The 107991-nt window shown below is 70.5% G+C and carries 92 protein-coding genes and 1 pseudogene (1 of these 93 running past the window's edge); 37 read left to right on the forward strand and 56 right to left on the reverse strand.

Annotated features, from left to right (window positions below):
* The 12 genes from ACFWTC_RS12080 to ACFWTC_RS12135 all read right to left on the reverse strand — a co-directional run.
* On the reverse strand, positions 1-358 hold the 5' portion of the coding sequence (locus ACFWTC_RS12080) for a PLP-dependent cysteine synthase family protein (RefSeq protein WP_383915698.1). The gene continues 611 nt to the left of window position 1, outside the view; only the first 358 of its 969 coding nucleotides appear in the window; its start codon is at positions 356-358; the stop codon falls past the left edge of the window.
* Positions 359-369: 11 nt separating this feature from the next.
* The gene (hisC, locus tag ACFWTC_RS12085) at positions 370-1461 is read right to left on the reverse strand and encodes a histidinol-phosphate transaminase (protein ID WP_383915700.1); all 1092 of its coding nucleotides are present in this window, start codon (positions 1459-1461) and stop codon (positions 370-372) included.
* A gap of 47 nt (positions 1462-1508) precedes the next feature.
* Positions 1509-2942 (reverse strand): MATE family efflux transporter, encoded by a 1434-nt coding sequence (locus tag ACFWTC_RS12090; RefSeq protein ID WP_384027933.1) that lies wholly within the window; start codon positions 2940-2942, stop codon positions 1509-1511.
* Positions 2939-3919, reverse strand: coding sequence for an ornithine cyclodeaminase (locus ACFWTC_RS12095; RefSeq protein WP_383915704.1), 981 nt, complete (start codon positions 3917-3919; stop codon positions 2939-2941). Before ACFWTC_RS12095 ends, ACFWTC_RS12090 begins: the two co-directional genes overlap by 4 nt.
* 50 nt (positions 3920-3969) lie before the next feature.
* The gene (locus tag ACFWTC_RS12100; protein ID WP_384027932.1) at positions 3970-5364 is read right to left on the reverse strand and encodes an alanine racemase; all 1395 of its coding nucleotides are present in this window, start codon (positions 5362-5364) and stop codon (positions 3970-3972) included.
* A 507-nt stretch (positions 5365-5871) separates the two neighbouring features.
* Entirely contained in the window at positions 5872-6870 is a 999-nt protein-coding gene (locus ACFWTC_RS12105; RefSeq protein ID WP_383915708.1) for a TIGR03842 family LLM class F420-dependent oxidoreductase, read from the reverse strand.
* Between the two features lie 55 nt (positions 6871-6925).
* Entirely contained in the window at positions 6926-8326 is a 1401-nt protein-coding gene (gene hydA, locus ACFWTC_RS12110) for a dihydropyrimidinase (RefSeq protein WP_383915710.1), read from the reverse strand.
* Between the two features lie 10 nt (positions 8327-8336).
* Positions 8337-9632: an aspartate aminotransferase family protein gene (locus ACFWTC_RS12115; RefSeq protein ID WP_383915712.1), complete on the reverse strand. Its 1296-nt coding sequence runs from the start codon at positions 9630-9632 to the stop codon at positions 8337-8339.
* Positions 9629-10471, reverse strand: coding sequence for a nitrilase-related carbon-nitrogen hydrolase (locus tag ACFWTC_RS12120; protein ID WP_384027931.1), 843 nt, complete (start codon positions 10469-10471; stop codon positions 9629-9631). The genes ACFWTC_RS12115 and ACFWTC_RS12120 overlap by 4 nt, the downstream gene beginning before the upstream one ends.
* 207 nt (positions 10472-10678) lie before the next feature.
* Positions 10679-12316 carry a hypothetical protein gene (locus ACFWTC_RS12125; protein WP_384027930.1) on the reverse strand — a complete coding sequence of 546 codons (1638 nt, stop codon included), beginning with the start codon at positions 12314-12316 and terminating at the stop codon, positions 10679-10681.
* Positions 12317-12361: 45 nt separating this feature from the next.
* Positions 12362-12742, reverse strand: coding sequence for a PPOX class F420-dependent oxidoreductase (locus ACFWTC_RS12130; protein WP_383915718.1), 381 nt, complete (start codon positions 12740-12742; stop codon positions 12362-12364).
* A gap of 78 nt (positions 12743-12820) precedes the next feature.
* Complete coding sequence (locus ACFWTC_RS12135) at positions 12821-13078, reverse strand: helix-turn-helix domain-containing protein (RefSeq protein WP_383915720.1); 258 nt, start codon at positions 13076-13078, stop codon at positions 12821-12823.
* Between the two features lie 64 nt (positions 13079-13142).
* On the opposite strand from ACFWTC_RS12135, the gene map reads away from it, so the two are divergent.
* On the forward strand, positions 13143-13910 hold the full coding sequence (map, locus tag ACFWTC_RS12140) for a type I methionyl aminopeptidase (RefSeq protein ID WP_383915722.1): 768 nt from the start codon (positions 13143-13145) through the stop codon (positions 13908-13910).
* Between the two features lie 121 nt (positions 13911-14031).
* On the opposite strand, the gene ggt is transcribed toward map, so the two are convergent.
* Positions 14032-15837, reverse strand: a complete 1806-nt coding sequence (ggt, locus tag ACFWTC_RS12145; RefSeq protein WP_383915724.1) for a gamma-glutamyltransferase — start codon at positions 15835-15837, stop codon at positions 14032-14034.
* Between the two features lie 111 nt (positions 15838-15948).
* Here ggt and ACFWTC_RS12150 point away from each other — a divergent pair, with 111 nt between their 5' ends.
* A complete protein-coding gene (locus ACFWTC_RS12150) occupies positions 15949-16674 on the forward strand; it encodes a hypothetical protein (RefSeq protein WP_384027929.1) in 726 nt (241 codons plus the stop codon).
* Here ACFWTC_RS12150 and ACFWTC_RS12155 read toward each other — a convergent pair.
* From ACFWTC_RS12155 to ACFWTC_RS12180, 6 genes and pseudogenes are all read right to left on the reverse strand, one after another.
* A complete protein-coding gene (locus ACFWTC_RS12155) occupies positions 16634-17938 on the reverse strand; it encodes a cytochrome P450 (RefSeq protein WP_384027928.1) in 1305 nt (434 codons plus the stop codon). The two genes, ACFWTC_RS12150 and ACFWTC_RS12155, sit on opposite strands and share 41 nt — an antisense overlap.
* Positions 17939-18006: 68 nt before the next feature.
* Positions 18007-18525, reverse strand: a complete 519-nt coding sequence (locus tag ACFWTC_RS12160) for a hypothetical protein (protein WP_384027927.1) — start codon at positions 18523-18525, stop codon at positions 18007-18009.
* A complete protein-coding gene (locus ACFWTC_RS12165) occupies positions 18522-19970 on the reverse strand; it encodes an ATP-binding protein (protein WP_383915732.1) in 1449 nt (482 codons plus the stop codon). Before ACFWTC_RS12165 ends, ACFWTC_RS12160 begins: the two co-directional genes overlap by 4 nt.
* Positions 19967-20664: pseudogene (locus tag ACFWTC_RS12170) on the reverse strand (response regulator). Before ACFWTC_RS12170 ends, ACFWTC_RS12165 begins: the two are co-directional and overlap by 4 nt.
* 39 nt (positions 20665-20703) lie before the next feature.
* Complete coding sequence (gene murJ, locus ACFWTC_RS12175) at positions 20704-22368, reverse strand: murein biosynthesis integral membrane protein MurJ (protein ID WP_384027926.1); 1665 nt, start codon at positions 22366-22368, stop codon at positions 20704-20706.
* An 83-nt stretch (positions 22369-22451) separates the two neighbouring features.
* The gene (locus tag ACFWTC_RS12180) at positions 22452-23561 is read right to left on the reverse strand and encodes a lipid II:glycine glycyltransferase FemX (RefSeq protein WP_383915736.1); all 1110 of its coding nucleotides are present in this window, start codon (positions 23559-23561) and stop codon (positions 22452-22454) included.
* A 279-nt stretch (positions 23562-23840) separates the two neighbouring features.
* Between ACFWTC_RS12180 and ACFWTC_RS12185 the strand changes: the two genes are divergently transcribed.
* Positions 23841-25103 carry an Ig-like domain-containing protein gene (locus tag ACFWTC_RS12185; RefSeq protein WP_384027925.1) on the forward strand — a complete coding sequence of 421 codons (1263 nt, stop codon included), beginning with the start codon at positions 23841-23843 and terminating at the stop codon, positions 25101-25103.
* 229 nt (positions 25104-25332) lie between these two features.
* The gene (locus ACFWTC_RS12190; protein ID WP_384027924.1) at positions 25333-26928 is read left to right on the forward strand and encodes a CocE/NonD family hydrolase; all 1596 of its coding nucleotides are present in this window, start codon (positions 25333-25335) and stop codon (positions 26926-26928) included.
* Between the two features lie 143 nt (positions 26929-27071).
* On the opposite strand, the gene ACFWTC_RS12195 is transcribed toward ACFWTC_RS12190, so the two are convergent.
* The 9 genes from ACFWTC_RS12195 to ACFWTC_RS12235 form a co-directional block, all read right to left on the reverse strand.
* A complete protein-coding gene (locus ACFWTC_RS12195; protein WP_383915873.1) occupies positions 27072-27815 on the reverse strand; it encodes an amino acid ABC transporter ATP-binding protein in 744 nt (247 codons plus the stop codon).
* Positions 27816-27925: 110 nt separating this feature from the next.
* Positions 27926-28366: a DUF6278 family protein gene (locus ACFWTC_RS12200; RefSeq protein ID WP_383915742.1), complete on the reverse strand. Its 441-nt coding sequence runs from the start codon at positions 28364-28366 to the stop codon at positions 27926-27928.
* Positions 28367-28432: 66 nt separating this feature from the next.
* On the reverse strand, positions 28433-29218 hold the full coding sequence (locus ACFWTC_RS12205) for an exodeoxyribonuclease III (protein WP_383915744.1): 786 nt from the start codon (positions 29216-29218) through the stop codon (positions 28433-28435).
* Positions 29219-29248: 30 nt separating this feature from the next.
* A complete protein-coding gene (locus ACFWTC_RS12210; RefSeq protein ID WP_384027923.1) occupies positions 29249-29881 on the reverse strand; it encodes an MBL fold metallo-hydrolase in 633 nt (210 codons plus the stop codon).
* A 38-nt stretch (positions 29882-29919) separates the two neighbouring features.
* Entirely contained in the window at positions 29920-30510 is a 591-nt protein-coding gene (locus tag ACFWTC_RS12215; RefSeq protein WP_383915748.1) for a hypothetical protein, read from the reverse strand.
* The gene (locus ACFWTC_RS12220) at positions 30507-31670 is read right to left on the reverse strand and encodes an ROK family glucokinase (protein WP_383915750.1); all 1164 of its coding nucleotides are present in this window, start codon (positions 31668-31670) and stop codon (positions 30507-30509) included. Before ACFWTC_RS12220 ends, ACFWTC_RS12215 begins: the two co-directional genes overlap by 4 nt.
* Positions 31671-31686: 16 nt before the next feature.
* The gene (locus ACFWTC_RS12225; protein WP_383915752.1) at positions 31687-32589 is read right to left on the reverse strand and encodes an ATP-binding cassette domain-containing protein; all 903 of its coding nucleotides are present in this window, start codon (positions 32587-32589) and stop codon (positions 31687-31689) included.
* On the reverse strand, positions 32559-33593 hold the full coding sequence (locus ACFWTC_RS12230; protein WP_384027922.1) for an ABC transporter permease: 1035 nt from the start codon (positions 33591-33593) through the stop codon (positions 32559-32561). Before ACFWTC_RS12230 ends, ACFWTC_RS12225 begins: the two co-directional genes overlap by 31 nt.
* Positions 33590-34570, reverse strand: a complete 981-nt coding sequence (locus ACFWTC_RS12235) for a sugar ABC transporter substrate-binding protein (protein ID WP_383915757.1) — start codon at positions 34568-34570, stop codon at positions 33590-33592. Before ACFWTC_RS12235 ends, ACFWTC_RS12230 begins: the two co-directional genes overlap by 4 nt.
* 181 nt (positions 34571-34751) lie before the next feature.
* Here ACFWTC_RS12235 and ACFWTC_RS12240 point away from each other — a divergent pair, with 181 nt between their 5' ends.
* Positions 34752-35756, forward strand: a complete 1005-nt coding sequence (locus tag ACFWTC_RS12240) for a Gfo/Idh/MocA family oxidoreductase (protein WP_384027921.1) — start codon at positions 34752-34754, stop codon at positions 35754-35756.
* A 79-nt stretch (positions 35757-35835) separates the two neighbouring features.
* Here the strand turns inward: ACFWTC_RS12240 and ACFWTC_RS12245 are convergent, their stop codons facing one another.
* Both ACFWTC_RS12245 and ACFWTC_RS12250 read right to left on the reverse strand, forming a co-directional pair.
* A complete protein-coding gene (locus ACFWTC_RS12245) occupies positions 35836-36774 on the reverse strand; it encodes a DMT family transporter (protein WP_384027920.1) in 939 nt (312 codons plus the stop codon).
* Between the two features lie 259 nt (positions 36775-37033).
* Positions 37034-37651, reverse strand: a complete 618-nt coding sequence (locus tag ACFWTC_RS12250; protein WP_383915762.1) for a dihydrofolate reductase family protein — start codon at positions 37649-37651, stop codon at positions 37034-37036.
* Between the two features lie 190 nt (positions 37652-37841).
* Between ACFWTC_RS12250 and ACFWTC_RS12255 the strand changes: the two genes are divergently transcribed.
* Positions 37842-38573: a 3-oxoacyl-ACP reductase family protein gene (locus ACFWTC_RS12255; protein WP_383915764.1), complete on the forward strand. Its 732-nt coding sequence runs from the start codon at positions 37842-37844 to the stop codon at positions 38571-38573.
* A 107-nt stretch (positions 38574-38680) separates the two neighbouring features.
* Here the strand turns inward: ACFWTC_RS12255 and alc are convergent, their stop codons facing one another.
* Together alc and allB are read right to left on the reverse strand one after the other, a co-directional pair.
* Entirely contained in the window at positions 38681-39793 is a 1113-nt protein-coding gene (gene alc / locus ACFWTC_RS12260) for an allantoicase (protein WP_384027919.1), read from the reverse strand.
* Between the two features lie 2 nt (positions 39794-39795).
* Positions 39796-41130 carry an allantoinase AllB gene (allB, locus tag ACFWTC_RS12265; protein ID WP_383915875.1) on the reverse strand — a complete coding sequence of 445 codons (1335 nt, stop codon included), beginning with the start codon at positions 41128-41130 and terminating at the stop codon, positions 39796-39798.
* Between the two features lie 336 nt (positions 41131-41466).
* On the opposite strand from allB, the gene ACFWTC_RS12270 reads away from it, so the two are divergent.
* Entirely contained in the window at positions 41467-42273 is an 807-nt protein-coding gene (locus ACFWTC_RS12270) for an IclR family transcriptional regulator (RefSeq protein ID WP_383915767.1), read from the forward strand.
* A 94-nt stretch (positions 42274-42367) separates the two neighbouring features.
* Here the strand turns inward: ACFWTC_RS12270 and ACFWTC_RS12275 are convergent, their stop codons facing one another.
* Positions 42368-43060 carry an ABC transporter ATP-binding protein gene (locus tag ACFWTC_RS12275; RefSeq protein ID WP_383915769.1) on the reverse strand — a complete coding sequence of 231 codons (693 nt, stop codon included), beginning with the start codon at positions 43058-43060 and terminating at the stop codon, positions 42368-42370.
* Complete coding sequence (locus ACFWTC_RS12280; protein WP_384027918.1) at positions 43057-44142, reverse strand: ABC transporter permease; 1086 nt, start codon at positions 44140-44142, stop codon at positions 43057-43059. Before ACFWTC_RS12280 ends, ACFWTC_RS12275 begins: the two co-directional genes overlap by 4 nt.
* Positions 44143-44276: 134 nt before the next feature.
* On the opposite strand from ACFWTC_RS12280, the gene ACFWTC_RS12285 reads away from it, so the two are divergent.
* Positions 44277-45617 carry a sensor histidine kinase gene (locus ACFWTC_RS12285; protein WP_383915773.1) on the forward strand — a complete coding sequence of 447 codons (1341 nt, stop codon included), beginning with the start codon at positions 44277-44279 and terminating at the stop codon, positions 45615-45617.
* Positions 45614-46243 carry a response regulator gene (locus ACFWTC_RS12290; RefSeq protein ID WP_384027917.1) on the forward strand — a complete coding sequence of 210 codons (630 nt, stop codon included), beginning with the start codon at positions 45614-45616 and terminating at the stop codon, positions 46241-46243. Before ACFWTC_RS12285 ends, ACFWTC_RS12290 begins: the two co-directional genes overlap by 4 nt.
* A gap of 137 nt (positions 46244-46380) precedes the next feature.
* Here ACFWTC_RS12290 and ACFWTC_RS12295 read toward each other — a convergent pair whose 3' ends face one another.
* The gene (locus ACFWTC_RS12295) at positions 46381-47868 is read right to left on the reverse strand and encodes a PLP-dependent aminotransferase family protein (protein ID WP_383915777.1); all 1488 of its coding nucleotides are present in this window, start codon (positions 47866-47868) and stop codon (positions 46381-46383) included.
* Positions 47869-48147: 279 nt separating this feature from the next.
* Here ACFWTC_RS12295 and ACFWTC_RS12300 point away from each other — a divergent pair, with 279 nt between their 5' ends.
* The 3 genes from ACFWTC_RS12300 to ACFWTC_RS12310 all read left to right on the forward strand — a co-directional run bounded on the left by ACFWTC_RS12300 (position 48148) and on the right by ACFWTC_RS12310 (position 52110).
* Positions 48148-48777, forward strand: a complete 630-nt coding sequence (locus ACFWTC_RS12300) for an NTP transferase domain-containing protein (protein WP_383915779.1) — start codon at positions 48148-48150, stop codon at positions 48775-48777.
* A gap of 252 nt (positions 48778-49029) precedes the next feature.
* Complete coding sequence (aceB, locus tag ACFWTC_RS12305) at positions 49030-50649, forward strand: malate synthase A (protein WP_384027916.1); 1620 nt, start codon at positions 49030-49032, stop codon at positions 50647-50649.
* Positions 50650-50919: 270 nt separating this feature from the next.
* Complete coding sequence (locus ACFWTC_RS12310) at positions 50920-52110, forward strand: GDSL-type esterase/lipase family protein (protein WP_383915782.1); 1191 nt, start codon at positions 50920-50922, stop codon at positions 52108-52110.
* Between the two features lie 268 nt (positions 52111-52378).
* Here ACFWTC_RS12310 and ACFWTC_RS12315 read toward each other — a convergent pair whose 3' ends face one another.
* From ACFWTC_RS12315 to ACFWTC_RS12345, 7 genes are all read right to left on the reverse strand, one after another.
* On the reverse strand, positions 52379-53770 hold the full coding sequence (locus ACFWTC_RS12315; RefSeq protein WP_383915784.1) for a nucleobase:cation symporter-2 family protein: 1392 nt from the start codon (positions 53768-53770) through the stop codon (positions 52379-52381).
* A 381-nt stretch (positions 53771-54151) separates the two neighbouring features.
* Entirely contained in the window at positions 54152-55555 is a 1404-nt protein-coding gene (locus tag ACFWTC_RS12320; RefSeq protein ID WP_383915786.1) for an 8-oxoguanine deaminase, read from the reverse strand.
* Between the two features lie 186 nt (positions 55556-55741).
* A complete protein-coding gene (pucL, locus tag ACFWTC_RS12325; protein WP_267720235.1) occupies positions 55742-56665 on the reverse strand; it encodes a factor-independent urate hydroxylase in 924 nt (307 codons plus the stop codon).
* Between the two features lie 2 nt (positions 56666-56667).
* Positions 56668-57057: a hydroxyisourate hydrolase gene (gene uraH / locus ACFWTC_RS12330; RefSeq protein WP_383903371.1), complete on the reverse strand. Its 390-nt coding sequence runs from the start codon at positions 57055-57057 to the stop codon at positions 56668-56670.
* A gap of 7 nt (positions 57058-57064) precedes the next feature.
* A complete protein-coding gene (uraD, locus tag ACFWTC_RS12335) occupies positions 57065-57571 on the reverse strand; it encodes a 2-oxo-4-hydroxy-4-carboxy-5-ureidoimidazoline decarboxylase (protein ID WP_384027915.1) in 507 nt (168 codons plus the stop codon).
* Between the two features lie 153 nt (positions 57572-57724).
* The gene (locus tag ACFWTC_RS12340; RefSeq protein WP_383915790.1) at positions 57725-58123 is read right to left on the reverse strand and encodes a helix-turn-helix domain-containing protein; all 399 of its coding nucleotides are present in this window, start codon (positions 58121-58123) and stop codon (positions 57725-57727) included.
* Entirely contained in the window at positions 58120-58371 is a 252-nt protein-coding gene (locus ACFWTC_RS12345) for a hypothetical protein (protein WP_383915792.1), read from the reverse strand. The genes ACFWTC_RS12340 and ACFWTC_RS12345 overlap by 4 nt, the downstream gene beginning before the upstream one ends.
* Positions 58372-58496: 125 nt before the next feature.
* Here ACFWTC_RS12345 and ACFWTC_RS12350 point away from each other — a divergent pair, with 125 nt between their 5' ends.
* The 4 genes from ACFWTC_RS12350 (at position 58497) to ACFWTC_RS12365 (ending at position 63079) form a co-directional block, all read left to right on the forward strand.
* Positions 58497-59330, forward strand: a complete 834-nt coding sequence (locus ACFWTC_RS12350) for a TIM barrel protein (protein ID WP_383915794.1) — start codon at positions 58497-58499, stop codon at positions 59328-59330.
* Positions 59331-59404: 74 nt separating this feature from the next.
* Positions 59405-60295 carry a 2-hydroxy-3-oxopropionate reductase gene (locus tag ACFWTC_RS12355; protein WP_384027914.1) on the forward strand — a complete coding sequence of 297 codons (891 nt, stop codon included), beginning with the start codon at positions 59405-59407 and terminating at the stop codon, positions 60293-60295.
* Between the two features lie 232 nt (positions 60296-60527).
* A complete protein-coding gene (locus ACFWTC_RS12360) occupies positions 60528-61985 on the forward strand; it encodes a catalase (protein ID WP_383915876.1) in 1458 nt (485 codons plus the stop codon).
* A 512-nt stretch (positions 61986-62497) separates the two neighbouring features.
* Positions 62498-63079, forward strand: coding sequence for a TetR/AcrR family transcriptional regulator (locus ACFWTC_RS12365; RefSeq protein WP_383915797.1), 582 nt, complete (start codon positions 62498-62500; stop codon positions 63077-63079).
* 123 nt (positions 63080-63202) lie between these two features.
* Here ACFWTC_RS12365 and gcl read toward each other — a convergent pair whose 3' ends face one another.
* Entirely contained in the window at positions 63203-64990 is a 1788-nt protein-coding gene (gene gcl / locus ACFWTC_RS12370) for a glyoxylate carboligase (protein WP_383915799.1), read from the reverse strand.
* Between the two features lie 256 nt (positions 64991-65246).
* Between gcl and ACFWTC_RS12375 the strand changes: the two genes are divergently transcribed.
* Positions 65247-66080, forward strand: coding sequence for a hypothetical protein (locus ACFWTC_RS12375; protein ID WP_384027913.1), 834 nt, complete (start codon positions 65247-65249; stop codon positions 66078-66080).
* Positions 66081-66131: 51 nt separating this feature from the next.
* Positions 66132-66620 (forward strand): glutathione peroxidase, encoded by a 489-nt coding sequence (locus tag ACFWTC_RS12380; RefSeq protein WP_383915802.1) that lies wholly within the window; start codon positions 66132-66134, stop codon positions 66618-66620.
* A gap of 66 nt (positions 66621-66686) precedes the next feature.
* On the opposite strand, the gene ACFWTC_RS12385 is transcribed toward ACFWTC_RS12380, so the two are convergent.
* Positions 66687-68387 (reverse strand): AMP-binding protein, encoded by a 1701-nt coding sequence (locus ACFWTC_RS12385; protein WP_384027912.1) that lies wholly within the window; start codon positions 68385-68387, stop codon positions 66687-66689.
* 45 nt (positions 68388-68432) lie between these two features.
* Positions 68433-69542 carry a winged helix DNA-binding domain-containing protein gene (locus ACFWTC_RS12390; RefSeq protein WP_384027911.1) on the reverse strand — a complete coding sequence of 370 codons (1110 nt, stop codon included), beginning with the start codon at positions 69540-69542 and terminating at the stop codon, positions 68433-68435.
* 248 nt (positions 69543-69790) lie between these two features.
* Here ACFWTC_RS12390 and ACFWTC_RS12395 point away from each other — a divergent pair, with 248 nt between their 5' ends.
* Together ACFWTC_RS12395 and ACFWTC_RS12400 are read left to right on the forward strand one after the other, a co-directional pair.
* Positions 69791-70957, forward strand: coding sequence for a magnesium and cobalt transport protein CorA (locus ACFWTC_RS12395; RefSeq protein WP_383915808.1), 1167 nt, complete (start codon positions 69791-69793; stop codon positions 70955-70957).
* Positions 70958-71548: 591 nt separating this feature from the next.
* Positions 71549-75427: a hypothetical protein gene (locus ACFWTC_RS12400; protein WP_384027910.1), complete on the forward strand. Its 3879-nt coding sequence runs from the start codon at positions 71549-71551 to the stop codon at positions 75425-75427.
* A gap of 26 nt (positions 75428-75453) precedes the next feature.
* Here the strand turns inward: ACFWTC_RS12400 and ACFWTC_RS12405 are convergent, their stop codons facing one another.
* Genes ACFWTC_RS12405 through ACFWTC_RS12415 form a run of 3 tightly spaced genes read right to left on the reverse strand, consistent with a single transcriptional unit; the run spans position 75454 to position 77555 of the window.
* The gene (locus ACFWTC_RS12405) at positions 75454-76731 is read right to left on the reverse strand and encodes a tyrosine-type recombinase/integrase (RefSeq protein ID WP_384027909.1); all 1278 of its coding nucleotides are present in this window, start codon (positions 76729-76731) and stop codon (positions 75454-75456) included.
* A gap of 57 nt (positions 76732-76788) precedes the next feature.
* Entirely contained in the window at positions 76789-77283 is a 495-nt protein-coding gene (locus ACFWTC_RS12410) for a helix-turn-helix transcriptional regulator (protein ID WP_384074162.1), read from the reverse strand.
* Positions 77284-77303: 20 nt separating this feature from the next.
* Positions 77304-77555, reverse strand: a complete 252-nt coding sequence (locus ACFWTC_RS12415) for a helix-turn-helix domain-containing protein (RefSeq protein WP_267040274.1) — start codon at positions 77553-77555, stop codon at positions 77304-77306.
* 568 nt (positions 77556-78123) lie between these two features.
* Between ACFWTC_RS12415 and ACFWTC_RS12420 the strand changes: the two genes are divergently transcribed.
* The 5 genes from ACFWTC_RS12420 (at position 78124) to ACFWTC_RS12440 (ending at position 83680) form a co-directional block, all read left to right on the forward strand.
* Complete coding sequence (locus ACFWTC_RS12420) at positions 78124-79047, forward strand: hypothetical protein (protein WP_384027907.1); 924 nt, start codon at positions 78124-78126, stop codon at positions 79045-79047.
* Entirely contained in the window at positions 79044-79742 is a 699-nt protein-coding gene (locus tag ACFWTC_RS12425) for an ATP-binding protein (RefSeq protein WP_384027906.1), read from the forward strand. Before ACFWTC_RS12420 ends, ACFWTC_RS12425 begins: the two co-directional genes overlap by 4 nt.
* Positions 79743-80633: 891 nt before the next feature.
* Complete coding sequence (locus ACFWTC_RS12430; RefSeq protein WP_384027905.1) at positions 80634-80990, forward strand: plasmid mobilization protein; 357 nt, start codon at positions 80634-80636, stop codon at positions 80988-80990.
* Entirely contained in the window at positions 80987-82714 is a 1728-nt protein-coding gene (locus tag ACFWTC_RS12435) for a relaxase/mobilization nuclease domain-containing protein (protein ID WP_384027904.1), read from the forward strand. Before ACFWTC_RS12430 ends, ACFWTC_RS12435 begins: the two co-directional genes overlap by 4 nt.
* A 177-nt stretch (positions 82715-82891) precedes the next feature.
* Entirely contained in the window at positions 82892-83680 is a 789-nt protein-coding gene (locus tag ACFWTC_RS12440) for a ParB N-terminal domain-containing protein (RefSeq protein ID WP_384074169.1), read from the forward strand.
* 87 nt (positions 83681-83767) lie between these two features.
* Here the strand turns inward: ACFWTC_RS12440 and ACFWTC_RS12445 are convergent, their stop codons facing one another.
* From ACFWTC_RS12445 to ACFWTC_RS12455, 3 genes are read right to left on the reverse strand one after another with little or no spacing between them, the layout of a single operon-like run.
* A complete protein-coding gene (locus tag ACFWTC_RS12445) occupies positions 83768-84148 on the reverse strand; it encodes a hypothetical protein (protein ID WP_384027903.1) in 381 nt (126 codons plus the stop codon).
* Positions 84132-84752, reverse strand: a complete 621-nt coding sequence (locus ACFWTC_RS12450) for a GNAT family N-acetyltransferase (protein WP_384027902.1) — start codon at positions 84750-84752, stop codon at positions 84132-84134. Before ACFWTC_RS12450 ends, ACFWTC_RS12445 begins: the two co-directional genes overlap by 17 nt.
* Positions 84753-84775: 23 nt before the next feature.
* On the reverse strand, positions 84776-85777 hold the full coding sequence (locus ACFWTC_RS12455; protein WP_384027901.1) for a hypothetical protein: 1002 nt from the start codon (positions 85775-85777) through the stop codon (positions 84776-84778).
* Between the two features lie 789 nt (positions 85778-86566).
* Between ACFWTC_RS12455 and ACFWTC_RS12460 the strand changes: the two genes are divergently transcribed.
* From ACFWTC_RS12460 to alaS, 6 genes are all read left to right on the forward strand, one after another.
* Positions 86567-87400 carry an aspartyl/asparaginyl beta-hydroxylase domain-containing protein gene (locus ACFWTC_RS12460; protein WP_384027900.1) on the forward strand — a complete coding sequence of 278 codons (834 nt, stop codon included), beginning with the start codon at positions 86567-86569 and terminating at the stop codon, positions 87398-87400.
* A gap of 62 nt (positions 87401-87462) precedes the next feature.
* The gene (locus tag ACFWTC_RS12465; RefSeq protein WP_384027899.1) at positions 87463-88335 is read left to right on the forward strand and encodes a hypothetical protein; all 873 of its coding nucleotides are present in this window, start codon (positions 87463-87465) and stop codon (positions 88333-88335) included.
* A complete protein-coding gene (locus ACFWTC_RS12470; RefSeq protein WP_384027898.1) occupies positions 88332-88931 on the forward strand; it encodes an LOG family protein in 600 nt (199 codons plus the stop codon). Before ACFWTC_RS12465 ends, ACFWTC_RS12470 begins: the two co-directional genes overlap by 4 nt.
* Positions 88928-89479, forward strand: a complete 552-nt coding sequence (locus tag ACFWTC_RS12475; RefSeq protein WP_384027897.1) for an orotate phosphoribosyltransferase — start codon at positions 88928-88930, stop codon at positions 89477-89479. Before ACFWTC_RS12470 ends, ACFWTC_RS12475 begins: the two co-directional genes overlap by 4 nt.
* Complete coding sequence (locus ACFWTC_RS12480) at positions 89476-90147, forward strand: HAD family hydrolase (protein ID WP_384027896.1); 672 nt, start codon at positions 89476-89478, stop codon at positions 90145-90147. Before ACFWTC_RS12475 ends, ACFWTC_RS12480 begins: the two co-directional genes overlap by 4 nt.
* A gap of 224 nt (positions 90148-90371) precedes the next feature.
* The gene (gene alaS, locus ACFWTC_RS12485; RefSeq protein ID WP_384027895.1) at positions 90372-93026 is read left to right on the forward strand and encodes an alanine--tRNA ligase; all 2655 of its coding nucleotides are present in this window, start codon (positions 90372-90374) and stop codon (positions 93024-93026) included.
* Between the two features lie 81 nt (positions 93027-93107).
* Here alaS and ACFWTC_RS12490 read toward each other — a convergent pair whose 3' ends face one another.
* Positions 93108-93635 (reverse strand): GNAT family N-acetyltransferase, encoded by a 528-nt coding sequence (locus tag ACFWTC_RS12490; protein WP_384027951.1) that lies wholly within the window; start codon positions 93633-93635, stop codon positions 93108-93110.
* A 390-nt stretch (positions 93636-94025) separates the two neighbouring features.
* Here ACFWTC_RS12490 and ACFWTC_RS12495 point away from each other — a divergent pair, with 390 nt between their 5' ends.
* Positions 94026-95057 (forward strand): serine hydrolase domain-containing protein, encoded by a 1032-nt coding sequence (locus ACFWTC_RS12495; protein WP_384027894.1) that lies wholly within the window; start codon positions 94026-94028, stop codon positions 95055-95057.
* Between the two features lie 51 nt (positions 95058-95108).
* Positions 95109-96134, forward strand: a complete 1026-nt coding sequence (locus ACFWTC_RS12500; protein WP_384027893.1) for a hypothetical protein — start codon at positions 95109-95111, stop codon at positions 96132-96134.
* A gap of 55 nt (positions 96135-96189) precedes the next feature.
* On the opposite strand, the gene ACFWTC_RS12505 is transcribed toward ACFWTC_RS12500, so the two are convergent.
* On the reverse strand, positions 96190-96891 hold the full coding sequence (locus ACFWTC_RS12505; protein ID WP_384027892.1) for a restriction endonuclease: 702 nt from the start codon (positions 96889-96891) through the stop codon (positions 96190-96192).
* A 266-nt stretch (positions 96892-97157) separates the two neighbouring features.
* On the opposite strand from ACFWTC_RS12505, the gene ACFWTC_RS12510 reads away from it, so the two are divergent.
* From ACFWTC_RS12510 to ACFWTC_RS12520, 3 genes are all read left to right on the forward strand, one after another.
* Positions 97158-98516 (forward strand): hypothetical protein, encoded by a 1359-nt coding sequence (locus tag ACFWTC_RS12510; protein ID WP_384027891.1) that lies wholly within the window; start codon positions 97158-97160, stop codon positions 98514-98516.
* Positions 98517-98972: 456 nt separating this feature from the next.
* Positions 98973-103631 (forward strand): AAA domain-containing protein, encoded by a 4659-nt coding sequence (locus tag ACFWTC_RS12515; protein ID WP_384027890.1) that lies wholly within the window; start codon positions 98973-98975, stop codon positions 103629-103631.
* Positions 103628-104542, forward strand: a complete 915-nt coding sequence (locus tag ACFWTC_RS12520) for a hypothetical protein (RefSeq protein ID WP_384027889.1) — start codon at positions 103628-103630, stop codon at positions 104540-104542. Before ACFWTC_RS12515 ends, ACFWTC_RS12520 begins: the two co-directional genes overlap by 4 nt.
* Before the next feature lie 628 nt (positions 104543-105170).
* Here the strand turns inward: ACFWTC_RS12520 and ACFWTC_RS12525 are convergent.
* The gene (locus ACFWTC_RS12525) at positions 105171-105911 is read right to left on the reverse strand and encodes an SAVED domain-containing protein (RefSeq protein ID WP_384074171.1); all 741 of its coding nucleotides are present in this window, start codon (positions 105909-105911) and stop codon (positions 105171-105173) included.
* Between the two features lie 29 nt (positions 105912-105940).
* Between ACFWTC_RS12525 and ACFWTC_RS12530 the strand changes: the two genes are divergently transcribed.
* Positions 105941-106749, forward strand: a protein-coding gene (locus ACFWTC_RS12530; RefSeq protein ID WP_384027888.1) for an IS5 family transposase whose coding sequence is annotated in 2 segments (ribosomal slippage) — positions 105941-106280 and positions 106280-106749 — 810 coding nt in all. Because the reading frame shifts where the segments join, the coding sequence is not laid out codon by codon here.
* Here ACFWTC_RS12530 and ACFWTC_RS12535 read toward each other — a convergent pair.
* Positions 106715-107536, reverse strand: a complete 822-nt coding sequence (locus ACFWTC_RS12535) for a hypothetical protein (RefSeq protein WP_384027887.1) — start codon at positions 107534-107536, stop codon at positions 106715-106717. The two genes, ACFWTC_RS12530 and ACFWTC_RS12535, sit on opposite strands and share 35 nt — an antisense overlap.
* Positions 107537-107594: 58 nt before the next feature.
* Positions 107595-107888: a Mov34/MPN/PAD-1 family protein gene (locus ACFWTC_RS12540; RefSeq protein WP_384074165.1), complete on the reverse strand. Its 294-nt coding sequence runs from the start codon at positions 107886-107888 to the stop codon at positions 107595-107597.
* Between the last annotated feature and the right edge of the window lie 103 nt (positions 107889-107991).

The raw sequence follows: 107991 nt of genomic DNA on the forward strand, positions 1-107991 counted from the left end.
GTTCGGCGGTGGCCAGGCCGTCAGCCTCACCGGCGACGTTGAGGATGTCGGCACCGTAGGCGCGCATGCCGCGCAGCTTGTCCGTACTGGAGTGGTTGTCCACCACGGCGGTGAACTTGTATCCGCGTTCGGCGGCTATGAGCGCCAGGCCGAGCCCGGTGTTGCCGGAGGTGGACTCGACGAGCCACCCGCCGGGGGTGAGCAGCCCAGCCGCCTCCGCCTCGTCCACCATGTTCCTGGCCATCCGGATCTTGGCGGTGCCGGTGGGGTTGTACTGCTCCAGCTTCAGCAGGACGATTGCCGAGCTGTCCGGAACTGCCAGTTTCAGCAATGGCGTTCGTCCGATCAGGTCGGACACCTTACTCCTGATCACGAGGTGCCTTTCGCGCAGATCTCCGTCAGACACCGCACGAAGACGTCGTTGTCTCCGGGGGTCGACAGTGAGGCTCGGATGTAGTTCTCGTATCCCGGTTCGCGCCACGCCTTGACGATGATTCCGGCGCGGTGCAGCTCTTGGGCGACCCGGTCGGAGCGACAGCCGGTGTCGATGAAGAGGAAGTTGGTCGAGGACGGGACCACACGCAGTCCCGCGCCGCGCAACCGGTCGGAGACCCTGTCGATCTCCAGGCCGGTCCGACGGACCGTGTCGGCCAGGTGCGCGTGGTCGCCCAGCGCGGCGATGGCGGCAACCTGGGCGAGCTGGTTGACGTTGTACGGGGTGCGGACCCGGTCCAGTGCCTGGATCAGGGCGGCGTCGGAGGCGATCCCGTATCCCACCCGGAAGCCCGCCAGGCCGTAGGCCTTGGAGAAGGTGCGTAGCACGATCCACGGCCGGTCCAGTGCGCGCAGAGCCTCCAGCCCGTCGGCGTAGTCCGGGCTGGGGCGGGCGAACTCTCCGTACGCCTCGTCGAGCACCAGCAGGGCCGACTCCGGAGTGTCGGCCACGATGCGCTCCAGTTGGCCGGCGCTGAGCATCGCGCCGGTGGGGTTGCACGGGTTGGCGAGGAAGACGAGTTTCGGGCCTGCGGCCAGCGCGTCGCGCCAGGCGTCCGCGTCGAACCCGAACTCTGCGGTGACCGCGACCTTTTCGACCCGGGCACCCATGACGCGGGGGAAGATCTCGTGCAGGCTGAACCCGGGCGCCTGGGTGACCACCAGGTCACCGGGATCGAGTACGGCCTGGCACAGCAACTCCAGGATGTTCTCCGAGCCGTTGCCGAGCACGACGCGCTCGGCAGGCACCTCCAGGTTCTCCCCGATGGTCTCGGCCAGCCGTTTGCCGGTGGGGTCGGGGTAGCGGGAGACTCCGTCGGCCAGGCCCCGGCGGACAGCTTCGGCGACCACCGGAGAGATGCCGTACGGGCTCTCGTTGTTGGAGAGTTTGATCACGCGGCGGCCGCCGCTGAGCGCAGCCACCTCGTCCGCGTCGGCGCCGGGATCGTAGAGGGGCAGGCCAGCCACTTCCCTGCGTATCAAGGAGGCCGAAGTGGCACGTGCGAGGGCATGGTTCATGACGACTCCGGTTCCGGGACGGATGCGCCGGACGTCTCCCGGTGGAGCCGGTCGACGCGGCGCAGGAAGGCGACCAGCAGGATGGCGGCGGTGGCCGCGAGGCCGATGGTCTGGCCGGTCCAGACGCCCTCGACGCCCCAGTCGGCGGTCACCCCGAGCAGGTAACCGGCGGGCAGCCCGATCAGCCAGTACCCGACGAGCGAGATCCGGAACGGCCCGGCGGTGTCGCCGATGCCGCGCAGGATCCCGTTGCCGATGTTCTGCATGGCGTCGAAGACCTGCATGAGGGCGGCGATCAGCAGTCCGGTCACGGTCAGCGCGATGATGTCCGAGTTGCCGGCGTGCTCGGCCGAGATGAACAAGGACACGATCGGGGCGGGGATCGCCAGGTACACGACGGCGACCACCAGCGTCGCGATCACGCCCCAGGCCGTGCCGAGAAGCCCCGTTCTGCGTGCCGTCACGTAGTCGTTACCGCCGGCGGCCTCGCTGATGTGGATCGACGCCGCGTGCGACAAGCCGGCGGAGATCATGAAGACGATGTAGACGATCTGGTTCAGCACCGTCTGCGCGGCCAGGGCCTCGACGCCCAGGGCGCCGATGATCAGGGTGAGCACACTGAAGAACCCGGCCTCCGAGGCATAGGTTCCCGAGATCGGCAGGCCGAGGCGCCAGACGGACCGGACCGCGTCTGCGGACCAGCGCCGCGCGTGGGGCGAGGTGAGGTACGGGCGCAGGACGCTGTCGCGCAGGATCACCGCGACGAACGCCAGGAAGGACAACAGGAACACCGTGACAGTGGCGATCGCGACGCCGACGAATCCGAATGCGGGCAGGCCAAACTTGCCGTAGATCAAGATGTAGTTCAGGCCGATGGTCGCGCCGATCGAGGCCAGCGTGATGGCCAGCAGCGGCCCGGGCCGCTTGAGGCCGGTGGTGAAGTGCCGCAGGTTCTGGAACCACAGGCAGGGCAGCATGCCCGGCGCCATGACCATCAGGAACTCGCCGGCCTTGTCGACCACCGTCGGGTCCTGACCCAGCAGGACGAGCAGTGGGCCGATCAGCAGCAGCACCGCGCAGAACACCACACCGCAGACGGTCGCCCAGAAGAACCCTGCGAACAGCAGCGCGCCGATTCGCTCACGGTCGCCCCGCACTCGCGCCTCGGCCACCAGGTTGCTGACTCCGGTGACCATGCCTGTCCCGGTGGTGCGCAGCTGGTTGAAGAGCGCGATGGCCAGACCCGCGGCGGCGATCTCGACCGTCCCGAGCCTGCCCAGCATCACGATGTCCACGGTGGTCAGCGCGACGTAGGCGAAGTTGGTCAGGATCAACGGGAAGGCGAGCTTGAGCAGCGCCCGCGAGTTCTTGACCCACCAGGCGGCGTAGGTCTGCGTCGTGCCGGTCGTGCCGGTCGTGTCGGTGCTCACCAGAAGTTGACCTTTTCCCCGCGCCCGCCCGCCAGGGCGAGATCGGCTATGTACCGGCCCAGCGCGGCATCAGTGACCGCCATACCGCTGTTGTAGGCGAAGACCACGTCGTCCGGATGGCGACGGGCAGGTGCCCGGCCGAGCAGGATGTCCGGCAGTTGGGCGTCCACCGACGGCAAGCTGCCGTCCTCGCCCCGCAGGTCGTCGCAAGTGGCATGCATCTGGGCGGTATCAGTGGCGATCCGGTAGTCCGCGCCGTGACATACGTCGGCGTGCACGCCGTACCCGAGCAGAACGCCGACCGAGCCCGGCTTCATCCACTCACGCCGGACCTCCTCCGTGACGGACAGGCCGGCGGCGCCGATCACGATGTCCGCCTCACCGGCGGCCTCCCGAAGATCCTTCACGATCTCCACCTCGCGGCCGTCGACGCTGTCCTGGACAGCGCGTAGACCATCGGGGTAGGTGCCGAACACCTGCAGCCGCTCCAGTTCCGGCATGGCCTCGACCAGCATCGGCAGCGCCATCTGTCCCTGGACGCCGGTGCCGACGACCAGGGCGCTTCGCGCGTCGGGGCAGGCCGCGCGGGCGAACAGCGCGGTGGTGGCCGAGGACCGCAACGGTCCGAGCTTCACCACGTCCATCAGCGCGATGGGTGCCCCGGTGGTGTCGTCGACGAGGAAGACGAACGAGTGAAACCGGTAACTGTCCCGATTGCGGCGCGGGTCGAACTCGTAGACGGCCTTGAAGCAGACAGTGCCGCTACCGGCGTCCCTGGCCACCATCGAATAGCTCAGCGATCGGTGACCAGGATCGTCGATGACCGTCTTGACCGGGTTGTCCGAGCCACCTTCGCGCAACGCGCGGTAGGCCCGCTCGACGACAGCGATCACCTGTCGGCGGTCGAGGTCCAGCCCTTCTTGCTGGGACTGCGGCAACAGCCACAACTGCTGCTGTGGAGCATGGTTTTGTGACACGCGAGGCTTCTCCTTCGTTGGCGGTCGCATCGGATTGGTTCGAGGTCGCACTAGATTCCGTCCAGTCGCCAGCGCGGCGGGGCCCCGCCATCACCGAGCCGGAGGACGGCTTTCAACGGCAGTGCGGCGTCATGGAACGGTGATTCGTTGGAGTCCATCTGGTAGCCGGCGGTGTTGAGGTAGACCAAGTGGTCACCGCGCCTTACGGGCCGCGGAAAGCCGATCTTCCGCCAGGTCACCAGATCGTTTTCCAAGCAGGTCGAGCCCGCGACGCAGGCCGGGAACATCTCGTCGGCGACGGGCTGCGCGGACACCAGCAGCGGGTCGGGGAGGTAGTCGCTGTTGAACCACTGTTCGGAGAGACTGAAACTGCTGCCCGCGACGGTGACGATCGCGTACCCGTCGGTCTCCCGTCGGTCGTCGACCTGCTGTACGCGGTACATGGTGAATCCGGCCTGGTCCAGGAGGGCTCGGCCGGGCTCGAGCACGAACCGGATACCGTTGCGCTCCGCCTTCGCCGACAGGTTCTCGGCACCGTCGACCGGATGCGCCATGATCGCGCGCACTGCCTGGGCCGCGGTCTGCCCACCGTACGGATAGAAGTCTTCGAAGCTCTTGGCCGCATGGTAGTGAGCCGGCTCGTTCTGCGCGAGGAACGCGTCCCAGAGCCGCGGCTCGACATAGCGAACCGGCAACCCGCCGCCGATGTTGACCAGTTCAGCGAAGTGCGAGCCGCGCCGCCTGGCGTCGAGACAGTGCTCGATCATCTCGTTCGCCGCCGTCGCGCGTTCCGCGGTGGAGTAGCCGTTCAGGTGGAAGGAGAATCCGCGGAGGCTGACGTGGGCCGCAAGTTCCGCGCACAGGCTGACGGCGGTCTCACGTTCCGCGGCGGACAGCCCGAAGCGGCTTGCCGACTGACCGGCCGTCCGGGACCGCAGCAGCACTCTGGCCTGCCGCCGCCCGAGCCGCGCGGTCGCTGCCAGCCGTCGGAGTTCACTGACCGAGTCGACGGCCACCAGGCAGCCGTGCTGAACAGCGAGGGCATGCAGCGCGTCGTCCTTTTCCGGGCCGGAAATCCCGATCCGGCGCCCGGGAACCCCGCCGGCCAGGGCCTTCACCAGTTCGGGCGTGCTGGCCACGTCGATCCCGACCCCGAGGGACGCGGCCGACCTGACGTAACAGTCAGCCTTGTTCGCCTTCTTGGCGAACAGAATGTCGACAGTTGCGCCCGCCTCGGCGAACGCCTGCTGAAGTCCGACGATGTTTTCCTCGAAGACCTCAGGCAGTACGACGTGCAGCGGCGATCCCAAGCCGTCCAAGAGATCGGCCAGCAGGGTGCGGTGATCCGCCAAGAGCGTCGAGACCGTGGGATGGCGGAGTGCGGGGAGTGCGAAGGGCCGGACTTCGGCCGTCCGGGGCTCCAGCACCTGTCGTGAGATGAGCACCCCGTACTTCTATACGATTATGACACTCATTTTCAACACGAGCTCTGGATATGTTCGGCTGAGGCGAGGTGCGAATATGTGTCATTGTGGCGAATCGGACATATGATGCCCTGAATGCGCCGAGTTGGAGGCCGAGCAGTTCGACGTAGGTCCCACCGATGGCGAGAGACTGCTCTTCGTGGGTACCGGCCTCGGCCACGCGTCCGCCGGGGATGGCGACGACCCGGTCGGCGATTGGGAGGGTGGAGACCCGCCGCGCTGCGACCAAGGCGGTGCGCGCGTGCCAGGCCTCATCGACTGCCCGGATGAACACCCCGATCATATGCTCGGCCGTGTAGCTGGCGAGGGGAGATCCCGGCCCTACGTACGGCGGGAAGTCGCAGCCTGCGGGATCGAGATCGGGGCGAATGAACCGGACCGGCACCCCCTGCAAGGTGTCCGCGCGAGAGCCGCCGACAACCTGCTGCGGGGCCGACCTCCTGGTCGGCCCCGCGCCACTCGCGAGAGTCAGCCGAACGACGGGATGACGTCGGCGCCGTACGCGTCAATCGTGGCCTCCCGGGCGTCGTGCATGTCGTAGACGGCGAACTGGTCGACGCCCAGGTCGCGCAGGGCCCGGAGCTTCTCGACGTGCGCCTCGGCCGGGCCCAGCAGGCAGAAGCGGTCGACGATCTCGTCCGGGACGAAGTCCGCGGACGGGTTCCCGGCCCGCCCGTGGTGGCTGTAGTCGTAGCCCTGGCGCGCCTTGACGTACTCGGTCAGTTCGTCCGGGACCATCGAGGAGTGCTCCCCGTACCGGGTCACAAGGTCGGCGACGTGGTTGCCGACCATGCCGCCGAACCAGCGGCACTGGTCCCGGGCGTGCGCGAGGTCCTCGCCCACGTACGCGGGGGCCGCCACGCAGATGGTGATCGAGGCGGGATCGCGGCCGGCCTCCACAGCAGCCTGACGGACGGCCTTGATCATCCACTCGGTGAGGTAGAGGTCCGCGAGCTGCAGGATGAAACCGTCCGCCTTCTGCCCGGCCAGAGCGAGGGCCTTCGGCCCGTACGCCGCCATCCAGATCGGGAGCTTTCCGTCCTTGATCCAGGGGATCCGAATGGCATTGCCGTCGACGTCGGCCTCGCGGCCCTCGGCTAGGTCGCGGATGACGTCGATGGCCTCGCCCAGGCGGGCCAGGGTGTTGGGGGCCCGGCCGGCCACTCTCATGGCCGAGTCCCCGCGGCCGATCCCGCAGACCGTGCGGTTGCCGTACATGTCGTTGAGGGTGGCGAAGGTGGAGGCGGTGACCTCCCAGGTGCGGGTCCCCGGGTTGGTGACCATCGGGCCGACGTGCAGCTTGTGGGTGTTGGCGAGGATCTGGCTGTAGATGACGAACGGTTCCTGCCAGAGCACGGCGGAGTCGAAGGTCCAGCCGTAGCGAAAGCCGTTGCGCTCGGCCCGCCTCATGAGGCTGACGACCTGAGAGGCGGGCGGGTCGGTCTGCAGGACGAGGCCGAAGTCCATGCGTCGCTCCTTGCTGGGGAGTACGGGAACCGGGGCGGGCAGGCCCCGGCATCCCCTAGAGGTATTGGCAGGTGGAACGGTGGACGAAGGCCCCGTGGCCCGCCCGGCCCGTGTACTCGCGCTGGTCGATGACGAGTTCGCCGCGCGAGAGCACGGTGTCGACGCGTCCGGTGATCCGCTTGCCCTCGTACGCCGAGTAGTCCACGTTCATGTGGTGCGTCTCGGCGGAGATGACCTGCTCGGCATGCGGATCGTAGAGGACGATGTCGGCGTCGGAACCCGGCGCGATGGTGCCCTTCTGCGGGTAGAGGCCGAACATCCGGGCCGGGCTCGCGCAGGCGATCTCGATCCAGCGGCGGCGGCTGATGTGCCCGTCCAGAACCGCCTGGTGGAGGAGGTCCATGCGGTTCTCCACCCCCGGCAGCCCGTTCGGGATCTTCGAGAAGTCCCCCCGGCCCAACTCCTTCTGGCCCCGGAAGCAGAACGGGCAGTGGTCGGTGGAGACCACCTGGAGGTCGTTCGTCCGCAGACCCCGCCACAGGGCCGCCTGGTGCTCGCGGGGGCGCAGCGGGGTGGAGCACACGTACTTGGCGCCCTGGAAGTCGGGCTCTTCCAGGTTGTCCGTGGACAGGAACAGGTACTGCGGGCACGTCTCGCCGAACACCGGCAGGCCCTTGTCGCGGGCTGCCGCCAGCTCCGCGACCGCCTCCTCCGCCGAGACGTGGACCACGTACAGCGGTGCGCCCGCGACGCGCGCGAGCTGGATTGCGCGGTGGGTGGCCTCGGCTTCGAGGAGCACCCTGCGGACCTCGCCGTGGTGGCGGGGGTCGGTCTCGCCGCGGGCCAGGGCCTGCTCGACGAGGACGTCGATGGCGATGCCGTTCTCGGCGTGCATCATGATCAGCCCGCCGTTGGAGGCGCCGCGCTGCATGGCCCGCAGGATCTGGCCGTCGTCGCTGTAGAAGACGCCGGGATAGGCCATGAACAGCTTGAAGGAGGTGACGCCCTCCCCGACGAGGTGGTCCATCTCCTTCAGGGTGCCCTCGTTGACGTCCGAGAGGATCATGTGGAAGGCGTAGTCGATCGCGCAGTTGCCGTCCGCCTTGGCGTACCAGGTGTCGAGGCCCTCACGCAGGGCGTGGCCCGGGGTCTGCACGGCGAAGTCCACGATGGTGGTGGTGCCGCCCCAGGCGGCGGCCCTGGTGCCGGTCTCGAAGGTGTCCGAGGCCGCGGTGCCGCCGAAGGGGAGTTCCATGTGGGTGTGGGCGTCGACGCCGCCCGGGATGACGTACTTCCCGCTCGCGTCGATCACGCGGTCGGCCGTCCAGGCCTCGGCGGCCGCCGAGGCGTGCGCGGCCAGGGCCGCCACACGGCCGTCCTCGACGAGGACGTCCGCGTGCAGTTCGTCGGCGGCGGTGACGACCAGGCCGCCGCGGATCAGGGTGCGGATGCTCATGGGGGTCCCCCTACTGGACGCTGCGCAAGGCCTGTTCGAGGATGGCCGCGCCCTCTTCCGCCTCGGCGACGGTGAGGGAGAGCGGCGGCGCGATGCGCAGCACGCTGGTGTTGTACCCGCCGCCCTTGCCGAGCAGCAGGCCGCGTTCGCGGGCGGCCTCCAGGACCGCCGCGGCCCCTTCGGGGTCGGCCTGGTCGGTGCCGGGCTTCGTCAGCTCCAGGCCGGCCATGAGGCCCCGGCCGCGGACCTCCCGTACGGCGGGCACGGCGGCGGCGACGGCGCGCAGCCGTTCCAGGAGCAGGCCGCCGACGCGGCGGGCGTTGCCCTGGAGGTCGTGCTCCTGGAGGTACGCGAGGTTGGCGACGCCGGCCGCCATGGTGACCGGCGAGCCGCCGAAGGTGGAGATGGAGTTGGAGTCGAGGCAGTTCATCACCTCGGCGCGGGCGACGACGCCGCCGATGGACATGCCGTTGCCGATGCCCTTGGCGAAGGTGAGGATGTCCGGCGGGCCGTTCTGGGCGTGTGCCTGCCAGCCCCAGAAGTGGTCGCCCGTACGCCCCCAGCCGGTCTGCACCTCGTCGCTGATCCAGAGGATCCCGTGCCGGTCGAGGACCTCGCGGAAGGCCCCGTACAGGCCGTCGGGCGGCGAGGTGAACCCGCCGACGCCCTGGATCGGCTCGGCGATGAGCGCGGCCACTCCCCCGCGCGCCTGGCCCAGTACGTCTTCCAGGTCGGCGACGGCGGCCGCGGTGAACTCGGCGTCCGGCAGGGCCGCGAACGGGCCGCGGGTGCGGACGGCGCCGTGGACGTAGTACGTCTGGAGCGGCGAGAGGCTGGTCGGGGACCACCCGCGGTTGCCGGTGATGGAGACGGTGGAGAACGACCGGCCGTGGTAGCTGTTGCGCATCGCCAGGATCTGGTTGGAGCGGCGGTACGTGCTGGCGAGCAGCAGGGCGGTGTCGTTGGCCTCGGTGCCCGAGGTGGTGAAGAAGACCCGGGCGTCGGGGATTCCGGAGAGGGCGGTGATGCGCTCGGCCAGCTCGATCATCGGCCGGTTGAGGTAGAGGGTGGAGGAGTGGACGATCCTCCCGGCCTGCTCGGCGACGGCCTTGGTGACCTCGGGCAGGGCGTGGGCGGTCATCGTGGTGAGGATGCCGCCGAAGAAGTCGAGGTAGCGGTTGCCGTCGGCGTCCCAGACGTGGCGGCCCTCGCCGTGGGTGAGCTCGATGGGGCGGTCGTAGTAGAGCGCGAGCCAGTCGGGCAGGACGGTGCGGTGGCGGCTGTGCAGGGGGATCGGGTTGGTCACGGCTGTACGAGCCCTCCGTAGGCGTCGGGGCGGCGGTCGCGGTAGAACGCCCACTGGGTGCGGACCTCTTCGATGAGGCCGAAGTCGAGGTCGCGGACGAGGAGTTCCTCCTCCTTGTCGCTGGCGGGCTCGCCGACGAACTGGCCGCGCGGGTCGACGAAGTAGCTGGTGCCGTAGAAGTCGTTGTCGCCGTACTCCTCCCGGCCGACGCGGTTGATCGCGGCGATGAAGTACTCGTTTGCGACGGCGGAGGCGGGCTGTTCCAGCTGCCACAGGTACGCGGAGAGGCCGCGCGAGGTGGCGGACGGGTTGAAGACGAGCTGGGCTCCGGCCAGGCCCAGCGCGCGCCATCCCTCGGGGAAGTGGCGGTCGTAGCAGATGTAGACCCCGACCCGGCCGACGGCCGTGTCGAAGACGGGCCAGCCGAGGTTGCCCGGCCGGAAGTAGTACTTCTCCCAGAACCCCTTGACCTGGGGGATGTGGTGCTTGCGGTACTTGCCGAGGTAGCTGCCGTCGGCGTCGATGACAGCGGCGGTGTTGTAGTGGAAGCCCTCGGATTCCAGCTCGAAGACCGGGACCACGATCACCATGCCGGTTTCGCGGGCGAGGTCCTGCATGCGGCGGACGGTGGGGCCGTCGGGGACGGCCTCCGCCCAGCGGTAGTGCTCGGGCTCCTGGACCTGACAGAAGTAGGGCGCGTTGAAGACCTCCTGAAATCCGATGATCTTCGCGCCCTGGGCCGCGGCCCGGCGGGCGTGCGCCTCGTGTTTGGCGATCATGGACTCGGTGTCTCCGGTCCAGGTGGCCTGGACCAGGGCGGCGCGGACGACTTGGGCCATGAGCTGCTCCTCGCGACGGGGAACTGACGTCGACTTCCACGGCTCTACGCACGTAGACGCAGTGCGTAGGGAGTAGAACGTAGGCCGCGTCACAGCGTGGGGCAAGAGCGCCGTGCGCGGTTGGAGTAGTCGATCAAGATACGTCGCGCCGCAGTCGTTTCCGGTCAGCCGGCGGCCGATAAGAACCGCTCGTACCGCGCGCGTCGGCTAGACCGGGGCGATGCCGGCGACCCGCAGGGCGTGCGCCAGGTCCCTGCGGCGGGGCCCGGACAGCGACGCGGCCGCCCGGAGCAGGCGCGGGGCGAACCACTGCGGGGCGCGCCGTGCGAGGGCGGCGACCTCCTCGGCGGTGCGGACCCGTACGAAGGCGTCCAGCAGGGCCTCGGCCTCCCGGCCCCGGCCGGCCGCGTCGAGCGCGAGGGCCGCGTCGGCGATCTCGGCGGCGGGCCGGGCCATGCCCTGGCGCAGCAGGCGGTCGCGGTCGGCCTCGCGCCCGGCCCCGTCGAGGGCGGCCGCGAGCTCGGCGAGCCGCTCGGGCGGCAGCGAGGCGGCGGCCTCCCACAACAGGGTGGCCCAGTCCGCCGCGAGCCCGGCGCGGGCCAGCTCGGCGGCCAGCCCGGGCAGCCGGTCGGCGGGCCACGCGGCCGCCTCGCAGAGCAGGGCGTGCGCCTCCCCGGTACGCCCCTGGCCGCGCAGCGCGAGCAGGTCCCCGACGAGGGCCCGCGTGGACCGGCCCGGGGCGGGGCCCGCGCCCGGCCCCGGCACACGACCGTCGGGGCCGTACGCCGCCGCGGCCGGCGACGGGGCAACGGCCGGGGTCGGGCCCGCGGATGGGGTCGGGCCCGTGGGCGGGGTCGGGCCCGTGGACGCGGACGGAGGCACGGGGGCGGACGCCGCTGCCGCCCGGTGTGCGGAGGCCGCCCGTCGCGCGGGCGCGGGCCGGCCGAACCGGGCGCCCCTCGGGGCGGGCGGCGGCGCCGGCGCCGGACCGGCCCCCGGGTCCGGAGCGCCCTCAAGGCCGGGACCGGCCGCGGTGGCGGCGCCGTCGGGGTGGCCCGGCGGCGGGGTGAAGGCCGGGGCCCCGAAGGCCGCCGCACCCGCGTACCGGGCTCCCCCGGACGTGCGCGCCCCCCGCAGCCGCCGCCCCTCGGCCCGCCCGACCGGCCGGGCCGCCGCACCCGGCGCCCCGGCGGTGGGCTCGCCGGTGGTGGGCTCGCCGGCGACCGGCGCTCCAGCAGCGGGTACTCCGGCGGTGGACGCTCCGGCGGGCGCCTCAGCGGTCGGCGCCGCGTCCCGCTGCCTCGGCACCCCCGCCAGGGGGTCGCCGCACGGCGCCGGGGCCGCCGGGTGCAGGGCCGCGAGCCGGTCGCGCAGGTCCTCGTACCGGGAGGCCGCGCGGGCCGCGTCGTCCCGGGTCCACGAGAGCTCCCGGCCCAGCGCGTCGGCCTCAGCCCGGTCGCCGGCGCGGCCGAGCCGGGCGGTCAGGTCGCGTAGCGCCCGCTCGGCGTCGGCGCGCTGACCGGACGCGGCGGCCAGCAGGGTCCGCAGTTCCTCGGCCCCGCCGGGCAGCCGGTCCCAGGCCGCGACGGCGGCCGCCCGCAGCCGGCCCGCGTATACGGTCTCGCGCGCCGCCGTCTCCTCGCCGCGGATGCCGGTCAGGTCCAGCAGCAGCGACTCCACCACGTCCCACGGCGGGATGGCGGCCCCGTCCACGCAGGCCCGCACGCCTTCCGGATCGCGGCGCAGGAACTCCCCGTACCAACCCGCCCCGGAATCCAGCCGCTGCGTCAATTCTCTTACGTACTCGGCGAGTTGCCCGATCACACGTGCAGTCGCGGTCTCCATGCCCGCATTGGATCCCACCCGTGTTACGGGCGGGCTACGGGAGTCTCAAAGCTTGACGGCGATCCCGGTGTGCGGCCGCTTCCCCCGGCGCCACACCGTGGCGGGAACGTCCACCGCCCAGAACTGCCAGGTGTACTTGCGCGACATCATCTTCCGCACCCGCCGCATCCCGGCGTCGTCCAGCAGCCGGGCCTCGCCCTCCAGGACGGGGGCGCCCTCGGCGATGCGGCCGCGCACGTCACAGGGGGCGACCTTGACCCGGCCGTTGTTGCGGATCCGCTTGACCTTCCACGTGTCGGTGCGCGTCCACACGCACAGCTCGCCGCCGTCGGCCACCGCCCACACGGGCGTGGCGACGGGGGTGCCGTCCTTGCGGAAGGTGGTGAGGCTGATGTAGCGGGCCCGGCCGAGCTCTTCGAGATTCATACCGCGACCTTAGGCGGCCGCCCCCCGCGCGCACCCCGGCCGCGGAGAACTCGTCCGGCACGATCCGGGAGGAAGGCCCTAGACCGGTACGGGAACCAGCGCGCTGCGGCGCAGGACCTCGTCGAGGGAGAGCCCGAGGACGCCCGCGAGGGCGGCCACGGTGAAGAAGGCGGGAGTGGGGGCCCGGCCGGTCTCGATCTTGCGCAGGGTTTCGGCCGAGAGGCCGGCGCCCGCCGCGATCTCGACCATGCTGCGCGCGCCGCGGGCCTCGCGCAGCAGTGCGCCGAGGCGCTCGCCGCGCTCGCGCTCTTCGGGGGTGAGGGGGGTTCGGACCATGCCCCCATCCTACCCGGCATCCCAACAGTTATCCCGTTACAGTTATACCGGTATAGTTATTGGAATGGTGGAACTGAAGACAGACAAGTCGATCGACGAGATGCGCGCCGCCGGCCGCGTCGTGGCCCGCGCCCTGGCGGCCGTACGGGAGGCCGCGGGCGTCGGCGTCTCGCTCCGCGACCTGGACCGGGTGGCCCGCGGCGTACTCGGGGAGGCCGGGGCGAGTTCCCCCTTCCTCGGCTACCGGCCGAGCTTCGCGCCCGTACCCTTCCCGGCGGTGGTCTGCGCCTCGGTCAACGACGCGATCGTGCACGGCATCCCGGGCGACTACCGGCTCCGCGACGGGGACCTGGTCAGCATCGACTGCGGTGCGGAGCTCGGCGGCTGGGTGGGGGACGCGGCGGTCAGCTTCACCGTCGGCCGGGCCCGCCCCGACGACCTGCGGCTGATCGAGACCGCCGAGGCGGCCCTCGCGGCGGGCATCGCCGCCGCCGTACCCGGCAACCGGATCGGGGACATCGCCCACGCCGTCGGCAGCATCTGCCGCGCCGCCGGGTACGGCATCCCGGACGGCTTCGGGGGCCACGGCATCGGCCGCGCCATGCACGAGGACCCGGGTGTCCCCAACGAGGGCCCGCCGGGGCGCGGCATGAAGCTGCGCCCCGGCATGGTGCTCGCCATCGAGCCGATGCTGACCGCGGGCGGGGTCGACGACTACACGTGCGACGGCGACGGATGGACGCTGCGGACCGTCGACGGCAGCCGCGCCGCGCACGCGGAGCACACGGTGGCGATCACCACCGACGGCCCGAGGATCCTCACCGCCCTCTGAGCCCGCTCCGCCACCGGGCCACGGCCGCCCCGGCACTGCGGCCGCCTCTCCGCCGGGGCCACACTTCCCCACTGCGGCCACTTCCCCGCTGCGGCCAGCTCACCACCACGGCTCCCCCGCGCTACGGCCTCCCGTGCGGGTGGACCACCATCGCCGAGCCGCCGCCCCGCCGGCTGGTCTCCGCGGCCGCCAGCCAGCGGCCGTCCGGCAGGCGTTGGACACCGGTGGCGGCGCCGATCTCCGGATTCTGCCGGAAGCCCTGGCCGATCGCCTCCAGTTCCGCGCGGAGCGGGCTGTTCCACAGTCCCGGCTCCAGTTCGGTGGTGGTCTGGTTGCGCTGGCTGGCGCGCGGCGCGGCGATCGCGTCCACCAGCGGCAGCCCCCGGTCGAGGTGGCCCGTCAGGGTCTGCAGGACGGTGGTGATGATGGTGGCGCCGCCCGGCGAGCCGACCGCGAGCACGGGACGGCCGTCGTCCAGCACGATGGTCGGGGACATGGACGAGCGCGGCCGCTTGCCGGGCCCCGGCAGGTTCGGGTCCGGGACGCCGGGGGCGGCCGGCGCGAAGGAGAAGTCGGTCAGCTCGTTGTTGAGCAGGAAGCCGCGGCCCGGGACGGTGATGGCGCTGCCGCCGGTGGACTCGATGGTCAGCGTGTAGGAGACCACGTTGCCCCAGCGGTCGGCGACCGTCAGGTGGGTGGTGTTCTCCCCCTCGTAGGTGGTCGGGGCGGCCTGTCCGCCACCGCCGCAGGCCACCGGCCTGCGCGGGTCGCCGGGGGCCAGCGGGCTGGTCAGCGCCCGGTCCGGCTTGATCAGGCAGCCGCGCGAGTCGGCGAACCGCTGCGAGAGCAGTTCCCGGGTGGGCACGTCCTCGGCGGCCGGGTCCCCGACCCAGCGGCCGCGGTCGGCGAAGGAGATCCGCGAGGCCTCGATGAAGCGGTGCAGGTACTGGCTCTCCGAGAGCTTCGAGAGGTCCGTGCGCTCCAGGATGTTCAGCGCCTCGCCGACGGTGGTCCCGCCGGAGGAGGACGGCGCCATGCTGTACACGTCCAGGCCGCGGTAGCTCACCTGCGTCGGCGCCTGCCGCTTGGTCGCGTACGCCTTCAGGTCCTTGGCCGTCAGGTCGCCCGCCCGCACGTTCCGGGTGGCGGCCGGGTCCACCGGGGGCTTGGTCACGGCCCGGACGATGTCCTCGGCGATCGGGCCGCGGTAGAGCGCGCCGGTCCCCTTGCGGGCGAGCTCGGCGTACGTGGCGGCCAGGTCGGGGTTCTTGAAGGTGGACCCGACCACGGGCAGGGCGCCGCCGGGCAGGAAAAGCTTCGAGGTGGCCGGGAAGTCCTTGAACCGGTCCTGGTTCTGCTCGGTCTGGGCGCGGAACGTGGCGTCCACGGTGAAGCCGTCGCGCGCCAGCTTCTCCGCGGGCCGCAGGAGGTGGCCCAGCGGACGGCTGCCCCAGCTGTCCAGGGCGCTCTTCCACGTGGCGGGGGTGCCGGGCACGCCGACACCGAGGCCGCTGGTCTGGCCCTCGGCGAAGGGGATGGGGACGCCGTTCTCCTGGAACAGCGACGCGGTGGCGCTGGCCGGGGCGGTCTCGCGGCCGTCGATCGTCTGCACCCGGCGGGACTTCGCGTCGTAGTAGACGAAGTAGCCGCCTCCGCCGATGCCCGCCGAGTACGGCTCGGTGACGCCGAGGGCGGCCGCGGTGGCGACCGCCGCGTCCACGGCGTTGCCGCCGGAGCGCAGGACGGCGATGCCCACGGCGGAGGCCTCCGCGTCGACGCTGGCGACGGCCCCGCCGTAGCCGGCGGCGACCGGGACCTTGGCCGGGGTCCCCCCGGAGGCGGCGGACGGCGGGGCTGCGGCGCCCGTGGACACCAGGGCTCCGGCGAGGGCGACGAGGGCTAACTGACGAGCGGCGGGGCGGCGCATCCGTACCTCCAGTCGACGGCCTGTCAGGACGTGTCCAGGCCTGGGCTGCGCACTCTAACTTCACCGCACCCCCCGCGTCAGGAACACCTGCCCCGGGCTACCATCCGCCGCATGGACGACGACGTGCGCAACATCGTGCTCGGGGTGGTGGCCACCGCGATCAGCGGGGGGTTCGGCTGGTTCTCCCGGACCTACCTGTGGCGCCGCGCCCTGCGCCGCAAGCAGGCCTTCTTCGGACTGCCCACCGGGTCGGACTGCCTGTTCGTGGTCAACCGGCAGATGGGCGGCACCGACTCGTCGCTGCACCGGAACGACGCCTTCGCCCTGCTGGAGATATCCGCGCTGATCAAGGACTGTGGGGCGAACGTCCAGATCGTCACCCACGACGCCGCCCGCCAGGGCTTCGGCGAGCGCGCCGAGTTCTGCGTCGGCGGGCCCGTCTCCAACGCCCGTACGACGGCGCACCTCGACTCCATGCTCCCGGGAGTACGGGTCGACACCTCCACGCAGGCCGGACCCGACCGGGGCGCCCTGCACGTCGGCGGGGAGACGTACCGCTGGGAGAAGGGCCGCACCGAGCACGTGCTGCTGGCCCGGCTGACGACCGGGCAGGGCTCCCGGCCGGTGTTCCTCCTGTCGGGGCAGACGGCCAACAGCAACCAGGCGGCGGCCCGTTATCTGGCGAAGCACCACAGGACCCTCGCGCGCACCCACGGCGGCGGTTCCTTCTGTCTCGTGCTGAAGGTCGTCAACTCCGACGCCTACGGGCCGGACGTGACCGAGCTCGTGGCGGACGTCACCGGGGCGGCCCGGACACCCGCAGCGGCAGCCGTGTGATCCCGTTGATGAAGTTGGACACCAACCTCCCAGGCGATGCGGTCAGTTCGGGCGCCGGGAGGCCGGCGGCGCGCCACTCCTCGTGCAGGATGCGCAGTTGGATCCGGGCGAAGTGGGCGCCCAGGCAGACGTGCGGGCCGTCACCGAAGGAGACGTGCGGGTTGGGCGCACGGCCCGGGTCCAGCAGTCCGGGGTCCGCGAAGACCCGCTCGTCGTGGTTGGCGGAGGCGTGGAAGACCACCACCTTGTCTCCGGCGGCGATCGGCCGGCCGGCGAGTTCCGTGTCGTGGACGGCGGTGCGGCGAAAGCTGAGCACCGGCGGGTGGACGCGCAGGAGTTCGTCCACGGCCCGGTCCACCGGGACCAGGCCGTCGGCGAGCCGCCGGTAGGCGTCGCGGTCGCGGGCCAGGGCGAGCAGTCCGCCGGGGGCCGCACTGCGCACGGTGTCGTTGCCCGCGACGGTGAGCAGGAAGAAGAACATCTCCAGCTCGGCCGGGTCCAGCCCGGCCAGGGCCAGGCTCGTCATCACGTCGTCGCCGGGTCGGCGGCGCTTGTCCGCGGCCAGTTCGCGGGCGTACGCGAACATCTCGCCGAGCAGGGCCGGAGAACGCGGGTTGAGCGGCCTGCCGTCGGCGCCGAGCAGGGGCGCGGGCGCGTCCTCGGGGTCCTGGTAGCCGATGATCCGTACGGTCCAGTCCAGCAGCAGGCCCCGGTCGGCGGCGGGCACGCCCAGCAGGTCGGTGAGGTTGAGCAGGGCGTACTCGTCGGTGACGGTGCGGACCAGGTCGGCGCCCCCGTCCGCGGCCCCGTCGCGGGCCGCGCGCAGCAGCGTACGGGCCCGGTCGCGGACGCGTACCGCGAAGGCGTCCACCCGGGCGGGGGTGAAGGCCCGGGAGACGAGCCGGCGCAGCCGGCCGTGTTCCCCCGCGTCCTTGCCGGGGTCCTGGTTGAGCATGGTGCGGCGCAGGAACGGCAGGTCGGCGGGGTCGGGGTCACGGATCTGGGTGGCGCCCAGCCAGGAGGAGTACGTCCGGTGGTCGCGCAGGACCCGGACGACGTCGGCGTGCCGGGTGACGGCCCAGAAGCCGGGGCCGGCCGGCCAGCCCGCGATCTCCGGCTCCGGCTGCCAGGCCACGGGGTGGTGGTCGCGCAGCAGCCGGTAGCGGTCGTGCGGGACGCCCCCGGCGTAGATCCGGGGATCGAAGACGTCCGGGACGTCGGGGACGTCGCCGGCCTCGGGGGCGTCGGGAGCCTCGTGGTCCATGGGGTTACCGTGGCGCCGGCGGCCGGCGGCCGCAAGGGGGCGGCCGGCGTGTTCAGGGACCGGTCGGTTCAGCGGCCGATGTCGCACCTCTCGCCGAAGAGGGTGGTGCCCGGGCCCCTCAAGGTCACCCGTACGTCGGGGATCTCGCTCCCGACGACGGACGCCACCGTGCAGACCAGCTGGCGCATGGCGAGCTCCGGGAGGTCCAGGACCATGAACGGGACCTTGACCTCGACGGACTGGGGGGACGTGAACGAGACGCTGACCGACCCGGGCGCCGTGCCGTCCCATCCCGGCAGCCGGGTGCCGAGCCCGGCGGCCCGTTCCTGCGGACCGGGCCCGGCGAGCAGTCTCAGTACGGTTCCGACGGGGGACGGCAGCGTGGAGTCGACCTGCGGAGAGGGGACGAGCTTGTCGTCGGGCGTGACGAAGTAGACGACGCCCGCACGGTCGGGCGAGTTCACCACCACGTTGGCGGCCGCGCCGCTCTCGACCACCCCGGTGGGCTTGATGCCGCACCCGGACAGCAGGAGCAGCGGACCGAGGAGGGCGGCGACGGCGGCCGCGGCGTTCCGGAGCCGGGTCACGCGTCGGCCTCCAGGGGTATGTCGAGGGTGAGGACGGCTCCCCCGCCGGGTCCGTTGGCGGCGTACAGGGTGCCGCCGTGCAGGCGGGCGTTCTCCAGGGTGATGGCGAGGCCGAGGCCGCTGCCCGCGGAGCGGGTGCGGGCGGCGTCGGCCTTGAAGAACCGGTCGAAGATGTGCGGCAGCACCTCGGGGGCGATGCCGGGCCCGCTGTCGGCGACCTCGATCAACAGCCGCTCGCCGTCGGGACCGGGGAGGGCGGCGACGGTGACGGTGACGGGGGCTCCGCCGTGCTGGAGGGCGTTGCCGACGAGGTTGGCGAGCACCACGTCGAAGCGGCGCGGGTCGAGCCGCGCGCGCACACCGCTGGGCAGTTCGGCGGTGACCCTTCCGTCGTCCCAGTGGCGGCGTTCGAGGGTCTTGGTGACGGCGACGGCGATGTCCACGTCGTCGAGGTTCAGTTCGGCGGCGCGGGCGTCGAAGCGGGAGATCTCCATCAGGTCCTCGACGAGGACGGCGAGCTTGCCGGTCTCCGCGCTGATCAGCCGCAGCGCCTTGGCGGTATCGGGGTCGAGGCGCTCGGCGTCCTCGTCGAGGACCTCGGTGACGGCGAGCATTCCGGCGAGCGGGGTGCGCAGCTCGTGCGAGACGTCGGAGGCGAAGCGGCGCGCCCTGACCTCGGCGTCCTGGAGTTCGCTCACGGACTGCTCCAGTGCGCGGGCGGTCTCGTTGAACGTGCGGGCCAGCCCGGCGAGCTCGTCGGCGCCCCTGACCTCGATCCGGGTGTCGAGGCGGCCCCGGCCGAGGCGCTCGGCGGCACGGCGCATGTGGCGCACCGGGCGCAGCACGCCGCGCGCGGCGAGCAGTGCGGGGACGACGGCGATGGCGAGGCCGGGGACGGCGCCCTGTTTCGCGGCGTCGACCATGGCGTCGACCGTTTCCCGCTCGGTGGTCAGCGACATCACCGCGTAGACCACGAGGCCGGTGGGCTCGCGCTTCCCCTGGTGGGTGAACACGGCCGGCATGGCGACGGTGAGGTACGGGGCCCCGCTCGCGTCCTCCACCCGCTGGAAGGCCCCGTGGGGGTTGGCGGAGACCACCTGCCGGCGGAGCTCGTCGGTCACCAGGGAGGAGGTCGCCGGGTTGATGTTCGAGGAGGCTCGCAGGTCCGCGTACTCGCCGAAGACCGCCCACGGGCGGGGTTTGCCGCGCTTGGCGAACTCGGAGACCAGGGCCTGGAGGGTCTCCTGGTCCATGGGGATGCGGAGGTTCTTGGAGTCGAGCTGGTCGCGCAGGGTGCTGACGGCCATGTCCTGGCTCTGCGCGAGGATCGCGTTGCGCGCCTTCTGGTAGGTGAGGGCGGCCGTGCTCACCGCGCTGATCGCGGCGACCATCAGGAAGGCGGCGATCAACCGGGTGCGCAGGCCGAACGGAGCGATCCGTCTCACCGTCGCGCGCCCTCGACCGGGCCGAAGCGGTAGCCGAAGCCGCGCACGGTCTGTATGTAGCGGGGCGCCGCGTCCGGGTCCTCCACCTTGTGGCGCAAGCGGCGCACGCAGGCGTCCACGAGCCGGGCGTCGGCGTGGTAGCTGTGGTCCCAGACGTACTCCAGGAGCTGTTGCCGGGAGAAGACCTGCTCGGGCGAGGCCGACAGGTGCAGCAGGAGCTTGAGCTCGCTGGGGCCAGGGCGACCCGCTCGCCGTTCTTGGCGACGGTGAGGCCGGCGCGGTCGACGGCCAGTTCGCCGTGGTGCTCGACCTCGGGGCGCACTCCCACCGGGTCGCTGAGGCGGCGGAGCACGGCCCGGACGCGGGCCTCGATGACCTCGGTGCGGGCGGGTTTGACGATGTAATCGTCGGCGCCGGCCTCCAGGCCGATGACGATGTCGAAGTCGTCTCCGCGCGCGGTGAGCATGATGATCGGGACCTCACTGGTCTCACGGATCCGGCGGCAGACCTGTACGCCGTTCATCCCGGGCAGCATCAGGTCGAGCAGGACGAGCTCGGGGTGGAAGGCCGCCATCAGGGCGAGCCCCTCCTCGCCGGTCTCGGCGGCGCTCACCTCGTGGCCGCGGCGGCGCAGGCCGAGGCCCACGCCCTCCCGTACGGACGGGTCGTCCTCGATCAGCAGTACGCGTGGCATCCGTTCAGTATCCCAAGGTGGTTCATGGCCTTCCTCCCGCTAACGGCCGGTCTTGCGCCGCAGGGAGTCCAGCAGGTCGGTGATCTCCGTCAGGCGCAGCGGCCGGGCGAGAAGGACGACGACGAGTGCCAGCAAGGCGGTTCCCGCCCCCACCGCGGCGAAGTCGCCGAACCGGTCGGCGGCGCGGGCGGCCGCGTGCGCGGCGGCGGCCGCCGGGAGGCAGGCGGCCAGGAGCCGCAGGTGGGTCCGTACGGCGCCGGCGCGGCGCGCGGTACGGGTGCCGGTGCGCGGGCCGAGTCTGCGGGCGAGGGTGCGCGCGGTGACGGCGGCCCCCGCCGCGAAGGCCACGGAGGAGGCGGCGGCCATGCCGGTGACCGCCCAGCGCGGGGGCAGCAGGACGTACGCGGAGGCCGACAGCCCGGCGTTCAGCCCGGCGACGACCAGGTTCAGGAAGAACGGGGTCCGGGTGTCGGAGAGGGCGTAGAACCCGCGGGACAGGACGTACTGCGCCGAGAAGGCGACCAGGCCGGGCGCGAAGGCGACGAGGATCCCCGCCATGACCTCGATGTCGGCGGCGCCGGTGCGGCCGTACTCGAAGACGCTGCCCGTCAACCAGGGGGCGAGGGCAGCGAAGAGGGCGGCGGCGGGCACGACGAGGGCGGCGCTGGAGCGCAGGGCGTGGGAGACGTCCCTGCGGACGGCGCGGAGGTCGCCGTCGGCGGCGGCGGTGCTCATCCGGGGCATCAGGGCGGTGACGAGGGAGACGGTGATGATGCCCTGGGGGACGATCCACAGCTGGTAGGCGTTGCTGTAGGCGGTGTAGCCGGCGCCCCCGGCCAGGCCGGCCTCCACGGCCCGCGCCCCGGTGGTGGTGGAGAGGCGGGTGACGACCCAGTAGGCGATCTGGTTGGTGAGGACGAGCATGACCAGCCAGCCGGCGTTGCGCAGCGGCCGGCCGAGGCCGCTGCCGCGCCAGTCGAAGCGGGGGCGCCAGCGGAAGCGGGCGGCGCGCAGCGACGGGACCAGGGCGAGGGCCTGGATCACGATGCCGGCGGTGGTGCCGAGGCCGAGCAGTCGGGTCTCGGCGGCGGTGAGTCCGTTGGCGGAGCCGTGGGAGACGTACAGGAAGAGACCGAAGACGCCGATGATGACGACGTTGTTGAGGACCGGGGTCCACATCATCGCGCCGAACCGGCCGCGCGCGTTCAGCACCTGGCCGAGCAGCGTGAAGAGCCCGTAGAAGAGGATCTGCGGCAGACAGTACCGGGCGAGGGCCACCGTCGTGCTCGCCTGGGCGCCGTCGTAGCCGGTGTACGCGGCGACGATCTGCGGAGCCGCGAGGACGGCGGCCGCGGTGAGCAGGACGAGGGCCGCGGTGCAGGCGGTCAGCAGTCGGTCGGTGTAGGCGGCGCCGCCGTCGCGGTGCTCCTTGGCGGCGCGGACCAGCTCGGGGACGAAGACGGCGTTCAGGGCGCCGCCGACGAGCAGCATGTAGATGATGTTCGGGACCGTGTTGGCGACGGCGTACCCGTCGCCGAGCAGGCCGGTGCCGAGGGCCGCGACGACGACGGCGGAGCGGACGAACCCGGTGGCCCGGGAGACGATCGACCCGGCCGCCATGAGCGCACCGCTGCGCAGCACCGAGGCCTTGGCGGGCGCGGGCGCCGCGGGCGCGGGCGCGACCGCCGCGGGCTCGGGCAGCACGGCGGCGGGTTGCGGTACGGACGCGGACACCGCTGCGGACGCGGGTTCGGGCTGGGCCGCGGGGACGGCCGTGGAGCCGTTCCTCACCGGCGGGCCAGGTACGCCTGGAAGGCCTTGTGGAGCGCCGCGTTGGCGTATCCGTCCATCGGGGTCTCCCACTCGCCGAGCGTCTCGACTACCTTTCCGCCGGTGCCGAGCTTCCAGCGCAGCAGCCCGAAAGAACGTTCGTCGGGGTCAAGGGTGGAGGGTACCCCGCGCATGTCGTACTCGTCGGCCCCGAGGTCGTGGGCGTCGCACATCATGCGCCACTGGCAGGCGTTGCTGGGGCGGACCTCGCGGCGGTGGCCGGCGGAGGCGCCGGTCTGGTACCAGACCCGGCCGCCGGTCACGATCATCGTGTGGGCGGCGAGGACCTCGCCCTGGTGGACGCCCAGGTAGAGCCGCATGCGGCCGGGTTCCTCGGCGTTGAGGGCCGCGTACTGCTGCTCGTAGTAGGCGAGGGAGCGGCCGAGCCGGAAGCCGTCGCGCTCCTCGGTGATCCGCAGCAGCCGGTAGAACTCGGGCAGGTGGGCCGCGGTGCCGAGGACGGTCTGCACGCCCGCCTTCTGCGCCTTGCGCACGTTGCGCCGCCACTCCTGGTTCAGGCCCGCCCACAGGTCCTCGCGGGTGCGGCCCGCGAGCGGCACCCGGAAGACGTGGCGCGGCTGGGCGTCGCCGTCGTCCTCGCCGCCGCAGCGCTTCCAGCCGCGGGTGCGCAGCCGGTCGGCGAGCGCCGCTCCGACCGGGTCGACCTCGGTGGCCAGCACGTCTGACATCTGCCGGCCGGGCCCGGTGCCGGACTTGACGGCGGCCGCGTCCCAGCTGCGGTAGGCGGGGGTGGGGCCGATGCGGACGGCGAAGGCGCCGGCTGCCCTGAGGTGGCGCAGGAACGGGGCGAGCCAGCGGTCCACGCGGGGGTCCGACCAGTCGGCGACGGGGCCTTCGGGAAGATAGGCGAAGTATTTGCGGGTGCCGGGGAATTGACGGTAGAGAACGAGTCCGGCCCCCTCGGTCTCACCGTTCGGGTAGTGCCATCCGACCCTTTCCGAGCGCCAAAGGTCCTTTACCCGGGCCCAGGAGGGGTACTGGAGGAAACTGGCCTGCCGGTTCCGGGAGAGGAAAGCCTGGTATTCGGCGACGGACAGTGTGCGCACCACGGGCTCCCCGTCCCGGACCGCCGGCCCCTCCGGGCGCCGCCCCTGTCGCTGGTGCTGCTGGGCTGTGTTCACGAGCAGTGCGCACACGGCAGTCGTCCTTCCTGTACGTCCGGGCGGGGATGCACAGGACTCTCACATCCGGCCGTGACCGGAGCGCGCGGCGATTGTGACCGGTTGATGACCGTTCTGCTGCGGTGCACGTCACAACCGAAAAGCGGGGATTTTCCGGGGAATGCGCAACCTAGAGTCCTCGTGTTCGCTCTCTCTTTGCGAACGATGATTACTTCGGAGGGGATTTCGTTGAGCCGCACGAGCCGCACGAGCCGCACCAGCCGCACCGCCCTGTCCCGGCGCCGGGTCCGCCACGCCGCCGCCGTGGGCACCGCGCTCCTGGCCGCCACCCTGACCGCCTGCGGGGGCGGGGGCGACGCGGCCGCCGGGGGCGGCAAGGCGGAGCTGAAGCCCAAGCCGGACATGGCCGTTTCGGTGAACCTCACGGGTGATCAGGTCAAGGCCGGCGAGCCGGTCACGGTGACGCTCGCCGAGGGCAGGCTGGCCCGGGTGAAGGTCACCGACGGCAAGAACGGGGAGCTGCCCGGGAAGATATCCGACGACGGCCGCACCTGGACCTCCGAGCGCAACGCCTCGCCCGGCACCGAGTACACGGTGGAGGCGCAGAACACCGACAGTCAGAGCGCGTCCACCCGGTTCAAGACCTCCCCCGCCGACAAGGTGAACAAGGTCTCGATCAACATCCCCAAGGGCAGCACGGTCGGCGTCGCGATGCCGGTCTCGCTCGTCTTCGACAACCCGGTCGCGAACAAGGCCGAGGTGGAGAAGCAGCTCAAGGTCACCGCGTCGGACAACGCCGAGGGGTCCTGGGGCTGGTTCAAGGACTACTCGGGCAAGGACCGGGTGGACTGGCGGCCGAAGGAGTACTGGAAGTCCGGCACCGGCGTGAAGGTCGACATGAACCTGAACGGCGTGGACTCCGGGAAGGGCGGCGGGCTCTTCGCCCGCGACTACACCACCGAGTTCACGATAGGCAAGGACCGGCGGATGGAGGTCAGCCTCGACACCCGGAAGATGAAGGTGACCGAGGACGGCCAGGTGGTCGAGACGATCCCGGTCTCGGCCGGCACTCCGGGCGGGCAGAAGGCCTCCTGGTCCGGGAAGATGGTGCTGATGTCGAAGGAGGGCACCATCCGGATGGACTCCCGGACGGTGGGCCTGAGCGACTCCTACGACAAGATGGTCGACTTCTCCATGCGGCTGACCTGGTCCGGCATGTACGCCCACGCCGCCCCGTGGAACGCCGGCAACTTCGGCCGCGCCAACACCAGTTCCGGCTGCGTGGGCATGAGCGACTCCGACGCCGAGGACTTCTACGCGAGGGTCCAGGTCGGCGACCCCTTCGAGGTGGTCGGCAGCGGCTCCAAGGGCAACGCGGAGATCGGCAACGGCTACGGCGAGTGGAACCTGTCCTGGGACGACTGGAAGGCCAAGAGCGCACTGGCCGGCGGCGCCCGGAACGGCTGATCCCCCGGCGGGCCGGGCGATCCCCGACCGGCGCGCGGGGCCCCCTCGGCGACGCCGGCCCCCGTCCGGCCGACGCCGGCCCCCGTCCGGCCGGCGCCGGGGCCGCACCCGCCGACTGACTCTCGTTCAATTGTTACCACCACGTAACTTACCGACGGGTTACCTTCGGTAATCCCTCCCCGTTACCGTCGGGTCACTTTCACCACCCGGCGTACGCGAGGAGCGATTGATGGAACGCACCACCACCGCCGCTGCGGTGGCAGCCCTGCTGGCGGCAGCCGCCCTGGGCCTGGCCCCCCACCAGGCCCAGGCGGCCCCCGCACCTGCCACCGCCGTCACCTCGAACGTCTCGGACGCCTCGTCGGAACTGCGGTTCCGCGACATTCCCGGCTCCGGCGGCATCACCCTCAAGGGCAACGTCTTCACCCCGGCCGGCGCCGAGCAGGGCCGGACGTACCCGCTGATCGTGCTGCCCACCAGCTGGGGCCTGCCGCAGATCGAATACATCGCACAGGCCAAGAAGCTCGCCGACTCCGGCTACGTCGTGGTCAGTTACACCTCCCGCGGCTTCTGGCTCTCCGGTGGCGAGATCGAGGTGGCCGGCCCGCCGGACATCGCCGACGTGTCCGCCGTCATCGACTGGGCCCTCACCCACACCCCCGCCGACGCGGACCGCATCGGCCTCGGCGGGGTCTCGTACGGTGCGGGCATAAGCCTGCTGGCCTCCGCGCACGACCCCCGGATCAAGGCCGTGGTCGCGATGAGCGGCTGGGCCGACCTCGTGGCCTCCATCTACTCCGGCCGCACGCAGCACCTCCAGGCCGCCGGTCTGCTCGGCGTCGCCGGCAGCATCACCGGCCGTCCCGGTCCCGAACTCCAGTCGATTCTCGGCGACTTCCTCGGCTCCCGGCTCGACCGCGAGCAGCAGATGATCGACTGGGGCAAGAAGCGCTCGGCGGCCTTCGAGGTCGACCGGATCAACGCCAACGGTCCCGCGATCATGATGGGGAACGCGTGGGGCGACACCATCTTCCCGCCCAACCAGTACGCCGACTTCTTCGAGAAGCTGACCGGCCCCAAGCGCCTGGAGTTCCGCCCCGGCGACCACGCCACCGCCGAACTCACCGGCCTGCTCGGTCTGCCCAACGACACCTGGACCAGCGCCCACCGCTGGTTCGACCGCTACCTCAAGGGCGAGCGCAACGGCGTCGACACCGAGGCCCCGGTCCAGCTCAAGTCCCGCAGTACCGGCGGTTACGAGGGCTACCCGGACTGGAAGTCGGTCGGCGCCGCGGGCACCGAGCGCATCGCGCTCTCCGACAGCGAGCACGTCTTCGCGAACGTCGACTCCGGGGCCAACGGCGGCGTCGTCCTGCTCTCCAACCTCCTCGACCAGTTCCTCAAGACCCCGCCGGTCGCCTCCATCCCCCTGCTCCCCCGCTCCTTCGCCGCGGTATGGCAGTCGCCGCGCTACGACCGCGACCGCCGCATCCGCGGCGACGTCCGCCTCCACACCACCGTCACGCCCACCAAGGGCGACGGCACCTTCGTCGCGTACCTCTACGACGTCGGCCCGCTCGGCGTCGGCAAGCTCGTCAGCAACGCCCCGTACACCTTCCACGGCAAGACCCCGGGCCAGGCCTTCGGGGTGGACCTGGAGCTCTACTCCACCGCCTACGACGTGCCCGCCGGCCACCGGCTCGCGCTCGTCGTCGACACCGTCGACCCCCTGTACATCGAGCACAACCCCACCGGCGCGCAGCTGACCTTCTCCTCGCCGCGCACCGATCCCTCGTACGTCTCGGTGCCGCTGCGCGAGCAGTGATCCACGGCTGCTGCCGGGCGGGGTGGTGGCTCTTCGGGGCTACACCGTTCCCCGGGGGGCTGCCGGACTTGCCGCAGCCGACGGTGGCGGCGAGGACGAGCAGGGCGACGAGGAGGGCACGGGTGCGCATCATGGCGCCGCCCTCAGTGCTTCAGGATCTTGGAGAGGAAGTCCTTGGCCCGGTCGCTCTCGGGGGCGGTGAAGAACTCCTCCGGGGTCCGGTCCTCGACGATCCTGCCGTCGGCCATGAACACGACGCGGTTGGCGGCGGACCGGGCGAAGCCCATCTCGTGGGTGACCACGACCATGGTCATGCCCTCGCTCGCCAGCTTTTGCATGACCTCCAGCACCTCGTTGATCATCTCCGGGTCGAGCGCGGAGGTGGGTTCGTCGAAGAGCAGGGCCTTGGGGCTCATGGCGAGGGCGCGGGCGATGGCGACGCGCTGCTGCTGGCCGCCGGACAGCTGGGCGGGGTACTTGGGGGCCTGGTCGGCGAGGCCGACCCGCTCCAGGAGCTCCCGGGAGCGCTTGTCCGCCTCGTCCCGCTTGCGGCCGCGCACCTTCATCTGCGCGAGGGAGACGTTGGCGAGGACGGTCTTGTGCGCGAAGAGGTTGAAGGACTGGAAGACCATCCCGACTTCGGCGCGCAGCTGCGCCAGTTCCTTGCCCTCGGCCGGCAGCGGCTTGCCGTCGAGCGTGATCGTTCCCGACTCGATCGTCTCCAGTCGGTTGATCGCCCGGCACAGGGTCGATTTGCCGGAGCCGGAGGGGCCGATGACCACCACGACCTCCCCGCGGCCGACGGTGAGGTTGATGTCTTGGAGTACGTGCAACTCTCCGAAGTGCTTGTTCACGTTCCGCAGCTCGATCAACGGATCGACGGCCATGCGCTGCCCTGCCCACTTGTCGGTGTCGAGGTCACGCAAACTATCCAGCCCGGGAAGGGCACTTCCCCTCGACACGCCTAAAGGGGGCATAAAGCTACATCCGGGTGCGATCAGCCCTCGGAGGCCTCGGCATAGGCCTGGCTCAGTTCGGGGGAACCGGTCATCGCCCAGGACACCCCGGACTCGATCACGTTCAGCTCCCGGCCCGAGGCCAGCCGGATCACCGGCTGGCCGTTCGGCCAGACCTGCCAGGCGGCCCCGGGGATCGAGCGGACGATCACCGTGCCGAGGTAGAAGCCCGCGTCGTTGCCGAGCCAGGGCACCGCCTCGGGGTCCCGACGCCAGCGCGGCATCAGCTGGTCGAGGGCCTCCAACGAGCCTGTGCTCTCGTCGAGTTCAAGTCCGGCCGCCCTCGCCTGGACCCGCAGCATCTCGCACTCCGAGAACAAGTCGGCGATGCCGTCGGGATCGTCCGCGAGGGCGTCGGCGAGCCCCGCACCCCGTTCCGTTTCGTGCCGTTTCAGCCAGTTGTCCAGGAAAGGGATGTTCATACCACCCAGACTCGCACCACGATCCGCCACTGGCCACAGGGCGCGCCTGATCCGTTCCGTTCGGGCCTACCGCTCCAGGTCCAGGTCCACGACGACCGGCGCGTGGTCGGACGCCCCCTTGCCCTTGCGCTCCTCGCGGTCCACGTAGGCGTCGGTGACGGCCTTGGTGAAGGCCTCGTTCCCGTACACCAGGTCGATGCGCATGCCCCTGTTCTTCGGGAAGGCGAGCATCCGGTAGTCCCAGAAGGTGTAGGGGCGGTCGTACTTGAGCGCGCGCGGGAACACGTCGGAGAGGCCGGCGTCGCGCAGCGCCTCCAGGGCGGCGCGCTCGGCGGGGGTGACGTGCGTGGCGCCCTCGAAGACGGCCGGGTCGTAGACGTCCTCGTCGGTCGGGGCCACGTTGAAGTCGCCGAGCACCGCGAAGGGGCGGGGGCCGGCCGCGTCGTCCGCGACGGCCGCGGCCAGGGAGCGGAACCAGCCCAGCTTGTAGCCGTAGTGGTCGTGCTCGACCTCGCGGCCGTTGGGCACGTACACCGACCAGACGCGGACCCCGCCGCAGGTGGCGGAGATCGCGCGGGGCTCCTGGACGCCCTCGTAGTCGGGCCCGCCGGGCAGCCCGAGGACCACGTCCTCCAGGCCGACCCGGGAGAGCAGGGCCACGCCGTTCCACCGGCCGGTGGCGTTGACGGCCGACTCGTAGCCCAGCTCGCGCAGCTCGGCGTGCGGGAACTGCTCCGCGGAGCACTTGGTCTCCTGGATGCACAGGACGTCGGTGCCCGAGCTCTCCAGCCAGGCGAGCAGGCGCGGCAGCCGGGCGGTGATGGAGTTGACGTTGAACGTGGCGATACGCATACCCGCCAACCTATCGCCTGGCACCGACAGTCACAGTTCGGTGCTGTCCCCGGCGGTGAGCCGGCCGTGGCCGGCGCCGCCCAGGGCGGCCAGGGCGCCGTCGTAGATCGGCCGGGCGATGTCGGAGAGGTACGCGTCGTGGATGTCGACGGCCCGGCGGGGCTTGACCTCGCGGACGTAGTCGATCACCTCGGCGATCTTGTTCCACGGGGCGTGCACCGGCAGCATCAGGGTGTCCACGGGCGTGCCGGGCACGGTCAGGGCGTCGCCGGGGTGGAAGAGCGAACCGTCCACGAGGAAGCCGACGTTCGTGATCCGCGGGATGTCCGGGTGGATCACGGCGTGCAGCTCGCCGTGCACCTGGACGTCGAATCCGGCCGCGGTGAAGGCGTCCCCGTGGCCCACCGTGTGCACCCGGCCGGGGTAGGCCGGCGCCAGCTTCCCGGCGACGCTGCGCAGGGTCCACAGCTCCGCCGCCGGGTTCGCGTCGAGGACGGCCCGCAGCCGGCCCTCCTCGAAGTGGTCGGGGTGCTCGTGCGTGACCAGCAGGGCGTCGGCGCCCCGGCCCGCGTCCGGTTCGCTGATGGCGCCGGGGTCGATGACGAGCCTGCGCCCGTCCTTCTCCAGCTCGACGCAGGAGTGCAGCCGCTTGGTGAGCTTCATGGGGCAAGGCTAGACGGCCCGGCGCCGGGCGTGCGGGGTCAGGGGGTGGTGGCGGAGACCACGTAGACCTTGGCGATGCGCGGGTTGGTGGCGTCGACGGTGATGTCCCGGGTGGGGCGCGGGTCGTCCTGTTCGAGGGTGGTGCCGAGCCAGTCCGAGTGGGTCTTCCAGTTCCAGCCCGCGACCTCGGTGTCGTGTGCCGAGATGGCGACGCCGGGGGTCAGCTCCCCGCGGCTGGTGCCGACGGAGGTCAGGAAGGTGTCCAGGTCGGCCGGGGTGACCGCGAACTGGGTGTACAGCCGGCTGGTGCGCCAGTTGTTCGTCTCCAGGAAGCCGACCCGCCAGGCCTTGTCCGGGATCGGCACCTCGTAGAGGCTGCGCTGCACCTTGGAGGGCCAGCCGGGGCGGACCTTCGTCGCGCCGACCTTGGCGGCCTTGTCGCGGCCGCTCTGGCGGCTCTGCTGGGCCGAGACGGCGAGGTATCCCGCGGGGACGCCGACCAGCAGCAGGATGATGATCGCGGTGACCCAGCGGCGCCGTACGACGTGCCTGCGGTCCTCCGCGGGCGGCGGTACGGAGTCCCCGTCGGGTGCGGAGGCCTGGTGGGGCAGGGTGGGCGGCGGTGTCACTGCTGGTCCTGGTCCTCGGGGCCGGCGGCGGCGTCACGCCGGCCGAACTGTGCGTAGCGCTCGTACCGCTCGACGCGCCGGCGCGTGGCGCGGCGGAAGCGTCGGGCGACGAGCCGGGAGAGGTCGGCGGCGCCGACCATGCCGGCCTCGGGGCCGAGCTGGGCTTTGGCGATGCGGGCCTCGGGCCGGTAGCCGCGCCCGGTCAGGTGGCGGCGGAAGGCGTCCCGGGCCGGGCCAATCAGCAGGTCGTCGGCGGCGCTGACGCCGCCGCCGATGACGAAGCAGGAGGGGTCTAGGGCGGCGGCGAGGTTGGCGATGCCGACGCCGAGCCACTGGCCGATGTCCTGGAGCAGTTCGACGCACATGGCGTCGCCCTCGCGGGCCAGCTCGGTGATGAGCGGTCCGGTGATCTCCGAGACGTTGCCGCCGACCCGGGCGATGATGTTGTGCGCCACCGGCGAGTCGGCGGCGGCGAGCTCGCGGGCCTCGCGGACCAGGGCGTTGCCGGAGCTGTACTGCTCCCAGCAGCCCCGGTTGCCGCAGGGGCAGCGGTGGCCGCCGGGGACGACCTGCATGTGGCCGAACTCCCCCGCGACCCCGTACCGGCCGCGCTTGACCTGGCCGCCTTCGAGGATGGCCCCGCCGATGCCGGTGCCGAGCGTGATCATGACGAGGTGGTCCTCGCCGCGGCCGGCGCCGAAGCGCCATTCGGCCCAGGCGGCGGTGTTGGCATCGTTGTCCACCATGACGGGGACCGCGAGCCGGGACTGCAGCGCGTCGCGCAACGGCTCGTCGCGCCAGGCCAGGTGGGGTGCGAACAGGACGCGGGAGCGGTCGGCGTCGACCCAGCCGGCCGCGCCGATGCCCACCGCGTGCACGTCGTGCCGGTCGGAGAGGTCCAGGACCAGCTCGACGATGGTGTCCTCGACGACCTTGGCGCTCTTGGACTTGTCGGGGGTCTCCGCGCGGATCTTCTCCAGGATGATGCCGTCGGCGTCGACGACGCCGGCCATCACCTTGGTGCCGCCGATGTCGATGCCGACGGTCGGTACGCGCGGGGCGGTCAGGTGCGACCGGCGCTCACGGGTCCCGATGGTCCGCAGGACGGTGCCCCGCGCCGAGCCCCGGTGGGCGAGCGTGAAGTCCCGGTACGTGCTCATCGAGTCGTGACGTCCCTCATGGTGCGGTGGTGCCGGACGGGGTGCCCGGGCCTGGTGGCGTGCTGGGTGGCGTGCTGTCTGGGCCTGATTCTGCCACCCGCTCCAGCTCGTGGCTCAGTTCGTCGAGCTCGGAGCCTCCCGCCATCTGCCGGGTCAGCTCGTCCAGGGTGATCGAGTCCCGGGTGTGGCTGCCCGCCATGGTGCCGCGCTTGAGGAGGACGAAACGGTCCCCGACCAGGTAGGCGTGGTGCGGGTTGTGGGTGATCAGGACCACGCCGAGGCCCGCGTCGCGGGCGGCGGCGACGTACTTCAGGACGACGCCGGACTGCTTGACGCCGAGCGCGGCGGTGGGCTCGTCCAGTACGAGGACCTTGGCGCCGAAGTAGACGGCGCGGGCGATGGCCACGCACTGCCGCTCGCCGCCGGACAGGGTGCCGATGGGCTGGTCCACGTCGCGCAGGTCGATGCCCATGCGCAGCAGCTCGGTGCGGGTGGTCCGGCGCATGAGCTGCACATCGAGGCGGCGCAGCGGGCCCCGGCCCCTGGTCGGCTCGGAGCCGAGGAAGAAGTTCCGCCAGACGGGCATCAGCGGGACGACGGCCAGGTCCTGGTAGACGGTGGCGATGCCGTGGTCGAGGGCCGCGCGCGGGTTGGCCAGGACGGTCTCCTCGCCCTCGATCTCGAAGGAGCCGGCGTCGTGCCGGTGCAGCCCCGCGATGATCTTGATGAGGGTGGACTTGCCGGCGCCGTTGTCGCCCAGGACGCAGGTGATCTCGCCGGCGGAGACCTCCAGGGAGACGCCCTGGAGGGCGCGGATGTTGCCGTAGTACTTGCTGACGTCGGTCAGCTTCACCAGCGCGGGTGCGGGGCCGGTCGCCTCGGTCATGGTCACTTCGCCTCCGCCCGCTTGCGGACCCATGCGTTGAGCAGCGTCGCGAGCAGCAGCATCGCGCCGAGGAAGAACTTGAACCAGTCCGGGTTCCACTGGGCGTAGACGATGCCGTTGCTGGTCATGCCGAAGATGAAGGCGCCGACGGCCGAGCCGATGGCGGAGCCGTAGCCGCCGGTCATCAGGCAGCCGCCGATCACCGCCGCGATGATGTACAGGAACTCGTTGCCGACGCCTTCGCCCGACTGGACCACGTCGAACGAGAAGAGGATGTGCTGGCCGGCGATCCAGGCGCAGAGCGCGACGCCCATGTAGAGGCCGATGCGGGTCTTGACCACCGGTACGCCGGTAGCGCGGGCCGCGTCGGCTCCGCCGCCCACGGCGAAGATCCAGTTCCCGGCGCGGGTCCGCAGCAGGATCCAGGTGGCCACCGCGACCAGGGCGAACCACCACAGGATGGTGACCTTGAGGGTGACCGAGCCGACGGTCCACTGCGAGGCGAAGAGCGCGCGGGCGGAGGCGAAGCCCTCCATGTCGGCGATGGACTTCGTGGAGACCGAGCCGCTGATCAGCTTGGTGAAGCCGAGGTTCAGGCCGGTCAGCATCAGGAAGGTGCCGAGCGTGATGATGAAGCTCGGCAGCTTGGTGCGGGTCAGCATGAAGCCGTTGAAGAAGCCGATGGCGAGGGTGACGGCCAGGGACACCAGGACGCCGACCCAGACGTTGGCCGTCATCTGGTAGCTGAACATCGAGCTGAACAGCGCCGAGGTGGTGACCATGACGCCGGCGGACAGGTCGAACTCCCCGCCGATCATCAGCATCGCCACCGGGACGGCCATGATCCCGATCGTGGAGGCCGAATACAGGACCGTGCTGAGGCTGGAGGCCCGCAGGAAGCTGTCGGCGGCGAAGGAGAAGAACACGAAGACGGCGGCGGCGCCGACCACCGCGCCCAGCTCCGGGCGGCCGAGCAGCCTGCGCAGCAGGGAGCTGGGCGCGAGCCGTTCGTCCGCGGAGGGTGCGGCGGCGCTCATCGGCTGCCCCGCTTGATGTACTCCTCCAGCGCGGACGCCTCGGCGCCGGTGACGATCTGCGGTCCGGTGAGGACCGGGCGGCCGCCGCCGAGCACGTTCGCGTTGTAGCGGTGGAGCCACAGCAGGTCGATCGCCTCGTAGCCCTGGAGGTAGGGCTGCTGGTCGACGGCGAAGCCGAGCGCGCCGGACTTCAGGTCACGGGCGACGGACGCGTTGAGGTCGAAGGTGTCCACCTCGGCCTTGCTGCCCGCCGCGTCCTTCGCCTTGACGGCGGTGGGCGCGAAGGGGGCGCCGAGGGTGACGATCGCGTCGACGGACGGGTCGGCCTGGAGCTTGGCCTGGAGGGCCGCCTGGACGGAGGGCATGTTGGTGCCCTCGACGTACAGGTTCTCCATCGTGCCGCCGAAGGTCTTCTTCGCCCCGGCGCAGCGCTGCTCGTGGCCCACGTTGCCCTGCTCGTGCAGGACGCAGACGGCCTTCTTGCGGCCGCGCTTCGTCAGCTCGGCGCCGACCGCCTCGCCGGCGATCTCCTCGTCCTGGCCGATGTGGGTGAGCGCCCCGTACGCGGCGGACTGGGCGGAACCGGAGTTCACGGTGATCACCGGGATGCCGGCCTTGACCGCCTTGGCGATGACGTCCTTGAGGGCCTCGGGCTTGGCGAGGCTGACGACGATGCCGTCGACCTTCTGGTCGATCGCGTTCTGCACGAACTGTGCCTGCTGCTGGGCCTGGTCGTCGTGGGCGTAGACGAAGTTGATGTTGTCCTTCGCCGCGGCCTCCTTGGCACCCTTCTGGACGATGTCCCAGAAGGTGTCGCCGTCGCCGGCGTGGGTCACCATCGCGAAGGTCCAGCGCGGGGTGGAGACGGCGGGACGGCCCGCCTCGGCGGCCTCGGCCCGCTCCTCGGCGCGCTTGCCGCCCGTACTGCTGCATCCCGCGAGCGAGGCTCCCAGTACCGCCGCGAGCACGGCGCCCACGACGCGCACCCCTGTCCGAACCCTAGCCACGTCGCCGTGCCCTTCCCTCGTCCGTGTCGTCCGTCATCATTCGGTCATTCCGGTTCCAGCCGCCCAGTATCCGCCACAGTGGACCATGCGGGGTCATCGGGTCATGCGCGGGCAGATTGACAGGTCCCACGTACGGGGTCAGGTTGAGTGCATGCGCATCGGGCTCATCGGGACGGGCCGGATCGGCTCGTTCCACGCGGCGGCGCTGGCCCGCCGCCCGGACGCGGGCTCGCTCCTGCTCGCCGACGCCGATCCCGCGCGGGCGGCGCGCCTCGCCGACCGGCTCGGGGCCACCGCCGCGCCCTCGGTCGAGCAGGTCTTCACCTGGGGCGTCGACGCGGTGGTGGTGGCCTGCGCCACCGAGGGCCACGCGGAGCTGGTCGTACGGGCGGTACGGGGCGGCCTGCCGGTGTTCTGCGAGAAGCCGGTCGCCCCCGACCTGGCCCGCAGCCTGGCGGTGGTGCGCGAGGTGACCGCGCTCGGCGGGGTGCTCCAGACGGGCTTCATGCGCCGCTTCGACGCGGGCTACCGCTCCGCCAGGGACCTGGTCCGCTCGGGCGCCCTGGGGCGGCTGCACACGGTACGGACGACGACCGCCGACCCTGAGCCGCCGGAGGCCGCGTACCTGGCGACCTCCGGCGGGCTGTACCGGGACTGCCTGGTGCACGACTTCGACATGGTCCGCTGGGTGACCGGGCGGGAGGTGAGCGAGGTGTACGCGGCCGGTTCCGACGCCGGCCCGGCCCGGTTCCGCGAGACGGGTGACATCGACACGGCGGCGGCGGTGCTCACGCTGGACGACGGGACGCTCGTCACGGCGACCGGCACCCGGTGCAACGGCGCCGGGTACGACGTGCGGATGGAGCTGGCCGGAGAGCGGGACCAGGTCTCCGTCGGGCTGGACGACCGCACGCCGATCGCCTCGACCGAACCGCACGGGCCGCCCGCGGCCGGCAAGCCGTGGACCGGATTCCTGGAGCGGTTCGCCCCCGCGTACGAGGAGGAGCTGGCCGCCTTCGTACGGCTGATCCGCGGCGAGGGGCCCAATCCGTGCGACGGCCGCGAGGCGCTGGTCGCGCTGCGGGTGGCGGAGGCGTGCGAGGTGTCGCGCCGCGAGCGGCGCCGGGTCCGGCTGGAGGAGCTCCCGGACCTGTGAACGGGTGGCTCCCGGCGGCGGCATGCCCGCCAGCGTACGGGCGCCGCGCGCCGGCGGCGGGTCATGATCCGGCCAACGTTCACCCGGCCGCGCGGCGCCCCCAGGCGGTCCCGGCCAGGACGAGGGCGACTCCGGCGAACCCGAGCGGGCCGAGGTGCTCGCCCCCGATGGCGATGCCGGCGGCGGCCGCCCACAGGGGCTCGGTGCCGAGCAGCAGGCTGACGCGGGAGGGGGAGGTGCGGCGTACGGCCCACATCTGCACGAAGAACGCGAAGAGGGTGCAGAAGACGGAGAGGAACACCAGGCCCGCCCACTCGGCGGCCCCGAAGTCGGCGGCGGCCGCCCAGGGGGTGGCCCCGGTGCCGGGGAGTGCGGCGAGCAGGGCGAAGACGAGGACCGCGCCGCCCAGCTGGACGGTGGTCAGGGAGAGCGAGTCGGCGTCCTGGACGGCCTTGACGCGGGCCATCAGCAGCACGTGCAGGGTCCGGGCGAGGGCGGCGCCCAGGATCAGCAGGTCACCGAGGCCCGGCCCGGTGAAGCCGGCGCCCTGGGTCAGCAGCACGACGCCGGTCACGGAGACGGCGGCGGCGCCGAGGAACGCGGCCGACGGGCGGACGCGGCGCACGGCGGCTTCCGCCAGCGGGGTGAAGATCATGGTCAGGCTGATGATCAGCCCGGCGTTGGTGGCGGAGGTGTGGACGACCCCGTACGTCTCCAGCAGGAAGATCCCGCCCAGCACGAGGCCCAGCAGCCCGGCCCCGCGCAGCTGGGCGGGGGTCAGCGCCCGCAGCCGTCGCCGTCCGACGAGGACCAGGACGGGCAGCACGAGCGCGAAGCGCAGCACCAGTACGGCGATCACGGTGTGCGCGGTGGTGATGCCCTTGGCGGCGAGGTAGCTGCCGCCCCACACGACGGCCACGGCCAGGACGGGCAGGTCGGCGGTCCAGTTCGGGCGGGGTGCGGCTTCCGGTGCGGAGGGAGCGGAGGCGGAGGCGGGGGCTGGCGGGGCCACGGTCACGGGCTGTCTCCAACGGCGGGTGGCGGGTGGAGACTTCGGCGGCTCGCACGGGTGCGCGGCCACGCTACCGGAGCCGGTGGTGGCGGGCGACCGCTTTGCCGACCGGCGGCGGGGCCGGGTGCAGGGCCGGGCCCGGAGTCGCCCGCAGGGCCGCCGCAGGGCCAGCCGCAGTCGTTCACGCCCCGGCCGGGGCCGCTGCCCTGGGGCGGCCGCGGCCGGTTGCCCGGCGGGCGGCCGCGGCGCCCCGGGCGGCCCCGGATCACTGCCCGATCGTGCCGAACGCCGCGCGTCCCGTGGGGCGGTACGTGCGGATGGACGTACCGCTGGAGGTGGTGCGGGACTGCGTGACCTCGCAGGCCGTGGGGAGGCCGCCCGTCGGGAACAGCCGGCGGCCGGCGCCGAGGAACACCGGGTAGACGAGCAGGTTCAGCTCCTCCACGAGGTCGCGGGCCAGCAGCCACTGGGCCAGCGCTCCGCTGCCGTGGACCTGGAGCTCCCCCTCGGTCGCGTCCTTCGCCCGCACGACCTCGCTCTGCAGCTGCTCCCCGTCGATGACGGTGGTCCCGGCCCAGGCCGGTTCCTTCAGGGTGGTGGAGGCCACGTACTTCGGCAGGCCGTTGAGGCGGCCGGCGATCGGGTCGGCGGGGTCGGTCTGGTGCGGCCAGTACCCGGCGAAGATCTCGTACGTCCGGCGCCCGAGCAGGAAGGCGCCGGCCCGGTCGAAGACCTCGGTCATGAACTCCCCCATGCCCTCGTCAACGAACGGCACGAGCCAGCCGCCGTAGTCGAAGCCGCCGCTGCGGTCCTCGTCCGGCCCGCCCGGGGCCTGCATCACCCCGTCGAGGGTCAGGAAGGTGGTGAGGGTCAGCTTGCCCATGGCTCTGCGCTCCCGGCTCGGTGGTGCTGGTCACTTCTCGGTGGTCCCTGCTCCGTCCAGACTTCCCGCGATCCCGGAACTGATCGGTGCGGCGCGCGTGAACGCCACGTCCGATTCCCGCCAGCGCCCGCACCCCGACTGCCATTTCATTGAAGACGCAACCACTTGAGGGCAACCGAGGGAGAACACCGTGAACGGCAAAGTGGCACTGGTGACGGGCGGCAGCCGGGGCATAGGGGCAGCGACCGCTCTGCGGCTCGCCGAGGACGGCGCGGACGTCGCGTTCACCTACCGGACGGGCGAGTCGCACGCGGCCGAGGTGCTGAAGGGGATCGAGGCGACCGGGCGCCGCGGGCTGGCCGTCCGGGCCGACGCGGGCGACCCGGAGGCGGCCGCCGGGGCGGTGGAGCGGACCGTACGGGAACTCGGCCGGCTCGACGTGCTCGTCAACAACGCGGGGATCGGCGTGCTCGGCCCCCTGGAGGAGCTGACGGCGGCCGACGTCGAACAGGTCCTGGCGGTCAACGTCCGCGGCGTCTTCCTGACCACGCGGGCCGCCGCCCCGAGGCTCGGCGAGGGCGGACGGATCCTCACCATCGGCAGCTGCGTGACCCAGCGGGCGCCCGGACCGGGCGGCACCCTCTACACGATGAGCAAGTCGGCGCTGACCGGGCTGACCAAAGCGCTGGCCCGGGAGCTGGGCGGGCGCGGGATCACCGCGAACATCGTCCACCCGGGTCCGGTGGACACGGACATGAACCCGGCGGACGGACCGTACGCCGCCCCGCAGGCCGCGCTGACGGCCCTCGGCCGCTTCGGCACCCCCCGGGAGGTGGCGGCCGTGGTGTCGTTCCTGGCGGGACCGGACGCCGCGTACGTCACGGGCGCCGAGTTCTCGGTCGACGGCGGCCACGCGGCGTAGCCCGGCCCGCGACGCGCCGAAGGGGCGCACCGCCGGGCGGTGCGCCCCTTCGGGCCGTGTGCGCCCCGGGGGTGTCGGCCCCCGGGGCGGTCGCGGGGCGGGAGGCGTCAGCCGCCGAGCTCCTGGTGGCGCGCGGCGTGCGCGGCGGCGCCGGCCTCCGTCAGCGAGCCGTACAGGCGCAGCCGGGAGAAGCCGCCGTCCGGGAAGATGTCGATCCGGACGTGCGTGCCGACCGCCGGGGCGTCCAGCACGAAGCGGTGGTTGGTGTCGGGCTGCAGGCGGGTGCGCGGCAGGAATTCCGTCCACTCGCCGTCCTCGCCCGTCTTGACGGACAGCGAGGCCCAGCCGGCCGAGTTGCCCTTGAGGTACGCGGTGTCGATCTCGACGGCGCGGATCTCGGACTCGGCGGCGAGCTGGTAGCGGATCCAGTCGTTGCCGTGGTCGCGGCGGCGGGCGGTCTCCCAGCCGTCGTCCATCTTGCGGGAGCGGCCCGGGTTGATGGTGTTGGCCGGCGGCGAGTAGAAGCGGTTGGACGCGTCCTCGACGGAGCCGCCGTTCTCCAGCGCGACGACGTCGAACGTGCCCAGCGCGGCCAGCCACTTCGGGTCGGTGCGGACCTCGCCGTGGACGCGCAGGCGGGCGATGCCGCCGTCGGGGTGCTGGTTGACGCGCAGGTGCGTGAAGCGCTGCCCGACGTTCACCTCGAAGCCGTTGGCCGCGTGGCCGCCGACCGGGGTGCGCTCGACGAGGGTCGTCCACTTCACGTCGTCGGAGAGGAGCTCCTGCGCGGTCGGGGAGCCCGCGACGCAGGCGCCCTGGACCGAGACGGCCTGCGGCATGTTGCCGCGGAAGTGCGCGGTGTCGACGATGATGCCGCGGATGACGCCGGGGGCGCCGAGGCGGACGAGCGCCCAGTCGTGGTCCTCGGCGGTGGGCCAGGGCTGGGTGGCGGAGACTCCGCGGCGGCGGCGGGTCTCCCAGCCGTCCATGACCTTGCCCTTGTGGCCGAAGTCCTCGGGGTCGAAGTGCGCCGCCTCGGAGATCAGCAGGTTCTCGCGCTGGGCGAAGAACTCGTCGTTGGCCTCGATGACACCGGCGCCCAGCTCACGGGCGGCGAGGTTCGCGTACTGGGTGAAGGGGAAGTCCGCGGTGCGGTAGTCCGCGTACGGGTCGCCGCCTCCGTACGGGTTCGCGTTGCCGGTGAAGGTCGCAATCGCCACTGTCAGTTCTGCCTTTCGAGGAGGAGGCCCGTGGGCTCGGTCGGGGTGCCGTGGTCCGCGATCCGCGTGCCGCGCAGCCAGGTGGACTTCACGACGCCGTGCAGGGTCTTGCCCGCGTACGCCGTGATCCGGTTGCGGTGGTGCAGTTCCGCGGGATCCACGGTGAAGGTCTCTTCGGGTGCCAGGACGGCGAAGTCGGCGTCGCGGCCGGCTTCGATCGCACCCTTCTGCGTCAGGCCGGCGAGGGCGGCCGGGGCGGCGGACATCCAGCGCACGACGTCTTCCAGGGAGCGGCCGCGGCCGCGCGCCTCGGTCCAGATCGCCGGGAGGCCCAGCTGGAGGGAGGAGATGCCGCCCCACGCGGTGGCGAAGTCGCCGGTCTTCAGGTCCGCGGTGGAGGGCGAGTGGTCGGAGACGATGCAGTCGATGGTGCCGTCGGCGAGCGCGTCCCACAGGAGGTCCTGGTTGGCGGCTTCGCGGATGGGCGGGCAGCACTTGAACTCGGTGGCGCCGTCCGGGACTTCCTCGGCCGTCAGGGTGAGGAAGTGCGGGCAGGACTCGACGGTGATCCGGACGCCCTCGGCCTTGGCGGCGGCGATCAGCGGCAGCGCGTCGCTGGACGACAGGTGCAGTACGTGGACACGGGCGTTCAGCCGCCTGGCCTGGTCGATCAGGTTCTGGATCGCGGTGTTCTCGGCGTCCCGGGGACGGGAGGCGAGGAAGTCCGCGTACTTGGGGCCCGGGTTCTGCGGGGCCGACTCCAGGTGGTGCGGGTCCTCGGCGTGCACGATCAGCAGGCCGCCGAAGCCGGTGATCTCGGCGAGGGAGATGGCCAGCTGCTCCTGGTCGAGCTCGGGGAACTCCTCCACCCCGGAGGGCGACAGGAAGCACTTGAAGCCGTAGACCCCGGCGTCGTGCAGCGGGCGCAGGTCCTTGACGTTGGACGGCAGGGCGCCGCCCCAGAAGCCGACGTCCACGTGCGCCTTGGCGCGGGCGACCTCCTGCTTGACGCGGAGGTTGTCGACCGTGGTGGTGGGCGGCAGGGAGTTGAGCGGCATGTCGAGGATCGTGGTGATGCCGCCGGCCGCGGCGGCGCGGGTGGCCGTCCAGAAGCCCTCCCACTCGGTGCGGCCGGGGTCGTTCACGTGGACGTGGGTGTCGACCAGGCCGGGGAGCAGGACGTCGTCGCCGAAGTCCTCCAGCCGGGCTCCGGCCGGTACCTCGGCGTCGTGTGCCAGCACCGCCGTGATCTTCCCGTCGGCGACGGCCACCGAGGCGGCGCGCGTCCCCTCGGGGGTGATGACGCGCGTCGAGCGCAGTACCAGTTCCACAGCCACGTCGGACACCGGAACCTCCCCATCTACTTCCACAGAGCGAAATTCAACGTTCTGTTGACGGAGTCTTCACGGCGATCCCTGACCAGTCAAGAGCGCCCGGACGGACCACTGACACGCCTGGACCGCAATTGGATGTTTCCACAGGATGGAATTAAGATTTCGCGATACAGAATGTAGCTACCACCACCGGGAGTGGGCCGGTAACCTCCCGAGGACGTCCGCCACCCGGACAAACCGCCTCTGACCGGCGGGGAAGGCGGCTCCCCTGGCCTAGGGCCGACGCCGACCGACCGGTAGGCTGCTTGCTTGCCTGCCAGCACCGAAAGGACCGCGCCCGTGCCGACGTCCAGCGCCAGCACCACCGACGCTTCCGCGAAGCCCGCCGCCGCCAGCGGGGGCGTCCAGTCCCTTGAGCGCGCCTTCGATCTGCTCGAACGCATGGCCGACGCCGGGGGCGAGGTCGGCCTCAGCGAGCTCTCCGCCGCCAGCGGTCTGCCGCTGCCCACCATCCACCGTCTGATGCGCACCCTCGTGGCGTGCGGCTACGTGCGCCAGCAGCCCAACCGGCGGTACTCCCTCGGCCCCCGCCTGATCCGCCTCGGCGAGTCCGCGTCGCGGCTGCTGGGCACCTGGGCGCGGCCCTACCTCGCCCGCCTGGTCGAGGAGACCGGCGAGACCGCGAACATGGCGCTGCTCGACGGCGACGAGATCGTCTACGTCGCCCAGGTGCCGTCCAAGCACTCCATGCGCATGTTCACCGAGGTGGGCCGCCGCGTGCTGCCGCACTCCACCGGCGTGGGCAAGGCCCTCCTCGCCTACACCCCTGCCGACGAGGTCCGCGCCCTGCTGGCCCGCACCGGGATGCCGGCCGCGACCGAGAAGACCATCACCACGCCCGAGGGCTTCCTGGAGGCCCTGGAGCAGGTCCGCAAGGTGGGCTACGCGGTCGACGACAACGAGCAGGAGATAGGAGTCCGGTGCCTCGCGGTCTCGGTGCCGAACTCGCCGACCGCCGCCGCCATCTCCATCTCGGGCCCGGCCGGCCGGGTCACCGAGGCGCTGACCGACTCGATCGTGCCGATCCTCCAGGGCATCGCCGCCGAGCTGTCGGTGGCCCTGTCCACGCAGAACCCGCCCGCCTGACCGACGGCGTACGCGAGAGCCCCGGCCCCCTCCGATGCGGGGGCCGGGGCTCTCGTGTACGCCCCCCGCCGTGGCGCGGGGCCCGTACGCCGTCTCAGCCGGCCGCGGTCGGGGCCGGGCCCTGCGCGAGGCGGCCGTCGGCCATCGTGGCCGTACGGTCCATCCGGTCCAGGTGGGCGTGGTCGTGGGTGACCAGCACGGTCGCGGTGGAGCGCTCCCGGGTGAGGTTCACGAGCAGGTCGAGCACGGCCGCGCCGCGCTCGTGGTCCAGGGCGCTGGTCGGCTCGTCGACCAGCAGCACCGAGGGCTCGTTCATCAGGGCCCGGGCGATGTTGACGCGCTGGCGCTGGCCTCCGGAGAGCTGGTGGGGCCGCTTGTCGGCCTTGTCGGCCAGGCCCACCGCGTCGAGCAGCTCCAGGGCCCGGCGGCGCAGCCGCGCGGCGGGCCGGCCCGCCAGGTGGGCCATCACCTGGAGCTGTTCGGCGGCGGTGAGCGAGGCCAGCAGGTTGGGCTGCTGGAAGACGATGCCGATCTCCCCGCGGCGCAGCGCGGACTTCTCGGCGGCGCTCAGCAGGGCGGTGTCGCGGCCCGCGACGACCACCCGGCCCGCGTCCGGGGTGACCAGCGTGGCGGCGACCGCCAGCAGGCTGGACTTGCCGGAGCCGGACGGGCCTATGACGGCCGTCAGCGTGCCGGCCGGCACGTCCAGGGTGACCGCGTCCAGGGCGGTGAGCCGCCCGTCGCCGTCGGGGTAGGTGAGCGTGACGTCGTGGACGAGCAGGGTCATCGGACGCTCCCGAGGGCGGTCAGCGGGTCTACAGAGGTGATCCGCCGGATGGACAGGGCGGCGCCCAGCGCGCCGAGCGCGATCATGATCGCGGCGGGGACCAGCACGGTGGCCGCGTCGAGCACGAAGGGCACGTCGCCGCCGCTGATCAGCGCACCGAGGCCGGCGGCCAGGGCCGTACCGAGCCCCGTCCCGACGGCGAGCATGACCACGGCCTGGCCGAGGGCGTCCTTGAGCAGGTAGGGGGTGGAGGCACCGAGTGCCTTCAGGACGGCGATGTCGCCGCTGCGCTGGATCGTCCAGACGGTGAAGAACGCGCCTATCACGAGGGCGGAGATGGCGAAGAGGAAGCCGCGCATCAGCTGGAGCGAGCCGTTCTCCGAGCTGTAGGAGCCGATGGCCCCCAGCGCGTCGTCGACGCTCAGTGTCCGGGTCCCGGCCGCCCCGTCGGCGGCGGCGGTGACCGCGCCGGGCGCGTCCAGGGCGATGACGGTGGAGAGGGTGTCGAGGGAGGTTCCCGGGTTGCCGACGCGCTGCCAGTCGTTGAGGTCCATCCAGACGACCGGGGTGTGGCTGAAGGCCGCGGAGGCGGAGACGGCCGCGACGGTCAGTTCGAGCTGGCCGATCCTGAGCCTCCCCCCGGCGGCGAGCCCGCCGAGCTCCTTCGCGGCCTTCTCCGTCAGCACCACCTGTCCCTGGGTGAGACCGGAGCCGCGGGGTGCGAGCCGGCCGCCCGGCTCGACGCCGAAGACGGAGACGGCGGCGGTGCGCTCACCCGAGACGGCGTTGGTGGTGCGGATGCCGACCGGTTCAGCCGACTTCACCCCGGGGCGCGCGCGCCAGGCCAGCCAGGCCTTCTCCGGTATATGGGAGTTGGTGAACGAGACCTTCTGGTCGCCGGGGGGCGCGGCGAAGGACAGGTGGGTGGCGGGCAGTCCCGTGACGGCCGAGATGTTCTCCCGGGCCAGGCCGGAGGTGAGCCCGGACAGCAGGCCGACCAGCAGCGTGATCAGCAGGACCACCGAGCCCATGAGGGCGAACCGGCCCTTGGCGAACCGTAGATCTCTCCGTGCGACGAACATGTCCCCCACCTTGGTGTTCCGCGTGGGCACAAGGCATCGCGCCACAGTAGTGATCCTCGTGTCGAAGGGACGGCCGAGACATCAATCTTTCGGTTGACCGGGGCCCGCGGCCGCCCGCTTACGCTGGTCGGGCCATGCCTGCTCCGGAATCCCGCCCCCTGACACCCGTCTCCCGCGTCCTGCGGCTGTGCCTGCACGCGCTTCTCCTCGGGCTGCTCGCGCTGGCCGCAGGCCGCGCCCTCGCCGACTCCGCGCCCCGGGCCGGGTGGGTGCTCGCCGGGTGCGCGCTGTTCGCCGCCGTGTACGCGGCCGGCGTACGGGCGCCCGTGGTGCACCGCTCGCCCCGCGCCGGGGCGCTCTGGCTGGCCGGGCTGGGCGCGGCCTGGGCGGCGCTGCTCGCGGTCTCCCCCGAAGGGCTGTGGATCGCCTTCCCGCTGTACTTCCTGGAGCTGCACCTGCTGCGGCTGCGCTGGGGCGTGGCGGCGGTGGCGGCGACCGCCTGCGCCGCGATCGGCGGGTTCCTCGCGCACAGCAGCGCCGCCACCCCCGGGGCGTTCCTCGGGCCGCTGCTGGGCGGGGCCGTGGCGGTGGCGACCGTACTGGGCTACCAGGCGCTGTACCGCGAGAGCGAGCGGCGCCGCGAGCTGATCGAGGAGCTCATCACGACCCGGGCCGAGCTGGCCGCGGCCGAGCGGGGCGCCGGCATCCTGGCCGAGCGGGAGCGCCTGGCACGGGAGATCCACGACACCCTCGCGCAGGGGCTCTCCTCGATCCAGCTGCTGCTGCGGGCGGCCGAGCGGGCCCTCGCGGAGGGGCGGACCGGGGCGGCGGCCGCGAGCGGCACGGCCGGGCCCGGGGCGACCGTGCCGGCGGACGCCGCCGGGCCCGGGGCGGCCGTGCCGCGGGCCCGTGGCACGGCGGAGCGCGCGGACGCCGCCGAACCCGCGTGCGCCGCCGACGCGGCGCACGCGGCGGCGCTGGCGCACATCGCCCGGGCCCGCGAGGCGGCCCAGGAGAACCTCGCGGAGGCTCGCAGCTTCGTACGGGCCCTCACCCCGCCGGACCTGGAGCACGGGTCCCTCGCGGCCGCCCTGGAGCGGCTGTGCGCGGGGGCTCCGGGGCCCCGGGTGCGGTTCTCCCTGAGCGGCGCCCCGCGCGTGCTGCCGACCCCGTACGAGGTCGCCCTGCTGCGGATCGCCCAGTCGGCGCTGGCCAACGTCGTGCGGCACGCCCGCGCGGACCGCGCCGAGATCACCCTGACCTTCATGGACACCTCGGTCACGCTGGACGTGGTGGACGACGGGCGGGGCTTCGAGCCCTCCTCGGCCGCGGCCTCCGGCGACGGCGGCTTCGGGCTGCCGGCGATGCGTTCGCGGGCCCAGACGCTGGGCGGGCTGTTCACCGTGGAGTCCGATCCGGGCCAGGGCACCGCCGTGGCCGTCACCCTGCCCCTGCCCGCGGAGGTCCTGCGATGACGATCCGGCTGCTGCTGGCCGACGACCACCCGGTGGTGCGGGCCGGGCTGCGCGCGGTGCTGGACACCGAGCCGGGCTTCGCCGTGGTCGCCGAGGCCGCCACCGCCGAGCGGGCGGTGGAACTGGCGGCGGACACCCCGGTCGACGTGGTCCTGATGGACCTCCAGTTCGGCCCCGGCATGCACGGCTCCGCGGCCACCGCCCTGATCACGGCCCGGCCGGGGGCGCCCCGGGTGCTGGTCCTGACCACGTACGACACGGACGCCGACATCCTGGCGGCGGTGGAGGCCGGGGCCTCCGGCTACCTGCTCAAGGACGCCCCGCCGGAGGAGCTGGCGGCGGCGGTGCGCCCCGCCGCCGCGGGCCAGTCGGCGCTGGCCCCCGCGGTGGCGCTGCGCCTGATGGACCGGATGCGGACGCCGGCGGAGGCGCTGACGAAGCGGGAGCTGGAGGTGCTCCAGCTGGTCGCGGACGGCCTGTCGAACCAGCAGATCTCCAAGAAGCTCTTCCTCAGCCAGGCCACGGTCAAGTCCCACCTGGTCCACATCTACGCCAAGCTCGGCGTGGACTCCCGCACCTCGGCGGTGGCGGCGGCGGGCAGCCGCCGGCTGATCCGCACCCCGTAGGCCCCTGCCCCGGCCGGTCGGTCCGCGACCGGCGGACCGCCGCCGCCCCGGCCGTCGGCCTCGGTGTCCTCGGCACCGCCTCCCTGGTCGTGGAACCGCTCGCGGACGGCCGTAGGAGGTGTCGGCGCCCCGGGCGGTTACGCCACCCAGTGCGGGCGGTCCACCGCCGAGGGGAGCGGGACCCCGTCGTGGAACGCGCTCGCGAGGCGGCGCACGCCCTCGTCCAGGCGGTCGGCGGGGAGGGTGTACGGGATGCGCAGCCGGTGCTCGAAGGTGCCCGGGTCCACGCCGAAGCGGGCGCCCCGGCCGATGTGCACCCCGGCCGCCGCGGCCCGCTCGGCGAGGGCGGAACTGACCGGTTCGCCGAGGTCGACCCAGAGCGAGAGCCCGCCCGGCGGCAGTTGCCAGGACCACTCCGGGGTGTGCCGCTGGAGCGACTGCACCAGCGCCTCGCGCTGGATCCGCAGCTGCGCCAGACGGGCGGGCAGGGACCGGTCCAGGCCCGCTATCAGCGGGAGCGCGACGAGCTGGTCGAGGACCGAGCCGGTCATGTCGGCCGCGACCTTGACGGCGGTCAGCTCGGTGACCATCCGGGCGGTGGCCCGGATCCAGCCCGCCCGGAGCCCGCCCCAGTGGGTCTTGCTGAGCGAGCCGATGGTGATCACGTGGTCGGCGCCGCCCCGCGGTGCGAGCGAGGCGAACGGCGCGGGGGCGGGAACGTCCAGCGCGATGTCGGCGATGGTCTCGTCCACCACCAGCCACGTCCCGGTGGCCCGGGTGGCCGCGAGCAGCCGCAGCCGCTGCTCCGGGGGCATCAGGGCGCCCGTCGGGTTGTGGAAGTCGGGGATGGTGTAGGCCAGCCGCGGCACGGTCTGGCGCAGGGTGGACTCTGCGATCTCCATGTCCCAGCCCGCGGCCGAGACGGCGATGGACCCGGTCCGCAGCCGCGCGTGGCGCAGGGCGTCGAGGGCGTTGGCGTACGTCGGGCTCTCGGTCAGGACCCGGTCGCCCGGCCGGCAGAGCAGGCTGACGACCAGCGAGAAGGCCTGCTGCGCCCCACCGGTGACCAGGATCTGCTCGGGCCGGGTGGGCAGGCCGCGCCGGGTGAACCGCTCGGCGACCGCCGCCCGCAGGTCGGGCAGCCCGAACGGGTGGTAGCCGGGGGTGCGGGCCACGGCCGGGAGCCGGGGGCCGGCCCAGGCCAGTGCGTCGGTGAGGGCGCCCTCCGGGGCGCCCATGGCGGCGATGGCCAGGTCGATTCCGGGGTCGTCGTCGGCGCCGTAGCCGCCCGCGCCGAGGAGGGCGTGGGCGCCGACCGGGGCGTGGCCCTCGGGAAGCTCGGTCCATGTTCCGGAGCCGCGCCGGCTGCGGACGTAGCCGCTCTCGCGCAAGAGGTCGTAGGCGCCGGTGACGGTGGCCCGGCTGGCGCCGACCGCCTCGGCGAGCTCGCGTTCGGCGGGCAGCCGTACGTGCAGGGCGACGCGGCCGTCGAGCACGAGGGTGCGCAGGGCGTCGGCGAGGGCCCGGTAGCCGGGGCGGGCCAGGACCTCGGCCGGCAGCAGCGCCGCCAGCTGGCGGCTGCCGATCGTTCTGTCCGCGGTGTGGACCACTCGCCCGTTCGCCATGCCAACCTCCCCCGATTGGCTCTGCCGGCCAGGCCAATCCGGGACCAGACTCGCCTCATTGGCCCCCGATTGGCAAGGAGAAGCCGAAATGCTGACCGACCGTGACGAGCGCGCCCTGCTGACCGCCGGTGAGAACCGGATCTCCGAGCCGCTGCGGATCGGGGCCGCGCTGGCGGCCGTACGCCGCGCCCTGGCCGGGCGGGGGGCGCGGACGCGCACCGGGCCGGGGGGCTCCCCGGTCCGGGGGGACGCCCCGGGGCAGGGGCGAGAATCGGTGCCATGGCATCCCACACCTCGCCCCACGCCCCGTCCGGACCCGGCTCGCCCGTGATCGCGGGCCTGCTGCTCGCGGCCGGCGGCGGCCGCCGGCTCGGCGGCCGGCCCAAGGCCCTGCTCCCCTACCACGGCCGCCCGCTGGTCGAGAACGCCGTACGGGTGCTGCGCGAGGCGGGCTGCGGCCCGGTGCACGTGGTGCTCGGCGCCTCGGCGGCCGAGGTCCGCGAACGCGCGGACCTGGCCGGCTGCGCGCTCGTGGACAACCCGGACTGGGGGCGGGGCATGGGCTCCTCGCTCCGGGTCGGGCTCGCCTCCCTGGCCGGTACCGGGGCCGACGCGGCCCTGGTGTCCCTGGTGGACCAGCCGGGCATCGGCTCCGCGGCCGTGGCCCGGGTCCTGGCGGCCTACCGCTCCCCCGCGAGCCTGGCGGCGGCGGCGTACGACGGCGAGCGCGGCCACCCCGTGCTGTTCGGCGCGGACCGGTGGGCGGACATCGCGGCCACGGCGACGGGCGACCGGGGCGCGCGGGTGCATCTGGCGCAACACGCGGACGATCTCGTTCTGGTGGAGTGCGGGGACATCGCGGAGGCCTTCGACATCGACACGCCCCCCGACCTGGCACGTCTCCTCTGAGCAGGGTGTGACGGCGATGGCACTGAGGGCCACGGGGAAGCGGAATCTGTCGACTCGGAGAATCTCGACATCAACAAACCATTGAACTTCCACCATGAGGAAATTACTATCCACTGGTCAGAAGCGCCCTGAACCCACATACGGCGCCCGCGACCGTACTCCGGAACTCTCCACACCCGACGGCACTGCGTGCCGTCTTGCGCGAGCATTCCCCCGCGGCCGCCAGGCACCGCCGCTGAAGGAGTGACAGATATGTCCGCACCAGCGCCGTCTCCGCTGGCCATCGTCGACGCCGAGCCCCTGCCCCGGCAGGACGAGGTCCTCACCGACGCGGCCCTCGCCTTCGTGGCCGAGCTCCACCGGCGGTTCGCCCACCGCCGCGCCGAGCTCCTCGCCCTCCGCGGCGAGCGCCGCGCCGAGATCGCCCGGACCTCCACCCTCGACTTCCTCGCCGACACCGCACAGGTCCGCGAGGGGGACTGGAAGGTGGCGCCGGCCCCGGCCGCGCTGAACGACCGCCGTGTGGAGATCACCGGTCCGACGGACCGCAAGATGACCATCAACGCCCTGAACTCGGGCGCCAGGGTCTGGCTCGCCGACTTCGAGGACGCCTCCGCCCCCACCTGGGAGAACGTCGTCCTCGGCCAGCTCAACCTGATCGACGCCTACGAGCGCCGCATCGACTTCACGGACCCGCGCACGGGCAAGGCGTACGCCCTGAAGTCCGCCGACCAGCTCGCGACCGTCGTGATGCGTCCGCGCGGCTGGCACCTCCAGGAGCGCCACCTGCAGTTCGAGGGCGCCGCCGCGTCGGGTTCGCTCGTCGACTTCGGCCTGTACTTCTTCCACAACGCGCAGCGCCTGATCGACCTCGGCCAGGGCCCGTACTTCTACCTGCCGAAGACGGAGTCGCACCTGGAGGCGCGCCTCTGGAACGAGATCTTCGTCTTCGCGCAGGACTACGTGGGCATCCCGCAGGGCACCGTCCGCGCCACCGTCCTCATCGAGACGATCACCGCCGCGTACGAGATGGAGGAGATCCTCTACGAGCTGCGCGACCACGCGGCCGGCCTGAACGCGGGCCGCTGGGACTACCTCTTCTCCATCGTGAAGAACTTCCGTGACGGCGGGGAGAAGTTCGTCCTGCCGGACCGCAACGCGGTGACGATGACCGCCCCGTTCATGCGGGCGTACACCGAACTGCTCGTGCGCACCTGCCACAAGCGCGGCGCCCACGCCATCGGCGGCATGGCGGCCTTCATCCCGTCCCGCAAGGACGCGGAGGCCAACAAGCTCGCCTTCGACAAGGTCAAGGCCGACAAGGACCGCGAGGCCGGCGACGGCTTCGACGGCTCCTGGGTCGCCCACCCCGACCTGGTCCCGATCGCCATGGCCTCCTTCGACGCGGTGCTCGGCGAGAAGCCGAACCAGAAGGACCGCCTGCGCGAGGACGTCTCGGTGGCCCCGGGCGAGCTCATCGCGATCGACTCCCTGGACGCCCGGCCCACGTACGAGGGCCTGCGCAACGCCGTCCAGGTCGGCATCCGCTACATCGAGGCCTGGCTGCGCGGCCTGGGCGCCGTCGGCATCTTCGGCCTGATGGAGGACGCCGCCACCGCGGAGATCTCCCGCTCGCAGATCTGGCAGTGGATCAACGCCGGGGTCGTCTTCGAGAACGGCAAGACCGCCACCGCGGAGCTGACCCGCGAGATCGCGGCCGCCGAACTGGGCGCCATCCGCGCCGAGGTCGGCGAAGATGCCTTCAGCACGGGCAAGTGGCAGCAGGCCCACGACCTGCTCCTGCAGGTCTCCCTGGACGCGGACTACGCGGACTTCCTCACCCTCCCCGCCTACGACCAGCTGATCGGCTGAGCAACCGGTTTCGGCTGAACGCACAGCGGCCGAACCCGGTCGGCTCCGCCCCCGTCACCTCCCGGCACGGGGGCGGAGCCGTGTCCGGCGCCTGATCCGTCCCGAACGACCGGTCGGTCGTTACGTCATCGTAATCTGCGGCTACCTAGCGGTAACAAGGGGTGGCGTGTCACCTTTCCGGTTGCCACCGGCCGGCGGTTTCCCCCACTTCCCCAGCCATGCACCGGAGTTGTTCCCGGCTTCGCCATGGCCTACCGCAGGAGTTCCGCAGTGATCGGATTCCGCAACGTCAGCAAGGACCGGACCGGCAGTCGTGTGCGACGGCTCGCCGGGGCCGGGTTGGTCCTGCCGCTCGCCGTCGGCGCCCTGGTGGCCGGCGGGGCCGGGACCTCGGCGGCGAGTCCCGGCAACGGGCCCACCGCCGTGGTGTCCATGGGCGACAGCTACATCTCCGGCGAGGCGGGCCGCTGGAAGGGCAACAGCCTCACCAACAGCGGCAACAGGACCGGGACGGACCGGGCCTGGGTCAGCGGCAGCACGTACGACCCCGGCAAGGTGTACGGGACCACGGCGGGCGGGTGCCACCGCTCCGACTCGGCCGAGGTGCGCAGCGCCGGCCCGATAGCCGACGTCGCCGTCAACCTGGCCTGCTCCGGCTCCACTTCGGAGAACGTCTTCCGCGCCTCCAACGGCGGCGTCGCCTTCAAGGGCGAGGCTCCGCAGGCCGACCGGCTCGCCGCCGTGGCCGCGGCCAACGACGTCGAGATCATCGCCCTGTCCATCGGCGGCAACGACCTGGGCTTCGCCGACATCATCAAGGACTGCGCGTACGACTTCATCATCTGGAACTCCTACTGCCACGACGACCAGCAGTACGGCGTGGACCAGAAGATCGACCAGGTCATGGCGGACGTCGGCAAGTCCGTCGACGAGGTGCGGGCCGTGATGCGCGCGGCCGGGTACGCCGACGCCGCGTACCGCATCGTCCTGCAGTCCTACCCGTCCCCGATTCCGCGCGGCGCCGAGAACCGGTACACGCAGAGCGACTGGAGCCGGCTGAACACCGGCGGCTGCCCGTTCTGGAACCGGGACTCCGACTGGGCGCGGGACTCGCTCGTGCCGCAGATCGCGAACCGCATCAAGGGGGTCGCCGCGGCGAAGGGCGTGCAGTTCCTCGACCTGCGGGACATGCTCCAGGGGCGCGAGGTGTGCGCCAAGGCCAGCAGGCTCGTGACCACGGCCGCTCCGGCCTCGGCGAAGACCAGCGAGTGGGCCCGGTGGATCGACAGCAGTGAGACCCAGGGGCTGGTCCAGGAGTCGATGCACCCGAACCACTTCGGGCAGCTGGCCGCGGGGCGCTGCCTGGCCCTGGTCGTCGCCCAGCCGGCCTCCGGCGGGTTCGGCTGCAAGAACACCGCCGGAGCGGACCAGACGGGGATGTACCTCGTCCCGGCCCCGTAGGCCGTCCCCTTCGGATTCCGCCGGACCCGCGGCGCCGGAAACCCGGCTGAGCGCGGAGGTGCGGGCCGGCATGCCCCGTGAGCGGCCTGGACCGCGACCTGCCGGTGCGGGAGGGGCCCCGCGCCCCGCCCCGCGCCGGAGGGGCTCCAGCCGGAACCCCGGAGACGGCGGTGCGCACGCCACACCCGCAGTGGGTGGCGTGCGCACCGCCGTACGGTCCGGCCGGCGCCCCTCGGGCCGGCCGGGCCGGGCTCGGGGCCCCCTCCGGTCAGTGCACCGGCACCGGTTCCGGAGCGGCCGCCTGGGCCGCGTCCTTCTTGGCGCCTAGGTGGTTGAAGGCCAGGTTCAGCAGGATGGCCACCACGCAGCCGGTACTGATGCCCGAGTCGAGGACGACCAGGAGGTCCTTCGGGAAGGCGTGGTAGAACTCCGGCGCGGCGATCGGGATCAGGCCGATGCCCACCGAGGCGGCGACGATCAGGGCGTTCTCGCCCTTCTCCATGGCCGCGCCCGCCAGGGTCTGGATGCCGCTGGCCGCCACCGACCCGAAGAGGACGATGCCCGCGCCGCCGAGGACCGGCAGCGGCACCAGCGCGATGACCGAGGCGGCCATCGGACACAGCCCCAGCAGGATCAGGATGCCACCCCCGGCGGCGACGACGAACCGGCTGCGCACCTTCGTCATGGCGACGAGCCCGATGTTCTGGGCGAAGGCGCTGCACATGAAGCCGTTGAACAGCGGGCTGATCGCGCTGCCCAGGGTGTCGGCACGCAGACCGCCCTCGATCGTCCTGGCGTCCGCCGGCCGACCGACGATCTTGCCCAGCGCCAGGATGTCGGCGGTGGACTCGGTCATGCAGACGAGCATGACGATGCACATCGAGATGATGGCGGCGACCTGGAACTGCGGGGCGCCGAAGTGGAACGGCGTCGGGAATCCCACGATCGACGCGTTCTTGATCGCGTCGAAGCTGGTCATGCCGAGCGGAATCGCGATGAGCGTGCCCGCGACCAGGCCGAGCAGGATGGCGATCTGCTGGAGGAAGCCGCGGAGGAACTTGCGCATCAGCAGGACGATCACGAGGGTCGCCGCGGCCATGCCGATGTTCTTCATCGAGCCGTAGTCGGCGGCGGTGCTGTTCCCGCCCTGCGACCAGTTGAAGGCCACCGGCAGGAGCGAGACGCCGATCAGGGTGATGACCGTTCCCGTCACGACCGGCGGGAAGAAGCGGACGAGTTTGCCGAAGTAGGGGGCCGCGAAGAAGCCGAGGACCCCGGCGACGATGATCGCGCCGAAGATGACGGGGATCGCGTTGTCCCCCTCGCCCTTGCCTATCGCGATCATCGGGGTGACACCGGCGAAGGAGACGCCGTTGACGAAGGGGAGCTTCGCGCCGATCTTCCAGAACCCGAGGGTCTGGAGGAGGGTGGCGAGGCCCGCGGTGAAGAGCGAGGCGCCCATCAGGAAGGCGGTCTCGGTGGCGGAGAGACCGACGGCGGGGCCGACGATCATGGGCGGGGCGACGACACCTGCGTACATGGCGGCCACGTGCTGGAGACCGCTCGTGAACATTTTCAGCGGAGGCAAGGTCTCGTCGACCGGGTGCTTCTCCTCCGGTACTGCGACTGCGTCTTTGCGAAACCTGGGCGTTGCGGCCACGGCTTCCTCCGGTCGGGTAACACGTCGGCAGGGACGTGGGTGTCATGGAGGTGGTGCGAAAGGGGTGCGAGTCGAGCTGATTCAGTTGTGGGTGGTGTGCTTCGCGTGCTTGTCCCAAGGGGTGCGGAAACGATTCGCCCAAACCGGTTCCACGAGGGTGGTTCCACGGGGGTGGTTCCGTGCGGTGGTGCTGTGCGAAGGAGCTGGCTGTGCCGTGGCAGCGGCGCGGTACGGGTGTCCGTGCGGTGCGCGCGGCACGAGTCACCGCCCCGGGGGCGCCCTCGGATCACCTCGGGCGCTTCCCGGGAACGGCTGCCGCGGACCCCGCTCGGGTCCGCGGCCGCCGGCCGGGGGCCGTCCCCCCCGGCCGGACTCCGGGGATCAGGCCTGCGCGGAGATGCGCGCGAGGCGCTGGGCCTCTTCCCGCGTGGACGCGGCGATGGCGTCCTCGTCGGCGAAGAGGAGTCGGTTGTTCTCGACGATCTGCTTGCCGTTGACCAGCGAGAGGGTGACCGGGGCGGCCGCGCCGAAGACGAGCGCGGTGACCGGGTCGGCGATCGAGGAGTGGGCCAGGGTGCTCAGGTTCCACATCACCAGGTCGGCGCACTTGCCGACCTCGAGCGAGCCGATGTTGTCGGCGCGGCCGAGCACCTGGGCGCCGCCGTACGTACCGAGGCGCAGGGCCTGGCGGGCGTTGAGCGCCCGCTCGCGGTGCACCGGGTTGAGGCGGTTGATGAGGAGCGCGTTGCGCAGCTCGGTGTGCAGCTCGCCGGACTCGTTGGAGGCGGTGCCGTCCACGCCGAGGCCGACCGGGACACCGGCGGCGAGCATGTCCGGCACGCGGGCGATGCCGGCGGCCAGACGGGCGTTGGAGGACGGGCAGTGCGCGACACCGGTCTTGGTGCGGGCGAACGCGGCGATGTCGGAGTCGTTCATGTGGACGCTGTGCGCCATCCACACGTCCTCGCCGAGCCAGCCGGTCGACTCGAAGTAGTCGGTCGGGCCCATGCCGAACAGTTCCTTGCAGAACTGCTCCTCCTCGACGGTCTCGCTGCCGTGCGTGTGCATGCGCACACCGAGGCGGCGGGCCAGCTCGGCGCCCTGCTTCAGCAGCTCGGTGGAGACCGAGAACGGCGAGCACGGGGCGACGGCGACCTGCGTCATCGCGTCGAAGGAGTAGTCGTGGTGCCTCTTGACGGTCGCCTCGGTGTCGGCGAGCGCGCCTTCGAGGGTCTCGACCGCGTGGTCCGGCGGCAGGCCGCCGTCCTTCTCGCTGCGGTCCATGGAACCGCGGGCGAGGGTGAAGCGGACGCCCATCTCGGACGCGGCACGGATGATCGAGCCGGAGAGGTCGCCGGAGCCCTTGGGGAAGACGTAGTGGTGGTCCATGGCGGTGGTGACGCCGCCCTTGGCCATCATCGCCAGGGATCCCTGCGCGGCCGTGTACGTCATCTGCTCGTCGATGCGCGCCCACGTCGGGTACAGCGCGACCAGCCAGTTGAAGAGGTTGTGGTCGGTGGCCAGACCACGCGTGATCCACTGGTAGAAGTGGTGGTGGGTGTTGACCAGACCCGGGGTGACGAGGTGACCCGTGCCGTCGATGCGGCGGACCACATTGTCGAGCTTCTCGGGGGCCCTGCCCGCACCGATCGACTCGATCTTGTTGCCGGCGACGACCACGTAGCCCGAGGCGTACTCGGTGTCGTTCGCGTCGACGGTCGCAATCGCACAGTTCTCGATGACGATGCGCTCTACGGCGCTGTCAAGGGCTGCCGATGCTGCCATGGGACTTCCTCGTGCTTTCAGTGGCGGTGCGGGCACGGCAGAACCCTGGGGATTTGAGTGCCGGAGCCGGGGGCCTTGACAGCTGACAGTACTGCCGCCCCGTGTGGTGCGTCCGGGTGCCGATTCAGGAAGTGCGAGGTGTCGCGCCCCGGGGCCACTGCGGGGCCCCGGGACACGTGTACCGCATCAGAGGTTGGTCATGTCCACGGGGATGCGGGCATCGACGCCGTCCCGGAGGACGGTGGCCTCGATCAGACCGTACGGGCGGTCCGCGGCGAAGTAGACCTCGTTGTCGTTCTTGAGGCCGAAGGGCTCCAGGTCGACGAGGAAGTGGTGCTTGTTCGGGAGCGAGAAGCGGACCTCGTCGATCTCCGAACGGTGGTTGATGATGCGCGAACCCATCTGGTAAAGGGTCTGCTGCAGCGACAGGGAGTAGGTCTCCGCGAAGGCCTGCAGCATGTGCTTGCGGGTCTCGGCGTAGGACTTCTCCCAGTTGGGCATCCGCTGCTCGTCATCGGACCAGGCGAAGCGCCAGCGAGCCGAAACCTGGGTCGCCAGGATGCGGTCGTAGGCCTCCTTCAGCGTCGTGTACTTGTCCTTCACGTACCCCCAGAACTCGGAGTTCGTGGAGTTCATGACGGTCAGGTCCTTGAGGCCGGATATGACCTCCCAGTTCTTGCCGTCGTACGTGATCTGGGTGACGCGGGTCTCCATGCCCTCGCGGACGAAGGAGTGGTTCACCTCGTCGGCGCCGATGAACTTGGAGTTCGCGTCCGAGGTGGCGATCCGGGACCAGGAGTACTCCTCGATCCGGATGCGCGCCTTCTGGATCGGCTCCTGGCTGTTGACGAACCAGCGCGCCAGGTGGATGCCGAACTGCTCGGCGGACTCGATGCCGTACTCCTTGGCGAACGCGTACACCGTGTTCTTGGTGGTGTCCGTCGGAAGGACGTTGGCGTTCGAGCCGGAGTAGTGGACGTCGTCCATGTCACCGGAGAGGGCGACCGAGACGTTCAGGTCCTTGATGTGGTGCGTGTCGCCGTCCCGCGTGATCTTGACGACGCGGTTCTCTGCTTTGCCGTACTGGTTCTGGCCGAGAATCGTGGCCATGACTAGCTCCCTCGGTAAACGGAGTAGCCGAACGGGTTGAGCAGCAGCGGTACGTGATAGTGCTCGCCCGGGTTCACCGCGAAGGTGATCGTTACCTCGGGGAAGAACGCACCGCTGTCCCTTACGCGGGGGGCGTCCTGCTGCGCCTCGGCTTGCTTCTTTGCGAAATACGTCTCGGTCTCGAAGTCGAGACGTACGTGGGTGGTGCCCTCCGGCAGGGCCGGCAGGTCCTTGCAGCGCCCGTCCGCATCGGTGGCGGAGCCGCCCAGGGCCGCCCACGCGCCGTCCAGGCCCGTGCGGGCCGACAGCGAGATGGCGACGCCCTCGGCGGGCTTGCCGATGCTGGTGTCCAGGATGTGCGTGGACACCGACGCGGTGGTCTCGGTGCTCATCGTCAGGTCACTCTCCTTCTACGAGTCGGGTCAGGCGGATCTTGTTGATCTTGACCAGCTCGCCGCGGGCGGTTTCCCGCTCCTGCTCCGGCGAGTTGTCGATCCGGACCCTGACCGCGTCCCGCATGAACTCACCGGTCGCACCGGTGGCGCAGATGAGGAAGACGTGGCCGAACTTCTCCTGGTACGCCAGGTTCAGTTCGAGGAGCTCGTTCTTCAGCTCCTCCGAGGCACCGGCCATGCCGCGCTGCTCGCGGGCGGAGGTCGGGTCTCCCGGCTTCGGCCGGCCGATCGGCGCGTGGCCTCCCATGGCCTCGCCCAGGTCCTCGGCGGTGAGCTCCGCCATGGCGGACTCGTTGGCCGAGAACAGGGACTCGACGGTGGTGAAGGGGCGCTGGGCGAGGAGTTTGCCGCCCCATGCCGAACTGGCGCAGACCTCGTGCAGCTCGGCCGCGGCCGCGCTGTCGTCCAAGGCGTTGAACCGGGTGAGACCCGGGGTCGGACTCGAAGTCACGGTAGGCCTCCGTGGCCTGTTGTTGCATTGACGGGCTGCGCATAGCTAACGCCCTCGACAACACGGCGTCAACACTTTGTTGAAACTTCCCGTACACAAAAGCCGCCGCCCGGATGAATAGGGCGGCGGCTCGTCACCGTGGGTCAGGAGCCGTCACTCCCGGCTGTTCCCGTCGGGGCCCTTCTGGAGGGCTGCGTCCCTGTTCAAGTAGTTGTAGACCGTGAAGCGGCTTACGCCCAGGGCGCCCGCGACCGTCTCCACGCCGTGCCGCACGGAGAAGGCGCCCCGCGCCTCCAGTATCCGTACGACGTCCTGCTTGGCCTTGCGGTCCAGCTTCGACAGCGGTACGCCGTGCCGGCGCTCCAGGGCGGCGAGGATGTGGTCCAGCGAGTCCGAGAGCTGCGGCAGGCGCACGGCCAGCAGGTCCTGACCCTCCCAGGTGAGGACGACGTCGTCGGGCTGGGCCAGGGACGGGTCCATCAGCTCGCCGCCCATCGCGTCCACCAGCGGCTTGACCGCGGCGACGAACGGGTGGTCGCGGGGCTCGGTCACTGCGCGCCCTCCCCGATCACGTTCACCTGGAGCGACACGCGGGTGGCGCCTGCCCCCAGCGAGCCGCGCAGCAGCGCGGCCACCGCGTCGAGGACGTCGGCGGCCTCCCCTTCCGCGGTGTTGCCGAAGGGGCCGACGTCCACCGCGTCCAGCTGGGCCTTCTGGATGACCTCGCGAGCGGCCACGGCATGGGCGGGGGCCTCTTCGAGATCGAAGGGCTCGGTCGTGAACTCCACTCTCAATCGCACGCGGTCAAGCTACCCCGCGGTCATGATTCTTCGGGAGTCCGCACTTGACATCCGCGCGGAAGCCCATGCAGTCTTCCATCAAGCAGAAACTAACTTCCGCAATACGGAAGGAGCGCACACCCCTCATGGGATACACGGACCAGCGCTTCGATGTAAACCTTTCGATCCTCTTCACGGAACTCCCGCTCCTGGAGCGTCCCGCGGCTGCCGCCGCGGCCGGCTTCACGGCGGTCGAGCTGTGGTGGCCCTGGATCGAGACCCCCACTCCCGCCCAGGCGGAGCTCGACGCCCTCAAGAAGGCTCTTGAAGACGCCGGCACCCAGCTGGTGGGCCTGAACTTCTACGCCGGCCAGCTGCCGGGCCCGGACCGCGGCGCGGTCTCGGTACCCGGTGCGGAGTCGGAGCGCTTCAACGCCAACATCAACGTGGCGGCGGACTTCGCCGCCTCGGTCGGCTGCAAGGCGCTCAACGCCCTGTACGGCAACCGCGTCGAAGGCGTGGACCCCGCCGTTCAGGACGAGCTCGCCCTGAAGAACCTGGTCGTGGCCGCCCGGGCCGCGGACCGCGTCGGCGCGATCCTCCTGATCGAGACCCTCAACAAGCCCGAGTCGCCGCTCTACCCCCTGGTGAGCGCCCCGGCCGGCGTCGAGGTCGTGGACAAGGTGAACGAGGCCACCGGCCTCGGGAACGCCAAGTTCCTGCTCGATCTGTACCACCTGGCGATGAACGATGAGGACCTCTCCGAGGTCGTCGAAAAGTACGCCGCCAAGACCGGGCACGTCCAGATCGCGGACAAGCCGGGACGCGGTGCCCCCGGCACCGGCGAGCTGCCCCTCGAGGAGCTGCTCGACCAGCTGAGGAAGGCCGGGTACGAGGGCTACGTAGGTTTGGAGTACAAGGCCGCCGACGCCGCCGCCTCCTTCGCGTGGCTGCCGGCCGAGGCCCGCGCCGCGAAGTAGCGGACAAAGTCCGGGCGATCAGCCAGGCACGTCACGAACTTTTCGTACAAAGCATTAAGAGAAGGACCCTCATCATGAGCACCCTCCCCAAGATTGCCTGGATCGGTCTCGGAATCATGGGCTCCCCCATGGCCGAGAACCTCCTGAAGGCCGGCTACCCGGTCACCGGCTTCACGCTGGAGCAGGACAAGCTGGACCGCCTGGCCGCCGCCGGCGGCAGCGCCGCGGGCTCGATCGCCGAGGCCGTCAAGGACGCCGACGTCATCATCACGATGGTGCCCGCCTCCCCGCAGGTCGAGGCCATCTCCTACGGCGAGAACGGCATCCTCGAGAACGCCAGGTCGGGCGCGCTGATCATCGACATGTCGTCGATCACCCCGCAGACCTCGGTCGACCTCGCCAAGAACGCCGCCGAGAAGGGCATCCGCGTCATCGACGCGCCGGTGTCCGGCGGCGAGGCCGGCGCCATCGAGGCCGTCCTGTCGATCATGGTGGGCGGCGAGCAGGCCGACTTCGACGAGGCCCTGCCCGTCCTGGAGGCCCTCGGCAAGACCATCGTGCTCTGCGGCCCGCACGGCTCCGGCCAGACGGTGAAGGCCGCCAACCAGCTCATCGTCGCGGTGAACATCCAGGCGTGCGCCGAGGCCGTCGTCTTCCTCGAGAAGTCCGGCGTGAACCTCCAGGCCGCCCTGGACGTCCTCAACGGCGGTCTGGCCGGCTCCACGGTCCTGACGCGCAAGAAGGACAACTTCCTGAACCGCGACTTCAAGCCCGGTTTCCGGATCGACCTGCACCACAAGGACATGGGCATCGTCACCGACGCCGCCCGCAACGTCGGTGCCGCCCTTCCCGTCGGCGCGGTCGTCGCCCAGCTGGTCGCCTCGCTGCGCGCCCAGGGCGACGGCGGCCTGGACCACTCGGCCCTGCTGCGCGCCGTCGAGCGCCTCTCCGGCTCGCAGGTCTGACGGCCGGCCCGCTCCGCCGGGCCGCCACCCCTCCCCCTCGCGGGGACCTTGAGTTTCCGGATGGTGCCGGTGCTGACACCTGTCCTGTCGCGCCCAAGTGCCGGCACCGTCCGGATTTCCTCTCCTTCAACTTTGTTCAACAAACTGTTGACGTTTAGTTCGTGCCGAAATTAGGCTGTTCCGCATGACGGAAGACACTTTCCGTCGGCAGTTACCCGTACGGAAGGTCACCATGTCGAAGCGCACGCTGACGACCGAGTCCGGCGCCCCGGTCGCCGACAACCAGAACTCCGCCACCGCCGGCGTCGGTGGCCCGCTCCTGGTCCAGGACCAGCAGCTCCTTGAGAAGCTCGCCCGCTTCAACCGCGAGCGCATCCCGGAGCGCGTGGTCCACGCCCGCGGCTCGGCCGCGTACGGTCACTTCGAGGTGACGGACGACGTCACCGCGTACACCAGCGCCGCGTTCCTGAACACGGTCGGCAAGAAGACCGAGACCTTCCTGCGGTTCTCCACCGTGGCCGACTCGCTGGGTGGCGCGGACGCGGTCCGCGACCCGCGTGGCTTCGCGCTGAAGTTCTACACCGAAGAGGGCAACTACGACCTCGTCGGCAACAACACCCCGGTGTTCTTCATCAAGGACCCGATCAAGTTCCCCGACTTCATCCACTCCCAGAAGCGCGACCCCTTCACGGGCAAGCAGGAGCCGGACAACGTCTGGGACTTCTGGGCGCACGCCCCCGAGGCGACGCACCAGATCACCTGGCTGATGGGTGACCGCGGCATCCCCGCGTCCTACCGCCACATGAACGGCTACGGCTCCCACACGTACCAGTGGACCAACGCCCAGGGCGAGGCCTTCTTCGTCAAGTACCACTTCAAGACGAACCAGGGCATCCGCAGCCTGTCCTCGGACCAGGCCGCCGAGCTCGTCGGCTCGGACGCGAACTCGCACCAGACCGACCTGCTCCAGGCGATCGAGCGCGGTGTGAACCCGAGCTGGACCCTCTACGTCCAGATCATGCCCGCCGCCGAGGCCGCAGACTACCGCTTCAACCCGTTCGACCTCACCAAGGTGTGGCCGCACAGCGACTACCCGCTGCAGCGCGTGGGCCGGCTGGTCCTCGACCGCAACCCGGACAACGTCTTCGCCGAGGTCGAGCAGTCCGCCTTCTCCCCGAACAACTTCGTCCCGGGCATCACCGCCTCGCCGGACAAGATGCTCCAGGGCCGCCTCTTCGCGTACGCCGACGCCCAGCGCTACCGCCTCGGTGTGAACCACACCCTGCTGCCGGTCAACGCCCCGAAGGCGGCGAAGGCCGAGAACTACGGCCGCGACGGCGTCATGGCGCTGCGCAACGGCTCGCGCCACGACAAGAACTACGAGCCCAACTCCTACCAGGGTCCGGCCGAGACCGGCCTGGCACTGGGCGCCCCGCAGGCCGTCTCCGGCTACACGGGCACCCACGAGGCTCCGGCGCACACCAAGGACGACGACTTCTTCCAGGCCGGTGAGCTCTACCGCCTGATGTCCGAGGACGCCAAGCAGCGTCTGGTGGCGAACATCGCGGGCGGCCTCTCGCAGGTCACCCTCGAGCACGTCATCGAGAAGAACCTGGCTCACTTCCACGCCGCGGACGCCGACTACGGCAAGCGCGTCGAGGAGGCCGTCCGCGCCCTGCGCGACGCCTGAGCCGACCAGCCGTACCGGGGGCCTGACGGGAGGTCAGGCCCCGGGTACCGAGCCCGACCCGCGGACCCGGATGAGGGGTGGTGCGCGGCGAGGGCAGACTGCGCCAGTCCGTGCGGCTGGCGCCGCGTGAGGACCGTGGCGGGCGTGTGAGCCAGTGCGGTGGTAATGGGTTCCGAGGCCCGTCTCTTGACCTGAGGGAGACGACGCCGGAGTTCTCGTCGCCGCCCGCCACGGTCCCGGCCGAATCCCCTCCTCCCCGTTCCCCGCGTACGGGGGCCACGCACAGGGGCCCCGCACGCCGGGGACCCACGAACTCCGCCCGGCGGTGCGAACGTCCTGTCGCGCCAGCCTCGCCCCGTCGGGCGGTCACACATCAGAGCGCCGAGTCACGGACGGTCCCGTGACCCGGCGCTCTGTCGTTCCCGGGGGCGGACAGCGGCAGCAGGGCGGTATCGTGGGGGAGCTGACTGAAAGGTCAGTCAACGGGCATCGGTCGGAAGGTGCGGACACGCGTGGCAGACCGTCAGACGTCGATCCTGGCAGCAGCCGTGCGCGTCATCGCGCGCCACGGGGTCAGAGGGCTGCGCGTGGAGGAGCTGGCGGCCGAGGCCGGGGTCTCCACCGCCCTCGTCTACTACCACTTCAAGGACCGCGCCGGCCTGGTCCAGCGCACGCTCGCCTTCATCAGCGACCGTGCCACCGGCTACACCGACGAGGCTCTGGAGGACAACGCGGACGCCCGCGCCGTCCTGCTCCAGTTGCTGCTGAGCGAGCTCCGGGACATCCCCCGGGTCCGCGAGAACAGCACCGCGTGGGGCGAGTTGCGGTCCAGCGCCATCTTCGACGCCGACCTGCGGGCCACCCTGGCCGAGTCCACGCGCTCCTGGTCCCGGTACACCGCGGACGCCGTCGCCGACGCCCAGGCGGCCGGCCTCGCCGACCCGCACGTCGCGCCGCTGGACGCCGCGGAGCGGCTGACCGCCCTGGTGGAGGGGCTCAGCGAGCGCTGGCTGAGCGGCTCCCTCACCCTCGACCGGGCGCGCGCCCTGCTGACCGGCGCGGTGGACGCGGAGCTCGGCCCCCGCCCCGCGTAAGACACCGTACGGCCGGACCCGCCGGACCGGAGCCCCACGGGCGACACAGAACGGCCCCCGCCCCCTCCTGACGGAGGGGGCGGGGGTCGTCGCGCGGGCGGCGGCGGGCCGGGCCGGGGACGATCAGACCTTGAGGGCCTTGATCGCGGTCGGGGCGTGGCCCGGCTCGGTCGCGAGCTCTTCGAACTCGGTGACGTCGCTCATGTCGACCGTCTTGCTCATCGAGATGTTGGTGATGCGCTCCAGGATGGCCTCGACGACGACCGGGACCTGGAACTCCTGCGCCAGCTTCTTGGCCTGCTCGAAGGCCTCGCCCAGCTTCTCCGGGTCGGTGACGCGGATGGCCTTGACGCCCAGGCCCTCGGCGACCTTGACGTGGTCGACGCCGTAGACGCCCAGCTCGGGGGTGTTGATGTTCTCGAATTCGAGGTTGACCTCGAAGTTGATGCCCAGGCCGCCCTGCGCCTGGCGGATCAGGCCCAGGTAGGCGTTGTTCACCAGGACGTGGACGTACGGGACCTTGTGCTGCGCGGCGACCGCGAGCTCCTCGATCATGAACTGGAAGTCGTAGTCGCCCGAGAGCGCGACGATCGGGGTCTCCGGGTCGGCGGTGGCGGCACCGATCGCGGCCGGGATGGTCCAGCCGAGCGGGCCGGCCTGGCCGCAGTTGATCCAGTTGCGCGGCTTGTAGACGTGCAGCATCTGCGCGCCGGCGATCTGGGAGAGGCCGATGGTGGTGACGTAGCGCGTCTCCGGGCCGAAGGCCTTGTTCATCTCCTCGTACACGCGCTGCGGCTTCATCGGGATGTTCTCGAAGTGCGTGCGGCGCTGCAGGGTGGCCTTGCGCTCCTGGGCCGAGTCGGCCCAGGCGCTGAAGTCGGGCAGCCTGCCCTCGGCCTTGAGGTCCTTGGCGACCTCGATGAAGAGCTCCAGGGCGGCCTTGGCGTCGGAGGCGATGCCGAAGTCCGGGGCGAAGATCTTGCCGATCTGGGTGGGCTCGATGTCGACGTGGACGAACTTGCGGCCCTTGGTGTAGGCGTCCAGGTTGTAACCGGTGTGGCGGTTGGCCCAGCGGTTGCCGATACCGAGGACGAAGTCCGACTCCAGGAAGGTCGCGTTGCCGTAGCGGTGCGAGGTCTGCACGCCGACCATGCCCGCGCTCAGCTCGTGGTCGTCCGGGATGGTGCCCCAGCCCATGAGGGTGGAGATGACCGGGACGCCGGTCAGCTCGGCGAACTCGACCAGCAGGTCGCAGGCGTCGGCGTTGATGATGCCGCCGCCGGAGACGATCAGCGGGCGCTCGGACTCCAGCAGGAAGCGCAGGGCCTTCTCCGCCTGGGCGCGGGTGGCGCGCGGCTTGTAGACCGGCAGCGGCGCGTAGGTCTCCGGGTCGAACTCGATCTCGGTCAGCTGGACGTCGATCGGGAGGTCGATCAGGACCGGGCCCGGGCGGCCGGAGCGCATCAGGTGGAAGGCCTCCTGGAACACGCCCGGAACCTGGGCGGCCTCCAGGACGGTGGTGGCCTTCTTGGTGACCGGCTTGGCGATCGAGGCGATGTCGACGGCCTGGAAGTCCTCCTTGTGGAGCTTCGCGACCGGAGCCTGACCGGTGATGCACAGGATCGGGATCGAGTCCGCGATCGCGGAGTACAGGCCGGTGATCATGTCGGTGCCGGCCGGGCCCGAGGTGCCGATGCAGACACCGATGTTGCCCGCCTTGGCCCGCGTGTAGCCCTCGGCCATGTGCGAGGCGCCCTCGACGTGGCGGGCCAGCGTGTGCTTGACGCCGCCCACGTTCTTGAGCTCGCGGTAGAACGGGTTGATCGCAGCACCGGGCACGCCGAACGCTTGTTCGACACCCTCGAGCTTGAGGATCTCCACTGCAGCGGCGGCGGCTGTCATACGAGGCATCAGGTTCTCCTGCGGGTCTGGCGGTCAGGCTTTTCCGTAATCCGGAAGTTTTGTTCTGCTATACGGAACAAGCTAAGCGGCGGCCCCGCACACGTCAAGGCGGTACGGGACCCCGGAAGCCACCAAAAGCCGCGTGCCGCTCGGTGTGTTGCACAAAAACCGGCATCCCCGGCCGGATTCGGCGGGCGCTCTCGCCCGTACGGTCGCCGGTGGTGGAGCATGGACCCACGCACAGCGACGGAGGGGGTCGAGGTCCATGGCGGACGCGGTACCGGTGCGCTGCCCGGCGTGCCTGCGGGAGAACGGCTACACCGCCCCGGTCTTCCCCTGCGCGTGCGGGAGCCCGGTCACCCCGCCCCTCGATCTGACGGCGGCGCCCGAGCCGCTGACCCACCGCACGTGGTCGGACAGCTGGGTGACGGTGCGGTGCGGGGCCTGCGGGCGGGAGGACGCGTGGCCGCGGCCCGAGGTCGGCTGCGGCTCGTGCGGCACGGTCGTACGGGTCCCCGTCCATCCGCCGGAGGCCGCGGACACCGGCCCGGCGCGGTCCGCGGGGCGCGGCGGGTCGGACGGCCGCGACGGGTCGGGCGGTGCCGGAGGCCCGGGCGGTCCGGGCGGTCCCTCTCGGCCCGGCGCCCGGCGCGACCCGCGCCACGACGCGCACCCGGCGCACATACCGCTGCCGCCGACCGCCCCGGTGCCGCGGCCGGCGTTCCGCCCGGTGACCATCCGTACGGCCCGTGACGCGGTGGCCACGGCCGCGCTGTACCTGCGCTGGCTCGGCTTCCAGGACGTACGGCAGCCCGACGGGCGGCCCGTTCCGGCCGTGGCGGTGGACCTGCGAGCGCCGGGGCTGGTGGCTCAGGTGGACCCGACCACGTCGCCGGCCGGGCTGCGGGCGGTGGAGTGCGTCTGGCTGACGGGGCTCACGGCCTCCGCCACCAGCGTCTACTTCTCGCTCGCCGGATACACCGAGGACGCCCGCACCCGCGCGGACGACCTCGGGATCCCGCTGTTCGTGATGGACCTGACCGGCGTGCCGCAGCCGGTCAACGACCCGGCGGACGAACTGATCGGCACGGGGGCCTAGGCTCGGAGGCGTCACCCACCACGTGCCAGCCTTCCCGCCGAGGAGTGCCAGATGAGCCTGTACGACATCCCGCTGACGACCCTGACCGACGAGCCCACCAGCCTCGCGGCCCACAAGGGCAAGGCGATCCTGCTGGTGAACACCGCCTCCCAGTGCGGGCTCACCCCGCAGTACTCGGGACTGGCCCGCCTGCAGTTCGCGTACGAGGCCAAGGGCTTCACCGTCATCGGCGTGCCCTGCAACCAGTTCGGCGGGCAGGAGCCCGGCAACGCCGAGGACATCCAGACGTTCTGCGCGGCCGGTTTCGGCGTCACCTTCCCCATGCTGGAGAAGTCCGACGTCAACGGCGAGAACCGGCACCCCCTCTACCAGCAGCTGGTGAAGACCACGGACGCCGAGGGCGAGGCCGGCGACGTGCAGTGGAACTTCGAGAAGTTCCTCATCTCCCCCGCGGGCGAGGTCGTGGCCCGCTTCCGCCCGCGCACCGAGCCCGAGGCCCCCGAGGTCGTCGCCGCGATCGAGGCGCACCTGCCGGCGTAGCGGCGGCCGTGCCCGTACGGGCCCCCGCACGGCTCAGGTACGGCGTCCCGTACGGGCCCGCGCGGCTCAGGTCAGGTCGGCCTCGTCGTACTCCCCCGCCGAGCCTGCCGCCGTCAGCTCCCGCAGTTCCACCCGGCGGATCTTGCCGGAGACCGTCTTCGGCAGGTCCCCGAACTCGATCCGGCGGATCCTCTTGTACGGGGACAGCACCGCGCGGGAGTGCTCGAACAGCGCCCGGGCCGTCTCCGGCCCGGCCTCCCAGCCGGCGGCGAGGGTCACGTACGCCTTCGGTACGGCGAGGCGCAGCGCGTCCGGGGCCGGCACCACGGCCGCCTCGGCCACGGCCTCGTGCTCCAGCAGGGCGCTCTCCAGCTCGAACGGGCTGATCTTGTAGTCGGAGGCCTTGAAGACGTCGTCGGAGCGTCCGATGTAGGTGAGGTACCCGTCGGCGTCGCGCGCGGCGATGTCCCCGGTGCGGTAGAGCCCGTCCGCCATCGCCTCGGCGGTCCGGTCCGGGTCGTCGCGGTAGCCGGTCGTCACCCCGGCGGGCCGGGTCCGCAGGTCGACGCAGAGCTCGCCCTCGTCGGGGGACTCCTTGCCGGTGGCCGGGTCGAGCAGCACGATCGTGTAGCCGGGGGCCGGGCGGCCCATGGAGCCGGGCTTGACCGGGACCCCGGGGAAGTTGCCGACCTGGAGCGTGGTCTCGGTCTGGCCGAACCCGTCGCGGACGGTGACCCCCCAGGCCTCGCGGACCTTCTCGATGACCTCCGGGTTGAGCGGCTCCCCGGCGGCGACGGCCTCGCGCGGGGGCCGGGCCAGGCCGGTCAGGTCGGACTGGATCAGCATCCGCCACACGGTGGGCGGGGCGCAGAAGGTGGTCACGCCGTGCCGGTCCATCTCGCGCATCAGCCGCTCGGCGTCGAAGCGGGCGTAGTTGTGGACGAAGACGGTCGCGCCCGCGTTCCAGGGGGCGAAGAGGTTGGACCAGGCGTGCTTGGCCCAGCCGGGCGAGGCGATGTTGAGGTGGACGTCGCCGGGGCGCAGGCCGAGCCAGTACATGGTGGAGAGGTGCCCGATGGGGTACGAGGCGTGCGTGTGCTCGACGAGCTTGGGGCGGTCGGTGGTGCCCGAGGTGAAGTACAGCATCAGCGGGTCGGTGGCGAGGGTCTCGCCGTCGGGGGTGAAGCGCTCCCGGGCGGCGTACATGTCCGCGAGCCGGTGCCAGCCGGCCGGGGCGTCCGGGCCAGCGGCGATCCGGGTGTAGGCACCGGGTACTGCGTCGAACTTGGCCGTGTCCTCGGTGCGCGTGACGACGTGCCGTACGCGGCCCCGCTCGATCCGGTCGCGCAGGTCGGCCGCGCCGAGCAGCGGGGTGGCGGGGATGACGACGGCGCGCAGCTTCATGGCGCCGAGCATCACCTCCCACAGCTCGCGCTGGTTGCCGAGCATGACCAGCAGCCGATCGCCCGGCGCGACGCCCTGGGCGCGGAGCCAGTTGGCGGCCGCGTCGGACCGTACGGCCAGCTCCGCGAAGGAGAGGCTCTCACTGGTGCCGTCCTCCTCGACGATGCGCAGGGCGTCGGCGTCGTTGCCCGCGGCGATGTGGTCGAACCAGTCCAGGGCCCAGTTGAAGCGGTGGGGGCGGGGCCAGGTGAAGCCGGTGCGGGCGGCCTCGTAGTCCCCCCGGCGCTCCAGGAGGAAGTCCCGGGCGGCGAGGAACTGGCCGGTGGCGCTGTTCTGCGTACGGTCCGTGCTGTCGGTCGTCATGGCAGGCATCGTGCCGCGTTCGCCGTACGGGGCACCAGAGCGGCGTCAGCCGTGGATTGACCCGAAGCGCACGGAGGTGGTGGCCCCGCCCGCGCCCTCCCCCAGGCCGGCGAAGAGCAGCTCCGCTTCGGCGGTGATCTCCGTCTTCTCCGCGGCCGAGGCCTTGCGGAAGAGGTCGACGGTGACGACGGACCCGTCCATGGCCCACAGCCCTGCCAGGAAGCCGTCGACGAGCAGGGTGCGGTGGGCCTGGTTGCCGGTCCACGTACGACCCTTGGCCTCGGGGGTGATGACGCGGGAGCGGTCGGCGTGCGAGAGGAGAAGGTTGTCGAACTCCGGGAGGAAGCGGGGCGGCGCCGGGGTGCCGGGGTCGGGGCGGAGCGCGTCGGGCAGATCGAACAGCTCCACGCCGTTCTCGTCCTGGAAGACGGCCAGTTCCGGCCGCAGGCGTTCGAAGGCCGGCTTCAGGCGGGTCAGGCCGGCCCAGAGCTGCATGTCCTTGACGGAGGCGGGCCCGAAGGCGGCGAGGTAGCGCCGTACGGCCTCGTCCACCGGCTGCGCCGGGGCGGCGGGCTCCCCGAGCCAGCTCTCGACGGTGGTGAGCCGGACCTGGCCGCTGCGCCCCCACACCCCGCGGGGGGTGACCTGGACCAGCGGCAGGAGGCAGCGGGCGGCGACGGCCAGCGACTGCGGGTCGGCGTCCGGCCAGTGCGTGAGCAGTTCCCCGCGGATCTCCCCCATGGTGCGGGGCTCGGCCTCGACGAACTCCCGGGAGCGCGCGGCGAGGGAGTCGAGGTCGACGCCGACGAGGCCGGTGCGGAAGTAGGCGACCTCCCGGTCCCGGGCGGGCTGGACGAGGGGCCGCAGCGTGAGCGCGTCGTGCGCGGTGTGCGTGTGGATGGTGGAGCGCATGGTGACGATCCGGACCGCTTCCCGGGACTCCATCAGCCCGGCGAGCTCGGCGGGACGGAAGCCGGCGAGGCGGGCGTGGAGCTGGAAGTAGGGGGGCTTCACGTTCTGCGCCTGCAGCCCGAGGAGGTGGCCGACCGCGTCCAGGGCGGACATCTCGGCGCGGGTCAGCAGCAGCTGGCGGGCCAGCGTGGCACGGTTCAGTGCGCGGGTGTCGAGTACGGGGTGCGTCGTCCTGGAGGCCATACCCTCACGCTAGTCCGCCTTGCGGACAGCGCCTGTCCGCAACGTGACGATCCCGAGGCGGGGGCGGAAGGCGGGGGGCGACGGGCCGGGCACGAGCAGCCGAATCCAGGGAAACAGATCCAGAACCGAACACCGACAACCACCACGGAACCGAACATCAACAGGCGCCAGCAAACGCGAATGTCGCTTTCCCTCAGATATCCTGCCCCTTGCCCGTAAACACACGTTCGACCGGGAGCTGACCCGCGATGCCGGAGCGCCCAGACCAAGGTCCGACCCCGTCCGATGCCAAGCGCACGGGCTGGCGCCGCTCCGCCTCACCGCCGGCCACGCCCCCGGCGAACCCGCCCGCACCCCCCCGGCCGGCGCCCCCGGCCCCACCACCCGCGGACCACCGCAGCGTGGTCGACTCGGCCGTCTACCGCGACGGCCGCCGGATCGCCTCCCCCGCCACCCTGGCCGACACCTTCCGCCGGCTGCGCGAAGAGCCCGAGGGGATGGCCTGGATCGGCCTGCACCGCCCCACGGAACTCGAACTGCACTCCCTGGCAACCGAGTTCAAACTCCACGAACTCGCCGTCGAGGATGCCCTGGAGGCCCACCAGCGCCCCAAGCTGGAGCGCTACGGCAGCACCCTCTTCGTCGTCCTGAGGGCCGCCCGCTACCTCGACGCCCAGGAGGAGGTCGAGTTCGGCGAACTCCACGTCTTCGTCGGCCCGGACTTCCTGATCACCGTCCGCCACGGCGCCGCCCCGGACCTCTCCCGCGTCCGCCGCCGCATGGAGGAGACCCCGGAACTCCTCTCCCTGGGCCCGGAAGCCGCCCTGTACGCCATCCTCGACGCGGTGGTGGACGGCTACGCCCCGGTCGTCGAGGGGGTCCAGACGGACATCGACGAGATCGAGACGGAGGTCTTCCGCGGCGACCCGGCGGTCTCCCGCCGCATCTACGAACTCTCCCGCGAGACAGTCGAGTTCCAACGCGCGACCCGCCCCCTGGTCGGCATGCTCCACAGCCTGATGGCGGGCTTCGCGAAGTACGGCACGGACGAGGAACTCCAGCGCTACCTCCGCGACGTGGCGGACCACGTCACGCACACCAGCGAACGCGTCGACGGCTTCCGCCAGGCCCTCACCGAAATCCTCACGGTGAACGCGACCCTGGTCTCCCAACAGCAGAACGCCGAAATGCGCGCCCTGGCCGAAGCCGGCTTCGAACAGAACGAGGAGATCAAGAAGATCTCCTCATGGGCCGCCATCCTGTTTGCACCCACGTTGGTGGGAACCATCTACGGGATGAACTTCGAGGACATGCCGGAACTGAAGTGGGCAGGTGGCTACCCCTTCGCAATCCTGCTGATGGCAGTGGTCTGCGTCAGCCTCTACGTCATCTTCAAGAAGCGCGACTGGCTGTAGACGGCAGGCAAGAGCCTCTGGTCTAGTTCGCTACAGCGAACACTTCCGAGGGGCCGATCCGGGGCCCTGGGGAGAATCTGGGGAGAATGCGCAGTGCCAAGGAGAGAGCCGTGCCCCTCCCACCTGGTGCTCCACGCGTTCCGTGCGCTTCAGGTTGGGTCGGACAGCCGCCGTTGACCGTCACCGAGAGTGCCGGCGAACACCATGCCAGCGCTTCCCTGGTGGCTGCCGCCCGACCCGCAGAGCATCCAACACACCAGCGCGCCCTGGACCATCTCCATCGGCTCCTGCGAGTGTCGAGTCACCAAGGGCAATGCGGCTCCCGTCGCCCCTGGGCAGCGCCAAAACAAGCGATCGCTGAGGAAGTTCCTCAACGACCGTCTCGGAGACTTCGTGCTGGTAAGCCATACGGCTGCCCAACGGGCCTGCAATGCTTCTCGGATGACCAGCAAGAGCAGGGGGCGTAGCAAGCGGGTCCAGCCCCCCGTGCCCGTGCAGCAGAGCGAACCGAACAGCGGACCTGGCGAGGCTTTGTGGGTGTCGACGCGTTCGGGAGCACGCGCCGGCCGTGGGTTCCACTATCAAGACGCTGTGGGGGCGTGGCTGTGCGGCCGGGTTCTGTCCGGTGCCCTCGACTCCGATCGCATCGTCCCGGAGGGCCTGGAAGACCTCTCGTGTGATGGACCGACACCCTGGCACGTCCAGGTGAAGTCCCGCCAGGAACGGATCGGCGACTTCACCGCACCCGAGGTCGCCGAGCACCTCGTCGCCATGGCCCTGGCGCACGCGAAGCGTGTACAGGCTCGACTGGAGGGTCGGCCCCTTCTTGTCCTCGAGCGGCCGGTTGAAGGGGAATGGTTCACCCAGTGGGGCGACCCCTTGAGTGACCTGCCGCGAGGCCACCGGTTACTACAGGCATTCAACGCGAAGGCCTCGAAGGCCGGCCTGACCAAAGATGAAATCGACGCATGGTGCAATGCCGCCAGTCTCTACGTCTTGCCATGGCGTGCCGCCGCCGACGACACCCGCACCGCAGTAGCCCATCGGCTCGGATTGCTGCCGGTAGCTGCAGAGGCAGTCGTGCTGGCCCTGCGCAGCGCCGTCGCAAGACGGGCCGATGCCAACGCTGAGACGACCCTGTCGGGAGCGGCAGGACTGAGTCGAACGAACATTGCAGGGATTGCGACCGAGGTCGCGGAATCCATCGACCGTGCATCGCTGGAGGAGGCACTGGCCACGGGCCTCTGCGAGCCTGTCGACTTCGACCGGCCGCTCCAGGCCGCCAGCTTCCACGAAGGCGTCAACGTGCAGCCCGGCCACATCGCTGCCGGGCTTCCGGCCCCCAGGCCTGTCCTGACCGGGCGGGTGGCGGATGCGATCCATCGGGGTCAGAGCGTCCTCGTGACCGGCCCGTCGGGCATCGGCAAGTCCGCCGTGATGTGGACGGCTGCCTACGTGACCAGACACGTGCTCTGGTACCGCATCAGGCGGCTCCAGGCGGACGACGCCGTCCCGCTCGTAAGGCTTGCGAGGGCGTTGCAACCCACGACCCGCTCTCCGGTCGGATTCGTGGTGGACGGCATCGGTGTCGGAGCGGCCGAGGCATGGGATGTCCTCTACCGCGAGCTCGCCCCGATCCCCGGTGTCCTGCTCCTCGGCTCGGTCCGGAGCGAGGACCTTCTGCCCCTCCGAAGCCGGGTCGACTGTACCCAGATCGAGGTCACCCTCGATGAGGAGGTCGCCGAGCAGATCCACGCCGGGTTGTCGGTCACCGGCACCACGGCTGCCGCGCACTGGCGGGAAGCGTACGACGCGGCAAACGGCCTGACCCTGGAATTCACGCATCTACTCACCCGCGGACGCAGGCTCTCGGATGTCCTGTCAGAGCAGGTCGAGCGGCGCGTGGCCGAAGGACGCCAGACAGAGATCGAGATCCTGGCCAGGATCTCGATCGCCCACCAGTGGGGCGTCGACCTGCCCGTGCGGGCACTTCAGCAACAGCTGGGCCTTGGAGACACGGACCTTCGCATGGCGTTGTCCCGCCTTGCCGATGAGCATCTCGTCCACGAACGGCAGGGGCTCCTGTCCGGGCTACACCAACTGCGCTCGGCGCATCTGGCCGACGCCGTACACGCGATTCCGCCGCCGATCTTGGACGAGACCGTACTCGCGGTGATGCACATGCTGCCGGACTCACAGCTTCAGCCGTTCATCGCCGGTGTCCTCACCGAACACCCCGCGCTGGATCCCGTCGTACTGGACCAGATTGCGGTCGAACTCGGCCAGCGCCCCTCCGTGAAGGCGACCACCGGCGTTCTGCAGGCTCTTCGGCTGGTCGACGTCAACCGCACTGCGGCCGACTGGCTCCGGACCCTCGACCGACATCGGATCCCACCCGCGTTGCGCCGTACCACCCTTCAGTTCGCGCTCGTGGACGGGGACCTGCTGCCGCAGCTCAAACCCGAGATCGCCGCGGCCATCACCGAGATCCGAGCGGCGGATACCTCCGGTTCGCCACTGCGCGACGCGCTCGTGGAACGGCTCGGCAAAGCAGCGACCAGCCTCCTCCTGTCCCAGTGCGGGGAGCCCGTCGAATCCCAGCGGTTGCTCGCCGTCCTTGCCGGAACTGGTCTGGATCTGGCGGGTGGGCCGACGGTGCTCGCCGATTCGCCATTCGGCCAGCTACTCGCCGGCGCACCGGTCGATCTCCTGGGGGACATCCTCTCCACAGCCCGGACCGCATCGGTGGCCCTGGCCGAAGAGCTCTTGCAACTCGCAGGCGGGGAGGAGCGTGTGCTGGGCACCGTCGTGGCCCGTTCACCGTGGGTCACTGAGGCGTCCGTCGTCGATCGCGAGGGCAGCCGGGTCGCATACGCCCGTCTCCTCCACGTGTCGGACCAGGCACGACCGGACGCCGAACAGGAAGTCAGGGAGCTCGGGCGGATGCTGCTGCGCTGCCTTCCACAGTGCGAGAGTGCCGACATCCAAAATCTGCTACCCGGTGGGCTGCCCCTGACCTTTGGTGACTTCACCAGCGGGGTCAGCCTTCTGAAGCGGCAATACGACAGATCGCCCGCCGCGGTGGCGTGGACTCGCACCCGCACACTGATCGGCGCAACGGTGGCTGGCCATACCGACTGGACCACCCGCGCCGCGACCGCAGCCTCCTCACTCCCCGTGCTCCACCAATACCTGACGGATCTGACCCAGGCCTGGTGCGTCGGTCGCGGTCGACCCAAAGAGGTCGAAGGCCTACGCACGACGCAGGCAGCGCTACTGGACTGGGCCGCGTCACTGACGCTCCCCGTCGACACTTCGTTCCTGTCCACGCTGCCCGTCGGCGACGACGTTCCAGGAGGTGGAAGCGACCACCTGCAACACCTGGTGAACGGGATCGCCGAGAACCTCACGCGAAGGCTCGCCGACCCCAACGGGTATGCAGCGCTCGCCAGCTACGTCGGCGACAGCCTGCCAAGCCTCGCCACGCAGGTGCGGGATGAGGAGCGCTGGCACCTCATCGGCCAGGACCCTCCGGATGTCCTCGATCACCTCGTGGGGAACCTCGCAGACCTGCATGCCGTTCTGGCCGAACTCGCCTGGGGCACCCTCGGACACAAGGAGCTCAGGGCCGCGGCGCGATCAGGACCATCCGCGCAGGCACTCTCTCGGGCAGCAGACCTTGCCCGCCGAGCCGCCGGCGCACGAGCAGAGGCCCTGCCCCTGAAACTCCAGTCCAGCGCCAGGGCAGCAGGGATCCGCATCAGCGTGTACACCAGACCTGTCTCAGACGCGGACTCAACGGAGTGGCCTGCCGCGGAACTTGCGGTGGGTGTGGAGCTCGCCGAACTCACTCAGTGGCCGACGGCAGTGGAACAGCTGTGCTCGCTGCTGAAGCACGATCCCGGCTCCCAGGGCAGCCGTAGGGCCGTCCTGCTCGTTCCCTTTGTCGACGGCAAGCCAGTCAGACTCATGGCGCAACAGCTTCAGACGACCCTGTGGCCCGGGACCGGCCTCTTCGACGCTTGGAGCACCGAGCTTCCTGAAGGACACCCGACCCCACTCACCGACGCTGCCATCGACGCCCACCAGGCCCTCCAATGCCTCTCCGGGCTGGCTCACCTCGCGACGCTCAGGGACACAGACGCGAGGCACCAGAGCACCGCCGACGAGGCGGTGGCGCAGTTCCAACAGGCACGCAGCGTGGTTGGTGGACTACGCCAGGGGGATCCGGTCATCGCTGCGATCCTCGACTTCCTCGACACCCTCGCTCGTCGGGTGGAGAGAGAGATCGCCGAGGGCCCTGGCTTCCAGGACTCTGGCGTGGCGAACCTCGCTAGCGCCATCGCCCAAGGGGCGACCGCGCATCCAACAGAGGACTACCTCCAGCTGGACGGCATGACGGCCATCACCCTGCAATGGGACCTCGACCCCGACCATGCGGCGCGTCTCCTCGCTGCGACCGACGGTTGAGGGCATCGGCGGGTCGAGGTGGTTCGTCACCCTTCGGTGAGACCGGTAGTGCTCCGGTGCGACGAGACCAGGTCCTCAGGTACGTACTCGGGCACCGTGCCGAGTAGTGCGTCGATGGCCGCGCGGCCCTTGCCGCCGGCCTCCGGCATAAAGTGGGCGTAGTGGTCGAGGGTGATGGTCGGACTTGAGTGACCGAGCCACCGCGCGAGCGTGACGATGGACTCGCCCGCTTCGAGCAGGACCGAGGCGTAAGTGTGCCGGAGCACGTGGAAGCCGTCCTTACGCGAAGCCTTCCACCGCGCACCCTTCTCCCGTACTGGAATGACTCCGGCCGCGGCGAGGGCCGGTTTCCAGGCCTCGTCGTTGAAGATGTTGGCGCGGATGGCGTTGCCGTACGTCGTCGTGAGGACGAGCGGGAAGCTCTGCTTCTCCCGGTCGGGCTCCGGTCCGCCCCAGGGGAGCTCGACGTCGACCGCCGGATGGTCGAGGAAGTACGCGGCCAGTTCCGTGGCCACCGAGCGGGGCATGTCGACGATGCGCGTCTTGCCACCCTTGGGCAGGGCGAAGTAGAGGCGCCCTGAGAGGAGTTGCACCTGCCTGCGCACTCGGATGACGCCGCGTTCGAAGTCGATGTCCCTCGGCGACAGCCCGAACACCTCGCCCTGGCGCAGCCCACACCCCAGCGCGACGACGACCGCGATCCGGTAGCGAGGATTGATCTCGTCCCGCACCCTCTGCGCCGTTGCCAGCGGCCATGCGTCACGATCCTCGTCGGGTGCCTTCGGCCAACGCACCGTCTTGGCCCGCATCGGGTTGCGGACCAGGCGCTTGTCGTCGATCGCGGTCTCGAAGATGTTCGACAGCGAGGTGAGGATCTGTCGGGCGTACCGCGGAGAGCACTCGCCTTCGAGCGTGGCTATGTAGCCGCGCAGGACGGTCGCCGACACGTCGCGCAGCGCCACCGCACCGAGGTGCGGAAGGATGTGGAGTCGTACACGCTCGTCAACTCGCTTGACCGTGCCGGGCGCGCCGCGAACGCCGGCGCGCCAGTGGCGCGTGACGAAGTCCGTCAAGGTGATGGAGCCGTCGCGCGGGTCGACGAACTCGCCCCGCTCGCTGTCGGTGCCAGACCGCCGGAGCCACCCCTTGGCGTCCTCCAGCACGTCGAACGACATGTCCCGGACACCCGGGATTCCAGCGACACGATACCGAGACCCCTTGCCGTAACGGGTCGTACGCTCACGCTTCCCGGTGACGGGATCCTTCTTCTTTTTGATCCAACGGTCTTCAATATAGCCAGCCAAAGAATTCCTCGGAGTAAGGGTTGGACGTAGGGCGGGTGGTAAGGCCGGGTAGATCGGTCAGGCCGTGGCCGCGTACCCGGCGCGGCGCTTCGGGGCGGCATTCACCGGATTTAGGGAAGTGTTACTGCGGGAGTCCGCCTGCTCCTGTTCCCGGATCCACTCGTCAAGCGTTTCGATCCGGTACATCACGCGTCCGCTCCGCCCCATCCGAAAACTCGGCGGACCTTGACGACGGTGCCGCCACACGTAAAGGGTGGCGGGCGACAGCCCCAGGTATTCGGCGGCTTCACGCACGTTCAGAAAACCCCTCCCCAGCGGCGACACACGGGGAGACAAACGGACATTCTCCAGCAATTCGCTGTCACAACCAACACTTCGCACGTATCGAAACCTTCGGGATCTTCCGTCGACAACCTGTGGCGACGGACATCGGGCATGACGAGCCCGCCCCCCGTTTGCTGTCAAGCAGGTGGAGCGGACTACTTCGATGGTCTGGAGATTCCCCGGTTTGGCTGACCGGGGATCGTCGGGTATAAGCCGGGGCGGCGTCACCGTGCACCCACCCCGGACCCCTACGTCGCGGGCTGGAGCAGGGCGAGTGGGGAGACACCGAGGGCCGCCGCAATGGCGACGAGGTCATCCACGTCGCAGCGCCGGCGGGTGCGTTCGATGCGGGACAGCATGGTGTTGGTCATGGGGTGGCCGAGCTCGGTGACACGGGCAGCGAGCTCTCGCTGGGCGAATCCGCGCGAGGTGCGCAGGCGCTCGATGGCACCGGCGGTCCGTTCTCCGGCGGGACCGATTTCCGTAGCTCTTCGGGGCATGCGTCTGTTGTAGCTCGGGTTCCCGGGTTCACGTAATCGCGGAAGCCCAGACATGGGACTTTGGGGCCCGTTTCGCGGAGAACGAACTGGCGATTCCCGCATAGGCAGCCATTGCGGAACTACGACACATCTCGAACCACAGAGGTACGCACACCATCAGCGGCTCCCGGCGGCGGAAACATAGATCGCCTCACCTACCCCGGTCAATGGCTTTCGGGGTGCGATCTTCGCTGCTCTCCCTACGCCGTCGACTTTTTGGTCAACCGGGGATTCGCCCTTACTGTGAAGACGTTCGCGATCAGCGATGCGCTCTGACGCTTTTCCAGTGCTGATTCGCTGGACTTGCGCGGGCTGGGTGTGGCTGTCTTGGCTAAGCACCCCTGACAAAGGAATCGGCTCCCGGCGTTGCAGCGCCGAGAGCCGATGGGAGCCCCTTGTCCAAACCGCCCACTCCTGAACGGATCTGAGGAACGTCTATGCCCCACAGTACGGCCGAAGCAGCCGTCCGCACACCCGCGCCCACCCCGGCGTCGCCGTCCCAGCAGCAGGCGAAGGCGGGGCGATAGGCATGGCACGCATCCGCACCATCAAGCCGGAAGCCTTCAGCTCCGAATCGCTGGCCGCCGTCAGCATCACCGCGGAGCGGACGTTCTTCGGCCTGCTCACCCAGGCCGACGACCACGGCCGGTTCCGTGACCAGTCCGCCGTCATCGCGGGCCTCTTGTGGTCCCTGCGCCCCGAACACGGCCCGATCGAGGTCGAGGACGACCTCACCCAGCTTGCCGGCAACGAACTCATCTGCCGGTACGAGGGCGAGGAGGACGGCAAGCGGTACCTGCACATCGTGACCTTCTCCAAGCACCAGAAGGTCAACCGCCCCAGCGGTGTCCGGCACCCGAACTGCCCCTACCACGACGGCGGCCGGGTACCCCTGACTTCACCGCTGGCGCAGGGAGGGCTCCGTGAGGCGTCCGTGCACCATCAGGCGCCCGTCCCGGAGCTCGCACCCACACCTCATGCCGCTTCGATGCTCCCCGTATCCGCAGGTCAAGACGGGTTCAATGAGCCCTCCGGGCAGCATCAGGGAGAAGTACGGGAGCCCGCTCCGAGCCCTCACCGTCCGGATCTAGGATCTAGGATCAGGGATCTAGGATCCCCCTTGGGGGGAGCTGGAGCCCCCACCCCACCCCAGACCGTCACGACCCAGCAGCTGGTCGGCGAGTACGCCGCAGCATGCGGGAAGCGTCCCCCCGAGAGCGTTCTGGGTCATGTCGGCCGGGAGATCGGCAAGCTGCTGCGCGAAGGCATCGACCCAGAGCACGTCCGAGCCGGGGTCGAGCGCATGCGCGTCAAGAGCCTCCACCCAAGCGTGCTGCCCAGCCTGGTCAACGAGGCCATGAACCCGCCCCAGGCCACTGCTGGCGCCCGCCGGGCCCCTCAGCCGTACACCAACCCCGTTGACGCCGAAGCCGCTTACGGAGGCCAGCTGTGACCACCGCGACCCGCGAACCCCAGCGGGCTGGCGCCCTGGCAGCCCGTCTCCAGGCCATCCTCGCCGCCAAAGGCATCGACCCCGACGCCGCACCCGCCGGGCCCACGGTGGAGCCGGTGACGGCCCTGGAACTCGCCGACCGCCGCATCCCGCCCCGCTACCGCGAGGCACTCGCCAGCCAACCCGAAGTCCTGGGCTGGGTGGAGGCGGTGACCGGCGCCGGGCGGAACGGTCCGGCCGGTACGCGGGGCATCGCCTACGGCCCCTCGCTGCTGATCGCCGGGCCCACGGGCATCGGCAAGACCCATCAGGCCTACGGAGCCGTCCGCTCACTGCTGGCCGCCGGAGTCCGCCTGCGCTGGCAGGCAGTCACCTCCGCCGACCTCTACGCCCAGCTCCGACCCCGGCCCAACCACGACCCTGAGCGGGAGATCCAGGAGCTCGGCCGGTGCCCGCTGCTGATCCTGGACGACCTCGGCGCGGCCAAGCAGTCCGAGTGGACCGAGGAGCTGACGTACCGGCTGATCAACCGCCGCTACACCGAGATGCTCCCGACCCTGATCACCACCAACCTGCCGATCGCGGAACTCCGCAACGCAGTCGGGGACCGCGTCGCCTCCCGCCTGGCAGAGATGACCACCCGCGTCATCCTCACCGGCCCGGACCGCCGACGCGCCCAGCCGTCGGGCTCCTGACGACCACGGTCCCCACCCAGGCCGGTCCCCATCACCGTGGGGACCAAACCACTGACCCAAGCCGTTCGGGGACAGTCCCCACCCCGGTCCCGGTCCCGTCCCCATCACGGTCCCCAACCCGGTCCCGGTCCCCAAACTGGCCCCGGTCCCGCCTGACAGCGGCCTCCCCCAGGAGGGGACCGACAGCAGTCGAGCGGGGACCGTCCCCTGATTGCGCTGCGCGCGTCGGGCACCACGGGGGCCGGTCCCCAACGCTGTTTCCGCAGGTCACCCCCCTGACATCCCCCGCCTCAGTGGGGACCGTCCCCACGGTCCCCACCATCCGGGACCGCCCCGCGACAGTTCGGGGACCGTCAGGTCACCACGTCGGGGACCGTCCCCACCCACGACTACGGGGACCGAGACGGGACCGGTCCCCACGCCCATGCCACTGGGGACCGAGCACCTGCCGAATCGGGGACCGTCCCCGCCCGGTCCCCGGACAGCACCGGCAGCGTCTCGCGTCACGAGCGAGCGGTCCCCAACCGGTCGACCCCGCCCAACAGCCCCTTCACACGACCAGCCTCTACCGCTTCAAGGACACCCATGCACAACCCACCGCACGACCGTCCCAGCCACGACGAGCACATGCCCTCGCTTCCAGCCTCAGGAGGAGCAAGTTGTACCCAGAGCATTGCTCCCGTCGGGAGCAATGCTCTGGGCTCCCCCGCCCCAGGGGTGGCGGGAGCGGACCGGTACCAGGGGGCGCCGGTCCTTCGCGATGCTGCCGAGGCCGGACCGCACCACGAGACGGAGGGACAGCACACCTGCCACACCCGCCGCTGCACGCACACCACCCCAACGACATTGCACGCGCACCAGCGTGAACGTCTGCACGCCGAGAAGAAGCGCATGCACCAGCCCAGTTGCCGCATGAACGACGATGAATTCCAACTCCTCACCCACGCCGCGTCTGCCTGCCGCATGAGCATCGCCGGCTTCCTCGCCCACTCTGCCCTGAAGGCCGCACGCGACCTCGAACACACCGAAGCCGAGATCGCCACCCACCGGGAGATGGTCAGAGAGCTGTTCGCGCTGCGCCGGGCCCTCGGTCAGATCGGCAACAACCTCAACCAGGTCGCCACCGTCCTGAACTCCGGCGCCGACGCCCCGCACGCCAAGGCGGTCCTCGACGTCCTCCAACGGACCGCCGAGCGCGTGGAGGATTTCACCCAGCGCTACGTAGAGACGGAGACTCCCGCCGGATGATCCCCCGCGTCCACAAGATGGGCACCCGCACCATCGGCCTGATCCGCTACCTCTTCGGCCCCGGCACCCACGAGGAACACACCGACCCGCACCTCGTGGCGGCCTGGGACAGCCTCGTACCCGACCCCGGGCGCAACCCGAAAGCCACTTACGCGGACCTGCAAAGGCTCCTCGACCAGCCCGTCGAAGCCCTGCCCAAGTCACGGCGCCCCACCGAGCACGTGTGGCACCTGTCCGTACGTGCCGCGCCCGAGGACCCGATCCTCACCGACGAACAGTGGGGCGACATCGCCCGCCGCATGGTTGCCGCCACCGGCATGGCTCCCGAGGGTGACACCGCCGCCTGTCGCTGGGCAGCCGTCCGCCACGCCAACGACCACATCCACATCATCGCCACCACCGTCCGCGAGGACGGCCGCCGGCCCCGCCGCCACAACGAAGCCAAGCGCTCCCAGGCCGAAGCCCGTCTCGTCGAGGCCGACTACGGCCTGCGCCGCCTCAACACCGGTGACGGAACCGCAGCCCAGCGCCCCACCAGCGCCGAGCGCCACAAAGCCGACCGCCACCAGCGGGAACGCACCCCGAGGGAGGAACTGCGCGAGAGCGTCCGACGCGCGGCGGCCGGTGCCCGGAGCGAGGAGGAGTTCTTCGGCCGCCTCACCCATGCCGGTGTCCTCGTAAAGCAGCGCGTGGCACCGTCCGGGGACCTCCTCGGCTACACCGTGGCCCTGCCCTACGACCGCAACAAGAACGGCGCGCCCGTCTTCTACTCCGGCTCCAAGCTCGCCCCAGATCTCTCCCTGCCCCGCATCCGCGAACGCTGGACCCTGCCGGCAGAAGACTCCTCGGACGAGGGCGTCTCACTGGAGCAGCCGGTTCTCCCGCCGGTGACCGGCCCGGCGTACGCCCGCCGCCGCGCCACCACGGCGACCTGGCAAGCACTGCTGCTCATCGAGCACGGCGACGACGGCACGGCAGCAGCCCAGATCGCCGCAGCCGGCGAGGTCCTCGACGCGCTCGCCAAGACCTCCAGCGCCCACACCCACCGAGAACTCCGGGATGCAGCCTTCACGTTCGAGCGGGCCTCCCGCTCCCACGTCCGCGCCGTACGCGGACACGACCACGCCCTGCGCCAGGCCGCGCACGACCTCGCCCACAGCGGACCAGCCCTCGGCAGCGGAGAGGACGGCGCCACCACCGCCATGCTCATTGACACCGCGTTCTTCCTCGTCACCGCGGCGGCGAAGTGGCACGCCAAGAAACACCACGCCCAGCAAGCCGAAGCCGCCCACCAAGCCGCCGAACACCTGCGCGCCGCCTACGAGATCGCGGCCGCCCAGCCGATGTCCGTGCTCCACCAGCGAGGCCGCTCCCTGCCACTGCAGCGACGACAGGCAGTCGTCCTACGCCAGGCGCTGCCCGAGATTGCCGAACAAGTTCTGGCCGAGCCGGGCTGGCCCGCCCTGGCGGCCACACTCGCCGACACCCAGGCCGCAGGCCACAACCCAACCCACCTCCTCGCAGAAGCCACGCGGCATCGGGAGCTGGCCAGCACCACATCTGTCAGCGACGTCCTCGTCTGGCGCCTCCGCCGCCTCGCCCACCTGCCTGCTAATCCGGGCAGCCTCCAGGACACCCCCACCCGAACCACGCGCAGCACGCCGTCCCTGACGCCGGCGCAACCCCCGAGCAGGGCCGCGAACGACACCGTCCGCCGGCGTTGACCTGAGCAAAGGCGGCCTGAAGTTAGCCGACGATCCCCGGTCAGCCAAACCGGGGATTCTCCAGACCATTGATACATAGCCCCGAGCCCGTCCCACCAAGCCGAACGGCGCCCACGCGGTACCGCCGGTACACCACTCGACAAGGAGCACCCTCTGAAGGTCCACCCCATCGCCGAACTGTTCCCGCCGCTTACCGAGTCCGAACTACGCGACCTCGCCGACTCCATCAAGGCCACCGGCCTGCAACACCCGATCGTCCTCGACGCCAACGGAGTGCTCCTCGACGGCCGCCACCGCCTCGCCGTCTGCAAGGCCCTCGGAGTCGAACCCCGCTTCACCACCTACGAGGGCGACGCCCCCGGCACATATGTCCTGTCGATCAACATCCGACAGCGGAACTTGACCTCGGGACAGGCGGCGATGATTGCCGCCGAGGCCCACGCATACGCCGCTACGAGTGGACTTCAGTTGTCTGACGCTTCGGCGCGTTCCCTCAGCGAAAAGACCGGCGGCGACGACCGGATGGCCCTGGCGCGGTACGTCATGCAGCACGAGCCCGCGCTCGTGGACTCCGTTGTTACTCGCGCGGTCAGCCTTGACGATGCCTACAAGGCCGCACGCCACAGCGTGGGACGCGCGCAGGCCGAGAAGGAGCACCTGACCCGCCTGCGCATCGAGGACCCCGAACTCGCCGACCGCGTCATCAGCGGCGAGTTGAGCCCGATCCAGGCCTGGCAAGAGCGTGCGGCGCGCGTGAAGGAAGACAAGCGGCAGCGCATGGTCGCGACCAATCTCCTGTGCGACGTCGTACCGACCCTGGCACAGACACGGGGCTCCAGGGCCTTCGCCCGGTTCGACCCCCAGTACCAGTCTCCGGGCCGCCCCGTCACCCGCGAAACCATCGCCCACGCAATGACTGCCCTAACGGAAATGGCAGCCATATGGGAGCAGCGCGATCTCCCGTGAGCTCCACGCGCCTGACCCCATAGCGCCCTCTGGGGGCAACACCGAAACGCGTTGGCCCCCAGAGGCGTTGTGCCTCGCCGGGCCCGGTCACGCCCGGCTGCGTCGGTGACGACCCCGGTCTCCGGCAATCGACCTGCCATCCCGGCCGCACTCTGGACGTTGCCCAGGCTGGCCGGGGTTGTCGCGGAGCTGATAGGAGTCCCAGACTCGTTCTTGGAGCTCCTCGATGCAGGGGCCGCAGGCGTACATCGGTGCCTGGGCTCCGGCGTCGCTGACCGGACCGATCCACAGAACGCGGATCCGGCGCCGTCCGTAGTACAGCCAGCAGGTGCCGTCGACCCAGTGGTTGCCGTCGTCGGTGGCCGGCGGGATCGGCAGGCCACCGCGCGCGAACTCGGCGATGCCGGGGATCACCGGTTCGCACGGCAGGCCCAAGCCGGGCAGCACCAGCTCACGTCCCCTGTCCACTGTCAGCGTCAGGGGCGGCCAGGCCCTCCGGAGCTCCGTCAACGGTGCCCGGCTCCAGGGCGTCGATCGGTGTCCACTCGTGCTCCAGGATCGAGTACGTGATCGAGTCTCGCCAGGCTCCGTGAACGAAGACGTGATCGCGGATCCGCCCGTCCTCGGTCATGCCTGCTCGTAGGAGGGTGCGCGCGGATGCCACGTTGAGTGGCGAACGCGCAGCCCAGATGCGGTGCAGGCCCAGGGCCTTGAAGCCGAGCGTGCACAGCAGGTGGACGGTCTCCGTGCCGAGGCCCTTGCCCCACTCCGCGGGGTTCAAGGCGAAGCCGATGGTGGCCGCCTGCTGAGGTTCGGTCGCCAGGCGCGCGTAGCCGATCAGCCGGTGTTCGCCGAGCGGGGTAATGGCGAGGCAGTACTCGGTTCGCGGGGTGTCTTTCGCGGAGGCGATGGACCGGTCGACGATCCCCTGGGCCTGGTCGCGGGTGCGGGGCTCGAAGCTGAGGTGCCGGGTGGCCTCGGGGTCTCCGTAGATGGCCAGGAGGTCAGCGGTGTCCTCGGGTTCGACTTCGCGCAGCGCCAGGCGGGGGCCGGCTAGGTTGACTGGGGTCATGCCTTCGGAGCCTACCTGCGGGGTCATCGGACGAGGACCGATGTCGGGGTGGCCGTGAAGGCTTCGATCTCCTCACGCAGGCTTGCTGCCGCGCCTCGGTTTCGCCGGCCCTCGGCCTGCAGTGCGGTGTGGACCCGCTGGGCGCTGCTGGTGATGCCGAAGTTCCGCTGCTCGATGGGGAGGTCGAGCACGGGCTGCACCGCCTCGACGGCGCCCTCGATTTCTCCTCGGGCGATGCGGGCGAGGGCGAGGTCGGTCTGCGCGCCGGCCTCGTCGCCGAAGGCCCATTCGTCCTCCGTGGCACTGCGGTACGCGGCGACGGCGGCCTCCGATTGGCTCTCGCCGAGTGCGGGGTCCTCGCCGAGGTGCACGGTGGCCTCGGCGACGTAATACAGCTGGCGGGGCACCGGGAAGGTCATGATGCCGCCGAAGGCATCGAGGTCGTCGGGTTCGAGAATCGTGCGGGCCTCCTCGGCCTGCCGAATTGCCGCGCGGGTGGCCTCGCCATCGCCGAGGAGCGCGTGAGCGCGGGCGGAGAGGCAGGCCAGCCAGACGCCGGTGGTACCGCGGACGCTCCCGGCGGTGCTCTGGCCGAGGGTGGCGTAGTCGGCGGCCTCGGATGGGCGACCGGCCCAGTAGGAGATGAGGGACTGCAGGGAGCGGACCCACGCACGCATGGCGTGGTGGTCGGCGTTGTCGGCGCACACGAATGCGGTGCGGGCCTGCATCATCGCCGCGCTCGGGTTGCCCAGGTCGTGGCTGGCTTTGGCGAGCATGCCCGAGGTGATCCCGGCGAGCAGGTAGAGTTCGCGGGCCTGTAGTGGCTTGACCCGGCCGTGTTCCAGCAGCCGGAAGGTGAGGTCCTGTACCTCGACCAGATCACCGAGCAAGGTCGGCAGCGCCAGCTTCGGGTACGCGACGGTCAGCCGTCGCACCTCGTCCTGGATCTGGCCCAGGGTCTCCGGTCCGACACTGCTGCCCTCCGCCATCGCGGTGAACCGGAGCGCGACGAGCCGCCATCGCAACCTGCCTTTCCAATTCCGTGGTGCCCGCCTCGAAGCGGGTCTCGCTGCTGAACGGACCGCCGGCAGGCAGCACCTGTGCCTGCTCGGACGGGAGGAGGACAGAGCTCAGCCGCGGCGGTGGGATGACGAGTGAGGACTGGACCGGGGTCGTCGGTGAGGCGGCGGGCGCGGGTGCAGGTGCGAGGAGGAGATCGACGCCGACGCCGAACATGGCCTCCAGTACCCGGCACTGGTCCGGGTACGGGCGGGTCTTCACCGCGCCGCCGTACCAGCGCTCGAACTGCCGCTTGGACACGGACAGACCACCAAGCGATGGGTCGTTCTCGTCCAGTGCCAAGCGATGGGCCGCTTCCTCGAACCGGAGCAGAAAGGTCTTGTAGACCTGCCAGTGCCTCCGCAGCGTCAAGACCCGTAAAAGCGTGGGAGTTTCAGCCACCGCAGATCCCCTCCGGTCCCTGTTCGTCTGGTCTGACGATAGCCCCGGCCGATCGGCGGGAAACCCCTTCCGGCGGCTCACCGAGCAGATGACGGCAGCCATGACGGTGGTGATGACGCACCACGACGTGGACCGGGCTTCAGGGCGGGGATGAGGACGGCCTCGCGACGGCAGTGGCGTCGTATCCATGCGTTCCGGCGCGTCGCCATGCTGAGCGGCACTTCGCTTTCCGTGTACTGCCGACCGCGAAGCGTGAGACCGGGAGCGCGGCTACAGCGCCACCCGAGCAACCCCCCATCCAGCACCACGTGCCCGCCGGCTCACGACTCGGGGCCGGCAACGGGAGGGAACTGATGGACAACACCGTGACCGCTCTGGCCGGGCAGATCGCCCAGCTGGACTCCGTCGATCTCGCTCAACTAGAACGGATGCGCCACGAGGCCCTGACCGTCCAGGCCCCCTGGAAGGCGGAGTACGGCGCCTACCAGTCGGGCGGCTGGTGGACGACCTCGCTGATGAACGCCTCCGGCGATGCCGCCGACGTGACGATCGGCGACTGCGCCGCCAAACCGACCGGGCTGCTGGCCCAGATGCCGGCCACCTCCGCGCTCCTGGACGAACTGGGCCTGAACTACATGTGGGTGCGGCTCGCGCGGCTGGAGCCCAACGCGTTCCTGTGGGAGCACCGTGATTACGACGACCTCGACCAGGTCGAGCGGCACCGGCTTCACATCCCGCTGCACACGAACACGTCGGCGTTCCTGGTCACCGGCGGCACCAAGGTGCACATGACCGGAGGGCGGATCTGGCGGCTGACGCCGACGTACGCCCACGGGGTGTGCAACCTCCTCGGCCCGGCCCGCATCCACCTGATCGCCGACGTGTACGCCGACGACACCTACCGGCGGCTGGCCCGGCACCCCTCGCTCCACCCCCACGCCGCCGAACTGCTGCCCTCCGCGGACCACGCGGTCCTCGCCGAGCGGCTGCAGGCCGCGCGGAACATGGCCGCGCTCGGCTACACGGAAGCCGCCGAGCGGATGTTGCTGAGGCTCTTCTACACCTACGCCCTGCCCGAGGGCGCGGCCTACGACCTGATCACCGAGCTGCACACCTCGCTCGGCGACATGGAGGCAGCGACGCGATGGACGGCGGCCAAGCAGCGCCTCCTCGCCCTCACCGCCTGATCGGCCGCCCCGTAAGTCCGCCACGTAAGTCCACCCCGCCGGAATCCGAACGGAGGACGCGCATGCCCACCCTGCAACTGGCTGAACTCACCCATGCCAACCGACCGGCCCAGCTCCCGCTCCTGGCAAGCCTCGCCGACATCCTGGCGACCTCGCGGGCCGTCACCCACCTGATGATCCGGGGCTCGCTGGCCCACGGCACCGCCGACCGCCTCTCGGACGTCGACTTCGTCGTCGGAGTCCATGACGCCCAGCTGCCCGCGTTCGTGAAGGCTCTGGACGATCTGATGTCCATCGAGGCCGGCGCCCTGCTGCCCGGCTGGCGCGACACGATCGTCGCCGACCTCGGCGGCGTCGGGATGGTCTTCCTCGTCCCGGACGGCGGCAGGCTGCACCAGATCGACCTCTACCTCGTGCCCGCCACACACCTCCCGCGCCTGCGGGCGACCGTGGCCACCGCCTCGATCCTCGACCGCGAGCCGGCACCCGCCGGACCTGAGGCGACCATGGTGGCTGGGCGTTTTGCCGAAGAGTTCCTCGCCCAGCCGCGTACGTGCACCGAGCTGCTGATCGAACACCTGGTGCTGGCCGTACTGCTACACAAGCGCATCAAGCGGGGCCAGCGGTTCGTCGCCTACTCGGAGTGGCACCGGCTGCACACCGCGACGAAGGACCTCATCAAGGCCGCTCTGGCACCGGCATCCCGGTTCTGGGGCTGGTACCAGCTGCGCGAGGAGATCGCCGTCACCCCGATCGGCCGGGCCTGCCTGGGCGACTTGGACGCGGCGATCAGCGGACCCGCCGTGCCGACGGCCCCCGACGTCGTCGCGGCCATCGAGCGGATGCTCGCCTTCGTAGAGCGGGCCTGCCCCGAGGCCCTCGACGGCCTGGGCGACGCCATCAGCGCCTACCGCACTTACCAGGAGCTGGTGTGAACGCACTCCACCTCGCGGGCCCGGCCACCCGCTGGGCCCGCGAGGGCCTGACCGCCGTCTTCTTCGGCGGCGTCGTCCCTGTCTCGGCTGAGGAGGAGAAGCTGGCCGAGGAGGTCGGCCGGTCTCTGGCCCGGGCCGGGTACTCGCTCCTGCACGGCGGCTACAACGGATTGATGGAGGCCGCCGCCCGCGGAGCGAGCTCCGAGGGAGCCATGGTCACGGCGGTCACCCTGATCGACAAGCACGACGAGTGGGGACCGTTCAACCCGCATGCCACCAGCTCGGTCCACCTTCCCAACCTCGGCGCACGGATCAACCACTACCTGGCACACGCCGATCTGATCGTCGCGATGGGCGGCGGCGTCGGCACCCTGCACGAACTGACCGCCGCCCTGTACTACGCGACCACCATCCGGCCCGTACCGATCTTCCTGACCGGGTCGGCCGCCCTGCGCCTACTCGCCTTCCTGCGGCAGGAGAAGTGGCTGTACGAGACCCCGACCCGGCCACTCGGCTACCTCACCGCCGTCGAGACCGCCGACGCCTTCCACACCTGCCTCGCCACGCTCGACACAGCCCCGATCGGAGGAGCATGACCACCAGCCCGTCGCTGGCCGACCTCACTGCCCGGCTCACCGAAACCGCCTGCGTCACCGCCCCGTTCAGCCTCGCCGACGGTGCCCGGCTGGACGCCTACTTCGACGAGTACCGTCTCGCTGCCGACCCCGCGCTCCTGCACGACACCGCCGCCGCCATGGCCTGCCTCGTGCCCGGCGACGCCCGGCTGCTCGCGGGGATCGAGCTCGGCGGCGTCCCCCTCGTCGTCGCCCTGTCCGCTGCCACCGGCCTGCCCGCCGTGTTCCTGCGCCGCCGGCCCAAGGGCTACGGCTCCCAACGACAGATCGAGGGCGCCCCACTCGACGGCCGCCGTACCGTTCTGGTCGACGACGTGGTCCGCTCCGGCGGCCAGCTGTTGAAGATGGCCCGCACCTTGCGGATCGCCGGAGCTCCCGTCAGCCACGCGTTGTGCGTACTGGAGCGCCCGCTCGGAGGCCGCATGCTTTTGGCAGAGCACCGCGTCACCCTGCGCTCCCTGCTCACCGAGGCCGACCTGCCGCCCACGCAGGGCGGTGATGCCGCGTGAAGCGGGCCGTGCTCTTCGACCTCGACGGGGTCCTCCTCGACAGCGGCAGCGCCCAACTCGCCACTCTGGCAGGCTTCGCGACCTCCGCTCTTGACCGCCGCGTCACCGCCGCCGACCTCCCCGCGGGAGCCCTGACGAGGCCACGCGAGCAGGTGCTGGCCGAACTCGGCCTGAGCGAGGTGATCAACGAGGACGGCTGGGACGCGGCCACCGCAACGGCCGGTCTCCACACCGAGGCCTTCCCGTTCGTCGGCGAGACCCTCACGGCCCTTCGGGCCGCCGGTGTCGCCACGGCCATCGTGACCCTGCGAAGCCGCCGCCGGGTCGGCTGGCTCTTACCCCCGGAGATCCTCGACCTGGTCGACACCATCGTCTGCTTCGAGGACGCGGCTCCCAAGCCCGCACCCGACGGGCTGCTGCTCGCCCTGCGACAGCTCGACGTCGTACCGAAGGACGCCGTGTTCGTCGGCGACACGGACATCGACATCCACGCCGCCCGAGCGGCAGGCATCAGGGCAGTCGGCGCCGGCTGGGGCTTCGCCGGCCCCGATGTCCTCACCCGGGCGGGCGCCGATCTCGTCCTGCCACACGCCGCGGCGCTCGCCGACGTACTCCTCCTCCTTCTGGCAGGAGCAGAGCCTTCCCACCAGAAGTCCAAGCGATCTTGATGCCGGACCCGCTACTCTGGGTGGTGCAACACGCACAGGACCGTCGGTCCGTGCGGGCTGCACCACCTGTGAGCAACGGATCTGGAGTCATGGTCTACACCGTGGGGGCGCGAGCTATCTGCGTCGAGCTGGAGAACTGAGAACCACTCAGTCCCCGTTCTCGGCCCGGCTCGGCGTGTGATCACCCCCCACCTCTCCACGACTCTTCCGTGAGGGCCACACCCATGCGTTCGACGCAGATCCGCTCCACCTTCCTGGACTACTTCACCTCCCGCGGCCACCGCCAGGTCCCGTCCAGCCCGCTCATCCCCTCCGACCCGACCCTGCTTCTGGCCAATGCCGGCATGAACCAGTTCAAGCCCTACTTCCTGGGCGAGGTCACCCCGGAGAACCGCCGCGCCACCACCATCCAGAAGTGCGCCCGCACCTCCGACATCGACAACGTCGGCCGCACCAACCGGCACGCCACGTTCTTCGAGATGATGGGCAACTTCTCCTTCGGCGACTACTTCAAGGCCGACGCCATCGCCTACGCCTGGGAACTCCTCACCGAGGGCTACGGCTTGGAGAAGGACCGGCTCTGGATCACCGTCTACGAGGACGACGACGAGGCCGAACAGCTCTGGCGCAAGATCGGCGTCCCCTCGGAGCGCATCCAGCGCCTCGGCATGGAGGACAACTACTGGTCCATGGGCGTCCCCGGACCCTGCGGCCCCTGCTCGGAGGTCAACTACGACCGCGGGCCGGCCTTCGGCCGCGAGGGCGGACCCGCCGTCGACGGCGAGCGGTACGTGGAGATCTGGAACCTCGTCTTCATGCAGTACCAGCGCGGCGAGGGCGACAAGAAGGGCAACTTCCCGATCCTCGGGGAGCTCGCCCAGCAGAGCATCGACACCGGTCTCGGCCTCGACCGCCTTGCCGCGATCCTCCAGGACGTCGAGAACGTCTGCACCACCGACCTGCTCCAGCCCACCCTGAACACCGTCCAAGAGCTCGCCGGCCGCGACTACCCCGGCAGCGCCGACGAGAAGGTCTCCTTCCAGGTCGTCACCGAGCACGCCCGCTCGATCGCCTACCTCATCGCCGATGGCGTCCTGCCCACCAAGGACGGCCGCGGCTACGTCCTGCGCCGCCTCATGCGCCGGGCGGTCCGGCACGCCCGCCTGCTCGGCATCGACCAGCCCGTCCTCACCCCCACCACCGCCAGCGTGATCGCCAACCTCGGCGACGTCTGGCCCGAACTCACCGACCAGGCCAACCTCATCGAGCAGGTCGTCACCGCCGAAGAGGAGTCCTTCACCCGCACCCTCGCGCAGGGCACCCGGCTGCTGAATGCCGCGATCACCCGCACCCGAGAGAGCCGCTCTGGCTCCCTGCCGGGTGAGACCGCCTTCGAACTCGCCGACACCTTCGGCTTCCCCCTGGAGCTGACCGTCGAGGCCGCCCACGACGCCGGCCTGACCGTCGACGAAGACCGATTCGCCACCCTGCTGGACGAGCAGAAGAAGCGCGCCAAGACCGGCGGCAAGGCCAAGACCGCCGACGCCCTGCGCCGTCAGGACACCTACCGGGAGCTGTCCGCCCACCTCCCGCGCACCGAGTTCCTCGGCTACGAGCACCTCACCGCCGAGGTCACCGTGCTCGGCCTGATCTCCGGCGGCGCCGTCACCACCAGCGCCCCCGAGGGCTCCGACATCGAATTCGTCCTCGACCGCTCGCCGTTCTACGCCGAAGCCGGCGGCCAGATCGGCGACACCGGCACCCTGCGCACCGACGACGGCACCCTGCTGCGCATCACGGACACCCGGTACGGCCTGGAGGGCTTCCGCGTCCACAGCGCCCGCGTCGTCGAAGGCGAGCTCCGTACCGGGGAGAGGGGCGAAGCCTCTGTCGACGCCGATCGCCGCAAGGGCCTCATGCGCTCCCACTCGGCCACCCACATCCTGCACGCCGTCGTACGTGCCACGCTCGGGGATCACGCCCGCCAGCAGGGCTCACTCGTCGAATCCGACCGCCTGCGCTTCGACTTCGCCCACTTCTCCGCCGTCACCCCCGACCAGCTCGCCCGGATCGAAGCCGCCGTCAACGGCCACGTCCTCGACGACCCTGCCGTCCGTGCCTGGCACGCCGACCGGGCCGAGGCCGAGGCCGCCGGCGCCATCGCCCTGTTCGGGGAGAAGTACGGCGACACCGTCCGCATCGTCGACATCGGCGACTTCTCCCGCGAACTGTGCGGCGGCACCCATGTCGCCCACGGCTCGCAGGTCGGCGCCTTCCGGCTGCTCAGCGAGGGCTCGATCGGCTCCAACCTCCGCCGCATCGAAGCCCTGACCGGCCACGGCGCCCTGCGCCACCACGACGTCGAGCGCCGCATCCTCGAAGAGGTCTCCTCCCTCCTCGGCACCCGTCCGAAGCAGGCCGCCGAGACCCTCCACAAGCGCCTGGGCTCCTTGGCCGCCGCGGAGAAGGACCTCTCCCGCCGACGCGAGGCCGACCTGCGGAGCCAGGCGGAGAAGCTCGCCTCCTCCTCCCGCCAGGTGCCCGGGGGGCGCATCGTCTCGCAGCGGGTTCCAGGACTCGGCGCGAGCGACCTGCGCAGCCTCGCCACCAGCACCGCCGACCGCCTCAGCAGCGACCGCGCGGTGGTCGTCCTCGGCACCGAACACGACGGCAAGGCCCTGCTCGTCGCCGCGATCACCCCCGGCGTCCTCGGCTCAGGAACCTCGGCCAGCCACATCCTCGCCTCGGCCGCCCGCATCGTAGGCGGCGGAGCAGGCGGCTCCGGCGCCGTCGCCAATGCCGGAGGTCGCCGCGTCGAGGCCCTCGACGAAGCCCTCAGCATCGCTGTCCAGGAGGCGACCCGCGCCCTCGATCAGTAGGCGCCGCAGCCGCGGGAGGCACGCTGCAAACGAAAGCCCCAGCCGGGGCCGCCGTCAGCAGCGTGCCTCCCGCCATCACGTTCAACGCGGCGGCAGGTCCTTCAAGAGAACCACGCTGCTGTAGTTGGTCACATCCCACCGCCACGTACCCACCGGTGCGTAGCCTCGTCGGCGGTACCAACCGACGAGGTCAGTCGCTTGGGACGACGTGTCGATGACGACCTGCGCGGCGCCACGAGCCGTAACCCTCGCTTCAGCAAGCGACAAAAGCCGCTGCCCTAGTCCAGTCCCCCGCTGGGACGGATCCACCGCCAGCTGCCAGAATGACCCCGCGCTAGCCGGCGCTGGGTACCCCTCCGGGGCCACGTACGGAGTCGCGACAGTGACCGTGCCCACCAATGACTTCCCCTGGAACGCCAGCCAGCACTCACCGCTCCGCAGCCGGTGAGCAGTGTCCTGCGGAGATTGGTACGAGGCGAAAAACACCCGTCCGGCGGCAGCGTGATCGGCGTACGCCCGTTGCAGCAGACAGGTCAGCTCCTGCACGGAGTCTTCCTCAGTGAAGAGCCGGATCGCCACTTCGTCGGCCGCCGCCCCTTTCGCGGCCATCACAGGTTCACTCACGGCGACGACCTCCAAACCACGGATTCGCTGGAGCGGCCTCGACGTGGACACTCCATCCGCCTCGGGTAACCGTTTGCCAACCTCAGCTTGCGTCAACCACCACCGAAACGCCCGGTGAACCAGCCGGTCCCGCCCCTGCCGCCGCAAGAAGCCGGTACCACCGGACGATCGGCTCGTCCGTCCGATGCGCGCCCTCGCCGCGCTCCCCGAAGCGACCCCAGGCACGCTCTGTGACTACAGGACCTTTCCGCGCTCCCGACCGAATGGGTGACCTGCTGAGCGTGCTCCACCAGATCGGCGCGCAGCCGGCACCGCCTCAGCCTCGTGACTAGCCTGGCCAGCGGACCACCCGCGGCCCACGACGATCGGGAGACCATGACCCACACCACCGACCGGATCGAAGACCTCCTCCAGACCGGCGTACGCGACGAGGTCTACCCCGGCGCCGTGTGGGCGGTCGGGAACACCGACGGCATCGAGGCCAGCGGAGCGGTCGGCCTTCTCGACCCCGACCACCCGGACGAGCCCATGCGGCTGGACACCGTCTTCGACGTGGCCAGCCTCACCAAGATCCTCGCCGTCTGGTCGACGATCGGCACCCTGGTCGAAGAGGGCAAGCTCCAGCTACACACTCCGCTGGGAACCTTCTGGGACGAAGTCGCAGGCCACCCCCTAGCCCGGGCCACGGCCCACCACCTGCTCACGCACACCGCGGGCCTGCCGCTGCGCGCCAACCTGAAGAACTTCTACGGCACCGACCCCCAGGACATCCGCGACGGCGTCCTCCACGAGGCCCTCCACCGCCCGCCGGGCGAAGCCGTCGAGTACACCGACCGAGCCGCCCTCGTCCTCGGCTACCTCGCCGAGCACCTCTCTGGCCAGCCCCTGGACCAGCTCGCCACCGACCGCGTCTGGAACCCCCTGGGCATGACACAGACCCGCTTCGGCCCCCTCCCCGATGCCGAGGCGGCCCGCTGCGCCCCCACCGAGTACGACGAGACCACCGGCACCCACCTCAAGGGCACCGCCCACGATTTCTCCGCCCGCCTCCTCGACGGCGTCTGCGGCATCGCTGGCAGCTTCTCGGTGCTCGACGACCTGGCCCGCTTCCTCCGCCACATGCTCGCCCCCACCCAGACCGCCTTCGGCCCGACCTGGATCAAGGATTCGCTCCGCCTCCACACCGGCGACCTCACCCCCGCCCGCGGCCTCTTCTGGCACCCCGCCCCCGGCACCGACCCCAACCAGGACATCTGGGTCCACTACGGCTTCACGGGGACCGGCGTGTGGATCAGCCCGCAGCAGGGCAGATGGGCTGTCCTCCTCACCAACAAGCTCCGTTTCAACCGCGACCGCGAGCCCTTGACTGGTATCCGCAACGCCTACTGCGCTTCCGCCATTTCATAGACGAGGCGTACGAAGACCCCAACTGTCAGCGCCCAGTGGCACAATTCAGCCATGTGGAACAACGAAGAGTTCCGTATGGCAGAGGGTGCCCACATACTCGGGCACCAAGGCGATTCCTTCGAGATCCAGGTCACCGTACCCACCGACGACGACGGTTTCCTCGGCCGCGAGTGCCCACACTGCACGATGACCTTCCGTATCGACGCAGACGACTACGGACGACTTCCAGATGGCCTAACGCTGTGGTGCGTCTACTGCGGCCACCACAGCGGCCATTCAGACTTCATGACCAGGCAGCAGCGGGAACGTCTGCTGCGCGTCGCCGAGGATCTGGGCACCCAGATCATCAACCGGTCACTTCAGGACATCTTCGGCGGCCTCGCCCGCAAGAGCTCGCGAAGAAGCCCGGTGTCCTTCTCCTACAAGCCCGGGAAGCCCTTCTACCCCAGCCCTCTTCCGGGTATCGACGAAGAGCGCCTGGTACGGATCCGAACCTGTCCTGGCTGCCGGGTCAAGTACGCCGTCTTCAGCGAGCACCGCTACTGTCCCGTCTGCGGCGAATTGCCGGCGGCGTCGGTCGCGCTCGATGCCCTCCAGGCCGATACCGCTCGCCTGGACGCACTCGAAGCGATTCCCGTAGATGTCAAGGCTGCCCTTCGTGAGCAGGGAGTGTTCTCACGCAACTGGGTGGACACCATCGAGAACGTGGTGGGGGTCGTCGAAGTCTTGGCGTCCTCCCTGTTCAAGGCTTCCGTGCATGACGCAGATGCCCGGCTCCGCGGGAAAGGCAGCGTCTTCCAGCGGTTGGACGACATGGCCGTGCTCTTCACCGACGCCGGCTTTCCGGATGTGCGGACCGCGCTCGCATCGGATACCTGGGACCGCCTCCTCGCTGCCTGGGCAGCACGTCACGTCTTCACGCACAACGATGGCGTGGTCGACGCGAAGTACCTGGCCCGCGTCCCACGCACACCCCTCCGTGTCGGACAGCGCCTCACCCTCGACGACCCGACATGCCGCCGCGCGATCGAGGACACGACCTTGTTGTGTACAGCGCTGACCGAGCTGACATCGTGAAACTACGACCGCTCTTGGTTGGGACTGACTTCAGAGTCCAGCTATCAGGGGGGAGCTACTCGTACGTCTCTTTCCGCAGGGCGCGTTGCCGCCGGTCGCCCTGACCGGCGCCGTTCACCGCCTTAAGAGACGGGAGCGCCGCACCGTTGTTCCACAGTCCAAGATGATCACGGTGGACGGCCACGACATCGTTCTGCAGGGCACAGCGTTCGGCGGGGCCGCTGAAGTACGCGGTGGTGACGAAGACGGCAACTTCGGCCTTGAAGTGCATCTGCGAGCCGAGGAGGTTACGGACCTCTCCATTGGAGATCTTCCGCTTCGGGTTGTACCGCTTGCACTGGATCACCATCGTGCGGCCATCGGGCAGCCGTCCACGCACGTCGGCACCGTTGTCGCCTGTGCCGCCGACTCGGCGGACATCCGTACAACCATCCCGCCGGCAGAGATCGGCCACGAAGGCCTCGAACTGCGTGCCGTCCATCGCGTCGACCTCGGCGAGCGTCCTATGGCCCGCCCTGACGGCTTCCTCGTGGCGCCACCGCCGATCGTTCCCCCGGACCAGGCGATCCGTCTTCCACAGCCACCAGCCTCCGCCTCCGACCGCGCCGAGGATCAACACTCCCACCACATAGGGCCAGATCGTCGACCAGAACGCCAGGAGCAGCGCCAATGCAGCGACGCCGCTCCAGGCACCCGCCTTGAGCCGGGCCTCCCGGCGCTTCCGCGATGCCGACCGACGCTTCTTGCGTGCTGCCACCCAGTTCCTCCTCGTCTTCGAGCAGCAGTCTGGGCAAGACGACGCGTGTCAGTAAGGGCGCCCGCCGGCCATGGCTCGTTCCCTGCGACTTCCCGGGATGCAGCCGAGGCCAGCGAGGCGGCCCTGAGAGAGACGGTTGCCAGCGCGCCACTCCCGGCGGTGGGGACCTGCATCGTCATGTGCCCGCATACGCCCTGTGTGCGCCCCTCCTGCAGCACGTAGCTTGCGAGGTTGGTCTGACCCGTGGAAGCCGTAGGGGGAACAGGTTGAAGCCAGCCGCTGACGTACTCAAGGACCTCGTCCAGCCGTCGAACATCTCGATCCACTCCAGTTCGGCCTTGGTCGGCAGCGTCGACGCCGCCGCAGCCGAGGATGACAAGGCACGCGAGGAGAAGGAACTCGACCAGCTCCGGCGAAAGCCCCAGCTCCGGCCCATCCCCGCGAAGGAGCTGGACCGGACCGTCCAGCTGACGCCCTGGGACGTGCTACACACCCTCGGCCAAGGCATCGCCCTCTCGCGGCGGGGCGCCAGCCGTGGACTCGCCGAGCACTGGGGTTCCCTGAAATACAGCCAGGCTCTGGCCGGCAGCATCAACTCGTTCATGACCCTCTCCGCAGAGGGGAGGGAGACAGCTGATTACTACAAGGCGATCCAGTCCGGAGAACTTGGAACCGGCTTCGCCCTGACTCTTGCCCGGCAGCTCCTAAGCCGCCGCTACCCGGACCACTCGGTCTCAATCGTCCCCGCGGACACCGCACTGCGGGCAGGCTGGGCTTTGACCAGCCGTGACTCGGGCCATCGATCCGGCTACCGCTACCGGCCACAGTTCTTCGCCGAGATATGGAAGCCCGGAGAGGCGCTGAGGGTCCTTCCGATCGCCTGCAAGGGCAACCACAGCAACGCCGCCGCCTCTCACATCCAGCTCGCGTCCGCTTCTGCGCACGTCGAGGCGGTCCACATCGGCCCGTGGGACGAGACACCGGCCCTCGTGTTCAGTACGGAACTCCCCACTGAGGGCGCGCTCACGGTGCACGCCTTGCAGGCCCGCGGAACTGGTGGGCGACTGACCGGCTTGATTGATGCCCCCGGCACCCGCCTTGACCACCGCATCGAGGACGCGAACATCTTCCCGGGCATCCAACCGCCGGCCGAGGGCGAGCGGAAACTGGAGTCACAGCTCGGCTTCCATGTACAGCCGGAGCACTATGCCTGGTTCCGGCAGGTCCTCGCCCGAACCGCGGCGGCCGGACTGACGGCCTTCGCTGGCGACGGCGCCGCTACGGCCCAGTACCTGACCAAACGGCAGGGCCAGCGCCACTTCACCGACCCCACCCACGCCGCCACCGACAGCGTCCAGGACGCGAACCAACGGCTCCTCGACATCGACTTCGTTGGCACCGACCATGTGTTCCGCCTCAACAGGACGCGGGTCGAGGCATTCTCCGGGGTCGCGAACGACCTCTTCCGCCACCTCGCGGAAGGCCGTGTCGAGCAGTACCGCACGGAGATCCACGCCCAGCGCAGGAGCTGGCCCCTCCTCGCCTGGGATTCGGAGTGGGACGGCCCCGTATCCGTCCACCAGGACGGCTCTGTGCTCGCCATGCGGGTGTTGCCACAGGCCTGAGGGCCGCATGGCCGGTGTCGCTCCCTGGAAGCAAGGGGGGCGACACCAAGGGGTGGGATGTCGCCGACGACGCTTCGCGTTCTCCTACCAGCCCTCGACTGCTCAGAGTGCCGCCCCCCTCGGCAAGCACCCAGAAGGCCCTACTCCGTCAACCGAGCAGCCTTACACCCTGTCATCCCCACCCATGCGCCCCTTTAGATGGGCTGCGTCATCGGGGCTGCCTGGAACTCGCTCGCGCAACCGACTCTCCCGAACTCCCGGCTTGATTGACCCCACGGATACCAAGAGCATCGGGACATGGGTACCGGAAGTCGACGGATCTCCACGAGGTACTCGCTGGGATCAAGGTGATTCAGCCCACATGAAGCTCATATTTCGCCATTTTCCAGAGACAGGTTGCCCCTGCTACTGCTCATCCCGATCCTGGAACGTTCGCCACCAGCCGGGAGGAGAAAAGTGAACGTACCGCGACGTCACGCGAAGAACCCCGACGTCATCGGCCAGACCGCGAGTCTGATCGGCTTCCTCAAGGAGGTCGTTCAGAGCAGCAACCAACGACTTCGTGATGACCGCCGCTCAAGGGAGCGGTTATGGCTGGTCGCCATGCCCCCCTCGGTACGACGCCCGTCCGACCGCCTCGACGGGCTGCTGTTCACGCTTGACCACGTTCCGCAGACATCGCCACCCCCACTCCCGGATCTGCTGGATGGATGGGTCTCCACGGAACGCTGCCAGGACGCGGACGGCGGTGACCCGCCGCTTGAAGCTGAAGGACCGGGGCGGGAACTGGTGCGAGCTGCGGACGGCAGCCAGTCCTGGGAACAGGCGGCGGAGCAGACCGTCCGCCGAGAGGATTCCGACGAGGTACTCCGAGCCTACGGTCCCTGGCTGACGCGCTGGCGGAAGTGGGCGGAGAGGGAGCGCGCGGAGCGAGCCCTTCGGGAGCTGTACGACCAGGTCTACGGGTGGCACCAGAAGCTGACCCAGCAGGATGATCAGCTAGAACTCGTGCTCGCCACAGGGCTCTTGACTTGGAGCGATCCACGTGGCGACGCCATTCACCGTCACCTGCTCACCCACCGCGTGGAGACCTTGGTAGACCGGAAGACCGCCAGGCTCACAGTGCGGCTCATGGCCGAGGGAGCCGTGCGGCTGGAGGATCAATCATTCCTCGACACCGATGACGGCTGGGCGCCCGAACGCTCGGCCGCGCTCACCGAGGAGATCGCGGCCCAGTCACTGCACCTGCTTGGATCTGAGGCCTTGGAGCAGTTGGCCCAGTGGCAGGAGCGGGTACTGCAACGGCCCGTGTCCTTCAGTGCCGAGTGGCAGCCGCCCCGCGAGCCCGAAGCAGGCGCGCGTCTCACGTACGCTCCCGCACTTGTGCTGCGTCCACGGGACCGCAATGCTCTGCTGGGCTTCTACGACCGGATCGCGGACAGCGTGTCCTCCGAGGGACACGCGCCTCTGGGCCTCGCCCAGCTGGTACTGCCCCTGAACTCCGAAGAGCGCGTGAACTGGGACGGCCGCGAGATTCCGCCTCTATTCGGTGACGACCCGCTCTTCCCAGGAAAGACCAACGAACGTCAACGCAGTGTCCTGCGGCGGCTGGAGCACGACACGGGCGTGGTGGTTCAAGGCCCACCGGGCACCGGTAAGACCCACACGATCGCCAATCTGGTCTCCGCTCTGCTGGCGCAGGGGCAGAGGGTCTTGGTGACCAGCGCCCGCGACCAGGCCCTGACGGTCCTGCGGGACAAACTTCCTCCCGCCGTACGGGACCTGTGCGTCCTCCTGCTGAGCTCGGCACGGCAGGACGGGGCGGACGAGCTGGAACGCACGGTCAACGCTCTCACCGATCAGGTCGCCGCGAGCGACCCCGAGCAACTGCAGGACGAGATCCATCGACTCTCCGCCCGCCGGGAGGAGGTGCGGGGAAGGATCAGCGCGCTCACCGAACAGGTGATCGCGCTGCGGGAGGCCGAGGTCTACCGGCACCCGGAGATCGCACCGGGATACGCCAGCACTCTCGCCGCAATTGTGCAGCGTGTGCAAGAAAGCGCTGGACATCACTCCTGGATCGGTCTTGTGCCGGCTGACGGCCCGACCCCGTCTGTCCCTCCGCTGTCCCCCGCGCAAGCGGTGGAACTGCTGAGCCTGCTGCGCGACGGTGCGGCTGAGCCACGCGCCGGTGGCACTCTGCCAGACCCCGACGGCCTCCCCTCCCCCGAAGCCTTGGCCCAGGCACTCTCAGCCAGCCGCGTCACCGACGAGGGCCTGTCCTCCGGGGCGGTCCGCATCCGCGGCGATCTTGCCAGGCTCGACAGCTCTGTCACCGATGAGCTGACCTCTCTCGTGGATTCCTGCCGTACGGCTCTGCACCACCTGGGTCTGTCTCCGCAGGCCACACAATGGGATGAGGGCAAGTGGGCCACCAAGGCCCTCACCGACCGACTCTCCCGTGAGAACCTCGCGCTGTGGCGTCGCGTGTCCGGACTTGCCGATCAACTCGCCGACATCTCCGAACGGCTGAACGAACAGGGGATGACGCGCGTCACCGTGCCCGGGCAGCTCTCCACGGAACAAGGGGATGCGATGCTCACGGCGGGTTCTGCGCTGCGCGAGCACCTCGTCTCGGGTGGCAAACTGCGAGTCCGCGGCAGCTTCCGCGCCTCGCGGGCGCAGAAGGCCGCGCAGGACCTCCTCGACTCGTGCACCGTGAACGGTCACTCACCCGAAACCCTGGAGGATCTCGACGCCGCCCTTGCTCACCTCCGCGCCCGCTCCGCCGTTGCCACACTTGCGGAGCGGTGGGGCCAAGTGCAGGTGCCCGTATCCGAAGGGCCGCTGGAAGTTCGGCTCGCGTCGCTGACGGAGGCGTACGCACGCCTGGACCATGTCGACACGTTCGGCGCCGGCCGCGAGCGCATCGATGAGCTGCTCGTACATCACGGGGTGCACATCGCCCTCACTTCCAGGTCGGCATGGCAGGACTTCACCGGCGCCCTCTCTGCGGTCTCCGGCCGACGAGCGGCAGACGAGGCTACGGCCCAGTTGCTTGCTTGGGAGGAACAACTGCGCAAACCGGTGGACAGCTCCCACCCCACCACCGAAGCTGTGGCCGCCGCCCAAGCCGTTCGGGAGCAGGACATCGACCGATACGCCAAGGAACTTGAGGCGCTGCGCGAGGCTCATCGGCGTGAACACCGCCGGCGTCGATGCGCCGTGCTACTCGAAAGCGTCCGCCGGGCCCACCCGCTGCTCGCTGACCAGCTGACGCACGACCCTGGTGACCGGGCATGGGAAGCTCGCCTGGACTCGCTGGCGGAGGCGTGGGCCTGGGCGGTGGCCTCTGCCTTCGTCCACCGTCAGCGCACACCGGGACGCGAACGTCAGGTCGAAGGCGAACTGGCGCAGTGTGAACGTCACCTGGAGGACATCACCGGTGAACTCGCTGCCGCCTGGGGAAGGTGGCACTGTCTGCATCGCATGACGCAAGAGCAGCGGTCGGCACTCCAGGCGTACCGCAACCACATGTCCTCGTACGGCAAGGGCAAGGGGCGCGGTGCGGGCCGATACCGTGCCGCGGCGTACGACGCTATGAAGACGGCGCAGGAAGCAGTCCCCGCGTGGGTCATGCCCATCTCCCAGGTCGCCGAGATGGTCCAGCCCAGGCGGGACGCGTTCGATGTCGTCATCGTCGACGAGGCTAGTCAGGCCGGCATGGACGCCCTGTTCCTGCTGTGGCTGGCGCCCCGCGTCATCGTCGTGGGGGACGATAAGCAATGCGCGCCCCCGCTCAGTGGCATGGGCCGGCATCAGGCGATCCATGACCGGCTCGTCTCCCACTTGCCGGACATGCCTCCGAGGCTGCGCACGCTCTACGGACCCTCCACCAACCTCTACCAGTTGCTGTCCACCTTCTTCCCGAAGGTGATCCGGTTGGAGGAGCACTTCCGTTGCATGCCGGAGATCATCGGCTGGTCTTCGCAGACCTTCTACAACAACAAGCTGCAGCCTCTGCGCCAGTACGGCGGTGAGCGCCTCGACCCCCTCGTGACCCAGTTCGTTGAAGGGGCCGTTACCCAGGGGCGCGACAGCAGGATCCGCAACCCGAAGGAGGCCGAGGCCATCGTCGACTGCCTGGCCAGGCTCGTAGCGGACCCTGACTACCGCGACCGGACCATGGGCGTCATCACCCTTCAGGGGTCGATCGGTCAGGTCAAGCTCCTGGAAAAGCTCATCCAGGAACGTATCCCGGCGCCGATGCTTGAACGCCACCAGATTCGTGTGGGCAGCCCGGCGTCGTTCCAGGGAGACGAAAGGCACGTCATCCTGCTGTCGATGGTCGTCACCGATCCGCCGCGCATCACGGGAGGTGCCCGCAGCGAACGACAGGCATACAACGTCGCCGCGTCCCGGGCACAGGACCAGATGTGGCTCTTCTACTCGGTACCGCCGGACCGATTGAAGAGGGAGGACATGCGACTCAACCTCCTGTCCTATATGGAGAACCCGCCATCCGCACTTGCCGGCTCCGAAGACATCGGAGTGGTAGCGGGCGATGTGCCGCAGAAGCCCTTCGAATCGCTCTTCGAGCAGCAGGTCTACCTGCACCTGAAGGCCCGCGGATATCACGTCGTCCCGCAGTATCCGGCAGGGAACAAGCGCCTCGACCTCGTCGTCGTAGGGGCACGTGGGCGCCTGGCCGTGGAGTGCGACGGCGACCGGTATCACTCGACACCCGAGCAGATCCGGCATGACCAACGGCGCGACCGTGAACTCCAACGCGTCGGCTGGACGTTCTGGCGGATTCGCGAGAGCGAGTTCCGATTCGACCCTGAGGAGGCGTTGTCAGGCCTGTGGGATGAGCTCGAACGACTTGGCATCCATCCGGCCACATTCGAGGGGACCAGTGACCGGACCCGTTCGTCCGCCACACCCACCAGCGTGCAGTGGACCCCCTTCGACCTCTCCTCCGACGAGGGCCTGGCCGACGACACGGCGGAGGCACCCGAGGACCCGGGTACGGACGATCTGGCCAACACGCTCCGCAAGGCAGAAGACAACGAAGTAGACGACGAAACCGACGACAGCACGGAAGGCTCGGCATGACTGCGCAGTCCCCACTCGGCATCCTCGACGCCAACACCCTGGAGGAGCTCGCGCGCGTCATCTGCGGCGACGACCACCTCTACTACCGCAAGGGTTTCGAGATCGCGCGCTTCCTGGAACACGCCGGCTGGCAGCGGGTGCCGGAGTACAACGGCGAGTACAGGATGGAATGGACGCTCGCCCGGCTCAGCGAACGCCGAGAAGAGCCCACCGAGCTGGAACGGGTCCTGCTTCGCCTGGCCGACCCTCGCGAATACCTTGACGAGCCTGACCAGCTCCCTGCTGTTGTCTCCGCGGTCAACACCTTTCTGGTCTACGAGGGAGCACGCCTGGAGAATCCTGGCGGCCGCCCCCGTCTCGTCGCCTGCGACACCTCCCTTGCCCACCCAGGTAGCCGGGGCCCTGCCGAACTCAGCACAGCCATGACCGATCTCATCAGTGATGGGAAAATGGCCGCCCTGCTCCAACACCGCTTGGACGAGGCACGCACCTGCTACGCCAATGGCGCTCACGTGGCCGCCATCATCATGCTCGGCAGCCTGCTGGAAGGCGTCATGGTCCAAGTGGTCCGCGAGCGCGATGCCTCACGACTCGGCAGCACATCAGCGGACAAAGTGACCCTCGACATTTTGATCTGGACCTGCCACGTCGCCGGGTGGATCGGTGCTGACGTCGAGCGCTTCTGCCACGAGCTGCGCAGGTATCGCAACTTCGTCCATCCGCGACAAGAGATCCGGGATGCCCACACCCCTGACCGCGACACACTGAACATGTGCTGGCCCGTGGTCGAGGCAGTCCTGAACGACCTCGCCGCCTACCAGCCGAAAGCGACCACGCCAAAGCCAACCGCCTCGCCCGTCCGACCCGTGCCCCGGCCATCGTCAGCAGCGCGGCCAGCACGCCGACCCTGACGTCGGGGCGCGGTTGGTTCGGCCACTGCCCTTCAAGCAGGTCGCAGTGGCCGATCCGAGGGCGAGAGTTCTGCGTTCAGTGGGCCGCCAGCCCCTCCGCACCGCCCTCGCCTGCTCCCACTCGGGAGAGGCTCGGTCTGCCTTCCCTTGACCTCTTGGATTCCCGCGATCCCTGAGTATCGGTTTCTGGGCAGTGACAGACTCCCTGCTGTAGAGAGGGAGGCTCCAGGGCTTCGGATTCCGCGTCGGTGTGCCCGGAATAAGCGTGCGCGTCTCGACCCGAGGGGTACGAACACTCATGGGGCCAAGGACGGCCAGGGTGAATGTGGGCGGTGAGCGGACCGAGCTTCCCTCGGGGATGGGACCGTTCTACGCCCCCACCACGCTGGGCGGCGGGCGCCTCGGACCAGTACGAGTCGCACGACACGCTCCGGCTCGCGTCCGCGGGCAACCGCCCCCTCTGACGCACAGCTGGAACGGTCTCGTCGGCAGGCCGAGCGGGCGCAGCAAGAGGCGGAACGGGACTCAGCCATGGCGCACTTGGTGGGACTGCAGCAGCAGATGACCAGCGAGCACCTGCAATCCTTCTCCCCCGCACCTCCGCATGTGGTGCCCGGACGCGTTGCAATCAGGCAGGGATGACGAAGGCTGGCTCGTAGCCCTGTGCTGTCCGGACGTCTTCGTACACCACGGTGGGGCGCAGCCGGTTCCATCGGTGGCCGAGAAGGAGGGCGAGTCCCATGGGGCAGGCGAGAAAGAGATGGATTCGGGGGGTGGTGCGGGTGGGACGACGAAGGGCGTCGCGAATGCCGACGGCGAGGGCGTTGGCGGCGTGGCTGTCGGAGACGGAGCCATCGTTGGGCCCAGCAGGTGGGGTGAGGATGAGGAGTTTGGATGCGGGGATGTTCTGCTCTCGGAGGTAGTCGACGACGTCTTGGGTGAAGTCGGCGGGTCTGACCGTAACGTTGATGCCGACGGCAAGGTCCTCGCCGTAGCCGATGTCGTGTTCCTCGACGATGGGGTCGCAGTCGGCGTCGTAGGTGTCACTGGTGGACCACAGTTGTCCGCGCTGGAGAACAGCGAGGTCCGCTCCGCTGACCATACGAAAGGCTGCGCCGGTCAGGAACGCGGGGGCAAGGCGGATGCTTCCTGTCACGGAGATGTTGGTGCTGCCAAGAAGGTGGGCAGGGGCCGCCTCGATTTCTTCCTGAAGTTGTGTCCAGGTGGAGGGGGCGAGCGGGCGGCGTTTGGTGTACTCGGAGTCGGTTTCGAACCGCTCGACCCAGTTGATGGTGTGGTCGGCTTCGTGGGCAAGCAGGTCGGGTTTAACTGATCGTTTCAGAATGAGATTGGTTGCGGGGCTTGGCAGTTGGGTGTGGTGTCGGCAGGATCTGGGGTGTGTCTGCTGATCTTGTGCCTGATGACTTGTGGGAACGTGTGGCCCCGTTGTTGCCGGGGCGGCCGGCCAGGCGGTTTCGGTATCCCGGGCGACTGCCGGTGGATGACCGTGCCGCCTTGAGGGCCATCGTTTACGTGCTGTGCAAGGGAGTGAGCTGGCGGGACGTTCCCGCCGAGCGGTTCGGCTGCAGCGGTGTGACGGCCTGGCGGCGGCTTCGGGACTGGACCGAGGCCGGCGTGTGGCCCCGCCTCCACGAAGTCCTGCTGACCGAGCTGCGGACCTCCGGGCTGCTGGACATGGATGACGCTTCGATCGACGCCTCGCACGTCAGAGCTCTCAAAGGGGGGCTCACACCGGACCTTCGCCAGTTGACCGCGCCCGCCCGGGGAGCAAGCACCACCTCATCGTCGACCGGTACGGAACCCCACTCGTCGTCTCCCTGACCAGCGGAAACCGTCACGATGTCACCCAGCTGATGCCTCTGATCGACGCGATGCCCCGCATCCGCGGGCTTCGCGGACGGCCACGTCACCGGCCCCGCCGACTCTTCGCAGACCGCGGCTACGACTTCGACAAGTACCGGCGCCTGATCCGCGCCCGCGGGATCACGCCCAAGATCGCCCGCCGGGGCACACTCCATGGCTCCGGCCTGGGCAAGACCCGCTGGGTCGTCGAGCGCACCTTCGCCTGGCTCCACCAGTTCAAACGCCTTCGAATCCGCTACGAGATACGAGCCGACCTTCACCTCGGTCTCCTCCAACTCGCCTGCAGCATCATCTGCTTACGACGACTCCGAACCTCATTCTGAAACGATCAGTAAGGGTGGCGATCGACAGGATTGCGCGAGCGGGTCCCGTCTTGAGGTTGAGGCTGTCGACAGCTGCCCTGATCATGTCGAGGGTGAGGGTTCGGTGGCCGTCGCGGACCTGCTGGGCGACCCAGTTGGCACCTTCATCGACCGCATGGCTGTCGTGGCGAAGTCCGGAGACGGCCATCAGGAGCTGCAGCTGCTCTTGTACGTGGGGTAGTTCTCGGGATACGTCGAAACGCAGGCAGGAGAGCAGGCCGTGGAGTTCGATCTCGCTCAGGCCAGCGTTCTCGGCCCAGCGGGTTCGTGCCTTGCCGGTCTTCGACCGTGCGGTGCCGTCGGCCGCCTTCGGCAGGAGCAGCTGGGTGCGGGAGTCACGCACGGCGATGAGGGGATTGTTCGGGTCTGGCGCCCGGTTGGTGATGATCGCAAGGTCAACGTCGATGCCGTCGGCTGTGAGAGTGCGCCAGGTCCTGGCAATCTTCTTCAGGATCGACGGGCCACCGGTGGGGCTCGGTTTGGTCAGGTACTCCTCGTTGACGGGTGTGGCACTACTGACGGTGTACTTAACCTGGACGTAGGTGTGGGGTGGCGTGCAGCGCAGCAGGACCACGTCGTCGAGGTTGCCGGCGTCGTCGGCTTCGACGCCGACGGAAATGACGGGGTTGGCGGCATGGATGGCGTTCTCACGCAGGAGGGTGAGGCAGCCGGTCCAGGCGATGAGCCACTGGTAGTGGTCGCCAGTGATCCTGACGCTGGTGGGACTCGGGGCCGGCAGGGGCTCCATGTGCGTTCTCCAGGTTGGGACGGGGCGCTCGTTGTATGTCAAGCCGGGTATCTGGCTGCTACTGATAGCCGACTTGCTCCGGCAGTGTGTGCACGGGAACTCGGGTGATGACGTCGTTGCGGCAGGCCCAGGCGGTCATGTGCCAGTGCGATGTGCGAGGGCTAAGGATGACGGCGATGAAGCTGTGGAAAGCGAGTTCGGGGTCGTCAAGGAGTTGGCGGTAGGTGGCTGTGTCTTGGGCGCTGGGGACCGGTCGGCTGCTGGGGTGGGTATGCCACTCGCCAATCCAGACGCTGCGGTCCTGGGTGTAGGCCCGATCGGCCGTGGTCTGGGCGTGCTCCAAGTCGCGCAAGAAGTAGGTAGTGCCGCGTCAGGCAACGTTCGCCCTCTCGTGACATGCCGCCCAGGTGGTTCCTCGGGTGGCATCACGCGATCAGAATGTTCGGGTGGCTGAA

The sequence above is a fragment of the Streptomyces sp. NPDC058619 genome (genome assembly GCF_042717785.1).
Taxonomy (GTDB): Bacteria; Actinomycetota; Actinomycetes; order Streptomycetales; family Streptomycetaceae; genus Streptomyces.

Bases quoted from the DNA above. Each gene is read 5' to 3' on its own strand.
- ACFWTC_RS12105 (WP_383915708.1), bottom strand. From the start codon at position 6,870: ATGGACTTCGGCCTCGTCCTGCAGACCGACCCGCCCGCCTCTCAGGTC.
- hydA (WP_383915710.1), bottom strand. From the start codon at position 8,326: ATGAGCATCCGCACCCTGATCCGCGGCGGCCTGGTCGTCACCGCCGCC.
- ACFWTC_RS12120 (WP_384027931.1), bottom strand. From the start codon at position 10,471: ATGGCCCAAGTCGTCCGCGCCGCCCTGGTCCAGGCCACCTGGACCGGA.
- ACFWTC_RS12125 (WP_384027930.1), bottom strand. From the start codon at position 12,316: ATGGAGACCGCGACTGCACGTGTGATCGGGCAACTCGCCGAGTACGTA.
- ACFWTC_RS12130 (WP_383915718.1), bottom strand. From the start codon at position 12,742: ATGAATCTCGAAGAGCTCGGCCGGGCCCGCTACATCAGCCTCACCACC.
- ACFWTC_RS12135 (WP_383915720.1), bottom strand. From the start codon at position 13,078: ATGGTCCGAACCCCCCTCACCCCCGAAGAGCGCGAGCGCGGCGAGCGC.
- map (WP_383915722.1), top strand. From the start codon at position 13,143: ATGGTGGAACTGAAGACAGACAAGTCGATCGACGAGATGCGCGCCGCC.
- ggt (WP_383915724.1), bottom strand. From the start codon at position 15,837: ATGCGCCGCCCCGCCGCTCGTCAGTTAGCCCTCGTCGCCCTCGCCGGA.
- ACFWTC_RS12150 (WP_384027929.1), top strand. From the start codon at position 15,949: ATGGACGACGACGTGCGCAACATCGTGCTCGGGGTGGTGGCCACCGCG.
- ACFWTC_RS12155 (WP_384027928.1), bottom strand. From the start codon at position 17,938: ATGGACCACGAGGCTCCCGACGCCCCCGAGGCCGGCGACGTCCCCGAC.
- ACFWTC_RS12185 (WP_384027925.1), top strand. From the start codon at position 23,841: ATGATTACTTCGGAGGGGATTTCGTTGAGCCGCACGAGCCGCACGAGC.
- ACFWTC_RS12190 (WP_384027924.1), top strand. From the start codon at position 25,333: ATGGAACGCACCACCACCGCCGCTGCGGTGGCAGCCCTGCTGGCGGCA.
- ACFWTC_RS12195 (WP_383915873.1), bottom strand. From the start codon at position 27,815: ATGGCCGTCGATCCGTTGATCGAGCTGCGGAACGTGAACAAGCACTTC.
- ACFWTC_RS12200 (WP_383915742.1), bottom strand. From the start codon at position 28,366: ATGAACATCCCTTTCCTGGACAACTGGCTGAAACGGCACGAAACGGAA.
- ACFWTC_RS12205 (WP_383915744.1), bottom strand. From the start codon at position 29,218: ATGCGTATCGCCACGTTCAACGTCAACTCCATCACCGCCCGGCTGCCG.
- ACFWTC_RS12210 (WP_384027923.1), bottom strand. From the start codon at position 29,881: ATGAAGCTCACCAAGCGGCTGCACTCCTGCGTCGAGCTGGAGAAGGAC.
- ACFWTC_RS12220 (WP_383915750.1), bottom strand. From the start codon at position 31,670: ATGAGCACGTACCGGGACTTCACGCTCGCCCACCGGGGCTCGGCGCGG.
- ACFWTC_RS12225 (WP_383915752.1), bottom strand. From the start codon at position 32,589: ATGGGTCCGCAAGCGGGCGGAGGCGAAGTGACCATGACCGAGGCGACC.
- ACFWTC_RS12230 (WP_384027922.1), bottom strand. From the start codon at position 33,593: ATGAGCGCCGCCGCACCCTCCGCGGACGAACGGCTCGCGCCCAGCTCC.
- ACFWTC_RS12240 (WP_384027921.1), top strand. From the start codon at position 34,752: ATGCGCATCGGGCTCATCGGGACGGGCCGGATCGGCTCGTTCCACGCG.
- ACFWTC_RS12250 (WP_383915762.1), bottom strand. From the start codon at position 37,651: ATGGGCAAGCTGACCCTCACCACCTTCCTGACCCTCGACGGGGTGATG.
- ACFWTC_RS12275 (WP_383915769.1), bottom strand. From the start codon at position 43,060: ATGACCCTGCTCGTCCACGACGTCACGCTCACCTACCCCGACGGCGAC.
- ACFWTC_RS12280 (WP_384027918.1), bottom strand. From the start codon at position 44,142: ATGTTCGTCGCACGGAGAGATCTACGGTTCGCCAAGGGCCGGTTCGCC.
- ACFWTC_RS12285 (WP_383915773.1), top strand. From the start codon at position 44,277: ATGCCTGCTCCGGAATCCCGCCCCCTGACACCCGTCTCCCGCGTCCTG.
- ACFWTC_RS12290 (WP_384027917.1), top strand. From the start codon at position 45,614: ATGACGATCCGGCTGCTGCTGGCCGACGACCACCCGGTGGTGCGGGCC.
- ACFWTC_RS12295 (WP_383915777.1), bottom strand. From the start codon at position 47,868: ATGGCGAACGGGCGAGTGGTCCACACCGCGGACAGAACGATCGGCAGC.
- ACFWTC_RS12300 (WP_383915779.1), top strand. From the start codon at position 48,148: ATGGCATCCCACACCTCGCCCCACGCCCCGTCCGGACCCGGCTCGCCC.
- aceB (WP_384027916.1), top strand. From the start codon at position 49,030: ATGTCCGCACCAGCGCCGTCTCCGCTGGCCATCGTCGACGCCGAGCCC.
- ACFWTC_RS12320 (WP_383915786.1), bottom strand. From the start codon at position 55,555: ATGGCAGCATCGGCAGCCCTTGACAGCGCCGTAGAGCGCATCGTCATC.
- pucL (WP_267720235.1), bottom strand. From the start codon at position 56,665: ATGGCCACGATTCTCGGCCAGAACCAGTACGGCAAAGCAGAGAACCGC.
- uraH (WP_383903371.1), bottom strand. From the start codon at position 57,057: ATGAGCACCGAGACCACCGCGTCGGTGTCCACGCACATCCTGGACACC.
- ACFWTC_RS12350 (WP_383915794.1), top strand. From the start codon at position 58,497: ATGGGATACACGGACCAGCGCTTCGATGTAAACCTTTCGATCCTCTTC.
- ACFWTC_RS12355 (WP_384027914.1), top strand. From the start codon at position 59,405: ATGAGCACCCTCCCCAAGATTGCCTGGATCGGTCTCGGAATCATGGGC.
- ACFWTC_RS12360 (WP_383915876.1), top strand. From the start codon at position 60,528: ATGTCGAAGCGCACGCTGACGACCGAGTCCGGCGCCCCGGTCGCCGAC.
- gcl (WP_383915799.1), bottom strand. From the start codon at position 64,990: ATGCCTCGTATGACAGCCGCCGCCGCTGCAGTGGAGATCCTCAAGCTC.
- ACFWTC_RS12375 (WP_384027913.1), top strand. From the start codon at position 65,247: ATGGCGGACGCGGTACCGGTGCGCTGCCCGGCGTGCCTGCGGGAGAAC.
- ACFWTC_RS12380 (WP_383915802.1), top strand. From the start codon at position 66,132: ATGAGCCTGTACGACATCCCGCTGACGACCCTGACCGACGAGCCCACC.
- ACFWTC_RS12385 (WP_384027912.1), bottom strand. From the start codon at position 68,387: ATGACGACCGACAGCACGGACCGTACGCAGAACAGCGCCACCGGCCAG.
- ACFWTC_RS12390 (WP_384027911.1), bottom strand. From the start codon at position 69,542: ATGGCCTCCAGGACGACGCACCCCGTACTCGACACCCGCGCACTGAAC.
- ACFWTC_RS12395 (WP_383915808.1), top strand. From the start codon at position 69,791: ATGCCGGAGCGCCCAGACCAAGGTCCGACCCCGTCCGATGCCAAGCGC.
- ACFWTC_RS12415 (WP_267040274.1), bottom strand. From the start codon at position 77,555: ATGCCCCGAAGAGCTACGGAAATCGGTCCCGCCGGAGAACGGACCGCC.
- ACFWTC_RS12420 (WP_384027907.1), top strand. From the start codon at position 78,124: ATGGCACGCATCCGCACCATCAAGCCGGAAGCCTTCAGCTCCGAATCG.
- ACFWTC_RS12430 (WP_384027905.1), top strand. From the start codon at position 80,634: ATGCACCAGCCCAGTTGCCGCATGAACGACGATGAATTCCAACTCCTC.
- ACFWTC_RS12435 (WP_384027904.1), top strand. From the start codon at position 80,987: ATGATCCCCCGCGTCCACAAGATGGGCACCCGCACCATCGGCCTGATC.
- ACFWTC_RS12450 (WP_384027902.1), bottom strand. From the start codon at position 84,752: ATGACCCCAGTCAACCTAGCCGGCCCCCGCCTGGCGCTGCGCGAAGTC.
- ACFWTC_RS12460 (WP_384027900.1), top strand. From the start codon at position 86,567: ATGGACAACACCGTGACCGCTCTGGCCGGGCAGATCGCCCAGCTGGAC.
- ACFWTC_RS12465 (WP_384027899.1), top strand. From the start codon at position 87,463: ATGCCCACCCTGCAACTGGCTGAACTCACCCATGCCAACCGACCGGCC.
- ACFWTC_RS12475 (WP_384027897.1), top strand. From the start codon at position 88,928: ATGACCACCAGCCCGTCGCTGGCCGACCTCACTGCCCGGCTCACCGAA.
- alaS (WP_384027895.1), top strand. From the start codon at position 90,372: ATGCGTTCGACGCAGATCCGCTCCACCTTCCTGGACTACTTCACCTCC.
- ACFWTC_RS12490 (WP_384027951.1), bottom strand. From the start codon at position 93,635: ATGGCCGCGAAAGGGGCGGCGGCCGACGAAGTGGCGATCCGGCTCTTC.
- ACFWTC_RS12495 (WP_384027894.1), top strand. From the start codon at position 94,026: ATGACCCACACCACCGACCGGATCGAAGACCTCCTCCAGACCGGCGTA.
- ACFWTC_RS12500 (WP_384027893.1), top strand. From the start codon at position 95,109: ATGTGGAACAACGAAGAGTTCCGTATGGCAGAGGGTGCCCACATACTC.
- ACFWTC_RS12520 (WP_384027889.1), top strand. From the start codon at position 103,628: ATGACTGCGCAGTCCCCACTCGGCATCCTCGACGCCAACACCCTGGAG.
- ACFWTC_RS12535 (WP_384027887.1), bottom strand. From the start codon at position 107,536: ATGGAGCCCCTGCCGGCCCCGAGTCCCACCAGCGTCAGGATCACTGGC.